The organism is Pseudomonas sp. GW823-FHT06B06 (assembly GCF_058795195.1).
This window is the reverse complement of the sequence record NZ_JBXAHO010000026.1, coordinates 1-86,812: the sequence shown is the minus strand read 5'-3', so window position 1 is coordinate 86,812 and position 86,812 is coordinate 1. Positions and strand designations below refer to the sequence as shown.

Genomic DNA, 86,812 nt, shown 5'->3' with positions numbered 1-86,812 from the left:
CCGAGTGGTGGGGCACAGCCTTTTGCTTCCTTTTTGGCGTTTGAAAAAGGGAGTCGCTGTAAAAGCGAAACCATAAGCGGCCGTTACCGCAGGAATGGATATGTACGCAGTCAACAAAAGATAAGCGGCCGTTACCGCAGGAACGGATATGTACGCAGTCAACAAAAGATAGGCTACCAGCCACCTTCACCGATAAGCCACCTGCTACAGGGATCTGCGCCAGGCAGGCGGCTGCGTTAATATGCCCACCTCCTCGAACCAGAACAGGGCTCGCCTCGCGTAATGTCGGAAAAAGACACTATTTCCATTCAGTTGGTGCGTGAAGCGCTGCTGCAAAGTTGCGAGCCGGGCGCAGCCACCGACGAGGTATTGCACAAGGTCGGCATTGATCCGGCATTGCTCGCCAGCAGCGACGCCCGTGTTGCGGCCAGCGCTTATGCGCGCTTGTGGCGCTTGCTGGCGCGGCGTGGGGATGACGAGTTTTTCGGCATGGACCCGCGCAAGCTCAAATCCGGCAGCCTGGAGTTCCTCTGTCGCTGCGCCATGGTCCAGCCCAGCCTGGCCGCCGGGCTCACCACGGGTTTGAGTTTCCTGTCGTTGATGCTTGAGCGCATGCCTGCCGAGCTGGTTCATCAGCAAAGCCTGGCGGAAATCGTGTTGCTCGAGGACGACCATGAACCGCGTCGGGCCTTCACTTACTTTACCTATTGGATGATCGTGCACGGCGTGGCCTGTTGGCTGGCCGGACGCCGAATTCCGATCCTGGCGATCGAGCTGCGCTGTGCGCAGCCGGATTTCTGCCATGACTATCAGGTGATGTTCTCCGAGAACCTGCGTTTCGACCGACCACGTACACGGATGATCTTTTCCGCTGACTGCCTGGGCCTGCCGATCAAGCGCAGCCTTGAGGAGCTGCGGCGCTTCCTGGCCCATGCGCCGGCCAACATCCTGGTCAAGTACCGCGACCCGCAAAGCCTGGCCAGCCGGATCAAGCAGGACCTGCGGCAACTACCCGCCGAGCAGTGGCCGGAGACCGAAACCCTGGCGCAACGCCTGTGCATGTCGGCCTCGACCCTGCGCCGTCGCCTTGCCGAGGAAGGTCAGACGTATCAGGGGCTCAAGGACAGCGTGCGCAAGGAACTGGCCATCGCCTGGCTGGCGGAACCAGCCATCAGCTTCGCCGACATCGCCGCCCGGCTGGGGTTTGCCGATACGAGTTCGTTCTACAAGGCATTTCGCAAATGGTCGGGGTCCAACCCCGGGCATTACCGCAGTTTGATTCTCAACGAATCTCCCTAACCCCCCTGTAGGAGCTGCCGCAGGCTGCGATCTTTTGATCCTGATCTTTTCGGGGCCGCTGAAAAACAGATCAAAAGATCGCAGCCTGCGGCAGCTCCTACAGGGATCGCGTTCCCAGGTTGGTTTTTGGCCAAACCAGTCAAGCAACTTGATAACTTTGACCATTGCCCCACACCCCGCCTGGAGCGAGTATTTCCCTGTTGGTTACGGTTCCCCCACCTAACAAAAAATACAGGGACTCTGGCAATGCGCGATTACTTGTCTGCTGTTTCACAGTTCAACTACCAGCACACCGTCGATGCCGCACTCGCAGGCAATCTGACCGCTCTCAACGCCTGTATCGAATGTTGCGACCGGCATGCGCTCCCTGGGCGTATCGCGTTGTTCTGGGAGGGACGTGACGGCACCAGCGCGACCTACACTTTCACCGACCTGCAGGACAAAGCCGCGCGTTTCGCCAACTTCCTGCTGGCCCAAGGCGTGAAGAAAGGCGACAAAGTCGCCGGGCTCCTGCCACGCAATATCGAATTGCTGATCACCGTGTTTGCCACCTGGCGCATCGGCGCGGTGTATCAACCGTTGTTCACCGCTTTCGGCCCCAAGGCCATCGAGCATCGCCTGGGTAGTTCCGGAGCCAAAGTAGTGGTGACCGACGCGGTCAATCGCTCGAAACTCGCGGAAGTCGCCGACTGCCCAACCATCGTCACCGTCGCAGGTGCCAAAGGGCAGGGCATTGTCCGTGGTGACTACAGCTTCTGGGCCGAACTGGCCAACTACGGCAATGATTGCGAACCGGTGCTGCTGACCGGCGAAGACCCGTTCCTGCTGATGTTTACCTCGGGCACCACTGGCCCTTCAAAAGCGCTGTCGGTGCCGCTCAAGGCCATCGCCGCCTTCAAGGGCTACACCCTTGACGCAGTGGATCTGCGCCCCGAAGACGCCTTCTGGAACCTGGCCGACCCGGGCTGGGCCTATGGCATCTATTTCGGCGTGACAGGTCCGCTGTCCATGGGGCATCCGATTACTTTCTACGATGGTCCGTTCACCCTGGAAAGCACCTGCCGGGTGATCAACAAGTACGGGATCACCAACCTCACCGGCTCACCGACGGCTTATCGCCTGTTGATCGCCGGTGGCGAGGAATTCGCCAGGTCGATCAAGGGCAAGCTGCGCATTGTCAGCAGCGCCGGCGAGCCGCTGAACCCGGAAGTGATCCGTTGGTTCGCCGATAACCTGGACGTGGTCATCCATGACCATTACGGCCAGACCGAACTAGGCATGGTGCTGTGTAACCACCATGGCCTGGAGCACCCGATCCATATGGGCGCCGCCGGTTTTGCCTCGCCCGGCCACCGCATCGTGGTGCTGGACGATGACTACCGGGAACTGGGCGTCGGCCAGCCGGGGATTCTCGCCATCGACCGTACCCAATCGCCGATGTGCTGGTTCGCTGGCTACGAAGGCGCGCCGACCAAGGCCTTCGTCGGCAATTACTACTTGAGCGGCGACACGGTCGAGTGGAACCCGGACGGCAGCATCAGCTTCGTCGGCCGTAGCGACGACGTGATCACCACCTCCGGCTACCGCGTCGGCCCGTTCGATGTGGAAAGCGCATTGATCGAGCACCCGGCGGTGGTGGAAGCCGCAGTGGTCGGCAAGCCCGATCCGGAGCGCACTGAGCTGGTCAAGGCCTTCGTCGTGATCTGCTCGCAATACCGCGCAACCCCGGAGCTGGCCGAAGAGTTGCGCCAATACGTGCGCAAGCGCCTGGCGGCGCACTCGTATCCCCGCGAAATCGAATTTGTCAGCGAGTTGCCGAAAACCCCAAGCGGCAAATTGCAGCGCTTTATCTTGCGCAACCAGGAAGTCGCCAAGGCTCAAGAGGCCGCGGCGAAGAACGTTCCAGCTTGAATCCAAGGAAACAATCATGCAGATCGAAAACAAGGTTTTTCTCGTCACCGGCGGTGCTTCCGGCCTCGGTGCGGCCACTGCTGAAATGCTGGTCGCGGCCGGCGCCAAGGTGATGCTGGTGGACATGAATGCCGAGGCTGTCGCGGCGCAGGCCCAGCGCCTGGGCGCGCAAAGCGTGGTGGCAGACATCAGCAGCGAAGCAGCGGCCGAGGCCGCGGTGCAGGCAACGGTCAAGGCCTTCGGTGGCCTCAATGGCCTGGTCAACTGTGCCGGCATCGTGCGTGGCGAAAAGATTCTGGGCAAGAACGGTCCGCATGCGCTGGCAAGCTTCAGCCAGGTGATCAACGTCAACCTGATCGGCAGCTTCAACATGTTGCGCCTGGCCTCGGCGGCGATTGCCGAAACCGAAGCGGACGCCGATGGCGAGCGCGGCGTGATCATCAACACCGCCTCTGCGGCGGCTTACGACGGCCAGATCGGCCAGGCGGCGTACTCGGCGTCCAAGGGGGCGATCGTCAGCCTGACCTTGCCGGCCGCCCGTGAACTGGCGCGCTTCGGTATCCGCGTGATGACCATCGCCCCGGGCATTTTCGAAACGCCGATGATGGCCGGCATGACCCAGGAAGTGCGCGACTCCCTGGCTGCCGGCGTGCCGTTTCCACCGCGCCTGGGCAAACCCGCCGAGTACGCTTCGCTGGTCCGGCATATCATTGAAAACAGCATGCTCAATGGCGAGGTGATCCGTCTCGACGGTGCCTTGCGCATGGCGGCCAAATAAGGAGGATTTGTCATGACTATTGCCAACGATCCAATTGTTATCGTCAGCGCCGTGCGCACCCCGATGGGCGGCTTCCAGGGCGAACTGAAAAGCCTCACGGCGCCGCAACTCGGTGCCGCCGCCATCAAGGCCGCGGTGGAACGTGCTGGCGTTGCCAGCGATGCCGTCGACGAAGTGCTGTTCGGCTGCGTATTGCCTGCCGGCCAGGGCCAGGCGCCTGCGCGTCAGGCGGCACTGGGCGCCGGCCTGGATAAATCGACCCGTTGCACCACCCTCAACAAGATGTGCGGCTCGGGCATGGAAGCGGCCATCCTGGCCCATGACATGCTGGTGGCCGGCAGCGCCGAGGTGGTAGTCGCCGGTGGCATGGAAAGCATGTCCAACGCGCCGTACCTGTTGGACCGTGCACGCAGTGGCTATCGCATGGGGCATGGGCGGGTGCTGGATTCAATGTTCCTCGACGGCCTGGAAGACGCCTACGACAAGGGACGCCTGATGGGAACCTTCGCCGAAGACTGCGCCGAAACCAATGGTTTCAGCCGCGAAGCCCAGGATGCGTTTGCGGTGGCCTCGACCACCCGCGCCCAGCAGGCCATCAAGGATGGCAGCTTCAAGGACGAGATCGTGCCGTTGACCGTCACCGTCGGCAAGGAACAGGTGACGATCAGCAACGACGAGCAGCCACCGAAAGCCCGACTGGACAAGATTGCCTCGCTGAAACCGGCGTTTCGCGATGGCGGTACCGTGACGGCGGCCAACTCCAGCTCCATCTCCGACGGCGCGGCGGCACTGGTGCTGATGCGCCGTTCCGAAGCCGGCAAGCGTGGCCTCAAGCCACTGGCGGTGATCCACGGTCATGCGGCATTCGCCGATACGCCGAGCCTGTTCCCGGTTGCACCGGTGGGCGCGATCGAGAAATTGATGAAGAAAACCGGTTGGTCGCTGGACGACGTCGATCTGGTGGAAGTCAACGAAGCCTTCGCCGTGGTCAGCCTGGTGACCATGACCAAGCTGGAAATCCCTCACGAAAAACTCAACGTGCACGGCGGCGCCTGCGCCCTCGGCCACCCCATTGGCGCCTCTGGCGCACGGATCCTGGTGACCTTGCTCTCGGCCCTGCGCCAGAAAGGCCTGAAGCGCGGCGTTGCAGCGATTTGCATCGGTGGCGGCGAAGCGACGGCCATGGCTGTGGAATGCCTCTACTAACACGACCCCTGTAGGAGCTGCCGCAGGCTTCGATCTTTTGATCTTGATCTTTAAAAGCAACATCAAAAGATCGCAGCCTCGTTTCACTCGTCAGCTCCTACACAGGGGGCGATTACCTTTTCAAGGAATGGTCATGATCCCCAATGACGAACAACAGCAAATACGCGACGCGGCCCGGGACTTTGCCCAGGAACGGCTGAAACCGTTCGCCGCCGAATGGGACCGTGAACACCGCTTTCCCAAGGAAGCCATCACCGAGATGGGCGAACTGGGCTTCTTCGGCATGCTGGTGCCGGAGCAGTGGGGCGGTTGCGATACCGGTTACCTGGCCTACGCCATGGCCCTGGAGGAAATCGCCGCGGGCGACGGTGCCTGCTCGACCATCATGAGCGTGCACAACTCGGTAGGTTGCGTGCCGATTCTCAACTACGGCAACGACGATCAGAAAGAGCGCTTCCTCAAGCCCCTGGCCAGTGGCGCGATGCTCGGTGCTTTCGCCCTGACCGAACCTCAGGCCGGCTCCGACGCCAGCGGCCTGAAAACCCGCGCGCGCCTGGACGGCGATCACTACGTGCTCAACGGCTGCAAACAGTTCATCACCTCCGGGCAGAACGCCGGGGTTGTAATCGTGTTCGCCGTGACCGACCCGTCGGCCGGCAAGCGCGGCATCACGGCATTCATCGTGCCCACCGATTCGCCGGGCTACAAAGTCGCCCGGGTCGAGGACAAGCTCGGCCAGCATGCCTCGGACACCTGCCAGATTCTCTTCGAAGAGGTGAAAGTGCCAGTGGCCAATCGCCTGGGTGAAGAGGGCGAAGGCTACCGGATCGCCCTGGCCAACCTTGAAGGCGGGCGTGTCGGCATCGCCTCGCAATCGGTGGGCATGGCTCGCGCCGCCTTCGAAGCGGCCCGCGACTATGCCCGTGAGCGCGAGAGCTTCGGCAAGCCGATCATCGAGCACCAGGCCGTGGCCTTCCGCCTGGCGGACATGGCGACCCAGATCGCCGTGGCGCGGCAGATGGTGCATTACGCGGCGGCGCTTCGAGACAGCGGCAAGCCAGCGTTGGTGGAAGCATCGATGGCCAAGCTGTTCGCATCCGAAATGGCCGAGAAGGTATGCTCGTCGGCGTTGCAAACATTGGGTGGCTACGGCTACTTGAACGACTTCCCGCTGGAGCGGATCTACCGCGACGTGCGGGTCTGCCAGATCTACGAAGGCACCAGCGATATTCAACGCATGGTCATTTCACGCAATCTTTGAAAAGGAACCCCTGTAGGAGCGAGCATGCTCGCGATGGTGGTCAACGATGACGCTGGGTGCCTGATACCCCACAGCGTTCTCTGGTTCATCGCGAGCATGCTCGCTCCTACAGGGACCGAGTGCTTAGCAGGAGTCAATTAATGAACTACGAAACGATTTTGCTGGAAACCCATGGCCGGGTCGGCCTGATTACCCTCAACCGCCCGCAGGCGCTGAACGCGTTGAACGCGCAGATCGTCAGCGAACTGAACCACGCCCTCGACGGCTTTGAGGCCGACTCGAACATCGGTTGCATCGTCCTGACCGGTTCGAAAAAGGCCTTTGCCGCCGGTGCTGACATCAAGGAAATGGCCGAGCTGACCTATCCGCAGATCTATATCGACGACCTGTTCAGCGACAGCGACCGCGTGGCCAACCGTCGCAAGCCGATCATCGCCGCCGTCAACGGCTTCGCCCTGGGCGGTGGCTGTGAGCTGGCACTGATGTGCGACTTCATCCTGGCCGGTGATAACGCCAAGTTCGGCCAGCCGGAAATCAACCTCGGCGTGTTGCCGGGCATGGGTGGCACCCAGCGCCTGACCCGCGCCGTGGGCAAGGCCAAGGCCATGGAGATGTGCTTGAGCGGGCGTTTGATCGATGCCGTGGAAGCGGAGCGTTGCGGCATCGTGGCGCGCATCGTGCCGAGCGATGAATTGCTGGATGAAGCGCTGAAAGTCGCGGCGTTGATTGCCAAGAAGTCGCTGCCGATTGCGATGATGGTCAAGGAAAGCGTGAACCGTGCCTTTGAAGTGAGCTTGTCCGAAGGCGTGCGCTTTGAACGTCGGGTGTTCCATGCGGCGTTTGCGACGCAGGATCAGAAGGAAGGGATGGCGGCGTTTATTGCCAAGCGTGAGGCCGAGTTCCAGGGCAAGTGATGTAGTGGCCTGCGGGCCTCTTCGCGAGCAGGCTCGCTCCCACAGGGATCTCATTCACGCTGAGGTCCCATGTGGGAGCGAGCCTGCTCGCGAAGCTCTCAAGCTTTAAAGTGGGTAATTCTTCAATTCGCGGGCAATCACCATCCGCTGAATCTCGCTCGACCCTTCATAGATCTGCGTGATCCGCGCATCCCGGTAATACTTCTCGACCGGGTAATCTTCCAGATACCCATACCCGCCGTGAATCTGAATCGCTGACGAGCAGACTTTCTCGGTCATTTCCGAAGCAAACAGCTTGGCCTGCGAGGCCTCTGACAGGCATGGCTTGCCGGCCGTGCGCAGGCGTGCCGCGTGCAGGATCATCAGCCGCGCTGCGTTCAGTTGCATGTGCATGTCGGCCAGCAGGTTGGCGATACTCTGGTGTTCATTAATCGTTTTGCCGAACTGCACGCGCTCGCGGGAATAGGTCAGCGCCGCTTCGAATGCCGCGCGGGCAATGCCCAGCGCCTGGGCGGCGATGCCGATGCGGCCGCCTTCGAGGTTGGACAGGGCAATGGCCAGGCCCTTGCCGCGTTCACCCAGCAGATTGGCCTCGGCAATGGTGCAGTTGTTCAGAGTGACCGCACAGGTATCGGAGGCACGGATGCCCATTTTGTGTTCGGTGCGATCGACGATAAAGCCAGGGGTATCGGTCGGTACCAGGAACGCCGAAATGCCGCGCTTGCCAAGCTCCGGGTCGGTCACGGCAAACACGATGGCCAACTTGGCCCGTTTGCCGTTGCTGACAAACTGCTTGGCGCCGTTGAGCACCCACTGGCCATCGCGCAATTCGGCGCGGGTGCGCAGGTTGTGCGCCTCGGAACCGGCTTGGGGTTCGGTCAGGCAGAAGCACCCAATGACCTGGCCGCTGGCAAGATCGGCCAGCCAGGTTTGTTTCTGCTCTTCGCTGCCATAGTTGAGCACCGGCCCGCAGCCCACCGAGTTGTGGATGCTCATGAACGCGCCGGTGGCGCCATCGCCAGCAGAGATTTCCTCCACCGCCAAGGCGTAGGCAACATAGTCGACATAGGTGCCGCCCCATTCCTCGGGCACCACCATGCCCAACAGGCCCAACTCACCCATCTTCGCCACCAGGGCATCGTCGATCCAGCCGGCTTTTTCCCAGGCCTGGGCGTGGGGCGCGATTTCGCCCCGGGCAAAGTCCCGGGCCATGTCGCGGATCATGACTTGTTCTTCAGTCAATTCGAGGTCGTGCATGATTCAGCTCCCGCTCTCATCGAAACCGTTGAAGAAACTCGCTACATGTTCGGCGTCCAGCGCCTGGAGGGTGGGTGGGTTCCAGCGCGGATTCTTGTCTTTGTCGATCAGCAGGGCGCGCACGCCTTCGATCAGGTCGCCGCGCTCGAACCACTGGCGGTCCAGGTGCAGTTCAAGGGCGAAGCACTGTTCAAGGCTCAGGTGCCGGCCGCGCCGGAGCATTTCCAGGGTCACGCCCATCGCCAGGGGCGAGCGGGTCTGCAGCAGGTCGGCGGTGGTCGTCGCCCACTCATGGCTGTCGGCGACCGTTACCTCACGCATTTGCTCCACAATACTCGGCACATCGGGCAAGGCGAAGAAATGGTCGATAGCCGGGCGCAAGGCGGCCAGCGGCGCATCGGGCAACTGTTGCACCCCGAGCTTCGCCAGCAGGCCCTGAAGGTCCTTCAATGGCGTGTCGTGCCATTGCAGTTGATCGAGTCTGTCATCCAGCGTGGCCAGCTTGCTGCTGTCCAGATACCAATCGGCCAGACCGCAGTACAGCGCATCGGCCGCGCGGATCTGCACGCCGCTGACGCCCAGGTATATCCCCAGTTCCCCGGGGATGCGCGGCAGGAAGTAACTGCCGCCGACGTCCGGGAAATAACCGATGCCGACTTCAGGCATCGCCAGTCGACTTTTCTCGGTGACCACCCGCAGGTCGGCGCCTTGCACCAGGCCCATGCCGCCGCCCAGCACGAAGCCGTCCATCAAGGCCAGCACCGGTTTGCGGTAATGATGAATCGCGAGGTCGAGGGCGTATTCCTCGACGAAGAAGTCTTGGTGCAGGGTGTCGCCGCTCTTGAAACTGTCGTAGAGCGAGCGAATGTCGCCACCGGCACAGAAGGCTTTTTCGCCGGCGCCACGCAGTACCACCGCATGCACCTGTTCATCCTGTGCCCAGGCGTCGAGCTGACGTTGCAGGTCGCGCACCATTTCCAGGGTAATGGCGTTGAGACCGGCGGGGCGGTTGAGGGTCAGGTGACCGATGTGGTTGCGGACCTCGGCCAGCACTTCATTTTGCGTGGCAACCATGGACGAAGTCCCTTTCGATAAAACCTCAGCAGTCATCACTAACTCCCTGCTTTTATTGTTCTTTATAGACAAGCTCGCGCGCGAGCGATGCAGGATCGTAACAGTGCAAATTTGCCTCGTACAACCGGAAAATGTGCAGGTGCTTTCTGCATTTTTGCAGAAGCAAACGAAAAACAGTCCGGTTCAGGCGCTACGGCTTAGCACCTCGCCAATACTGCGCCGCCTGGCCTGCAACTCAGTGGCATGGATCAGCTGTTCAAGGTCTTCAGGGGTAACGTCAATGAAGGCCTCCATCTGCGCCAGGGCCAGTTTCAGGTCCTGGGCGGTGATCGCCTGGCTGTCGACAGGAGGGTGGTCGGCGGGAACGACGGCCACCGGTTCGCTGGCGCGTTTCGGGTAACGGATGCGCGTCAAGTTGTTGTAGGCCAAGGCGCTGAACAGCATGGTCAATGCGGCGAGCATCACCGGGCCCAGGGCTTTCCAGTCCATGGCAATGGTCGCGGGGTCCGCCAGCACCATCAGCAATGCCAGTGCCCCGGCCGGCGGGTGCAGGCAACGCAGCCAGCACATCAGGATCAGCGCCATGCCCGCCGCGAGACACGCGCTGCCCAGGGTCCGACCCAGCACGTGGGCCACCAGCAACGCTACCACCGCAGCACTCAAGTAGCCGCCGAGAATCGACCAGGGTTGCGCGAGCGCGCCGGAAGACACGGCAAACAGCAAGACCGCCGAGGCACCCAGCGGACCGACCAGGTGCTGCGCCACTTGCATGCCGAATACCTGAGCGCACAGCCAGACGCTGAACATTGTTCCCAGCGCCATGCCGATGGCAGCGCGACTCCATTCCGAAGGGCGGGTGTTGATGGCGGCGGGCAACCAGCGAGCAAGCATGATGAACATCGTTCCATTAAAAACCGAGGAAAAAAAAGGGCTTGCCTGGGAAACCCGGAAAGCCCTTGAAGGTGTTCCAACTGTTGGGGGAGGAACGGCGACAGTGTGCCGCGCCTTTCCTATGCTGACAAATTCATATTAATGAAGCTTCAGTTCATAATTTCTGATGTATCGGGAATCGCATTTCCATTGGATGTCCAGCGCCATGGCCAGCACCGCCATGGGGCTCTGCTTGTGTCTGGCCCATGGCTGTTTCTTCGCACGTTTTCTGTAGGAGCGAGCATGCTCGCGATGGATTTCCGGGCACCGCGGGGTAACAGGCAGCCAGCGTCATCGTTGGCGACCATCGCGACGTGTTATGCGACCACTTGAGCCGCAGGCCATTGCTGATAGGGAATCGGCAACTTGCGCGACTCGCCGCGGCCCATCGGAAAGTACAGGAAGCCATTGCGCGCCAGGCGCTCGGCATCGTACAGGTTGCGGCCATCGAAGATCACCGGTGCATTGAGCCGCTGGCGGATCAGATCAAAATCCGGTGCCTTGAATTGTTGCCATTCGGTGCAGATGATCAGCGCGTCCGCACCGTTGAGTACCGATTCCGGCGTACCCATCAGCATCAGCCTGCTTTCATCGGGGTATAGTTGCTGGGTTTGCTGCATGGCTTCGGGGTCGAATGCGCGGACATTGGCGCCAGCGGCCCACAGCGACTCCAGCAATGGCCGGCTCGGTGCATCGCGCATGTCGTCGGTGTTGGGTTTGAATGCCAGGCCCCAGACGGCAAAGGTCTTACCGCGCAGATCGCCTTTGTAGAAGGCCTTGAGGCGCTCGAACAGCTTGTGTTTCTGGCGCTGGTTGATGGCTTCCACCGCTTGCAGCAGGTCGCTTGTGCAATTGGCCTCTTCGGCGCTGTGGATCAGGGCACGCATGTCCTTGGGGAAGCACGAGCCACCATAACCGCAGCCGGGGTAGATGAAGTGGTAGCCGATGCGCGAATCGGCGCCGATGCCCAGGCGCACCGATTCGATATCGGCACCCAGGTGTTCGGCCAGTTCGGCGATCTGGTTGATGAAGCTGATCTTGGTCGCCAGCATGCAGTTGGCGGCGTATTTGGTCAGTTCGGCACTGCGCAGGTCCATGAACATGACGCGTTCATGGTTGCGGTTGAAGGGGGCGTACAGGTCACGCATTACCTCGCGCACGTCTTCGCGTTCGCAGCCAATGACGATACGGTCCGGACGCCGGCAGTCGGACACGGCCGAGCCTTCCTTGAGAAATTCGGGATTGGACACGATATCGAACTGCAACAGGCGCCCGACCTTGATCAGGCACTTGTCGATATGCGTCCGCAACGCATCGCCAGTTCCCACCGGCACCGTGGACTTTTCCACCAGGATCAGCGGTTGCTCACGGTGCCGCGCCACCGCCTCGCCGACCGCCATCACCTGACTCAGGTCTGCCGAACCATCGTCACGCGACGGCGTACCGACAGCAATAAACAGCACCTGGCCATGTTGCACCGCGAGTTTTTCATCGCTGGTGAACTGCAAACGACGGGCGTCCAGGCCTTCGCGCACCAGGCTGGCCAGCCCCGGTTCGAAAATGCTCACGTGGCCCTGTTGCAACAACTCGACTTTTTTCTCGTCGACGTCCATGCAGACCACGTCGTGGCCGACTTCAGCCAGGACGGCCGCTTGCACCAGGCCGACGTAGCCGCTACCCAAAACACTGATTCTCATGGCTTGCTCCTGCCCCGATCGAGTCCGATCAAGGTTTAGCATTGCCATGTTTCAGTTCGTCTATCGGTTCGTCGGCCAATACGGTGTTTGCCGGCAGAGTATTTGACTTTCCAGGCCACGACCGGCAGCGTAGCGGCATCCCTGTCTTACAGCGTTTTCTGCTTCCTCTTTATTCAAGGCCGTTTCGTTTGACTGACTTACCTGCTGCTGATCCAAAAGCCGCCAAACCCAATCCCCTGACCCTGTATCTGGCCCGACTGGCCCCCTCCAGCCAATTGACCATGCGTTACGTCTTGCAGGACGCCGCCGACCGCCTGGGCTTCGAAGACATGAATGTCGAGGAGATTGCCTGGCACGACCTGCAACCTGAAGACGTCATCGCCCTGGTTGCGACATTGCGCACCGACGGTTACGCGCCCAACACGTCGTCGCTGTACGTCAATGCGGTGCGCGGAGTGATGAACGAAGCGTGGCGCATGAGCCTGATCAGCCAGGAACACTTGTTGAAAATGCGCTCGGTCAAGGGTATCGCCGGCACGCGTCTGTCCCAGGGGCGCAACCTGCGGCGCTCATTGATCCAGGAATTGATGGAGGTCTGCGCCGCCGATCCTCGGCCACAAGGCCTGCGCGACGCCGCCATCATTGCGATCCTGTACGGTTCTGGCATGCGCAAATCGGAGTCGGTGAACCTCGACCTCAATCAGGTCGACTTCAATGAGCGCAGCCTGCGCGTCACGGCCAAGGGCAACAAACAGTTGATCAAGTACGCCCCGGCCTGGGCTTTCGCCAAGCTCGATGCCTGGCTGGAACTGCGCCGCTCGATGCTCAAGGAAGGCGAAGAGGACGATCCGTTCCTGTTCAACCGAATCCGGCGCGGCAGTCACATCACCCGTGAGCGCATTACCAAGCACGCGATCTATTACATCGCCCGGCAGCGGGGCACACAGGTGGGGGTGAAAATCATGCCGCATGATTTTCGCCGTTCGTTCATCACCCGGGTGATTGAAGAACACGATCTGTCCATCGCGCAAAAACTGGCGCATCACAGCAATATCCAGACCACGGCCAACTACGATGTGCGCGATGACAACGAGCGGCGTCGGGCGGTAGATCGCTTCGACCTTTGAGGGCCTTGGCTCAAGGTTCGCTCAGCACGTGCGCGTGGCCAATCGTCGAGACCTGCACGGCGCTGCCCGCCGGCGGCGCATACATGCCGGAGCTGCGCACCAGCAAGGATCGGCCAATCGGCTGGTCGGGGGCGCGAGGCTGTAACTCCACGGTCAAGGTGCAGGTGTTTCCGCTGAAGTCGCGGTCGATGACCTTTGCCCGGCAGCCAGCGACACCGGTGTCGTCTGGCAAGACGCTGGCCAGTTGCAACTGTTCGGGCCGGAGCATGATCTGCGCCGAGTGGTTGTTGCGATGATTGTTGACCGGTATCCGGCCCAGGTCGCAATGCGCCCAGCCCGCCTCGATCCTGGCCGGCATGACCACGGCGTCGCCAAGAAACAGCGCTGTCTGTTCGTCTTCGGGGTAGCGGTAGAGGTCCAGCGGATGGCCTGACTGCACCAGCCGGCCATGGCGCATCACGGCCAGTTGATCGGCGAAGGACAAGGCTTCGCTCTGGTCGTGGGTGACCAGGATGGTGGTGACCCCTGCGTCTTCCAGCAGGCGGGCGACCATCTTGCGCATGACCGCGCGCAAACCGGTATCGAGTGCCGAAAACGGCTCGTCCAGCAACATCAGGCGCGGCCGCTGCGCCAGTGCCCGTGCCAGCGCTACACGCTGCTGCTGTCCGCCGGACAACTCGTGGGGCCAGCGCGCGGCCATGGTCGAATCGAGGGCAACGCTGTCCATCAACTGGGCGACACGCTCGTGCTTTTCGTGGCCTTTGATCGACAAGCCGAAGCCGATGTTGGCGGCCACGGTCATGTGCGGAAACAAAGCGCCGTCCTGCGGGACATAGCCAATCAGGCGTTGGTGTGCCGGTACTTCATGGGTGCTGTCGACCAGGGTTTGACCATTGAGCGACAAGCGGCCGGAGTCAGGGAACTCGAAGCCGGCAATCATGCGCAGCAAGGTGGTCTTGCCCGAGCCCGAGGGGCCGACGATGACCGTACGGCTGCCGCTGGGTACCGACAGGCTGACGTTATCCAGGGCTTTGTGGGCGCCGTAGGACTTGTTCAGTGAATGCAGTTCAAGAGTGTTCATCGGCCAGCCGTTTTTTTCGATTGGTGATAAAGGAGCCCGGTCAGCGGCAGCGACAACAGGATCATCAGCAGGGCATAGGGCGCTGCAGCGACATAGTCGATTTCGCTGGTCATGGCCCAGAACCCGGTAGCGAGGGTCCGCGTGCCGTTCGGCGCGAGCAACAGGGTGGCGGTCAGTTCATTGGTGATCGCCAGGAACACCAGCGCCGCGCCGGCAGCCGCCCCCGGAGCGGCCAGGCGCAGGGTGATCAGCCACAACGCGCGGGCAGGGGAGCGGCCCAGGCTGCGGGCAATGTTTTCCAGTTCAACGGGTGCCTGGGCGATGCCGGCGCGCAAGCTCACCAGGGCCCGAGGCAAGAACATCAGCAGATAAGCCAAGAGCACGGTGATGGTGGTCTGGTAGATCGGTCGGGCAAAGTGAATGGTCACGGTCACCAGGGCCAACGCCACGACGATGCCCGGCAATGAGCTGGTGATGTAGTTGCAGCTTTCCAGTATCCGTTGCATCCGTCCCGGATAGCGGATTGACAACCAGGCGATGGGAATGGCCGCGCAGGTGGTCAGGGCCGCGCCCGCGACACCCAGCAGCAGGGTCTGTTGCAGGGCCGGCAGGAGCTCATCCAGGTCCCAGGCTTGCACGCCGCCGGCGATCAACCATCCGCCAAGGGTGATCAGGGGCACACCCAGCGCCAGGGCACATGTGACGCCCTGCAAGGTCAATGCGAGCACCCTGGCCGGGGTTTTCAGGTGCACCACCCGTTGCTCACGGGCACTACCGGTGCCCACGCGGGCGTAGCGCGCATGGCCCCGAGCGGCGGATTCCACGGTCAGCATCACCAGGCAACACAAGGCAAGCACGCTGGCCAGCATGTGGGCGGCAGGCCCGTTGAAGGTGGACTTGAACTGATCGAAGATCGCGGTGGTGAAGGTGTCGAAGCGGATCATCGCGTACAGACCGTACTCGGCCAGCAGATGCAGGCCGACCAGCAACGCGCCACCGCAAATGGCCAGGCGCAACTGCGGGAGCACGACGCGAAAAAATACCGCCCACGGCTTGAGCCCAAGGGATTCGCCGACATCTTCAATGGCCGGGTCGAGGCGCCGCAGCGTTGCGGCAATCGGCAGGTAGAGAAACGGGAAGTAGGCAATGACCGACACCAGCACCCCGGCAAACAAGCCGTGGATCGGCGGCACCAGGCTGACCCAGGCATAGCTGTGGACAAAGGCTGGCACCGCCAGGGGGGCCGTGGCCAGTAACGACCACCAGCGCCGCCCCGGCAGATCCGTGCGTTCGGTCAGCCAGGCCAGTGCCACACCCAGCGCCACGCAAAGGGGAATGGTCAGTACCACCAGCAACACGGTGTTGGTCAGCAACTCGCCCACCCGTGGGCGGAACACCAAGGTCACCACCGTGGACCAGCCGGTTTGCAAGGACACGCCGATGACGTAGGCAATCGGCAGCAGTGCCAGCAACGACACCAGCACCGACAACCCGACCACCCACGCGCCACCGCGGCTCGCGAACATGCCGCGTGACCGTCTACGTAAATTGGCGGGTAGCGCTTGGGCGGTATCCACCGGCAGGATTTCAGGCATCAATTAGAGCAGTCCCGCCTGAGTCATCAGCTCCACGGCTTTTCTACTGTCGAGTTTCGAGGCGTCCACGGACGGCGCGTCGAGCTGCTGCAAAGGCACCAGTTTAGGGTTGGATTCGGCGTTCTTGCCCACGGCGTATTCAAACGACTTGCCGTCCTTGAGGATGGCCTGGCCGTCCTTGCCAGTGATCCACTTGAGGAACGCCTGGGCTTGTTCCTTGTGTTTGCTGGAGGCCAGGACGCCACCTCCGGAAATGCTGACAAACGCTCCCGGGTCCTTGTGTTTGAAGTAGTGCAAGGCAGTGTTCTTGCTGTTCTCGCCGGTCTTTGCCTGATCGACGAAGCTGTAATAGTGGTATATCACGCCGCTGTCGATCTGCCCGGCATTCACCGCCTTGAGCACCGAACTGTTGCCCCGGTACGCGCTGAAGTTGGTTTTCATCGCCTTGAGCCACTCCAGGGTGGCGGCTTCGCCTTTTTGTTCGATCATGGCGGCAACGATCGCCTGGAAGTCGGCGCCGCCCGGGGATGCGCCCCAGCGGCCTTTCCAGTTCGGCGCGGCAAGGTCCATGATCGACTTGGGCAACTGGGCTTCGGACAATTTGCTCGGGTTGTAGACGAACACCGTGGAGCGTGCAGCGATGCCCAGCCATTTGCCGTGGGCCGGGCGGTAGGCTGAATCGACCTGTTCCAGGGTGGTTTTGTCCACGGGCGCGAACAAACCGGCGTTGTCGACCAACACCATCGCCGGGGAGTTCTCGGTGAGGAATACATCGGCCGGCGAGTCGGCGCCTTCCTGCACGATCTGGTTGCCCATTTCGGTATCGTCGCCGTTGCGCAAGGTCACCGGAATACCGGTTTCCTGCGTAAAACCTTCGACCCAGGATTTGGTCAGGCTTTCATGCTGTGCGTTGTAGACCACGATACCAGCGGTATCGGCGGCGTACGCGTGACCAGCGCTCAGCAAAGCGGTGGCCAGCAGGGCCTTTTTGAGGAACGAAGGGATTGGGGACTTCATGCGGCGCCGGCTCCTGTTATTTTGGGTCATGCAAGCTGATTCAATCGAGAAAAAGAACGACGTCAATTATTCTAGATCAATACGAATCATTTGCAGATTCAACGCCGGCTAATGTAGAGCCTCGAATGAGAAAAAATCGTCAAATCCTGTGGGCGAACCTTTGTAGCGAGGGGATTTATCCCCGTTCGGCTGCGAAGCAGTCGCAACGCTAATGCACACGGAATCAGATACACCGATTTGCAGGTTTTGGGGCCGCTGCGCGACCCAGCGGGGATAAATCCCCTCGCCACAAAGCCTCGCTTGGACAGGGGGATTGCATCATTGGTTGGCATTGGCGGATGGACAACCTTTTTGCGTGCCAGCCGCTGCCTGGCTGATCAGCGCGGCCAGGCGCCTGACGTTGTTCTGCTGCGCAGCTACCAGCTCCTCGATCGAGGGTCCTGATGGGGTCTGCAGGGTGCTGCGGCAATTGCCGATGACGTCCTCATGGCCATTGCTGCTGCGCAGGCGCCATCTTACGTCGAGCAATCCATACTGGCCGGGAATCGAATCGAAGCGCTGTACCTCCAGGCGCACCAACAGCCTGCGTTGCGGATTATTGTTGATCATCTGGTCGAGCAAGGCGCTGCGCAACTCATCCACCAGGCTGGCACCCCACCAGTCGGTTTCCAGGATCGCCATGCCGGTATTGCCCTGGCGTACGACGATCTGCGGGCGATCGACCTGCGGCGGGACGCTGAGCAATTCAATCTCGATTTGCGCGCCATTGCGTGAAGTGCCCGTCAGTTGGGCTGGGGTCAGGGTGTGAAACTGAATCGGATCGCTGCGGCAGGCGGCGAGCAACGACAACGCGGCGAACAAGGTGATTTTCAGTGAAAAAGCCATGAATGTTGCTCCTGTGGTCATTTGCTCGGCGGCCCTTGCATATCGATCGGCGCGGCATTGTTTGGACGGCCGCGAATCAATGATTCCGGATGCCGGCCCAGATAATCGGCCAGATCACGCAAGGCGCGCGAGGTGCGTCCGAGCTCATCCATCGTCTGGCTGAGTTTTTCCCGTTGCGGCGAGTCATCGGCAAGCGTCGAATTGGCCGATTGCAAGGTGGTGCTGGCCGATTGCAGGGTTTTGCTCACGTCCCCCAGGGTGCTTTGTACGCTAGGCAAGGTCTTGGCATTGAATTGCGACAAACCCTTGCGCAATTCGACGAGGTTGCTGTCCAGATTGCCGGCGATCCGTTCGATGGGCAGTTGATTGATCTTGGTGACCATGGCCTCGAGCTTTTCCTGCAATTGTTCGAGGCTGCCCGGAATCGTTGGAATGGAAACGGGGCGGGCGGTGGGATCGAAAACGACTTTCTCGGCCTTGGGGTAAAAATCGAGTGCAATGTATAGCTGACCGGTCAACAGATTGCCGCTACGGGCCTGCGCACGCAGGCCGTTTTCGACGAAAGAGCCCATCAGGCGGACGCCCGCGGCTTCGTCATTGGGGTCATGATTCAAGGCCTTGAGCATTTTTGCGTGGGCCTGGCCGAGTCGTTGCGGATAAATCACGATGCCGACATTGACCGGGAACGTGCGTTTCTTCGCGTCGAAATCCAGATTGATCGAGACAACTCGCCCGAATTCCACACCCAGGAATTCCACCGGTGCATCGACCTTGAGCCCGCGCAGCGCCTGATCGAAACGTAAACTCAGGTATTGCGCCTTGCCGTAGGGCGGGGCGAGGGCGGTTTGCTGGTCCTCGAACAGTTCGTAGGCATATTCTTCCGGGGCCGGTTTGTCGTCGGGGCTGTATTCCGGCGCACGGAACGCAATCCCACCCACCAGCAAGGAAGACAGGGACTCGGTCTTGACCGCAAACCCGTTGGCACCGACGCTCACGTCCACACCGCTGGCGTTCCAGAATCGGGTGTTCTCAGTGACGTACTGATCATTGGGGGCGTGGATGAACAGTTCGATGTTCACCCCTTTGCCATCGGGGTCCAGGGCGTAGGCCACGACCTGGCCGACCGGAATCTTGCGGTAGTAGACCGGCGAGCCAATATCCAGTGACCCCAGGTCCTGGGTGTGCAGGGTGAAACGCTTGCCCGGCTCGCCATAGGTGATGGCTGGCGGGTTTTCCAGGCCTTTGAAGGTCTTCGCCCGTGCATTGTCCTGGCCGATATCGGCGCCGATGTAATCCCCGGACAACAGCGTATCGATACCCGACACCCCGCCAGCGCCGATCCGCGGCCTAACCACCCAAAACTGCGAGTCTTTGCGGGTGAAGCTTTCGGCCTGTTTGGCCAGTTTGATGGTGGCGTTCACGCTCTTCTGGTCGTTGGCCAGTTCTACGTCCGAGACATGACCGATTACCACGTTGCGGTATTTGACTTCGGTCTTGTTGGCGGTCAGGCCGTCACCAGTCTTGAAGGTGACGGTGATGGTGGGACCTTCCTGCAAGATGCTGTGGACCACCAGCGATATCCCCACCAGCACCGCAACGATCGGTACGATCCACACGAGCGAAAAGCTGAAGCGGCGGGTCTTGATCGGAGCTTGGCCCGGGACCAACGGCCCGTCAGTGGCTTGTGACTTCATCCGTGACCTCCTCATTTAATGGTTTTTGCCGCTCTTTATCCCAGATCAGTCGCGGATCGAAACTCATCGCGGAGAGCATGGTGAACACCACCACCAGGCCAAAGAACAAAATGCCCGGGCGCGGTTCGATATCGGCCAGGGCCTGGAACTTGACCAGGGAGGCCACCAGGGCCACTACGATGACGTCAAGCATCGACCAATAACCGATGAGCTCGACAAAACGGTACATTTGCGAACGCTCGCGCAGTGCCCACTGGCTATCGCGCTGAACGGTCACCAGCAGCAGCGTCAGTGCGACGAACTTGACGCCAGGCACCGCGATGCTGGCGATGAAGATGATCAGGGCTATATCCCAGGCTCCGTGCTGCCAGAACTCAATCACGCCGCTCATGATCGTGCTGTCGGCGCCATTGCCGACCATCTTGGTGTTCATCACAGGCAGCAAATTGGCCGGGATGTAAAACACCAGTGCGGTGAACATATACGCCCAGGTCCGGGTCAACGAGTTGGGTTTACGTCGATGCAGGGGAGCGCCACAGCGCTCGCATTCATGGGGTTCGAAGGTCATGTCACAGGCCAGGCCGCAGCTGTGGCACAGGCACAGGTTGAGATCACTGGCGACAGGAGGTGTTGTCATACGATGTCCCATAGTTCACGGATATCGCGGCCGGCAATGCGGATCATCATCAGGCTGAGGATGGCCAAGGCGAACAGACCGATGCCGGGCAGCACATCCAGTAACCCGGCGAGCTTGATCACGGCGACCATTGCTCCCAGCAGGCAGACTTCCAGCATGCTCCACGGCCTGAGGGTTTCCAGCCAGCGCATGCAGAATCTGAAACCAGGTGAACGCCTGTGGGTGAGGGCGAAACCCAGGACCCAGATCAAGAGCACCAACTGGAAAATCGGCGCGATGATCATGGCGATCGCCGCCACCATGGCGATGAAGGTGATGGGGCCCAGGCTCAACGCCAGCACCGAATCCCAAAGTGTTGCGCTATTTTTCAGGCCTTTGAGGCTGATGCTCATGACCGGATAGAAGTTGGCGAAAATCCACAGCATCAATGCGGTGAAGGTCAACGCCAGGCGTTGCTCCACCGTCAGGCCGTTATAGCGCTGAAGCACGCCGCCGCAGCGTGTACACAGGGTTTTCTGATGTTTGGCGAGTGTGACTTTTTGATACACGCAGTCGCAGTGCTCGCAGATGATCAGTTGATCAGTAGTTGCCATGGGCGAGGCTCAACAGGAGGCACGAAGTTCAGAGCACCCCCTCAATATAGAAGTGACTCGCGATTGAGCAAATCGAAATAAAGGTTATGGGGTTGGCGCATGGGCCTGGCAGTCGACCAGATGCACCCGATTTACTGTAGGAGCGAGCATGCTCGCGATGGTCGTTAACGATAACGAGGGGAGCCTGGCACCCCGCGGTGCTCTCAGGTTTTTCGCGAGCATGCTCGCTCCTACAGAGACCGCCGCGTGCCGCAAGAGGGGCACGGGGGTTAACCGAGCACTTCGCGCATCCGGTACCACAGCATGCCGAGCGCCAGCAGCGGCGAGCGCAGGGCGCGGCCGCCCGGGAAGGTCATGTGCGGAACGGCGCTGAACACATCGAAGCCTTTGCTATGTCCGGCCTGGATCGCTTCGCCCAGCAGTTTTGCGCACCAGTGGGTCACGTTGAGGCCATGGCCTGAGTAACCCTGGGCGTAGAACACGTTCGGGTGTTGGCGCAGGCGCCCGACCTGTGGGAATCGATTGGCTGTGATGCCGATCTTGCCGCCCCATTGATAGTCGATGCGCACATTCGCCAGCTGCGGAAAGACCTTGAGCATCTGCGGGCGCATGTAGGCCGTGATGTCCCGTGGATCGCGCCCGGAATAATGGCAGGCACCGCCGAACAACAGGCGCCGGTCTGCCGAGAGCCGGTAGTAGTCCAGGCCGACTTTCTGGTCGCACAGCGCCAGGTTATGCGGGATCAGCTGCGCGGCAACGTCTGCCGACAAGGGTTCGGTGGCAATGATGTAGCTGCCGGCCGGGAGCACCTTGCCGCTGAGTTTCGGTTCGAGTTCTTCCAGGTGGGCGTTACAGGCAAGCACCAGGCTACCCGCGCGAACCGTGCCGCCAGCACAACGAACCTGCACGGTGTCACCATGGATCAACTCCAGCACCGGACTCTGCTCGAAGATCTGCACGCCAAGGGACGACGCAAGCCGCGCTTCGCCCAGGACCAGGTTCAAGGGGTGCAGGTGACCGGACCCCATGTCGACCAGACCGCCGGCATATACGCCTGAATTGACCACGTGCGTGCGAATCTGTCCGGGCTCGACCAGGCGGGTTTCGTGGGGGTACCCCGATTCCTTGAGCGCTGCGTATTCAGACGCAAGTCCCGCAAACTGCGCCGGGGTGTTAGCCAATTCGCAAAAACCCCAGCGCAGGTCACAATCGATGCCGTGTTCGCGGATTCGCCGGCCCACCAGCTCGACCGATTCGATACCGGCGCGCTCCAGATAGCGCACACCTTCGGCACCGATATGTTTGGCGAAACCACTGACGTCATGACCAATGCCGCGTATCAGTTGTCCGCCGTTGCGCCCGCTGGCACCCCAGCCGATCCGCCGGCCTTCCAGCAGGATCACCGAGAGCCCGCGCTGGGCCAGTTCGATGGCCGTGTTGATGCCGGTGAAACCACCGCCAATCACGCAGACATCGGCCTCAAGGTCCGCTGTCAGCCCGGGAAATTGCGCCATGCCATGGGCCGACGCGGCGTAATACGAGCGAGCATGTTCCTGTGTGTACTGGTTCATTGGTTGGACTTCACTTTGCTCCACGAGCGGGTCATCAGGCGCATGATCGACTGCGGCGGGGTGGTGGAGATATAGAGCTTGTCGAGCACTTCCTGCGGCGGGTAAACCTCGGGGTTGTTCACCAATTCAGGGTCCATGTACTGCTTTGCCGCCGGATTGGGGTTGGCATAGCCGACCGAGGCGCTGACCTTGGCGATCACTTGCGGGTCGAGGAGGTAGTTGATGAACGCGTGTGCCTCTTTCGGGTTGCTGGCGTCGGCGGGAATGGCCAGCAGGTCGAACCACAGGTTGCTGCCTTCCTTGGGAATGGCGTAGGCGATGTTCACGCCGTTATTGGCTTCCTTGGCGCGGTTGGCGGCCTGGAACACATCGCCGGAGTAACCGAATGCCACGCAGATGTCGCCATTGGCCAGGTCCGAGACGTACTTGGACGAATGGAAATAGGTAATGTACGGACGGATGCCCAGCAGCTTGGCTTCGGCTTTCTTGAAGTCTTCGGGGTTCTCGCTGCGCGGGTCCATGCCCATGTAGTTGAGGACTGCGGGAAACACTTCATCGGCCGAGTCCATCACCGATACGCCGCACTGGCTGAGTTTCTTGATGTTTTCTGGCTCGAACAGTACGGCCCAGGAATCGATGCGGTCGATGCCCAGCACCTGCTTGACCTTGTCGACGTTGTAGCCGATGCCGTTGGTGCCCCACAGGTACGGCACCGAGTGCGCATTGCCCGGATCGTTTTTCTCCAGCAAGGCCAGCAGTTTCGGGTCCAGGTTCTTGAAGTTCGGCAGTTGCTCGCGGTCCAGCTTGAGGAACGCGCCGGCCTTCACCTGGCGGGCGAGGAAGTGGTTGGAGGGCACGACCACGTCGTACCCGGTACGCCCGGCGAGCAACTTGCCTTCCAGGGTTTCATTGGAGTCGAAAACGTCGTAGATCACTTTGATCGAGGTTTTTGCCTGGAAGTCGGCGAGGGTGGTCTCGCCGATGTAGTCGGTCCAGTTGTAGACACTGACCTGAGGCTGAGCCTGGGCGACGGCGCTGCACAGAACGGTGAGCGCAAGCGGGAGCACGTGTTTCAATAGACGCATCTCGACACCTCTTGGAATTATTGGTTTTTTCAGGTGATTTTTGGTGTTCTGGCGGCCGCTTTCGCGAGCAGGCTCGCTCCCACAGGGGAATGCATTTCAAATGTGGGAGCGAGCCTGCTCGCGAAGAGGTCTTCGAGTCAGACGCTGAGCAACAGGAACTCGCGCTCCCACGAGCTGATCACGCGCTTGAAGTTCTCATGCTCGGCGCGCTTGACCGCGACGTAGCCGCGCACGAACTTGTCGCCCAGGTAGCGGCTGACGGTGGCGCATTCCTCCATCTGCGTCAGCGCGTCTTCGATGGTGATCGGCAGGCGCAGGTTGCGCCGCTCATAGGCCCGGCCCTGCACCGCGGCGCTCGGTTCAATGCGCTCGACCATGCCCAGGAAACCGCACAGCAGGCTGGCGGCGATGGCCAGGTAAGGGTTGGCATCGGCCCCGGGCAAGCGGTTTTCCACACGCATGGCGTCGGGGCTCGAGGTCGGTACGCGCAGGCCGACGGTGCGGTTTTCTTCGCCCCATTCGACGTTCACCGGTGCCGAAGTGTCCGGCAGGAAGCGGCGGAACGAGTTGACGTTCGGCGCGAACATCGGCAGGACTTTGGGGATGTACTTCTGCAAGCCACCGATGTGGTGCAGGAACAACTCGCTCATGTTGCCGTCGGCGTCGGCGAAGATCGGCTGGCCGGTGGCAATGTCCACCACGCTCTGGTGGATATGCATGGCGCTGCCCGGCTCATCGCCGACCGGCTTGGCCATGAACGTCGCCGCGACATTGTGCTTGAGCGCCGCCTCGCGCATGGTGCGCTTGAACACGGTGATCTGGTCGGCCAGGTCCAGGGCGTCGCCGTGGCGGAAGTTGATTTCCATCTGCGCCGGGCCGTCTTCGTGGATCAGTGTGTCGAGGTCCAGGCCCTGGAGTTCGCACCAGTCGTAGACGTCTTCGAACAGTGGGTCGAATTCGTTGGCGGCGTCGATGGAGAACGACTGGCGACCGCTTTCGGCGCGCCCGGAGCGGCCCATCGGGGCCTTGAGTGGCAAATCCGGGTCTTCGCAACGCTGGGTCAGGTAGAACTCCATTTCCGGCGCGACAATCGGCCGCCAGCCTTTATCGGTGTACAGCTGCAGGACTTTCTTGAGCACGTTGCGCGGCGACAGTTCAATCGGGTTGCCGAACTTGTCGAAGGTGTCGTGAATCACGATGGCGGTCGGCTCGATCGCCCAAGGCACGACGTACACTGCATCGGATACCGGCTTGCAGACCATGTCGATATCCGCCGGGTCAAGCAGGTCGTAGTAGATGTCGTCGTCGACAAAGTCCCCGGTTACCGTTTGCAACAGCACACTTTCCGGCAGGCGCATGCCTCGCTCATGCAGGAACTTGTTGGTGGGTGCGATTTTGCCGCGTGCAATGCCGGTCAGGTCGCTGACGACGCACTCGACTTCGGTAATCTTGTGATCTTTCAGCCAAGTGAACAGCTGATCGAAAGGGACATTCATAAAGACCTCGTTATTGGTTTTATTAACGCCAGGAGAGGCCGGTTTCATCCGCCGGACACTTCCCCTGTAGCGCGTTGACGTCTATCTTGGGCGAGCCTTGCGGTTCCATCTATCCACTTTAAGCAGGACAAAGCGCACCAAAAGAGTGCGTAAGGTCACCCAATGACAGTCTGCAATTCACTACACGTTCAAGCGTTCAATACCTGTGATATCGCCGAGCAAATCCGTGCCACACCGGGCTGGGTCCAGCATTACCAACAGATGTCGCCGGGGCATTTTGCCGGCAGGGTGCGCTATCTGGATCTACAGGGCGTAGAGATTTACGAGGAGCACATGAACACCCGGGTCGAGCAGAATTTCAGCGCGCCACAAGGCGCGCTCGCGTTCTGTTTCGACCGTAGCGACAACGCGCTGTACGTGTTGAACGGCGAAAGCCGCAATATCTGGATCACCCCGGAGAACTACCAGGAAATCGCCGTGGTGTTCGGGCCCGAGTTTGTCCAGCGTCACGCCCTGGATGTCGCGCGGCTGGAGGGGTTGTTCATGGCGCCGCTCAATTCGCAGCAAAATGCATTGTTCAGCCGTTGGCTCAGCGCAACCCTGACCCAGCTGTCGCAGACCTACGACCCGCCAAGCCGCGAAGCCTTGACCCAGCAACTGCTGGAGGATTGCCTGTTCATCCTCGACAACGCCTGTACCTGCCTCGACCCGGGAGCATTGCAGCGCCGGGCAGGGGAGCGGGCGATCATGAAGCGGGTAGGGGAATGGGCGGCGGAGAGCCCGGAGGAACAGCTCAACCTGTTGGCGTTGTCCGAGGTCGCCGGGGTTTCATTGCGCCAGCTGCAGCATGCCTTCAAGACCTTCACCGGCATGGCGCCAACCCAATGGCTGCGCCTGCGCCGCCTGAACAGCGCCCGTCGCGAACTGCTCAGCCGCACGCCGGCACAAACCACCGTGGCCGAAGTGGCGATGCACTGGTCGTTCTGGCACCTGGGCCGGTTTTCCAGCAGCTATCGCGCGTTGTTCAAGGAACTCCCGAGCGACACCCTCAAGCGTGCAAGCGTGGTCCAGGCAGCCGGGCGTGGCCGGCGCTAGAAAGTCGGTGGGGTAATCACCCAGATCACCACGGCATCCACGTCGCCGGGATTGCCATAACGATGCGGTTCCTGGCTGGAGAAACTGAAGCTGTCACCTTCATTGAGTTGAAAGTAGCGCTCGCCGACCCACAACTCAAAGCTGCCTGACAGCAGATAGCCGGCTTCTTCGCCGTCGTGGCTATAGCTTTGCTGGCTGTAGGTGCCGGGCGGGAAACGCGAGTGGAGCATTTCCAGCTGACGGTTGGCTTGCGGGGTCAACAACTGGTCGACGATGCCGTCTTCGTAATGCACGTTCAGGCGGCTGTGCTTGCGCACGACAATGCCGTCGTCTTCAGGGTCGGTGACCGCCTCGCTGGCGAAAAACCATTGGATGGTCACGCCGAGACTGCGGGCAATGTTGAACAGCGCCGGGATCGACGGATAGGCGAGATTGCGTTCCAGTTGGCTGATGTAGCCAGCGGTCAGCTCGCTCTGTCGGGCCAGTTCCGCCAGGGTCATGCCCCGGCGTTTACGCAGGCCGCGAATCCGCGTGCCGAGAAAATGCGGTTCGGCCTGGGTCTTGCTGTCATTGCTCATACTGAGTTCCAAACCGGTAAGCTACGGCCCACTGTAGGAGCTGCCGCAGGCTGCGATCTTTTGATCTTGTATTTTGAAAGCAGGTCAAAAGATCGCAGCCTGCGGCAGCTCCTACAAAGGTTGGCGCTAAAGCCCCGGAGTATAAACAGGCTTAAAGCTCCCACGCGACTTTAAGTCCCTCATAAATCGCTTCTTCGGCGGTACGCGGCGCCAGGCAGTCGCCGATACGCCGAAATTCCACCAGGCCTTGCAGTTGCGCGCCCAGGGTATCCACTGGCTGATGGCCCTGGCAAAGCACCAGCGTATCGACGTTCTCCATCAGCATCGGCTCGCCGCTGGCGGTGTGTTGCAGGTAGACCGTGTTGTCGTCACAACCGTACAACCGGGCGTAAGGGATGACGGGAATGGCGAGCTTGTGCAACTCGCCAGCCAATTGATCGCGCACGTACAGCGGCAGGTTTTCCCCGCAATGGGTGCCGTTGACCGCCAGTTGCACTTGATGTCCGGCACGGGTCAGGCGCTCGGCGATACCGGGGCCGATCCAGTCGCAGCGCCAATCGACCACCACCACCGAGCGGCCGATTTTTACCTCCTCACGCAGCACTTGCCAGGCATCCACCACGTGCAGCTCGCCACCGCGCTCGAAGGGCGGCCAATAGGGTTCAGCACCGGTGGCGACGATCACCGTGTCCGGCTTTTCCTGCTCCACCAGAGCGCGGTCGACCCGGGTATTGCGCACCACACGCACCCCGGCCAATTGCATTTCCCGCTGCAGGTTGGTGCTGGCACCCCCGAATTCACTGCGCCGTGGCAGCAGTTGCGCGAGCAACACCTGGCCGCCCAGTTGCGCGCTGGCTTCGTACAGGGTCACCTCATGCCCGCGCTGGGCGGCCACCGCAGCGGCTTTCATCCCGGCCGGCCCACCGCCGACGACCATGATGCGCTTACGTTTTACAGTCGCTTGGCGCTGGCCAAATATCAATTCACGACCGGTTTCCGGGTGCTGGATGCAGGAAATCGGCAAGCCCTTGTGGAAGTGCCCGATGCACGCCTGATTGCAGGCAATGCACGCGCGCACATCTTCCACGCGGCCGTCGTCGGTCTTGTTGGGCATTTGCGGATCGCAGATTAACGCCCGCGTCATGCCGCACACATCGGCCTGGCCACGCGCCAGAATCAGCTCGGCTTCCTGGGGCTGGTTGATGCGCCCGGTGACGAACAACGGAATGCTCAAGCCAGCCTTGAAGGTGCCAGCCTCCTTGGCCAGGTAGGCCGCTTCGATCGCCATCGGCGGCACGATGTGCACGGCCCCCCCGAGCGATGCCGAGGTGCCGGCGACAATGTGAACGTAGTCCAGCAGGGGTTGCAGCGATTGCACGGCAGCCAGGGACTCGTCTTCGGTCAGCCCCTCGGGGTCGCGTTCATCGGCAGAGATGCGCAGGCCGATGATGAAGTGCTCGTCGGTCGCAGCGCGAATCGCAGCGATGACTTCACGCAGGAAACGCAGGCGCTGCTCCAGCTCGCCGTTGTAGCCGTCGGTGCGCCGGTTGACGCGCGGGTTGATGAACTGCGCCGGCAGGTAACCGTGACTGGCAACCACTTCCACGCCATCGATGCCGGCTTGATGCAGGCGTCGGGCCGCCGTCGCGTAACCGTCGACAATCTCGTCGATCATTGCCTGGTCCAGCGCCCGTGGCATAACCCGGAAGCGCTCGTTGGGCACCGCCGATGCCGAGTAAGCCACGGCCAGCAGGCCATCGCTGGATTCCATGATTTCCCGTCCCGGGTGGAACACCTGCGACAGCACCACCGTGCCGTGGGCGTGGCAGGTTTGCGCCAGCTTGCGGTAGCCCTCGATGCATTCATCGTCGGTAGCCATCAGAACGTGGGAGGTGTACCGCGCACTGTCATGCACCCCGGCCACCTGCAGCACGATCAGCCCGACGCCGCCTTCGGCACGTGCCCGGTGATAGGCAATCAGCTGCTCGTTCACCAGGTTGTCAGTGGGCATGGAGGTGTCGTGACCGCTGGACATGATGCGGTTTTTCAGGCGCTTGCCACGGATCTGCAAGGGTTCGAACAGGTGAGCAAAAGCTGGGGTCGGGCTCGACATGGTGCGCATACTCCGGGCGGGCTGACCTGTAGGAGCGAGCATGCTCGCGATGGACGTAAACCATAACGCGGGCATTCAGGCAGCCCGCGTTATCGTTGGCCCCCATCGCGAGCATGCTCGCTCCTACAGAGGCAGCAGGTATTCGTTGTTTTTGTTGGGTCTATAAAAATTTACCCGTAGTAAAAAATCAACTTGTTTTTTTACTTGGCCTTGATTAGTTTCGTGTCGAGCCCGCTCCTGGGGCGAACCTCACCAACAATAAAAAAGGGCCATGCCGACCTTGGGTCGCCTGGCACCTGCACGAGGAACCACTGATGAAATCGAATACGCTCAAGCACGGTTTTTATCCCTTGGCGCTGACCCTGGCCATGGGCCTTGGCAGCGCACAGGCAGCGTCGGACATGGTGGTCGGTTATGGCGGCGCCGGACAAAAAGCCCAGGACGTGGCGTTCTTCCAGCCTTTTGCCGCCGTGGATCAAAGCAAGGTGATCCAGAGCGAATACAACGGTGAAATGGCCAGGATCAAAGTGATGGTCGACACCGGCAACGTCGACTGGGACGTGGTGCAGATCGAAGGTCCGGACCTGATGCGTGGCTGCGAAGAGGGCATGTATGAGCGACTGGACTGGAATCGCCTGGGTGGCAGCGAAGAGTTGATCCCCGAGGCGGCGCAAGAGTGCGGGTCCGCCGCGTTGGTGTGGAGCGTGGCGATTGCCTACGATCGCGACAAACTGGCCCAGGCCCCGACGTCATGGGCAGATTTCTGGGACGTACAGAAAATCCCCGGCAAGCGCGGGCTGCGCAAGCGTGCGGTGTACAACCTGGAGTTCGCCCTGCTGGCGGACGGCGTGAAAACCGAAGACTTGTACAAGGTACTCGGTACCCCGCAAGGCGTGGACCGTGCATTTGCCAAGCTCACTGAGCTAAAGCCCTACATCCAGTGGTGGGAGGCCGGGGCGCAACCGCCGCAATGGCTGACCGCTGGCGACGTGGTGATGACCTCGACCTACAGTGGGCGCATCGCCGACGCCGCGCAGAAAGGCAGTCATCTGGGCCTGGTCTGGCCCGGCAGCCTGTACGGCATGGACTACTGGGCAATCATCAAGGGCTCCAGGCACGTCGACCAGGCCAAGCGCTTCATCGCCTTTGCCAACCAGCCGGATGCACAGGTGAAATACGTCGAGCAAATCCCCTACGGTCCGACCAATACCCAGGCCGCCGCGCGGCTCGATGACAAACGGGCGCAATGGGTGCCCACGGCGCCGCAGAACCTCAAGGGCGCGTTGTCGATGAACGTCGGCTTCTGGGTCGACCATGGCGAAGAACTGGAAGAACGTTTCAACGCCTGGGCCAGCAAATAAGTACAGGGGATGGCTGGACCTGTCGAAGCGTCCAGCCTTACTGTCTGCCCAACCGAACACCCTGGAGACCCCGAACGATGAATAACATCGCAACCGCCCTGACCGCCCCTGAGCGCAGCGCGACCGAACAGCGCCTGCGAGAAGAGCTGGCGGCCTGTTATCGCCTGATTGCACACTTTCGCATGACCGACCTGATCTTCACTCACATCTCGGTGCGTATTCCAGGGCCTGAGCATCACTTCCTGATCAATCCCTACGGGCTGATGTTCGATGAGATCACCGCGTCCAACCTGGTGAAGATCGACCTCGATGGCAACGCGGTGGAGCCGTCGCCGTACCCGGTCAATCCGGCCGGGTTCGTGATTCACAGCGCCATCCACGGTGCCCGCGAAGATGCGCAGTGCGTGCTGCACACCCACACTAAATCCGGTTGTGCAGTGGCGGCGTTGAAGTGCGGGTTGTTGCCGGTGAACCAGATTTCCATGGAGTTCTACGGCCGGGTGGCCTATCACGACTACGAAGGCGTGGCCCTGGACATGAGTGAGCAACAGCGACTGGTGGCCGACATGGGCGACAAGCCGGTGCTGATGCTGCGCAACCACGGCCTGCTGACCGTCGGCGAAACCGTGAGCCAGGCATTTTTGCGCATGTATTACCTGGAAAAGGCCTGCGAAATCCAGCTGGCGGCGCAGGCGGCCGGGGAGTTGGTCCTGCCACCGGCGCAGGTGTGCGCGCATACCGAGCGCCAGTTCAATGACCCGGGGCGGCCGCTGGAAGAGGGTGAGTTGAGCGACCCTGATGCCATGCAATTGGCTTGGGCGGCGTTACTGCGATTGTTGGAGCGGGTGGCGCCGGGGTATCGGGACTGATCGGGATCATGTGTGAATGGACTGACGCCTTCGCGAGCAGGCTCGCTCCCACAATTGGTCAAGGCGTTGGGAAATATCGTGCACGACAAGAAACCTGTGGGAGCGAGCCTGCTCGCGAAGGCGATCTTTCAGGCGGGCATACTCTTGCTGTACATTCGTTCAACTCGCAAGCCATAACGCGAGCCCCAACGATCGACAAACCAGGAGCAGTCGCCCATGAATCAGGAAGCCCGTTTTTCCCGCATGGAACCGGAGTTGCGCAAGGCCAATCTGATCGAGGCGACACTGGTGTGCCTCAAGCGCCATGGTTTCCAGGGGGCGTCGATCCGCAAGATTTCCGCTGAGGCGGGCGTATCGGTCGGGCTGATCAGCCATCACTATTCGGGCAAGGACGAACTGGTGGCCGAGGCCTACATGGCGATCACCGGGCGCGTCATGACGCTGTTGCGCGACGCCATGGAGCAAGCGGCACCCACTGGCCGGGAGCGTTTGTCGGCGTTCTTTCGCGCGTCCTTCTGCGCCGAACTGCTCGACCCGCAACTGATCGACGCCTGGCTCGCCTTCTGGGGCGCAGTGAAAACCGCCGAGGCGATCAATCAAGCCCACGAGCATTCCTATGGCGAGTACCGCGCGATCCTGGGCAAGGTGCTCAGGGAGTTGGCGCAGGAGGAGGGGTGGGAGGAAGGGGGAGAGCACTTCGACGCCGACCTGGCCGCGATCAGCCTTAGCGCGTTGCTCGATGGCCTGTGGCTGGAGTCCGGGCTCAATCCCGGGACCTTTACCCCCGAGCAGGGCATCCAGATTTGCGAAGCCTGGGTCGACGGTTTGCAGGCCGGCGGCCGGCAGCGGTTTTGCGTGCAGACGAGTAGCTGTTGATCGCCCGTTCAGCAGTGGCTACTCTCTGCCGCTGATGCAAGCCCTCTAATAAGAAACAAGCAGGACACCCAGCAATGACTCCTCGGGTACTGATCGTCGATGACGATCCGCTGATTCGCGAACTGTTGCATGCCTACCTGTCACAGGAAGGCTACGACGTGCACTGCGCCGCCACGGCGGAACTGGCCGAAACCTTCCTGGCCAGCCAGGCTGTCGACCTGGTCATGCTTGATATCCGCCTGCCAGGCAAGGACGGCCTGACCCTGACCCGCGAACTGCGCGTGCGATCGGAAGTCGGGATCATCCTGATCACCGGGCGCAATGACGAAATCGACCGAATCGTCGGCCTCGAATGCGGCGCCGATGACTACGTGATCAAACCTCTGAATCCACGGGAACTGGTGTCGCGGGCAAAAAACCTCATTCGCCGGGTACGCCATGCGCAGGTGCCACAGCCGGTTGCCGCTGTCGCCAAACCGGTCAAGCAATTCGCCGACTGGGCGCTGGACACCGACCGCCGGCGCTTGATCGATCCGGACGGCAGCGAGACCTTGCTGACCCACGGCGAGTACCAGTTGCTCAGTGTATTTTTGCGCAACAGCGGCCACACCCTTAGCCGCGATCAATTGATGGACCAGATCCGCAACCGCGAATGGGTGCCCAACGATCGCTCGATCGACGTGCTGGTGGGGCGCTTGCGCCGCAAACTGCATGACGATCCCGCCGAACCGCAACTGATCATCACCATCCATGGCGCCGGCTACCTGTTCACTGCCAGCCTGGCGGCGTGACGACGGTGGGACGGTTGCTCTGGGCGTTACTGATGTTATTGGCGAGCAACGTGCAGGCGGCGGACAAGATCCGCTATTGCGATTACCCGGTGTACCCGCCGATTTCCTGGAGCGACGGCAAACAGGTGCGTGGCCTGGCGCCCAGTGTGGTCAGGCAGTTATTCGGCCAACTCGGCTATGAGGTCGAGATTGTGGTGCTGGGTAACTGGAAACGCTGCCTGCTGGACGTCGCCGAAGGCCGGGTCGATGTGGTGCTCGCCTACAGCACCGCGCAACGGGAACAGAGCATGTTGTTTTCCAGCGTGCCGGTACTGCGCGAAGAGGTGGCGCTGTTCATCAATCGCCAGCATCCGGTGAAGTTCGAACAACTGCAGGATCTGGCCCACTACCGTGGCGGCTTGCTGTTCGGTGAAAGCTACGGCCTGGCATTCGATCGCATGGTCGCGCAACACAACAACATCGAATGGGTCGCCAGCAGCCGCCAGAATTTCGGCAAGCTGATTCGCGGGCGCATCGATTTCATCACCCAGGAGCGCCGCACCGGTGAGCTGTACGTGGAAACCCTGCCTGGCGCCCAGGACATCGTGGCCTTGCCCAAGGCCCTGAGCGTGGATTATTTGCGGGTCGCCGTTTCCCGCCGTTCGCCGTTGTCCGCCCACATGCCGCAGATTGATGCGCAGTTGCAGCGCATGGTGGATGCCGGTGATATCCAGCGCCTTCTCAATGAAAGCGAGGTCATCTACCGCGACATGATCAACCTGCCGGCGAACGCACAATGATCCGCGCACGTGCCGGTGGACTGCTGCGGCGCCTGCTGTGGTTCATCCTGCTGTTCAGCCTGTGTTTTACCGTGCTGGCCAGCAGCGTGCAGTTGTATATCGAGTATCGCCGGGAAATGCGCGAGATCGACTCGCGCATGGAGCTGATCCGCGCCGGTTACCTGGCCAGCCTGGAGCGCAGTCTCTGGGACCTGAACCAAGAGCAATTGAATGTGCAACTGCGCGGCCTGGTGGATTTCTCCGACGTCGCCAGGGTGCATTTGACCGGTCCCGATTTCGACCTGGTGCAAGGCAATCCCGCGCCGGCAGGGCCGTTGCGCATCGAGCGCTTTGCCCTGGATTACCAACCACCTGCCGGTCCCTTGCGCCATCTCGGCGAGCTGGAAGTCAGCACCGACCTGGGGGCGGTGTATCAACGCCTGTATGCCACCGGCTTGACCAACCTGTTGTGGATGGCGGTGTTTTTCTGCGGCCTGGCGGTGGCGTTGTCGGGGCTGTTTTATCGCCTGGTGACCCGGCATCTGAAAGTCATGGCCGAATTTGCCCGGCGCATTGCCGCAGGGCAATGGCACGAGCCGCTGCGCCTGGACAAGCGTCCTGGCGCGCAAAACGACGAAATCGACACCGTGGCCCATGCCCTCGATGACATGCGCAGGGCGATCCTCAGCGACATCGACCGCCGGGAAACCGACCGCCTGGCCCTGCAGGACAACCGCGACGAATTACTGCGCATGGTCGAGCGGCGCACGGCCAGCCTGATGCGCGCCAAGGACGACGCCGAAGCGGCCAACCTCGCCAAATCACGGTTTCTGGCCACCATGAGCCACGAACTGCGCACGCCACTCAATGGCATCCTTGGCATGGCCGAGCTGCTGAGCGGTGCCCGTCTCGACCCGCAGGACAGCAGACGCCTGGATGCGCTGCACAAGGCCGGCGAGGGGCTGCTGACGATCCTCAATGAAGTGCTGTATTTCGCCAAGCTGGAGGAGGGCACCAGCCTCCCGGAACCGGTGAATTTCTCGATGCGCCAATTGCTCGATGAAGTCCTCACGCTGCTGGAACCCAAGGCGCTGGACAATGACACGATCCTGCATTGCCGCGTCGATCAACGGGTGGCCGAGCATCACCACGGTGTCGAGCAATACCTGCGCCAGGTGCTGAGTAACCTGTTGGCCAACGCGATCAAGTTCACAGAAAACGGTGACGTCTGTGTCGAAGTGGCATTGCTCGCATTGCCGCCAGATCTGGGCGGACAGCGTCTGCGGGTGAGTGTCACCGACAACGGCATCGGTATAGCCCCGGCGATGCAGGCGAAGATTTTCGAGCGATTCACCCAGGCCAGCGAAGAAGTCGCACAGCGTTATGGCGGCACGGGACTGGGGCTGGCCATCTGTAAGCATCTGGTGGAGAAGATGGGGGGCTGCATCGGCGTCAGCAGCGAAGTCGAGCGCGGCAGTTGTTTCTGGTTCGAGTTGACGTTGCAGCCGGCCATCGAGGCCATTGCCTCGACGCCCACTTATGCGGCGGGCCCGGCGCTGGACATCCTGGTGGTCGAGGACGTGGCGCTCAACCGCGAAGTGGCCGAGGGCCTGTTGCAACGGGACGGGCATCAAGTGTGGCTGGCCAACGACGCTGAACAGGCATGGGCGCAATGCTCGGCGCGCAGCTTCGATCTGATCTTGCTGGACGTGCACCTGCCGGGCATGAGCGGCGTCCAGTTGTGCAAACAGATCCGTGACAACGACGGACCTAACCGTGAGACGCGCATCTTTGCCTTGACCGCCAGCGTGCAACCGGCGTTGGTCCGCGGTTATCTGGATGCGGGCATGGATGGCATCCTGGCCAAACCCCTGAAGCTGGACAACCTGCGACGGGTGCTGGCGGGGCGGGCAACCACCGCACCGTCTGAGGTTGACGACGCAGCGATGGACTGGCCGTTGCTGCAGACCCATCGCAGTTTGCTTGGCGAACAGAAAGTTCAGGGCCTGCTGACCGTATTGCACGATTCAATCGTGCAACATCGTGAGGCACTGGGCGAAGCCATTGAGGCCGATGATTGCACCGAAGTCGCACAACTGGCGCACCGTCTGGCCGGCAGTGGCGATTCCCTGGGGTTTCGTGCCTTGGCCGAGGCATTACGGAGTCTGGAAATCGCGGCGCTGGGCAATGACCAAACCGCGATTCGATCGTTGGTGCCCTTGGTCGAAGCGCAACTGCAAGGTTCGCTGCACACGCTCAAAGGCCTGTTGCAGAGCTGACGTACAAATTTGTTACGACTTTCTACAACTTCGATCTTTACGTACAACAGGGCCTTACATGGCTTTCCAATAATCGACGCAACCGCCGCAGCGCGGTCTTCGAAGCTTATTGGAGATAATAATAATGAATTGCCGTAAAGCTGCTTCCTCCTTGCCTGACTTCCTGTCATGCGCTGCCCGCCTCAGCGAGTCGGGGTGCCGGGCATGAGCGAAAACACCGATCGTAAAGGCATCCAGCTGACTCGGGCCCTGAAGAGTCGGCACATTTTCATGTTGTCCCTGGGCGGCGTGATCGGCACCGGGCTATTCATGGGCTCCGGCGTGACCATCAACCAGGGCGGGCCGGTGGGGGCGATCCTGGCTTATCTGGTCGCCGGTTTCCTGATGTACCTGGTGATGGTCTGCCTCGGCGAACTGTCGGTGCAGATGCCGGTGTCCGGTTCGTTCCAGACCCACGCGACCAAGTTCATCGGCCCGGCCACCGGCTTCATGATCGGCTGGGTGTACTGGATGAGCTGGGCCACTACCGTAGGCCTTGAGTTCACCGCAGCTGGCATGTTGATGACGCGCTGGTTCCCGGAGGTGCCGATCTGGTATTGGTCAGCGTTGTTCGTGGTAGTGCTGTTCGGCATCAACGCGATGGCAACCCGTGCCTTCGGTGAGGCGGAATACTGGTTCTCCGGGATCAAGGTGGCGGCGATTCTCGGGTTCATTGTGGTCGGTGTGCTGGTGATCTTCGGCGCAATCCCGCTGACCAGTGGCGCGCCTGCACCCATGATGACCAACCTGATCGGCGATTCGTTGTTCCCTAACGGAATGTCCGCGGTATTCGCGGTGATGATGACTGTGGTCTACGCCTTCCAGGGCTGCGAGATCATGGGTGTGGCGGCGGGCGAAACCGACCAGCCGGAAAAAAGCATTCCCCGCGCCGTGCGCAACGTGGTGTTTCGCGTGCTGATCTTCTACGTCCTGGCAATCGTCGTACTGTCGGCCATCGTGCCGTGGCAGCAGGCTGGGCTGATGGAAAGTCCGTTCGTGCAAGTGTTCGACATGGTCGGCATCCCCTACGCCGCCGACCTGATGAATTTCGTGATCCTCACGGCGATCCTGTCGGTGGGCAACTCCGGCCTGTATGCCTCTACGCGCATCCTGTGGGCCATGTCGAAAACCGGCATGGCGCCAAAAAGCCTGGCGCCGTTGAGCAAGCGTGGCGTGCCATTGCGTGCGTTGAGCATCACCTTGTGTTTCGCCCTGGTGTCGCTGATGACCAGTTTTATTGCCGCCGACACCTTGTTCATGGTGTTGATGGCGGTGAGCGGGATGTCCGGCACCGTGACCTGGATTGTCATCGCCCTGGCGCAGTACAAGTTCCGCAAGGCCTACCTGCGCGACGGCGGCAAGCTCAGCGACCTCAAGTACCGCGCGCCGTGGTTCCCGGTGTTGCCGCTGATGTGCATCACGCTGTGCTGCTCGCTCTTCGTGTTCCTGGCACTGGATGAAACCCAGCGACCATCACTGTATTGGGGCTTTGGATTTATTGCGCTGTGTTATGGCGCGTATTTCCTGTTCCATCGCAAGCGTGAAGAGGTGTTGGCGCCGAGCCTGCCGAGCGTATAGATCCCTGTCTCAACACCCCCCCTGTGGGAGCGAGCCTGCTCGCGAAAGCGGTGCACCAGTCAACAGAAATGTTGAATGTGGTGCCGCCTTCGCGAGCAGGCTCGCTCCCACAGTTGTTTCGGGCCTCTCTGTAGGAGCGAGCATGCTCGCGGTGAACCCGAGAACGCCGCGGGGTGTCAGGTTTCCCGCGTAATCGTTGGTGACCATCGTCGGAACGCCGCCCGGAGCATGCTCGCTCCTACAGCCGCCTGTCGGTAGTTGTTCGAAGTTGTAACAGCGCCAAACGCGCAGTGCTGAATCTAGATAAATAATCCAGATAAAACAGATGCTTACGCGGATTTTGGTTTGTTACAGCCAATCTCACGAGTAATTGCCGCCTTACTGAACACTCGTTTAGTATGGCCTCAAGTCGCATCACCTCAGACCAATCACAATAATTCGAGGATTCGCATGACTACCCACGATTCTCTGCTCAGTCAGGTCGAAGCCGGCGTTGCCTGGATCACCCTCAATCGCACCGCCCAGCGCAATGCGCTGGACATTCCGACGCTAAAAAACCTGCACGCTTTGCTCGACGCCTTCAACGCTGATCCTGCGGTGCGCGTGGTGGTATTGACGGGTAGCGGTCGCAGTTTCTGCGCCGGCGCCGACCTGGCTGAATGGGCCGAAGCCGAGGCGCGTGGCGCACTGGAAACCTACGGCTGGACCGAAACCGCCCACGCCCTGATGACCCGTTTGCACAGCCTGGATAAACCGACCATCGCCGCCATCAACGGCACCGCCGTCGGGGCCGGGATGGACTTGACCCTGTGCTGCGACCTGCGCATCGCCGGGCAGTCGGCCCGGTTCAAGGCGGGCTACACCAGCATGGCCTACTCGCCAGACGCCGGCGCCAGTTGGCACCTGCCACGGTTGATCGGCACCGAGCAAGCCAAACGGCTGCTGTTCCTCGACGAACTGTGGGGTGCCGACCGTGCCCTGGCCGCTGGCCTGGTCGGCGAAGTTTGCGCTGACGATCAACTATTGAGCGTCGCTGGCGAGCTCGCCGCACGCCTGGCCGCCGGGCCAACCTTTGCCTTCGCCCAGACCAAAAAGCTCATGCGCGAAGGCGCCGATCGCAGCCTGGCCGAGCAACTGCAAGCGGAACTGGCTGCCGGCCTGTTGTGCGGTCGCAGCGAAGACGGCAACGAAGCGTTGCGCGCCGCCACGGAAAAACGCCCGGCGCGTTTTATCGGTCGCTGACCCTCGGTAAACCTTTAACAGCACTCGAACAACAGGTAGCACCCATGAATTTCCAACTGACCCAAGAACAAGAAATGTTGGTGGACTCGGTACGCAGCTTCGTCGAGAAGGAACTGCTGCCCTATGAAACCGAGGTCGACCGCGCCGACGAAGTTTCCCCGCAATTGGCCGCGCAGATCCGTGGCAAGGCGATCGCCGCCGGTTTCTATGCCTTCAACATGCCCGAGGAGGTAGGCGGTGGTGGCCTCGATTACTTGTCCCAGGCACTGATCGAACGTGAGCTGTCCAAGGTCTCCTGGGCGCTGCACGTGTTTGTCGCGCGGCCGTCGAAGATCCTCATGGCCTGCACCGGCGAGCAGATCAACGACTACCTGTTGCCGTGCATCCAAGGCGAGAAAATCGACTGCTTCGCCCTGACCGAACCAGGTGCCGGCTCCGACGCCAACGCGATCAAGACCCGCGCCGTGCGTGAGGGCGACGACTTTGTCCTCAACGGCAGCAAACACTTCATCAGTCACGCCGGGCACGCCGATTTCGCCATCGTCTTTGCCGTCACCGACACCTACGAACACAACGGCAAGAAGCGCAACGCCGTGACCTCGTTCCTGGTCGACCGCAACACCCCGGGCATGACCATCCGCCGGGGGCCCAAGTGTGTGAGCAACCGTGGTTACCACACCTTCGAAATGTTCTTCGACGACTGCCGCGTACCGGCCAATAAGGTCCTGGGCGAAGTCGGCAAGGGGTGGGACGTGGCCAACGCCTGGCTCACAGCCGGCCGGGTGATGGTCGCCGCCAACTGCGTAGGCCAGGCGCAACGGGCGCTGGACGTGTCGCTGCAATGGGCGGCCGATCGCAAACAGTTCGGCCAGGCCATCGGCACCTACCAAGGCGTGTCGTTCAAGCTGGCCGACATGGCCACGCAAATCCGCGCCGCCGAACTGTTGACCCTGCACACCGCCTGGAAAATGGACCAGGGCACCATGACCGATGGTGAGGCCGGCATGGCCAAGCTGTTCGCCAGTGAAGTGCTCGGTCGCGCGGCAGACGAGGCGGTGCAGATATTCGGTGGCATGGGCCTGATGGACGAAGGTCCGGTGGAACGTATCTGGCGTAATGCGCGGATCGAACGGATCTGGGAAGGCACCTCGGAAATCCAGCGGCACATCATTTCCCGCGAACTGCTGCGGCCGCTGCTGCGCTGATCGCCCGGAGAATTGCCATGTCCCAGACTATTCGTGACAACCTCAAGCGCATGCTCGCGCCACGGCATGTGGCCTTTGTCGGCGGGCGCAGCATGGCCCGCGCCCTCAAGCGCTGCGCCGAGGGCGGCTACCCAGGGCAAATGTGGCTGGTCAACCCGCAGCACGACAGCCTCGAAGGCGTGCCTTGCGTGCGCAACATTACTGACCTGCCGTGCGGGCCGGACGCAGTGTTCATCGCCACCAACCGTGATCTGACCCTGACCTGCGTCTCACAACTGGCCGCCATCGGCACCGGCGGCGCTATCTGCTATGCCTCTGGTTTCGCCGAAACCGGCACCGAAGGCCAGGCCTTGCAACAGCAGCTGCTTGAAGCCGCGGGCGACATGGCCTTGCTCGGCCCCAACTGCTACGGCCTGCTCGACTACCTGCACAGCAGCGCGCTGTGGCCGGTGGCCCATGGCGGCAAAGCGGTGGAGAAGGGCGTGGCGGTGCTGACCCAAAGCGGCAATTTCGCCTACAACCTGTCCATGAGCGACCGCTCGCTGCCGGTGGCCTACATGGCCTCGGTCGGCAACCAGGCGCAACTGGGGGTGGCCGAACTGATGGACGTGCTGCTCGACGAGCCGCGCGTCACCGCCATCGGCCTGCATCTGGAAGGCCTGAAGAACGTCCCGGGTTTTGCCCGCGCCGCGCACAAGGCGCTGGAGAAGGGCATTCCAATCATCGCCTTGAAAACCGGCGTGTCGCAGATCGGTGCCGAACTGGCCCTCAGTCACACCAGTTCGCTATCTGGTTCCGATGCACTGTACGACGCGCTGTTCGATCGCCTCGGGGTAATCCGCGTCAGCGGCCCCGTGAGTTTCGTCGAAACCCTGAAAGCGGCGGCCTGCGGAAACCTGCCGGCGGGCAACAGTCTGATCGCGCTAGCCTGCTCGGGTGGCGATGCTGGCCTGATCGCCGACTACGCCGAACGCAACGACTTGGGCTTGCCCAAGCTCGATGCCGGGCAAGTCGGCGAACTGGCGCAGGTGCTGCCCAGCTACGCCAACCTGGTCAACCCACTGGATTTCACCACCGCCATCTGGGGCGACGGCGAAGCCCTGGACCGCATGCTCGACAGCGCCCTGCGCACGCCAGCCGATGCAGCGATGCTGGTGCTCGACTACCCGGCGCAATTTACCGGCGAGCGCAAGGAATGCGACCTGTTGCTCGACCTCTACTGCAAGGTGCTGGAACGTCACGGCAAGACCGGTTTCGTCACCTCGGCTTTCCCGGAACTGCTGCCGCCTCACGCCCGTGAGCATTTGCATGCCCAGGGTGTGGCGGCCTTGCAGGGCGTCGAAGACGGCTTGGCGGCGTGGGGGCGTATCGCCGGATACCCACGCAAGCGCCAGGCATTGTTGACGCTGGGCGAGTCGGCACTGGTGCCGCTGTGCCCTCAAACGCTGGCGGGCGAAGGGCAACTGCTCAATGAATGGGACTCCAAGCAGGCCTTGCGTGCATTCGGCCTGCCGACGCCCGACGGCGTGTTGAGCACACCGGACAATGCGCTGAAGGACGCCGCGGCGCTGGGCTATCCGTTGGTGGTCAAAGTCGTCAGCGCACAACTGCCGCACAAGACCGAAGCCGGTGCAGTGGCACTGAATCTCAAGGACGACACCGCTTTGAGCGCCGCGTTGGACAGGATGCGCGCCAGCATCAACGCGTACGCGCCGCAGGTGGCCTTCGATCAACTGCTGCTGGAACCCATGGCCAAGCCGCCATTGGCCGAGCTGATCGTTGGCATCAAGCGCGAAAACGATTTTGGCCTGGCGCTGGTGATTGGCGCCGGCGGGATTCTGGTGGAGTTGCTCAAGGACAGTCGCAGCCTGTTGCTGCCGACCACCGACGGCGCGATCCGCCAGGCCTTGCTGAGCCTGCGCAGCGCCCCGTTGCTGCAAGGTTTCCGCGGTCGCCAGGCGGCGGATCTCGACGCGCTGGTAGCGGCGATCCGCGCCGTGGCCGACTACGCCTGCGAAAACGCCGGGCAACTGCTGGAGCTCGATGTGAACCCATTGTTGGTCGGTGCCGATGGCACGACCGCGGTCGATGCGTTGATTCGCATCGCTCATGCGTGAGGACCTGAATATGCAAGACAAAACCTTGACCGGTGGCCAGGCGCTGGTGCGCCTGCTGGCCAACTACGGCGTCGATACCGTGTTCGGCATTCCCGGTGTACACACCCTTGAGCTGTATCGCGGACTGCCCGGCAGCGGCATTCGCCACGTGCTGACCCGCCACGAACAAGGCGCCAGTTTCATGGCCGACGGCTATGCCCGGGTCAGCGGTAAACCCGGCGTGTGCTTCGTGATCACCGGTCCCGGTGTGACCAATGCCGCCACCGGCATCGGCCAGGCCTACGCCGATTCGATTCCGATGTTGGTGATATCCAGCGTCAACCACACGGCCAGCCTCGGCAAGGGCTGGGGCATCCTGCACGAGTGCCAGGATCAGCGCGCAATGACGGCGCCGATCACTGCATTCTCAGCGGTGGCCCTGACTGCCGAAGACTTGCCGCAGTTGATCGCCCGTGCCTATGCGGTGTTCGACAGCGAGCGTCCGCGCCCGGTGCACATTTCGGTGCCGCTGGACGTGTTGTCGGCGCCGATCGCCCGTGACTGGAGCAATGACGTGGTACGCCGTCCGGGGCGCGGTCCGGCATCGGCCACTGCACTCGATCAAGCCGTGGCCAAGCTCAACGGTGCGAAACAACCCATGATCATCGCCGGTGGCGGTGCACTCGATGCCGCCTCGCAGTTGCAGGAAATCAGCACCCGACTGGCTGCGCCGCTGTTCACCAGTGTCGCGGGCAAGGGCTTGTTGCCACCGGATGCGCCGCTCAACGCCGGTTCCTCACTGTGTGTGGAACCGGGCTGGAACCTGATCGCCGAGGCCGACGTGGTGCTGGCGGTCGGCACCGAAATGGCCGACACCGACTTCTGGCGTGAGCGCCTGCCGCTCAACGCTGAGCTGCTGCGAGTGGACATCGACCCGCGCAAGTTCAACGACTTCTACCCTTGCGCCGTGGCCTTGCATGGCGATGCGCAACAAACCCTCTGTGGCCTGCTCGAGCGACTGCCATCCGAGGTACGTGATGCAAGCGCTGCGATTGCCTCGGTCAGCGCACTGCGTGAAGCGGTCAAGGCCAGCCATGGCCCGTTGCAATCGATTCATCAGTCGATTCTTGAGCGCATTGCCGCAGAGCTGCCGCAAAACGCCTTCATCAGTACTGACATGACTCAACTGGCCTACACCGGCAACTACGCGTTCGACAGTGCCGCGACCCGCAGCTGGTTACACCCGACCGGCTACGGCACCTTGGGTTACGGCCTGCCGGCCGGGATTGGCGCCAAGTTCGGTGCGCCGCAACGCCCGGGCCTGGTGCTGGTCGGCGATGGCGGTTTCCTCTACACCGCGCAGGAACTGGCAACCGCTGTCGAGGAACTGGACAGCCCGCTGGTGGTGTTGCTGTGGAACAACGATGCGCTGGGGCAGATTCGTGACGACATGCTTGGCCTGGATATCGAGCCCATCGGCGTGCTGCCGCGCAACCCCGACTTCGCGGCCCTCGGGCGCGCGTTCGGTTGCACGGTGAACCAACCGCAAAGCCTGGCCGAGTTGCAAACGGACCTGCGCCACGGCTTCAAGCGCAACGGCGTGACCCTGATCGAACTCAAGCATGCCTGCGCACACTGATTTGTATTTCAAGGGGATGAAGCCATGCGCTTTTCCGATCTGACTCAACGTATCGCCGGTGACGGCGCTGCCGCCTGGGATATTCATTACCGTGCACTGGCCATGCTGGAGCAGGGCAAGGACATCCTGCTGTTGTCCGTGGGCGACCCGGATTTCGACACGCCGCAACCCATCGTGCAGGGCGCCATCGACAGTTTGTTGGCCGGTAACACCCACTATGCCGAGGTTCGCGGCAAGCGCGCCTTGCGGGAGGCCATCGCCAAGCGCCACCATCTACGCAGCGGGCAGCGGGTGACAGCGGACGAAGTCACCGTGCTGGCCGGCGCCCAGTGCGCGCTGTTCAGCGTGGCCCAGTGCGTGCTCAATCCGGGCGATGAAGTGATCGTCGCCGAGCCGATGTACGTCACTTATGAAGCTGTGTTCGGCGCTTGCGGCGCCAAGGTCGTGCCGGTGCCGGTGCGTTCGGAGAACGGCTTTCGCGTGTTGCCCGAAGACGTCGCCGCGCGCATCACCCCGCGTACCCGTGCCCTGGCGCTGAACAGTCCGCACAACCCGTCCGGTGCAAGCCTGCCGCGCAGCACCTGGCAAGCGTTGGCCGAATTGTGCATCGCCCACGACCTGTGGCTGATTTCCGATGAGGTCTACAGCGAACTGCTGTTCGACGGCGAACACGTCAGCCCGGCGAGCCTGCCGGGCATGGCCGAGCGCACCGCGACCCTTAACAGCCTGTCGAAATCCCACGCCATGACCGGCTGGCGAGTGGGTTGGGTGGTGGCGCCGCCGTCCCTGGCTGCGCACCTGGAAAACCTCGCGCTGTGCATGCTCTACGGTTCGCCGGATTTCGTTCAGGATGCGGCGGTCGTGGCATTGGAAAGTGATCTGCCGGAACTGGACGCCATGCGCGAAGCCTATCGCCAGCGTCGCGACCTGGTGTGCGAGCACCTGGCCGATTGCCCGGGCGTGCGTGCCCTGAAGCCCGATGGCGGGATGTTCGTGATGCTCGATATCCGTGAAACCGGGCTCAGCGCCCAGGCGTTCGCTGATCGCCTGCTCGATCGCCACGGGGTTTCAGTACTCGCCGGTGAAGCGTTCGGCCCGAGCGCGGCCGGGCATATTCGCCTCGGCCTGGTGGTTGGCCCTGAACCCTTGCGCGATGCCTGCCAGCGCATCGCCCGTTGCGCCCAGGAACTGATGGAGGCTCAGCTACATGCTTAATCACAAGTCGCTGTTTATCGATGGACGCTGGCAAGTCCCGTCGGGCCAGGGCATCGCGCAAGTGATCAACCCGGCCACCGAAGAAGTGGCGGGCAGCGTGCCGTTGGGCGATGAACGCGATGTGGACAACGCCGTGGCTGCTGCACGCAGGGCCTTTGGTCCATGGTCGCGCACTCCGTCGAGCGTGCGTGCCGGTTACATCCGTGCGTTGGCGGAACAACTGAAGACCCGCGCCGATGAAATGGCCTCGGTGATCACCACTGAACTGGGGATGCCGGTGCAATGGTGCCGTTCGGTGCAAGTGGACGGGCCGATCATTGGCCTTGAACAATACGTAGAACTCGCAGGCCTGATGGACGAAGTGCGCGAGGTCGGCAACTCGCGGGTGTACCGCGAGGCGGTGGGCGTCTGTGCGTTCATCAACCCCTGGAACTACCCGCTGCACCAGTTGATCGGCAAACTCGCCCCGGCGCTCGCGGCGGGTTGCACGGTGGTGGTCAAGCCAAGCCAGGAAACCCCGTTGCACGCGTTCTTGCTGGCCCAGATGATCGAGGACATCGGCCTGCCGGCGGGGGTGTTCAACCTGGTCAGCGGACCGGGCTCCAAGGTCGGCGAAGCCTTGGCCAAACACCCGGACGTGGACATGGTGTCGTTCACCGGTTCCACCGGCGCAGGCGTTCGCGTCTCACAGGCCGCCGCGCCTTCGGTGAAGCGCGTGTGCCTGGAGCTGGGCGGCAAGTCGGCGTTGCTGATTGCCGAGGATGCCGATCTGGAGGCAGCGGTGCGCTATGGCGTCCAGGACGTGATGATCAACTCCGGCCAGACCTGCACCGCGTTGACCCGCATGCTGCTGCCGGCCAGTCGTTATGCCGAGGCGCTGGAAATTGCGCTGGAGGAAACCCTGAGCCTGAAGATGGGCGATCCGCTGGATCCGCAGAGCTTCCTTGGCCCGATGTGCTCCGCCGGGCAACGTCGCACCGTGCTCGACTACATCAGGATCGGCCAGGAAGAGGGTGCACGCCTGTTGTGCGGTGGCGACGCGGCGCAGGAATTCGAGCGTGGCTACTACGTCAGCCCGACGCTGTTCGCCGACGTTAACAACCGCATGCGCATCGCCCAGGAAGAAATCTTCGGCCCGGTGCTGTGCCTGATCCCTTATGAGGATGAGGCGCAGGCGATCCAGATCGCCAACGACTCGCCGTTTGGCCTGTCCAGCGGGGTCTGGGCCGGCAGTGCCGAGCGTGCCTTGCAACTGGGCAGACAGTTGCGCGCAGGGCAATGCTTCCTCAATGGCGCGGCATTCAACTATCAGGCGCCGTTCGGCGGCTACAAACAATCCGGTAACGGGCGTGAATGGGGGGAAGAGGGGCTGGGCGAATTCGTCGAAGTGAAGGCGATCCAGGTGTGACCATCAACGATTCAAAGACTGTATGCACCGGGCCCAGGCCCGGTGTCTTGCGTGGTTTTGCACGGGTATTTCATTAGCTTTTATCAGGGGCAATGCAATGAGCGATAACAAAAACAAGATTACTCAAGCGAACAATGAATTCAGTTTCCCGCGCAGGGACTTCCTGAAGTACAGCGCCGCCGCCGTGGCGGTGGCCGGGGCGTTCTCCATGGGCTTGCCGACAGGCGCCTTCGCTGCAGAAGCCACGCCGAAGCCGGGCGGCATATTGCGCCTGGGGCTTGCCGGCGGCAGTACCACCGACTCGAAAGACCCGGGGTCCTGGGCGGACACCTTTACCTTCGTCGGTTTCTCGGCGGTCTATAACACCCTGACTGAAATCGCCGTAGACGGCACCGCGATTCCGGAACTGGCCGAGAGCTGGACCTCAACCCCTGATGCCCGCGTCTGGACCTTCAAGCTGCGCCAGGGCGTGACCTTCCACAACGGCAAGAGCCTGACCGCCGATGACGTGGTCGCGTCGATCCAGCATCACCTCGGCGAGAAGTCCACCTCGGCGGCCAAGACCGTGCTGGGCGACGTGGCCAAGGTCAGCGCCAATGGCAGCGACAGCGTGGTGTTCGAACTGCATTCGGGCAACGCCGATTTCTCCTATGTGGTCGCCGATTATCACTTGGCGATCCTGCCGAGCAAGGACGGCGTGGCGGACTGGCAGGCTGGCGCCGGCACCGGTGGCTATCGCCTCAAGGACTTCGAACCGGGCGTGCGCATGACCCTGGAACGCAACCCCGATTACTGGAAAGCCGGGCGTGCGCACTTCGCCAGTGCCGAGTTGATCGCCATCGCCGACGGCGCAGCGCGGGTCAATGCGCTGGTCACGGGGCAAGTGGACGTGATCAACAAGGTCGACCTCAAGACGGTAGCGTTGCTCAAGCGCAACCCGAACCTGGTCATCGAAGAAACCAAGGGTGCCCAGCACTACACCTTCCCGATGCTCACCGACAGCCAGGTGTTCCAGAACAACGACGTGCGCCTGGCGATGAAGCACGCAATCAACCGCGAAACCCTGCTGGCTTCAGTGCTGTACGGCTATGGCCTGGTGGGCAACGATCATCCGATCCAGCCCGGTAGCCGCTTCATCAACACCGCGCTGGAACAGCGCACCTATGACCCGGACAAGTCGCGTTTCCACCTGAAAAAGGCCGGTCTGGATTCGCTGAAGGTGCGCCTGCAGGCCTCCGACGCGGCGTACACCGGCGCCGTCGATGCCTCGGTGCTGTTCAAGGAACAGGCCCGTGTGGCCGGGATCGACATCGACGTGGTGCGCGAGCCCGCCGACGGTTTCTTCTCCAATGTCTGGATGAAGCAACCCTTCACCACCTCGTTCTGGTACAGCAGCCTGACGGCCGACCGCATGTTCAGCATCGGCTACGCCAAGGGCGCGGCGTGGAACGAAACCCATTGGGACAACCCGCGTTTCAACCAGTTGCTTAACGCGGCCCGGGGCGAGATGAACGAGCCGTTGCGCCGTGAGATGTACAACGAAATGCAGGCGCTGTGCCGGGACGACGGCGGGGCGATCGTGCCGCTGTTCGCCAGCTCCGTGGCGGCGCGTTCCAACCGTGTGGCCCACGGCGGGCAGACCGCGCCATACGGAGAGCTCGACGGCTTGCGCGTGATCGAACGCTGGTGGCAGGCATAAGCGCTCGCCAAACCAATGAAAAACCCCTGTAGGAGCGAGCATGCTCGCTCCTACAGGGGAAATTGTGATCTTCGTAAGGAATCGCACGGTGAATCGGTGATCGTTCCCACGCACAGTGTGGGAACGATCATAAAAAGGTGCCCATTTCTAGGACTGCACGATGAGAAGTATTTTCAGGTTATTGGGGCAGCGCCTCGCTTTAGGCCTGCTTTCACTGTTCGCGGTATCAGTTATCATCTTCCTCGCCGTCGGCCTGCTCCCCGGCGACATCGCCCAGGCCATGCTCGGCCAGTCTGCCACCCCGGAAACCGTGGCGGCCTATCGCGCGCAACTGGGCCTGGACCTGCCGCCCCTAACCCGTTTCGGGCAGTGGATCTGGCAACTGCTGCACGGTGATCTCGGCGTATCGCTGGCCAACCAGCGGCCGATCGCCGAACTGGTCGGCAGTCGCCTGGGCAACACCTTCAGCCTGGCGCTGTTGGCCGCGTTGGTGTCGGTGCCTTTGGCATTGTTGCTGGGCATGCTCGCGGCGTTGTACCGCAACAGCTGGTTCGACCGCCTGCTGAACACCTCGGCCCTGAGCGCGGTGTCGTTCCCCGAGTTCTTCGTTGCCTACATCCTGATCCTGGTGTTCGCGGTGAAGCTCAATTGGTTCCCGAGCATTTCCAACCTCTCGCCAAACGCCAGTCTGGGTGAGGTACTGGAGCGCTCGGTGCTGCCAGTGGCGACCCTGAGCCTGGTGGTGATCGCGCAGATGATGCGCATGACCCGCGCCTCCTTGATCAACCTGCTGGCCAGCCCCTACATCGAAATGGCCCGGCTCAAGGGCATCAGCCAGTCGCGCATCATCTTCCATCATGCCTTGCCCAACGCGCTGGCGCCGATCGTCAACGTGGTGGCGCTGAACCTGGCGTACCTGGTGGTTGGCGTGGTGGTGGTCGAGGTGGTGTTCGTCTATCCGGGCCTCGGCCAGTTGCTGGTGGACTCGGTGGCCAAGCGCGATATCCCGGTGGTCCAGGCTTGCAGCCTGATCTTTGCCGCCACCTACATCCTGCTCAATACCAGTGCCGACGTGCTGTCGATTGCCAGCAACCCACGCCTGATGCATCCAAAGGGGTAGACCATGAGCCTGCTTAAACAATTGCTCCGGGCGCCGCTGAGTGCGAAGTTCGGATTACTGGTGATCGTCGTGTATATCCTGGTGGCGCTGTTCGCCCCGGTGCTGGCGCCGTTTGGCGAAACCCAGGTGGTGGGCGAGGGCTTCGCGCCGTGGGGCGGGCAGTTCCTGTTGGGCACCGATAACCTGGGGCGCGACATGTTCAGCCGCCTGGTCTTTGGTGCGCGCAACACACTGGGCATCGCCTTCCTGACCACGGTGCTGGCGTTCCTGCTCGGTGGTACCTGCGGCCTGACCGCGGCGATCAAGGGCGGTTGGGTCGATCAGGGCCTGTCGCGGGTCGTTGACATCCTGATGGCCATTCCGCAATTGATCTTTGCCTTGCTGATTCTCAGTGTGGTCGGCACCACGGCCACCTCACTGGTGCTGGTAATCGCGCTGCTGGATGCAACCCGGGTGTTTCGCCTGTCCCGCGCCGTAGCGATGAACGTGGTGGTGCAGGACTTCGTCGAGGCCGCGCGCCTGCGCGGTGAAGGCCTGTGCTGGCTGGTCACCCGCGAGGTACTGCCCAACGCCGCAGCGCCGCTGATTGCCGAATTCGGCCTGCGGTTCTGCTTCGTGTTCCTGTTCATCAGTGCGTTGTCATTCCTCGGCCTGGGCATCCAGCCGCCCACCGCGGACTGGGGCAGCATGGTGCGCGACAACGCCGTGCTGATCACCTTTGGCGACATCAGTCCTTTACTGCCCGCCCTGGCCGTGGCCTTGATCACGGTCAGCGTCAACTTCGTCGTCGACTGGATGCTGCACAAGTCCAGCGGCCTCAAGGAGTGCTGAACATGACGACATCCAAACCTTTGCTGGAAATCCGCAACCTGCACATCGAAGGTCACTACGAGGATGCCTGGCATCCGCTGATCAAGGGCATCGACCTGACCCTGCAACGCGGTGAGGTGCTGGGGCTGATCGGTGAATCCGGGGCGGGCAAATCGACCCTCGGCTTATCTGCCATGGGCTATACCCGTGACGGCTGCAAAATTACCGGCGGCACGGTGCATTTCGATGGCATCGACCTGCTCAAGGCCAAACCCGAAGCCTTGCGCAAATTGCGCGGCCTGCGCATCGCCTACGTCGCGCAAAGTGCGGCAGCCTCGTTCAACCCCGCCCATCGCTTGATCGATCAACACGTGGAAACGGCGGTGAAGAACGGTGGCATCAGCCGTGAACAGGCGATGCGCGAGGCGGTGGAATTGTATCGCGTGCTGCGCTTGCCCAACCCCGAACAGATCGGCCAGCGTTACCCGCACCAGGTCTCCGGCGGCCAGCTGCAACGGGTCATGACCGCCATGGCGATGGCCTGCCATCCGGACTTGATCATCTTTGACGAACCGACCACCGCCCTGGACGTCACCACCCAGATCGAGGTGCTGGCGGCGATTCGCGATGCGGTGAAGACCTACGGCAGCGCGGCGATCTACATCAGCCACGACCTCGCGGTGGTGGCGCAGATGGCCGACCGCATCATGGTGCTGCGCCACGGCAAGCTGGTGGAGGAGGCCGAGACCCGCAAGATGCTCGGTGACCCGCAGGAGGAATACACCAAGTCACTGTGGGCGGTGCGCAGTTTCCGCACCGAAGCCAAAGCCTGCCCGCAACAGGAAAAACCGCTGCTGGAACTGCGCAACAGCTGCGCCAGCTACGGGCGGCAACCGGTGCTGCATGACGTTTCCTTGAAGCTGTATCGCGGCCAGACCCTGGCGGTCATCGGCGAATCGGGCAGCGGCAAAAGCTCCACGGCGCGGTTGATCACCGGCTTGTTGCCACCGACCCATGGTCAAGTGCTGTATGACGGCGAACCGCTGCCAGCGGACTTCCGCCAGCGCAGCAAGGAGCAACTGCGCCGTGTGCAGATGATTTATCAAATCCCGGATACGGCGCTGAACCCGCGCCAGCGCATCGTCGACATCATCGGCCGGCCACTGACGTTCTATCTGGGGCTCAAGGGCAAGGCCATGCGCGCGCGAGTGGCCGAGCTGCTGGAGATGATCGAACTGGACCCGGCAACGTTCATGGAGCGTCAGCCCCGGGAATTATCTGGTGGACAGAAACAGCGGATCTGCATCGCCCGAGCCCTGGCCGCCGACCCGCAACTGATCATCTGCGACGAAGTCACCTCGGCCCTCGACCAACTGGTGGCCGAAGGCGTGCTCAAGTTGCTCAACCGCATTCAGCAACAGCTCGGCGTCGCCTACCTGTTCATTACCCATGACGTCGCCACCGTGCGCGCGATTGCCGACGAAGTGCTGGTGATGCAACGGGGCAGGGTGGTGGATCATGGCTCGCGCAGTGCTATTTTCACCCCGCCGCATCAAGACTATACCGGGCTGCTGTTTTCCTCCGAACCCCAAATGGACCCCGACTGGCTCGACCGCTTGCTGGCCAGTCGTGCTACCGCGAATTCAAACCCTACGCTGGAAAAAGTCTAAGGAATCCCCATGAAAGTACTGATCGTCCATGCTCACCCCGAGCCGCAATCCTTCACCGCCGCCCTGCGCGACCAGGCCGTCGCGACCCTTGAAGCCCAGGGCCATGAAGTGCAGGTCAGCGACCTGTACAAGATGAACTGGAACCCGGTGGCCAGCGCCGATGACTTCTCAAAGCGGGAAAATCCCGAGTACCTGGTGTATGCGCTGGAACAACGCCTCGGTGTGAAAAGCCAGTCACTGGCAGCGGACATCCAGGCTGAACTGGATAAATTGCTATGGGCCGACCTGCTGATCCTCAATTTCCCGATCTTCTGGTTCTCCACCCCGGCCATGCTCAAGGGTTGGATCGACCGGGTGCTGGTCTCGGGCATCTGCTACGGCGGCAAGCGCTTCTACGATCAGGGCGGGCTTGCCGGGAAAAAGGCGTTGGTTACCGTGACTTTGGGGGGGCGTGAACACATGTTCGGTGAGGAGGCGATCCACGGGCCGTTGCAGGACATGCTGCGGCCGATCCTGCGCGGCACGTTGGCGTATGTTGGGTTTGATGTGCTGGAGCCGTTCGTGGCCTGGCATGTGCCGTACATCAGCGATGAGGCGCGACAGGCGTTTTTGCTGGATTACGATCAGCGCCTGCAACACCTGAGTGATGATCAACCCTTGGTGTTCCCCAAGCTGTCGCAGTTCGACGAACAGCTCTATCCACTGCATCGATCCGACGCTGTGAATGCTTGACCCCTGTGGGAGCGAGCCTGCTCGCGAAGAGGCCATTAGCTTCAACATAGAGTTGACTGACCCGACGCTTTCGCGAGCAGGCTCGCTCCCACAGTTTTAATGATCTCCTACTCAGATCCTCCGCCCCATTGTTCTGAATACGCAAACACTGATGTCGCCGAGAATGGAATTGTTGGTGCAGTGGCCGGCTTGTAGCCTCCATCTCGCCGAACACCGGGATTGGTCAACGATCCGGTGGAGCTCCAGCCAGGGCTCATCAAGACGTCACACCTTGCTTTCGGCCTTACGCCCCTTCGGGGGTTTGGCGCCTAATAAAAATAAGGAAGGCAGGTATGAGTATTCGTGCATGGGGTTGCGCTGCGACCCTGTTCGCTCCCGTTCTGGGGGCTGGCCTATTGTTTCCCGCGATGGCGCAAGCATCCGGCATCCCCTATGCCAGCAACCGGCCCCAAAGCTTTCAGTTCAGTTCGGACTTCACCGAGCCCTACAACTCGGTGGGTCAGGAATTTGAATACAACGACGACCGCAAACGCTTTGACGATCACGGCAACAAGGTCGCCGGCAGCAACACCGAGACCTACGTTGGCCTGACGTCGTTGTTGCACTACTGGAAGATGGACGGCCTGCCCAATACCGGCTTCATCGCCAGTATCACCCTCCCGGAGATTGCCGTGCGCGGCAACGGCACGCGGGTCAGCGGGCTCGGCGATCCGTTGGTCGGCGGCCTGGTCTGGTACAACCCGACGCCGCTGCGCACTATCGGTGCGCAAGCCTATGTGCAACTGCCGACCGGCGCGGACTCGGTCAGCAGCGACACCTACGCGTTGTGGCCGTCGCTGTTCTACAACGAATGGCTGGGCAAAGTGAACATCGATTTGCTGGTCGGCGCGATCCTTCGCGGCGATGGTCCGCACCACACCGAACCTGGCGATACCGGCCACGCCAACCTGCGCCTGGGCTACAACATCGTGGACCGCCCGACCTACCAGGTCACGCCCTTCCTCAGTGCCGACTACCAGAAAACCTTCGGCTCCGATGATCGCAACAACAACACCATCGAATTCTCTGAATCCAACGAAACCGCGCTCGGCGCCGGCGTGCTGTTCCAGCTCAAGCCCGGCGTGCAAAAGGTCTTCGCCCAGAAAATGTGGGACCAGGTGTCCATCCACTATTCCAAAGGCGTGGAAGGGCGCAACACCACCGTCACCGACGGCCTGTTTGTGCAGCTCTGGCATTACTGGTGAATCACCGACGCCTGCCTGCGTCGCCGCTACTCATTCCGGAGAATAAAAAGTGAACGAAGAAAACCAGAAACTTGCCCTGTCACGCCGCAGCTTCATCAAGGCCGGCGCCGCTGGTACGGCTGTCGCCGCCTTGTCGGGGGTGGCCGCACGGGCGATGGCCAGCGACGAGCTGCCCTTTGATCGAGAGCACGACATTGTCGTGGTCGGCGGTGGTGGCAGCGGTTTGCCTACCGCGTTGTTTTCCCGCTGGCTGGGCAATGACGTGGTTATCCTGGAAAAAGCCGGCAGCCCTGGGGGCACCGCGGCGAAAGCGGCGTTTTGGTACTGGGTGCCGAACAACAAGCCGATGCGCGACGCCGGCATCGTCGATGAAAAAGCCGATTACATGCGCTATGTCGCCCGGTTGACACGTCCGCAATCCTACGACGCCTCGTTGCCCAAACTTGGCCTGTCGGATTGGGAATACGAGATGTGCGAGGCGATCTACGAGAGCGCCTCGCCCGCTGCCGAACTGCTGGCCGAACGCGACGCACTGCCTTATCGCCATTGCCCGGACATACCGGACTATTTCGCAGAGCTGTCCGAAGACAAGGCCAAGAAAGGCCGCGTACTGGTGCCCAAGGAAGCCCGGCCCAGCATGTCCGACGGCGGTCGCGTGGCGATTCGTACGCTGACCGCCGCCGCCAAGCGTGACGGCGTGCAGATTCGTACCGGCGAGCGCGTGGTGAAAGTGATCCTCAACGGCGCGGGCGAAGCGATCGGCGTCGAAGTCGAGACCGAAGAGGGTGCGCGGCAACGGGTCAAGGCGCGCAAAGCGGTGATCTTCGCTACGGGTGGTTTTACCCACGATCCGGAACTGCGCCGCAACTTCCTCAACGCCCCCGTCTACGGCGGCTGCGCCGCCCTGACCAACGAAGGCGATTTCATCCGGATTTCCAGCGAGCTGGGGGTGCAGTTGCGCAACATGAACTACGCCTGGTCGTGCCCGATCCTGTTGGAAAAAGCCCTGGCCAAGGACGGCTCGATGTCCGGCATTTTCACCATGAACGGCGATTCGATGCTGATGGTGAACAAGTACGGCAAGCGCGTCGTCAACGAAAAGACCGTCTACAACGAACTGGTCCCGACCTTCTTCCAGTGGGACGGCGATAAGGCCGAATACCCGAACCTGGTGATGTTCTCGATCTGGGACCAGCGCGCCCAGGACTACTGCAGCAGCGACGAATACGGCTCTCCGATCGTGCCCAAGGGCGGCAACGACCGCCATGTGGTCAAGGGCGAAACCCTGGAAGAGCTGGCGAAGAACATCGCCGAGCGCCTGGATAAACACGCCGCCGATATCGGCGGGATGAAGCTCAGCGCCGATTTCACTCTCAACCTGAAAGCCACCCTCAAGCGCTTCAACGAGTTGGCCAAGACGGGCAAGGATCTGGACTTCCATCGCGGCGAGCTGGTGATCCAGGGCGTGTTTACCGGCCCGGTCAAGCCCGACCGCACCGGCAACCTGACCATGTACCCGTTGGCCGCGAAAGGGCCGTACTACGCGGCGTTGATCACCGGCGGCAACCTCGACACCAAGGGTGGTCCGAAAACCAACTCCGTCGGCCAGGTATTGAACAACGCCAATGCACCGATCCCGGGCCTGTACGGCGTCGGCAACTGCGTTGCGTCGGCCTCCGGTCGTGCCTACTGGGCCGGTGGTTCGACGCTTGGCCCGATCATCGCCTTTGCCTATCGCGCGGCGAACCAGGCGCACAAAGAACCGAGCCGAAGCTGAATCAAGCCCCGTGACTGCATGAGATCAACGATATGACGCACTTGAAATTTTTCCTACGAGCCCCGGCGCTGTTGGCGATGGCGGCCAGTTTTGCTTTGACCGGCAGCGCTTTGGCCGATGACCTGGCGCTGGCGCAGAAACTGGCGACCAACCACTGCGCGGTCTGCCACACCTTCGACAAGGGCGGCCCGCCGGGGCAGGGCCCGAACCTGTTCGGGCTGCTGGGTCGCAAGGCGGCCAGCGAAACCAACTTCACCTACAGCGACGGCTTCACCAAAGCCATGGCCGGCAAGGTCTGGGACGAGCCGATGCTCGACGCCTGGCTCACCGATGCCCAGAGCGTGGCGCCGGGCAGCGCCATGGTCTATTCGCAGGACGACCCGGCCAAGCGGCAGAAGATCATCAGCTACATCAAGTCGCTGCACTGACGGCCAACAGCCTTATCACTCCAATATCGAAACGACGGAGACAGCCATGATCAGCACCCTTACAATGACCGACGAGCAACGCAAATCGGTCGCCCTGGAATACCTCAAGGCCTTCGACAACGGCGGTATCACCTCCACTGGCGGCAGCATTCTCGACCTGTTCGCCGAGGATGCACAGGTCCTGTTTCCCAAGTGGGGACTGGCCACCGGCCGTGAGCAGATCGGCCAGATGTTCAGCGACCTTGGCAGCCGCTTGAAATCGATTACCCACGACTATGCGCATTTCAACTGGATTCTTACGGGCACCGACACGCTGGTCTGCGAAGGCACCAGTTTTGGTGAACACGTCGACGGCCACTGGCGTGCGGGCGTCCCGTCAGCGGCCGGTGCCGGCTACTGGGCCGACGTGTTCGAGATCCGGGATTTCAAGATCCAGCGCTGCTTCATCTACCTGGACCCTGACTACGGCAGCCAGGACACGGCGCGCTATCCCTGGCTCAACCGCTAACCGCAGCCCCCCCTGTAGGAGCGAGCCTGCTCGCGATGGTCGTTAACGAAAACGCGGGGAACCTGACACCCATCGGCGTTCTTGAGTTCATCGCGAGCATGCTCGCTCCTACAGTGGCTTGCCATTCGAGTTCATCGTAATCTCGCAGGTTCTCGCTTCGTATTCCTATAAGAACAAAAACATCCAGAGAACCTGCCCCCATGGATCGTTTACTCAGTGTCGAAGCCTTCGTGCGGGTTGCCGAAACCGGCAACTTCGCCAGGGCGGCCCAGCAACTGGGCGTGACCCGCTCGGTCATTACCCACCGCATCCAGCAGCTGGAGCAGTTCATCAATGCGCCGCTGTTCCACCGCAGCACACGCCATGTACGCCTCTCCGAGGTCGGGGAAACCTACTACAAGGAATGCGCGGACATGGTTGCGAGTTTCAACTCGCTGACCGAACACATGCGCGAACTGCGCGCCAAACCCACCGGCAAACTGCGGGTGCAGATGCTGCCCGGATTTGCCATCGGGCACTTCGGCCGCCTGTTGGCCGAGTTCACCCGGCTGTACCCGGACATTGAAGTGGATGTCATCGTCAACGATCGGGTGGTGGACCCGATCGAAGAAGGCTTCGATGTGGCGTTCCAGATGTTCCCGCCAATGGCCGAAACCCTGATCGAACGCAAATTGTTCAGCGTTCGCCGGCTTTTTTGCATGTCTCCCGACTACGCCAGCGAGTTCGGCGTGCCGACCCATCCCCAGCAATTGCTGCAACACAAGATCGCCCTGTACGAGGGTTATCCGTCGCGCAACCGCTGGCTGTTCAACCGCGAAGACGAACAAGTCGAGCTGAGCCTGCCTGGCCAGGTGCGCTCGAACTCGGTGCACCTGTTGCGTGATTACGCACAGACCGGAGTCTGCATTGTCTGCCTGCCGACACTGGTGGCCAGTGACGACCTGCTCAGCGGGCGGTTGATTCCAGTGTTGCCTGAGTACGCGTTGTCCTCCTTCAATTTTTCAGCAGTGTACCCCGCGACCCAGCGTCGGGCCTTGAAGGTACGTACGTTGATCGACTTTCTGGTGGAGAACTTCGGCGATGAGCCCTGCTGGGATAAACCGTTGCTGGAGCGTGGCTGGGTGCGCTAATGAACCTCGCACCCTGTAGGAGCTGCCGCAGGCTGCGATCTTTTGATCTTGTTTTTTAAGATCAAAAGATCGCAGCCTCGTTGCACTCGACAGCTCCTACACAGCTCCTACACAACTCTTACAGTGTTTGCGTTTCGCGAACACTGTTGTCGCCGGTCCTCTAATTGTTCCGGGACCAGGCGCGACGTACTGTTGGCTCACTGTTACTACAACAACAAAACGGTGAAAACCCATGAGTAGCGCGGCAATCGAAACGGTCTTCGGCTCGCTGGAAAAATACACCAAGGGCTCGGTTGAAATCATCAGCGGCCAGGCCAGTCACTACGCCTTTTCCAACGTTTTCGAGGTGGCGGAAAAATCCCTTCCGTATGAAAAGGTCGTGGTCGGCCTCAACCTTGGCTACGTCATTGAAACCCTGCGCGCCGAAGGCCAGTCGCCCTGGTACACGGCCGCGCACGACGAATTCGCCATCGTCATGGACGGCGAAGTGCGGGTGGACTTCCTCAAGCTCGATACGCCATTGACAGCAGGCGAGGGCACGCAACTGGCCGGGGACGTGCCAGTGGGCAAACCCATGGGCTACGTCCTGCTCAAGCGTGGCCACCAGTGCCTGCTGCCGGTGGGCACCGCGTATCGCTTCGAGGCCAGTCGGCCGGGCGTGATCCTGCAGCAGACGATCAAAGGCCCGTTGTCGGTCGAGAAGTGGGCCGACATCTGCTTGAAGTGATCTGCCCAGCCGAACTCCACCCACAATAAAAAGAGGAAACCCGCCATGGCCATGCTTGAAACCGCTGCTCAAACGCCATTGTTCGCCGACGAAGACGTCCAGGCCAGCGCCGCCCATCCCGTCACCGGTTATCGCGCTTTCAAACTCGGCGCATTCGAACTGTCGCGAGACGAGTACTTCGCCCGCATCACCTGGCCCGCCAAAGGCCAGACCCGTTCGCACTTGATCCCGGCCGATGCCTTTCTGCGCGCCTTGATGCGCGACGTGGCCTGGGGCTTTTTCTACGGCTGGGTCAACTTCGACCACGTCATCGGCACCCGCAACTACTACGGCAAGGTCGACCTGTACGCCGGCACCTTCAACGGCACGCTGAAGGCGGCCGGGGTCAACTACACCGAAAACTTCGAAACGCCGCTGATCATGGCGACATTCAAGGCGATCCTGCGCGACTGGACCAACGCCACGTTCGACCCCTTCGCTGCACCGGAAGAAACCGGCAGCGCCTTCGGTCGCAAGAACGGCAACAACATCGAGGCCATCGAGCGCTTCCGTATCGCCACCCGACGCATGCCCGGCCTGCCGGATGATTCGCCGCTGCGCAACGATCTGCCGATCAACCGCCAGTTTATCGATGTGCCACAGGACGAACCGGAAATTCACGCCGCCGAAGGGTTCGAAGGCCAGTTGCATGCCTTCAGCCTGCACAAGTACCTGTCGCGCTCCGACGTGACCTGGAACCCCTCGGTGACCTCGGTGTGCAAGGCCAGCCTGTTCTGCCCGACCACCGAGGAATTCATCCTGCCGGTGTTCCATGGCAATGACCGGATCGAGTGGTTCCTGCAGCTATCGGACGAGATCATCTGGGATGTCGGCGACAAGGACGATGGCAACCCCCGTGCGCGCATCACCATGCGGGCCGGCGATATCTGCGCCATGCCCGCCGACATTCGCCACCAGGGCTATTCGACCAAGCGCTCGATGCTGCTGGTCTGGGAAAACGCCACGCCGAACCTGCCGCAACGCTACGAAAGCGGTGAGCTCAAGCCGTATCCGATCGAGTTCTAAGACCACATGTCTTGCCCGGCCTTGCGCCGGGCCATGCACTCAGCCATCCAGTCAGACACTGCGCCCAAGGCGCGGTGCGAGGAAACCATTATGCAAAATCAGCTCTATATCGATGGCCGCTTCGTCGATGCGGTCGCCGGCGGCACCATCGATGTCGTGTCGCCCCATGACGGCTCGTTGATCACCCGCATCGCCGCCGCCGAGGCCGCCGACATCGACCTCGCGGTGGCCGCCGCCAAACGTGCTTTCCCGGCCTGGTCGGCCCTGGGTGCCGCCGAGCGTGGGCGCCTGTTGCTCAAACTGGCGGACCGGATCGAGGCCTGCAGTGAAGAGCTGGCGCAGCTGGAGTCCTTGAACACCGGGCACCCGATCCGCGATTCCCGTGGCCTCGATGTGCCGCGCACCGCGGCGTGCTTCCGCTATTTTGGCGGCATGGCCGACAAGATCGAAGGCGCGGTGATTCCGGTGGAAGCCGGGTTCCTCAATTACGTGCAGCGCAAGCCAATCGGCGTGGTCGGGCAGATCGTGCCCTGGAACTTTCCGCTGATGTTCACCAGCTGGAAGATGGGCCCGGCACTGGCGGCGGGCAACACCATCGTCATCAAGCCCTCGGAAATCACGCCGCTGTCGACCTTGCGCATTGTCGAGCTGATGACCGAAGTCGGATTTCCCAAAGGCGTGGTCAACGTGGTGCCGGGTTACGGCCATACCGCGGGCCAGGCGCTGGCCGAGCACCTCGACGTCGGCAAGATTGCCTTTACCGGCTCAACCGCGACCGGTCGGCGGATTGTCGAAGCGTCGCAGGGCAACCTCAAGCGCATTCAACTGGAACTGGGTGGCAAGGGTGCGAACATTGTATTTGAAGACGCCAATCTGGAAGCTGCGGTCAACGGCGCTGCCTGGGCGATCTTCCATAACCAGGGCCAGGCCTGTATCGCCGGTTCGCGGTTGATTCTGCATGAAGACATCGCTGATGCATTCCTGGAGCGCTTCATCGCCCTGGCCAAGTCGATTCGCCTCGGTGACCCGATGAACCCCGACACCGAGATGGGCCCGCTGACCTCGGCCCTGCACCGCGACCGGGTTCTGGCCTACATCGATATCGCCATCGAGCAGGGCGGCAAGATCCTCGCCGGTGGCAAGGCGCCGGACGACCAGGCCTTGGCCAAGGGTTTCTATGTCGAACCCACAGTGGTCGAAGCCAAGCCGGGTGACCGTGTCTGCCAGGAAGAGGTCTTCGGTCCCTTCGTCACGGTGGTGCGTTTCAGCACCGACGAAGAAGCGCTGGCCATTGCCAACAGCACCGAGTACGGGCTGGGCAGTGGCCTGTGGACGCAAAACCTCAGCCGCGCGCATAAAATGGCCGACGCGATCCACGCGGGCATGTGCTGGATCAACTGCTACAAGCGCGTCAGCCCCGGCAGTCCGTTCGGCGGCGTAGGGCAGTCCGGTTATGGCCGGGAAATGGGCTTTGAAGCGATCCACGACTACACCGAAGCGCGCTCGGTGTGGGTCAACGTCGACGCGAAAATCCCCCCACACTTCAAACGCTGAGGTCGGCCATGAATCCTTTTGTCTACCAAAGCCTGCCGACCCGCGTGGTGTTCGGCTGGGGCAAGCTCTCGGCACTGGCTGAAGAAATCGAGCGCCTGGGCGCCCGACGGGCGCTGATCCTCACCACGCCGGAACAGCACGGGCTCGGCGAACGCGTTGCGGCGTTGCTCGGTGAACGTGCCGCGGGTGTGTACCCGCACGCGGTGATGCATGTGCCGCTGGAAGTGGCGCAAGCGGCGCGCATCGAGGCGGCGCGCCTGGATGCCGATTGCTGCGTGGCCATCGGCGGTGGCTCGACCATTGGCCTGGGCAAGGCGATCGCCATGGATTCGGGGCTGCCGATTGTGGCGGTGCCGACCACCTACGCCGGTTCGGAGATGACGCCGATCTACGGCCTGACCGAAAACCGCCTGAAGAAAACCGGACGCGACCCACGGGTGCTGCCGAAAACCGTGATCTATGATCCGCAATTGACCCTGACCCTGCCGGCGCAGATCTCCGCCTGTTCGGGCATGAACGCCATGGCCCACGCAGTGGAAGCGCTGTACGCCGAGGACGCCAACCCGATCATCGGTTTCATGGCCGAAGAGTCGATCCGCTCGCTGGCGCAGGCATTGCCGGGGGTGGTCAAGGACCCGAACGATCCCGATGCTCGCAGCCAGGCGTTGTATGGTGCCTGGATGGCGGGCATCTGCCTGGGCTCGGTCGGTATGGCCTTGCACCACAAGCTCTGCCACACCCTGGGCGGCACATTCAATCTGCCCCACGCCCAAGCCCACGCCATCGTCCTGCCCCATGCCGCGCATTACAACCGCGAGGCCGCCGCCGAACCCTTGCAACGTGCCGCCCGAGCCCTGGGTGGTCGCGACGCCAGTGAGGTAGGCGCCTTGTTGTATGCGCTCAACCAGAAACTGGGCATTCCATTGGCACTGGCTGATATTGGCCTGCCGCCCAGCGGTCCGGCCGAAGCGGCGCAAATCGCCTGTGCCAGCCCGTATTACAATCCACGGCCGTTCGAACAAGGCCCGATCGAAGCGCTGCTGACCCGCGCCATGCTGGGCCAGGCGCCAGCCTGATCAACCGTGCTATCAGCACATGTCGGAATAAAAACAATGACCGATCACGATAACTCCATGGAAAAACTGATCTGCGAGCAGGCCGTGAACAGCTTCGCTGATGCAACCGATGCGCGCTACAAACAGATCATGCAGATCCTGGTGCGGCACCTGCATGCGTTTGTCAGCGAGGTTGAACTGACCGAGCAAGAGTGGTTTGAAGGGATACGTTTCCTGACCGAGACCGGCCACAAGTGCGACGGCCAGGTGCGCCAGGAATTCATCCTGCTGTCGGACACCCTCGGCGTATCGATGTTGGTCGACGCGATCAATCATCGCCACAGCGCCACGGCCACAGAGACCACGGTGTTCGGGCCGTTCTACATCGAAGGCATGCCCGAGCGCGCGTTCGGCGAGAACATGGCCTTCACCCCGGGCGAGGCGGCGCTGGTGCGCGGGCGGGTGGTCGATACCCAGGGCAATGCCCTGGACGGCGCGGTGCTGGACGTCTGGCAGACTGCCGAAAACGGCAAGTATTCGGGCCAGGACACAGAACAGCCGTTCGGTAACCTGCGCGGGCGCTATCGCACCGACGCCGACGGCTGCTTTGCGATCCGCACGATTGTCCCGGTGTGTTATCCGATTCCGACCGATGGCCCGGTGGGGCGGATGCTCAAGGCCGCCAATCGGCACCCTTGGCGGCCGGCGCACCTGCATTTCATGATCGAGGCGCCGGGATATCGCAAACTGGTGACCCACCTGTTCAATCACGATGATCCGTACCTGGCGTCCGATGCAGTGTTCGGTGTGAAACAGTCGTTGCAGGTGATCTACGAAGATCGAACGAGCCACGATGACCTGTCCGCACGGTTGGGCATGCCATTGCCGTTCAAGCGTGCCTGTTACGAATTCGTCATGGAGGCGGCGTGAATCATGGGCCAGTTTTTTGCCGTATTCGCCACCGATCACCCGGATTCCCTGGCCCTGCGCCAACGCTTACGGCCCAGCCACCAGGCGCATTTGCGTGGGACCGATGCACACCGCGTGGTCGTGCGCCTGGGAGGCCCGACCCTTGATGACGCGGGCCTGGCGATGAATGGCACGCTGCTGGTGATCGAAGCCGGCAGCCTGTCCGAGGTGGAATCGTTCATCCAGGACGATCCCTACGTCCAGGCCGGGCTGTTTTCGAGCATCCAGATTCGTCCCTGGCACTGGAGTCTCGGCAATCCGGAACGGCGGGGCTGAGCATGACCCTCATCATCTTGTGCCAACGGGAAGACATCACCGACGGCGGCGCCCTGGGGCTGCCGCAGCATCAGCAACTGCATCCCGCCGGCCTCGTCGCGGTGCGCCAGGGCGAGCAGGTGTGGGTGTACATCAACCGCTGCCCGCATTTTTCCGTGCCACTGGACTATCGCCCGCAGGAATTCTGCACCTATCGCGGCCAGGTGCTGATGTGCGCGCATCACAGTGCGATGTTTCGGTTTGAAGACGGGCACTGTATCGATGGGCCGTGCCAAGGCGCGACGCTGGAATCCGTGCCGGTGCGCTGGGTGGATAATCGTCTGGTCATGGAGGTGGGCGAGGAGGGGTGAACTACACTGTTTCAGGGTGAATCACGCCCATCAGGAGATCATCATGAAAAGGTTGTCACCCATCGGCCTGTGCGTCGCACTGTCATTTTGCAGTGCCCAGGGATGGGCCCAGACGGTAGTACCGCTGAAGGGCCAGACTTCGCAACAGACTCAACTGGACATCAACGAATGCAACAGCATCGCAGCCAGTAGTACCTCAACCACGTCCACGCCCTCTGGCGGACGGATCAAGGGTGCGGCAGTAGGCGCGGCGGCCGGCGCGGCCGGGGCCCAGGTGCGCGGTCGTCAGCATGACGAGTTCTATGATCGTGTCGATGACGATACCAAGCAGGACTACCGGCAGAACCGTGCCAAGGAAACGGCGGCGGCGGGCGCCGTGGTCGGCGGCTCCCGCCAGCGCCAGGAGCGTCGGGCGCAGGAGAAAACCAATGCAGCGAACACCTCGACGGCGTATACCAGTTGCTTGCAGGGGAAGGGTTACCAGGTCAATCCGTGAACCCGTCCCGTGTAGGAGCGAGCATGCTCCGGGCGGCGTTCCGACGATGGTCGTGAACGAAAACGCTGGCCATCTGACACCCCGCGGTGCCTGAGCCTCCATCGCGAGCATGCTCGCTCCTACAGGGGATGTTTAAATCCGAAGACTGGTCTTTTGTCGCTGGTCCAGCAAATACACCATCAGGCAGGCATACAACGTCACCGCAATGAACAACCCCATGCGCACCGCAAAGGCGGTGTAGACGTCCTTGCCCGCCAGGCTGTCCTGGACCGATTGCCCCAGCAGGATAATCAGGGTGATCAAGGTGTTGAGCCAGAAGCCAGGACTGAACCGGCCCGCACTCAAGCCATAAAGCTTGCGGGCCAGGATCAGGGCGAACAGCAGCATCCACAGGAAGAACATCCACAGGTGAACGAAGACCGTCAGTGCGCTCCAGAACGCAATCGCCAGCAGGCCGCCCAGCAGGGTTGAGCCAATCAGCTCGCGGGCGGCATCGCGGGCGTTGGTGCTGGAACTCTGCTGTCCCAGGCTTACGGCCTTGAGGACGATGGGCAGGTAGCTGGCGGGGTCGATCAGTGCCAGCAGGAAGGTTGGGATCACGATCAGGGTTGCGCGCAATGCGACGCGGTCGACGTCTGTCTCAGACATTGCCGGGGCGGGCGGGGGCGTAGGGGCGTTGGCGGGTTCCGGGAATAGCCAGTGACTGACCCTGCCGACCAGGACCGCCAGGAGCAAGCCGCTGGTCAACGCCTTGATCACCGTTGCCGCCAGGCCGAAGTCGGCGACCCCGGCCGCCGGGATCATGGTCAGGCCGATCACCAGGAAGGTCACCACCAGGTTATTGCCACCCCGCTGGCCAAAGCGAAACACCATCAGCAGGCCGAGGCCGATCAACAGCACGCCGCTGAAGGCGTAGTAACGCAGGAGCGGGATCAACAGCAGGCCGATGCCGGTGGTCAGCATCGCGGTCAGCGCCAGCACCAGGGTGGCCTTGAACGGCAACGGGCGATTGAGGCTGACCAGCAACAATGCCCCCAGCACCGGCGCCAGGAAGGGGATCGGCATGCCCAGGCCAAAACTCGCGGCCAGGCACAGCGCTGTGCCACAGGCCAGGCGCAGCGCACGCTGCACCCTGGGCGAGCGCTCAGTAGGCATACGACAGCCAGCTCATCAGCCACAGGAACAAGCGGCCCAGCGGGTTGAGCACGTTGCCTTCGGCAGGGAAGGCCATGACTTCGGCCTGGCCGCCGGAACGGATGGCGCGGTTGTCCTTGAGCAGGGTCAGTGACTCGGGGGAAAACTCGATGACCACCGGAAAACGCTGGGCCGGGCGTAGCCAGTCACGGCTGTTCTGCACCGTGGGAAGGCTGCCGGGCGCCGTCGGCTGACCCACACTGACGCCGTAGCCGATACTGCGCACGCGACCCTGGAACACTTCGCCGGGCAGTGCGTCGAGGGCGATCGACACCGGGGTTTCGGGCCGGACCAGCGCCAGGTTGTTCTCGGTCATGTCCGCGCTGATCCACACATCGTGGATCGCGATCAGTGTCATCACCGGGTTGCCGGCTGCGGCGAATTGGCCGACATCGGTGCGCAGGTCGGTGATCAAGCCAGCCGAACGGGCGCGAATCTGTGTGTTGGAAAGGTCCAGCTCGGCTTTCGACAGGGCGGTCGCGGCACTGCGCAACAGTGCGTTGTCTTCCTCGCTGCCGCCTTCCTGCTCACGGGCGCGCTGCACTTCGGCGCGGGCCGCGGCGACCTGGCTGACAGCTGCCTCGCGGTTGGCGCGGGACACCTCCAGCAGGCGCACGGAAATGGTCCCGGGGTCTTCGCGGTACAAGCCCTCGAGACGCTGATTGTCCTGTCGCGCCTTGAGTTCGTTGGCCTGCGCCGCGCGCAGACTGGCTTGCGCCGATGCGATACCGGCGGTGCTGGCGCCGATCTGCCGGCGGGTGGATTCAAGGTCGGCGCGCGCACGATCGACGGCGATCTGGTAGGGCTGCGGGTCAATCTCGAAAATCACCTCGCCGGCTTTCACATCCTGGTTATTTCGCACGTTGACACGTGTCACCCGGCCGGCGACTTCCGCCGCCACCGGAATCACAAACGCACCCACCCGGGCCTGCTGGGTATAGGGGGTGAAGCGGTCAGCCAGCAGGTACCAGGCCAGGCTCAGGACGATCAGCAGCAAGACCCACTTGATGCCTTTTTTCGTCGGGTCGGCGGCGGGCGGCGCGGGCTGGGGGGAAGGCGCGGCTTCAGTCATGGCTCTTTCACCTGATTGGGCAAAGGGAAGGCGGGCTGCTGCGAGGGGGGCTCGGCGAGCAGGTCGCCCCAGTCGGTGCGTTGTTCCATCTGCTGGCGCGTGGCGCGATCGACCTTGGGCTGGGCGCTGTACCAACCGCCGCCCAGGGCCTTGTACAGGGCAATCACATTGCTCACCGCATCGCCTCGACTGAGCAGGTAGCTGTCCTGCAGTTCGAGCAGCGCCCTTTGGGCATCCAGCACCCGTTGGAAATCCGAGTAACCTTCGCGGTAGAGCGTGTTGGCCAAGGCCAGCGAGCGTTGCGCGGCTTTTTCCGCATCGCGCAGGATGCGCTCACGTTGCAGGGCGCGGGTCAGGCCGTTGGCGGCGTCATCCGCCTCGCGTGCGGCCTGGCGCACCTTGTCGCGATAGGCTTCGATCAACTGCTGCAAGCGCGCATCCTGCACGCGCACGTTGTTGCTGATGCGGCCGTAGTCGAACACGTTCCAGCGCAGGCTCGGGCCGCCGATCAGGTCGAGACTGCGCGAGGTTCCGCTCAAGGTATCGGTCGACCAGACGATGCTGCCGAGCAACGTCAGGGCCGGGTAGAAATCGGTTTCGGCGACGCCGATCAGCGCCGACTGTGCTGCAACGTTCAGCTCGGCCGCACGCACATCGGGCCGGCGCAGCAGCAGATTGGCCGGGACATCCTGCAACACGGCGCGATCGACCAGCGGGATCAATTCGCTGTTGTCGACCACCAGTGGCAGCGCACCGGGTGGCTGGCCGATCAACACGGCCAAGGCATTGCGGGTGCGAGACAGCTGATCTTCCAGTACGGGGATGGTGCTCAACGTGCCCAGGTATTGGGTCTTGGCTTGTTGCAGGTCAAGTTCGGCGGTCTGGCCGCTGTTGAACAGTCTTTCGGTGATCTCGTAATTACGCTGCTGTTGGCGGGCGTTTTCGTTGGCGACGCGCAAGCGTGCCTCGGTGGTGCGCAGGAAGAAATAAGAGTCGGCGACCTGCGCCCGCACCAGGACCAGTACGTCGTCATAGTTGGCCTCAGCCGCGAAGTAGCTGGCATCGGCGGCTTCGATGGCACGGCTGAAGCGTCCCCAGAAATCCAGTTCCCAGCCCACATCGAATCCGGCGCTGTGTTGCCAGAAATGGCTGTCTACCGGGTTGGTTCCGCCGGACTGATGGCGGTTGATGTAGACGCTGTCAGCGCTGATCTGCTGCAGTTGCGGGTATCGCCCGCTTTGCGCGATGCCCAATTGCGCGCGGGCCTCCATCACGCGCAAACCAGCGATCTTCAGGCTGGTATTGCGCGCATCCGACTCGGCGATCAACCGGTCGAGCACCGGGTCGGCGAAAATTTGCCACCACTGGCGGGTGTCCGGGTACACCCCGCGTTGGCTGGCATGCTCAAGGGCCGGGGTGTTCCAGTGATCGACCCAGTCTTCGCCGGGTGGCTGGAAGTCCGGCCCCAGTCGTACGCAACCGCCGAGGACCACTACGCCTAACAGCAGTAGCTGGCGGCGTCGCATCCACGTGGATGTAGCTGATTGCATTGGGCGTTTTCCAACCAAAGGACATCACAGCAGCATAGTCGTCAGCTTGCCTTCTGCATGACGTTACCAAGCAATAGGTAAAAACGTCGCGACTGTCGTAAAAACGACCTGTTTGCGCTGAACGCGAACCACCATCAGTTTTCTGTTGAACGAGTGTTCAGCTTGAACTATGTTCGTTTCACCTTCTTTCCCGGCTGGTTGCGGGCTTGCGTTTCTTCATCTTGAACGAGGCACTGGCATGCGGTTTTCACCCTTTGTTGAGCGGATCCCGGAACAAGGCGTAGCCGCTATTGATGACCCCCACGGCAGCGAACTTACCGATCGGCCGGTTTTACGTGAAGCGCTCGCCGGGCACTACGGCAAGCTGTTTGGGCGTGAACTCAACGCCACAAACGTGATCACGCTGACAGGGGCGCAGGACGCCTTGCTCATCACGTCGAAATGCCTGCTCGCCGCCGGGGACGAGGTGATTGTCGTCGATCCGATGCACCCGACCGGCGACGCGCCGCTCAAGGCCTGCGGCGCCACGCTGGTGCGGGTGGCGTCCATTGATGCAGCGCTGCTGGCCAAGGCGATTACCCCGCGTACCCGGGCAATTTTCCTGGCCAGTGCGATGCTCAAGCACGAACCAATGCAAGCCATCGCCAGACTCGCCATTGCCCATGACCTGTGGGTGGTCATCGATGAAGTCCATGAGGACCTGACACTGCAGCACCAGAACCTGAGCCTCACGGTAGCGCCGGGCATGGCCGAGCGTTGTGTGGTGATGGGTAGCCTGGCGAAATCCCACCCAATGGCCGATTGGCACATGGGTTGGATCATCGCTGATCCCGCCCTGGTGGCGCGTGCCGAATCCCTGGTGTTGGCCAGGACCTGCGAGCGTATCCATGATTTTGTCCTGGCGTTGAAAACCCAGGGACCACGGCCTGTGGTCAGCGGCGTGACGAGCAGGCCGGTCAGCGAACCGGTCACCGCGCGAACCATGATCGAAGTCGAAGGCCTGCACAAACGCTTCGGCAACATCGAGGTGCTCAAGGGCGTGTCCCTGACGGCGCGCGAGGGCGAGGTGATCTCGCTGATCGGCGCCAGTGGCTCCGGCAAAAGCACCTTGCTGCGCTGCATCAACATGCTCGAAGTCCCGGACCAGGGACGCATCCTGGTAGATGGCGAAAGCATTCACTTGAACCACACCCGCCCCGGCGCACCGTTGGTGTCTGATGCCAAGCAACTGGTGCGCATCCGTTCGAGCCTGGGCATGGTGTTCCAGAACTTCAACCTCTGGCCCCATCGCACGGTCCTGGAAAACCTCATCGAAGCGCCGACCCAGGTCCTGCGCGAAAGCCGGGCCGAGGCGACCGAGCGCGCCGAAGCCTTGCTTGAACGGGTGGGGCTGGCGGCCAAGCGCAACGAGTACCCGGCTTTTCTCTCCGGAGGGCAGCAACAACGGGTGGCCATCGCCCGGGCCCTGGCCATGCGGCCCAAGGTCATGCTGTTCGATGAACCCACCTCGGCACTCGACCCGGAACTGGTCGGGGAAGTGCTTCGGGTGATCCGCTCTCTCGCTGAGGAAGGCCGGACCATGATCCTGGTGACCCATGAAATGGCCTTCGCCCGCGATGTCTCCTCCAAAGTCGCCTTTTTGCATCAAGGGCTGATCGAGGAAACCGGTACGCCGGACGACGTGTTCGTACACCCACGCAGCGAGCGTTGCCGGCAATTCGTCAACGCTCATCAAACTCGCTAAAAACAACAAAAGACGGGGCAAAAACCATGGGAAATCGACGTTTGGCAAACTGGTTGACCGGCGCGGCCGCTGTAATGCTGGCTGGCATGAGCGCGGCGCAGGCACAACCGATCAGGTTCGCGGTCGCCGCCGAACCCTATCCGCCGTACACCGAGAAACAGGCCAACGGCGAATGGAAAGGTTTTGAAGTGGACCTGATCCACAAGCTGTGCAGCGAAATGAAAGCCGAGTGCGAGATCAAGGAAGTGGCATGGGACGGGATTATTCCGTCGTTGCTGGCAAAGAAAATCGACGTGATTTTTTCCTCGATGTCGGTGACCGAAGAACGGGAAAAACAGATCGCTTTCAGCAAGGCCTACTACGACTCCGTGGTGGCGGTTGTCGGACCGAAGGACGCTGTCGTCAAGAAATACCCGGACGACCTCAAGGGCAAGACCATCGGCGTGCAGAACTCCACGGTCAGCGCCAGCTACCTGAAGACCTACTACGAAAAAATCGCCGACGTGAAGTATTACGACACTCAGGATTCGGTCAACGCCGACCTGATCGCCGGTCGCCTCGACCTGATGATGGCCGACGGCACCGCCATGGCGGCCTTCGTCAAGACACCGGATGCCAGCAAGAGCAACCTGGATTACCTCGGCGCCGTGCCGTATGACCCGATCTTCGGCAAGGGCGTGGGCGCAGGCCTGCGCAAGGACGACACCGAGCTCAAGGCCAAACTCGACAAAGCCATCCAGGAACTGCTGGCGAGCAAGGATTATGACGACCTGTCCCAAAGCTACTTCGGCACGAGCGTGAAGCCGGCGTTCTGATAGCCAGATCTGTACACGGATCCCATGTGGGAGCGGGCTTGCTCGCGAAGGCGGTGTGGCGGTCGACATCATCGCTAAATGGCATACCGCTTTCGCGAGCAAGCCCGCTCCCACAGGGGCAAGTGGCGCCTTCAAGGTCACTGACTGGAGAACAACATGCCAGCTATGTTCGATTTGATCGGTTTCAGCGAGCAAGGATGGGGGGCGGCGCTGCTCAGGGGCTTATGGATGACCCTGCAGATATCCGCCGGGGCCTTCGTGCTCGGGCTGGCCATCGGCCTGTTGGTGGCCTGCCTCAAGTTGGGCGGGCCAAGGCCGATTGCCGCGTTAGCTCGCGGTTACACCACCTTGTTTCGCGCGGTGCCGGAGTTGCTGCTGATCCTGTTGCTGTACTACGTCGGCTCAATGCTGCTCAACGCACTGATGGCAACGCTGGGTTACGACGCGGTAAACGTCAGCGGCCCGCTGGCGGCGATCGTGGTGCTGGGGCTGGTGCAGGGCGCCTACGCCTCGGAGATTTTCCGGGCGGCGATCCAGGCCATTCCTTTCGGCCAGATCGAAGCGGCAAAGGCCTTCGGACTGCACGGCTTCGCTTTGTTCCGGCGCGTCACGCTGCCGATCATGGCGCCCTATGCGATGGCGGGGATGGCCAACCTGTGGATCAACCTGATCAAGGACAGCGCCCTGATCAGCGTGGTCGGCACCAACGAACTGTTGTACACCGCCCGGCAAGCGGCGGGTTCGACGCGTCATTACCTGTTGTTCTACCTCACGGCTGCGGCGCTGTACTACGCGGTGACGCTGGCTTCCAACTACCTGTCGGGACGGCTCGAGCGACGCATTCGTCGCTGGATGCCTCTTGTCGACTGAACCGGCAGAGAGAATGAAATGATCCCAACGTGGATAGTTGAATACGCATCGCTGTTGGCCCGCGGGCTGCAAACGACCCTTTTGATCCTGTTGATTGCCAGCGTGTTCGGTTTTTTCCTGGCGGTGCTGGTAGCGCTGGCCAGGATCTCCAGGAACAAAGTCATCGCCAAGCTCAGCCTGTTTTATACCAGCGTGACCCGCGGCACCCCCTTGCTGATCCAGATCTACATTTTCTACTACGGCCTGGGCAGTCTGTTTGCGCAGTTTCCATTGATTCGCGGCAGTTTCCTCTGGCCATACTTGCGTGATGGTTACTGGTACATCGTGTTCGCCCTGGTGGTGTCGGTGGGGGCCTATGTCGGCGAAGTGATCCGTGGTGGCTTGCTGGCGGTGCCCAAAGGCGAAATGGAAGCGGCTTCGGCGTTCGGCATGACCCCGCGCCAGGCCCTGCTGCGGGTGCGCTTGCCCCGGGCGCTGCGCTTGCTGTTGCCGACGTTGGCTGGGGAAACCGTGATGCTGCTCAAATCCACGGCCCTGGCCTCGACCATCGCCGTGATCGATCTGTTGGGCGCGGCCAACGTGGTGCGCGCGCAAACCCTGCAGGTGTATGAGCCGTTGCTGCTGGTGGCCGGCGTCTACGTGTGCCTGACGTTCCTGATCGAGGCGCTTTTCGCCTTCGCCGAGCGTCGTGGCACCCCGGTTCGCAGGTCTGCATGATGAAGAGTACGCCGTTGGTTGACCGCTCCTTGCAAGGCATCGGCCTGTGCACATTGGGCTACGCGTTCCTGTCCTTGCAGGATGCCGGTATCAAGTGGCTGGTGGCCGACTATTCGGTGTTCACCATCCTGTTCTGGCGCGCCCTGGTGGTGGTGCTCGCCTGTTTGCTGCTCGGCCGTTTGCAACTGGTTCGGCGTGCCTGGCGTTCGTCCAGCCGGCGGCTGCTGGTGGTGCGCGGCTTGCTGTCGATCGCTGCCTGGCTGCTGTATTACACGGCGGCCCGCGACCTGACCCTGGCGGAGATGACCACCCTGTATTTCTCGGCACCGATCATGGTCACGGTGCTGGCGACGGCGATTCTCAAGGAGCGCGTCAACGGTTGGCAATGGTTCACCCTGATCATCGGATTCATCGGCGTGGTGATTGCTTGTCGCCCCAGCGACATGGGCGATCCGCTGCCGATTGTCCTGACCCTGTTGGCGGCGATGTGCTGGGCGTTCACCTACATCCAGTTGCGCCAGGTGGATGAGCAGACCTCGGTGCTCGAGCAGATGTTGATTACCAACGTGGTGTTCGTCATCTGCATGGCACTGGCGTTGCCTTGGACCCACACCCCGGCACCGGTTCCCGCCTGGCTGGGCATGCTCGGTGCGGGACTGATGGGCGGCATCGGCCAGTTCCTGCTGTTCGCCAGTTTCCAGCGTGCCACCGCGACCGTGCTGGCGCCGTTCGAGTACACCGGGCTGATCTGGGCGTTCCTGCTGTCGAGCCTGATCTGGGGCACGCTGATGGATGTGTCGCTGATGATCGGCGCCGGGTTGATTGCGGTCAGCGGCACCCTGGCGATGATTTTCGGCCGGCACCCGTCGCAGGAGGTCGTCGGTGCCGAATGCTCGGTGTCGCAGCCTCTCTATCCCGAAGCGGCCGAGGGCAAGCCCGATGGCGGCCGAGCGAGTGTCGTGGATCAATGACAGGAGGACTGGCTTATGGCGCAGGATGTTTCGTTCGAGGTTCGCAACAACAATGGTGAGCCGGTACAGGTCGGTGCCTGGCGTTTCGAGGGCGGCCGCGGTGGGCCCAAGGTGCACTTGCAGGCCGGGGTACATGCCGATGAAATCGCCGGCATGCTGGTGCTGCACCTGTTGATGCAACGCCTTGAGGTGGCCGAGTCCCAAGGCCGCCTCAACGGCAGCGTGACCGTGGTACCACAGGCCAACCCGCTGGGTATCGGTCAGTTTCGCCAGGGGCGGATCCTGGGACGTTTTCACGATGCCAGCGGACAGAACTTCAACCGTGGCTTCGATCGGTCGGCCGCGATGCCGCGGCCTTCGACCAATGTCCAGGAGTGGCAACAGAAACTGGTGCAACTGGCGGCACCGGCGGATGTGATGCTGGACCTGCACACCGACGACGAAGCGCTGCCCTACCTGTATGTGCACCGCAGTTTCTGGCCCCGTGGCCGTGAACTGGCGGCGGCGCTGCGGATGGACCTGGCGATCATCTGGGATGACGGCGGCGACGGTTCGTTCGAGGAAACGATTATTGCGCCATGGCTGCGCGACGGCACGACTGGGCAGCGCCTGGCCGCGACCCTGGAGCTGCGAGGGCAGGGTGACGTCAGCGACCGTTTTGCCGAGCAGGATGCACAGGGGCTTTACGCCTGGCTTTGTGGCCAAGGCATCCTCGACGATGCGCTGGCGCCCGCCGACTGGGCCGTCGAGGCCGTGGAGATGGGCCACATGGAGACCATTGTCGCGCCGCAGCCCGGGGTGCTGATCTTCGAGAAGGAACTGGGCGATCATGTCGAGCAGGGGCAGCGCTTTGCACGAATCCTGCGCCGCCCAGGTGACCCGTCCTCCGAAGTGGTGCTGTATGCCGAGCAGACCGGGCGCCTGGTCACACGCTATCGCGATCGTTTGATCGCCCGGGGCATGGGGGTGGCGAAGTTCACTGGCAGTCGCCTTTCGCGGCACTGGAGCGGTGGGTTGCTGGATCCCAACTGAGGCGCAACGGCGGCAGTGGCCGATCACCGGTGTGCATGTTGAACGCCGGTTGACGATATCTGACAACCGTCCGTCGCTGGACTACGCTGCGATACGTACCCTGTCCAGAACCCAGTGACGTAAGGAACGGATGCATGCGCAGCTGGTTGCTCGCCCCATTGATCGTCATTGTCGCGATGTGCTGGTCGATATTGCTGCGAGCCGAGGACGCTCCCCCACCGCTGGAGGCGCAACCGGCGCCTGCGGAACTGAAAATCGCCAATCGCAGCATCATTGTGTTTCGCGGTGCATTACTCGGTGAAGCGCCGCAGATCCGGGTCAAACGGGCCAAGACAGCGATCAACGAAGCACTGGATGATGCGGACGACCTGAGTGTCACCCTTGATGGCATCCAGGGTAGTTACCTGGTGCTGCTGGGCGCCAAGCGCGCGTTTATCGTTTCCCCCAAGGATGTCGATACCACCGAGTTCGAATCAGTCAGGCAGGCGGCTGAAAGTGCTGCTGGCAAACTGCGCCAAGTGGTGGCCGAAACCCAGGAAGCCCGTAGCCTGCACTTGATTCTCAGATCGTTGGCGGGTGCAGCGCTGGCTACCGGTATCTATGTTGTGTTGCTCTGGGGCATGGCGTACCTGCGCCGTCGCTTGCTGAAAAAACTGCCGGACCTGATGCACCGGCACACCCAGGCGTTGAAAGTCGGACGGGTGCAGGTGATCGATGCCAACTACCTGTATCCGCTGGTCAGCCGCCTGCTGGGGATAGTGCGCTGGCTGGTCGTCTTGCTGCTGACCTACGAATGGCTGGGTTTTGTCCTGTCCCGCTTTCCCTACACCCGGCCTTGGGGCGAAAGCCTCAACAACTACCTGTTGGAAGTCGCCGGTTATCTATTCCAGGGCATCGTCGGCGCGATACCCGGACTGGGCGTGGCCTTGGCGATCTTTTTCATTGCCCGCGGCACCACGGTCTTCGCCCGTCGGATCCTGCGGCGCATGGCCACCCCCGGCACCTTCAGCTGGTTGAACCAGGAAACCTTGCAACCGACCCAGCGCCTGACGTCGCTGGCCATCTGGCTGTTCGCCCTGGCCATGGCCTATCCCTACCTGCCGGGCGCTGGCACTGAAGCCTTCAAGGGTTTATCGGTGCTGATCGGCCTGATGATTTCCCTGGGCGCCACCAGCGTGGTCGGGCAGGCCGCGTCCGGGTTGATCCTGACCTACACGCGCACCTTACGCCCCGGCGAGTTCGTGCGCATTGGCGAATACGAAGGCACGGTGACGGAGCTGGGCATGTTTACCACGCGCATTCGCACCGGCCTTGGGGAAGTACTGACCCTGCCCAATTCAATGATTACCGCCACCGTCACCAAGAACTATTCGCGCACCGTGCAGGGCCCGGGTTATGTGGTCGACACCGTGGTGACCATCGGCTACGACACGCCGTGGCGTCAGGTCGAAGCCATGCTGCTGGAAGCCGCCAGGCGCACCCCGGGCGTGCTCGATGAACCGCCAGCGCAGGTATTCCAGACAGCCCTGTCGGATTTTTATCCCGAGTATCGCCTCGTGGCCCAGGCCATCCCCAGCCAGCCACGCCCCCGCGCGGTGTTGTTGAGCATGCTGCACGCCAATATCCAGGATGTGTTCAACGAGTACGAAGTGCAGATCATGTCGCCGCACTATCTGGGCGATCCCGAGCATGAGAAGCGGGTGCCCAGGGATAAATGGTATGCGGCACCGGCGCAAAAAACCGGGCATCCCTGAGTGAAACTGACTAGACGCCACCGTTCTTTTGCCGGCTTCAACCTTGTGGCCGTGGGCCTGATTTCAGGTGAGCACGATCCCCTGTGGGAGCTGGCTTGTCGGGTCGCCGCATCGCAGCGATGGCGGCCTGACATCCGACCTGGGTTTTGTTGACCGGGTACATATCCATTTCTGCGGTAACGGCCACCTGGGGTTTCGCTTTTACAGCGAGTCACTTGGAACAGCCCCAAGTAACCAAGGGCTCTTGCCCCTGGCGTTCGGTGCCTCGCTAAGGCTCGGCATGCCCTCGCTCCGGTCCTGCTCCGTGGGTCGCCGCGATCGGCCATCCATGGCCGTGCGCGGCTAAACCGGCATCCATGCCGGTTTAGCCACTGGGCAGAACCTCCACTCGGCCTCTCGAGGGGGCAAGAAAGTCAACAGCCAAAGCAACCGCAACAGCCAAAGCGAGGCGGCCTGACAGCCGACCTGATTACTGGTCTGTGCGCGGTGTGATCGTTCCCACGCTCTGCGTGGGAATGCCGCCAGGGACGCTCCGCGTTCCGCTGACGGTGCATGACGTGAGCCGTGCGCAATGGTGACGCGGAGCGTCACAGGATGCATTCCCACGCAGAGCGTGGCAACGATCACAGCACCGCGGGCCGTCAGGTGCCCAGCGTCCATCGCGAGCATGCTGAACTGCTCCATGGCTATTGGCGACAGAGAGTTGTTGTAGCTGTGGAGCTTGCTCGCGATGAAGGTCAACGATCACGCGGGAAACCTGACTCACCTAGCGACCGCCAGATCAATGCCTGCACTCCGACAACACCACCTGGCACGTCCCGGGTGTACCCCCCGAACGACCCGCATAACGTATGCAGTTATTCAACGACTTCTGCCGCGCAATGCTCAAGGTGGAGCCAAAGGCCAGGCCGCCTTCGCCAGCGGAGGGCAGGGCTTTGGCATAGCAGCTTGCGCCTGTGCCTGAGGCCGAGTTGCGAGCCGAGGTGTTCTTGCCCGCACATCCCGCTGTCAGCACCAGGTTGATGGCGAGAAAAGAGGGCAGGACCCATGACGAGCATTGGCGCACTGTTATTGCGGTCATCCCGTTTCCCCTGGCTCAAGCGGCTGGCAACCGGTGGTGTGCCTGATCAGTCTAGTCGGCCTGGGGGGCTGGTGAAGGTGTTGCCGATCAACAGTCATGGCGCCCTTGTCGCATAAATTTGAAATGCACGGCGTTACTCGACAGAATCGCCCCCCGATCGGGCCAAAGGTGCTGCATGTTCGGGGTGAAAAGGGGTAGTAATTGAACGAACAGACATTGTCCATGCGCCTGGAACGCGTGGCGGCGCATGTGCCAGCCGGCGCGCGCCTGGCCGATATCGGCTCGGATCACGGCTACCTGCCAGTGGCGTTGATGCGCCGTGGCGCGATCAGCGCGGCAGTGGCCGGTGAGGTGGCGTTGACACCATTTCGCTCGGCCGAACGCACCGTGCGCGAGAGCGGCCAGCACGCACGGATCAGCGTACGCCTGGCCAATGGCCTGGCAGCAATCGAGCCGGAAGACGACATCACGGCGATCAGCCTCTGTGGCATGGGCGGCGAGACCATCCGCGACATCCTCAACAGCGGCAAGGCGCGCCTGAGCGGCAAGGAACGCCTGATCCTGCAGCCCAACGGCGGCGAACAGCCGCTTCGCCTATGGCTGATGGAAAATGGCTACGGCATCCTTTGTGAGGAAGTGCTGCGGGAAAATCGCTTTTATTACGAAGTCATCGTCGCCGAGCGCGCCGGACCAATGGTGTATAGCGCCCAGGAACTGTACTTCGGCCCATGGCAGATGCAGGCCCGCAGCCCCGTGTTCCTGGCCAAATGGCAGCGAATGCTGCGCGTCAAGCACAAGACCCTGGGCCATTTCGCGCGGGCGCGGCAGGCCGTGCCCGAGGAGAAGGTGCAGGACATCGCCCGGCAGGCCCGATGGATCACTGAGCTGCTGGCTTAACCCCATCCGGGACTAGCAACCACGCAACTGCGCGGGACTCACGCCAAGACGCTGTCTGAAGGTGGTCGTCATGTGCGCCTGGGAGTTGAAACCGCAGGCGTGGGCGATGTCCGCCAGCCGCGCGGTCGAATCACGCATCAGGGCACGCGCCTTGGCAAGGCGCCGGTCAATCAGGTAACTGTGCGGGCTTTGCCCCGTCGCCTGCTTGAACGCACGCATGAAATAACCTTCGGACAACCCGAGCAATTGCGCCATTGCCTGCACACCCAGCGGGCCGTCGAGGCTGGCATCGATGAGCTCGTCGAGCAGGCGCATGCGGCTGGCGGTTATCGCGCCATGCAGCGGTGCCGGCAAGCCTTCGTTACCCGTGGCTCGTTCAGCCAGTGCGAGTGCCCAGGCCTCCCAATCGTCCGCCACCCCAGCCTGCAACAGCGCACCGCGCATTCGCAGGGCGAGGGCGGTCGCCTGCGGATCCATGCGGTTGTTGAAGGCCCGATCCCCCGGCAATACCCTCCCGTCGGTGCGTATCACCCGCAGGTATTCACCGCCCGTTGGCGATTCAGACAATACGTCACACCCGGTGGGGACGAACGCCAGGCCGTTGGGCATGGCAATGAAGGGTTGTACCCGATCGCTGCCGATGGCGTGCAGGCCGCGCTGGCTGTCGAAGGCAAAGCCAATCGCCGACTGGTTCGCGACATATCGGGTCGCGTAGGCGCTGCCGGGTAGCAGTTCGATCGCCCATGGCCCCACCTCGATACGGCGCACCGGTTCAGGCGGGAATGGCGGTTGCAGGTGGTTGAGAGGGTTCATACACACCATAGTAATTAAGAAGGGGGCCGAAAGTCAGGTCGGTTTTCTGAAAGCCGGCCAAGGGCGTGCGTGACTAGACTGGGCCAAACCCCTGGGAGCCTCCTCATGCACACACTGACTCGCGACGATATCGAACAAGCTGCTCGCCTGGTTTACCAGGTGATGCCTGCGACCGCGCAGTACCCCTGGCCCTTGCTGGCTGAACGCCTGGGTTGCACCGTGTGGGTCAAGCACGAAAACCACACGCCGACCGGTGCATTCAAGGTGCGTGGCGGCATTACCTTCATGCACTGGCTCAAGCGCACGCACCCGGGCGTGCGAGGCATTGCCACTGCCACCCGCGGCAATCATGGTCAAAGCCTGGCGCTGGCGGCCAGCGCGCAGGGGTTGAATTCGCTGATTGTCGTGCCGCAAGGTAACTCTCTGGAAAAGAACAATGCCATGCGCGGATTTGGCGGCGAAGTGGTCGAACATGGCCGCGATTTCGATGAGGCCCGCGAGGAAGCCGCACGCCTGGCACAGGTCCATGGCCTTTACCTGGTACCGCCATTCCACACCGAGCTGGTCAAAGGCGTGGCCACCTATGCGCTGGAACTGTTCAAGGCCGCGCCGGACCTGGATACCGTCTACGTGCCGATTGGTTGTGGCTCGGGGATTTGCGCAGTGATTGCCGCCCGCGATGCGCTGGGCCTGAAAACCCAAGTGGTCGGCGTGGTGTCCACCGAGGCGGCAGCCGCGAAATTATCCTTTGAAACGGGTGCACTATGTGAAACCGCCTCTGCCGACACCTTTGCCGACGGCCTCGCCGTGCGCAAGCCGATTGCCGAAGCCTTTGCCGTCTACGCGGCAGGTGCAGCGCGGATCGTGTCGGTCAACGAGGCGCAGATTGCCGAGGCCATGTGCATGTATTACACCGATACCCACAATCTCGCAGAAGGCGCAGGCGCCGCCGCCCTGGCAGCGCTCATCCAGGAGCGCGACGCAATGAGGGGCAAAAGGGTGGGGGTGATCCTGTCCGGTGGCAACGTCGACAGATCGGTGTATGCGCGCGTGATCGGCTGACGGGTTTGCCCCTCCGTCAGATACGGCGCACTCGACTATCATGAAATCAACCCAATTGGCAGCGGGCGTGGCGGGACAAGGTAGCCGCCGTGCCTATCCCCGCGCCATTGTCGATGAACTCCAAGGCATTGGCCGCCCATGAACCTTTCAGAGTTGATCTGGCCCCGGTTGCAAACGCTCACTACGCAAGCGCTCAAGGAGCAAGAGACCGGGCATCAGCAGGACAACACGAGTATCAGGGCGGCCAACTGGGACGTTGACACCGATGCGGCGCTTGAAGAAGCGCGACGCCTCGATGATGCCGAATCGGATCGACGAAAAACCGCAGACGCCAAAGCCAGCCTCTACCTGGCAGCCGTCACCGCGCTCGCACCGGTGTTAGCCTCTTTGCTTGCGAGCATCTGGAGCGACAAATCAACCATCGGCTACAGCATCGTCTGGTTGGGCATCTTCCTGGTGGCCACCTTGTATCTGTTTCGCGCAGGTATATGGGCATTCGAAACGCTCAAGGTATCAACCTCAAGCCGGGTCGACGCCAGTGACCTGGCGAGCCTGTGGTGCAAGACCGATCCCAAGCCCGAGCTGGTGGAGAAACTGCTGCTTGCCGTGAGGCACAACCACACCGGGACCCATCGCAAGCTGTCCTGCATCAGGATGACCCATGCCTTTCTGCTCAGGGCCTTCCTGTCCTTTACCCTGTTGCTGATCGTCCAGGTCGCCTGGATACCTGTTTGTCAGCTGGTAGCGCTGGTGGTCACCACGATCCGTTGTACCTGCTAGGTGAGAGGGGCGCGAGCTCCCAGCCTTGGCACTGACGCAACAGGTGGGCTTCCCGCTTGAGAAGTATTGATCACTCATCATTCCATTGGAACTCCCCATCACACTGTCCCGTCATCAGAAGGGAGGGGGGCTGCGGCTATTTCGTGGCGAACCCTGATAACGCTTTTCTTCACTCAGAAGGCGAGGGACGACATGAATACTACAGACAGCACGACAGATAACCTGTCAGACAAGCCCAATACAGCAACACCAGCCCCTGACTTTGAACACCTCAAGGAGAACGTGACAGAAGCGCTTGGCGGTGCGAGACAGCAGGTGGATGAGCAGTTTGGCCAGTACCGTGACACGGCAGCCGATCAGATCGAGGCCCTGGCCCAAGGGGCAAAATCTTTCGTTTCGGAACTTGAGGACAAGGACAAGCTTGGAATGTCCGACTACCTCGCAGACATGGCGGAGTCCATGAGCGGGCTGGCGGGGAATTTGCGCGGGAAAAGCGCGGAGCAGCTGCTCCACGACGCGGCCGATCTGGCGCGCAATAATCCGGGATTGTTCATTGCCGGCAGCATTGCGCTGGGCTTTGGCCTTTCGCGTTTTCTCAAGGCCGGCACCGCGCCTGCGGCGACAGTCAGCGATAGCGATGGTGGCGATCCGGCGACAGGTCGTTCAATGCCTCCGTCAGGTGGTTTTGGCGCTCAACGACCTTACGAAACCTCCGTTCCGACACGTCCCGATCACAACCCGGGTCTGGCAACCGGCATCACGCCGGCCTCGCCGAACGGACAGGGTCATCCATCAGACTTCGCGACGAATCCGACTCCCGGTTCCACGTCCTTTAAAGGAGCGCTGTGATGAACAGAGATAACCCAGATCTGCCGGGCGCAAGACCGGTGCCCGTGCCTGAGACTGACGCTTCGGTTGTCGGGCTGTTGCGTCAGTTGACGCGCGAAGTGCCCTCGTTGTTCACCAAGGAACTGGCGTTGGCCAAGGCTGAGCTGCTAGCCAGCCTTACGACGCTCAAGGCTGGCATTGCCGGTGTCGCTGGCGGGGCGATTGTGCTGCTGGCGGGGTTCATCATTCTGCTGATGTCCGTGGTCTATGGCTTGAGCATGGTCATGGCACCGTGGCTGGCCGCACTGATCGTCGGTGTCGTGGTGATGATCGTCGGGTTCGCCATGTTGCAATCCGGGAAAAAACAGTTCGAACCGTCCCACTTCAAGCCTGATCGCACGCTGGACGCCTTGAACAAAGACCAGGAAGCGCTGCGTAGGAGAGTCTCATGAACAGTGAATTCGAAATCGAATCGCAAAAAAGCCCCGAGACCATCGAGCGTGAAATCGATGCGCAGCGTGCAAGCATTGGCAACATCGTCGATGCGCTGGAAAGCAAGTTCACCCCGGGTCAGGTCTTCGATCAGGCGTTGTCTTTCATGCAGAGCAACGGCACTACGTTCCTGAGTAACCTTGGCACGAGCGTGCGCAATAATCCGGTGCCTGCGGTGGTGACGTCGGTGGGACTGTTATGGTTGATGATGAGCCAGAACCGTCCGCCGACTCCTCGTCCCGTTTATCGAGCGCAACCACAGGAGAACAAGGTAGGGGAGTGGACCGATGGCCTGGCGGATGGCCTCGACGGTGCGCGCGAGCATTTGCACCAGACTGCCGACACCCTGAAGGAGGGTTACCAGACGGTTAAAGGCAAAGCGGCGCACTTGGGCGATAACCTGGGCGCTGCCAGCGAAAACATCAGCCATGCCGTGCACGATGCCAGCGATCGCCTGGTGCGCGGAACGCAACAGATGAGCAACCAGGTCAGCCAGTTGCTCAAGGAACAGCCGCTGATGATGGCCGCTGCAGGCATCGCCTTGGGGGCGATGTTGGGGGCAGCATTACCCTCGACAGCGACCGAGCAGCGCTACATGGGCAAGACCGCCGCAGGGTTGGCCGACAAGGTCAAGCAGCAGGCTCGGGAGGGATTCGAAGCGGTGCGCGATACGGTGACTAAAACCACCGAGCACACGGATGTGGAGAAGCCCGTAGGGGATCGCCCCGTGCCCGGCAGCCAATCAGCCGATCTGTCTCGTGGGTTAGGTACGTCGTAAGGCATCAAGCGAAAGGCGGGAGGTCGAATCTTGACCTCCCTTTTTTTGCTTGGGATTTGCTGCAACAGCAGTTGAGAACGCGCAGCCGGGAAAAGTTTTAAGCGATTGAACATAGACGGACGACTGGCCGGACGGTTTGTGCCCCATGAGATCTGCAACGTGGACGCAAGCGGCCTGAAGTCGAGCGCTTCAATCGAGTCTGGCTGTTTGTCCTGGTCATTACCGTGCATACGCATTGGGCTGAACCAGAACGCCTGCAACCTGGTCGGCGCCTCTTGTCGGTCCCCATGAACCTGCCTCGAACCGTGTTGATCCATTCAGAAATGACTCGGGAATTCCACTGCCATGAACGCCTTCACAAACCGACTGACGCCGGCACAGGAACGAAGATTGTGTGCATTGGACGCCTGGTACCAAGCACTCGATGACATTGCACTGCGCAAGGAATCTCCGGATGCCTATCACGAAGAACTGCTCAGACAATCAGATGAAATGGATCGCCTGCGCATTGTCAGTTGGCAAGAGTGGCGTGATCTGCGAATAAAGGCCGATCTGGCTTTTCTGCGCGCAGTAGCGGGAGAGGATTATCACCGAGTGGGCCAAGTGAGCGATGGTGACGTGGGGGTTGATGATCAGGGGTGATTGCAGGCGGCAGTGTGAAAGGCGAGGGCACATCCATGAACAGACGGTTGAAGTTCGGAATTGAAGAGGAATACTTCATCACTGACTTGCACACCCGGCGAATGTCCGATGAGCCTCCCGGCGCTTCGATCGAAGCGTGCCAGGAGGCGATGGGCAGTTGCTTTGCTTATGAAATGTTCCAGGGCCAGATCGAAGTAGCTTCCCCTATCTTCACCTGCATGCCGGAAGCCGAGAACTACCTTGTCTCTGCTCGCACACGTTTGCAGCGTACGCTCGAGACTTACGGCCTTGGACTGCTCTGTGCGGGTAGCCATCCTTTGGCTGACTGGCGCACGCAGCAGGCCACCGGGCAGGATCATTTTCTCCAGCTGTTTGACGACTACCAACGGGTCGCCCGGCGCAGTGTGCTGTCGGGGCTGCACGTACATGTCGAGGTGCCGGGTCACCTTGATCGTATCCAAGTGATGAACGAAGTCTTGCCGTGGACGCCGCTGTTGTTGGCACTGAGCAGTTCCTCGCCCTTTTGGGACGGTGCCGACAGCGGCTTCATGAGCTATCGGCAAACGGCCTGTGACGAGTGGCCGAGGATGGGCATCCCGGAGTACTTCGAAGATGAGGCTGCCCATGACGCCTACATCGCACTGCTGATGCGTACCGGCGCCATCAGACAGGCCAGCGAATGCTGGTGGGGAGTGCGTCCTGCTTCGCGGTATCCGACCCTGGAGTTACGTATGACGGATGCCTGCCCGCGCCTTGAAGACACCTTGTGTATCGCCTCGTTTTTTCGACTGCTGGTGGCCTATGCGATTGATCAACCTCGGCCTGGGTCGGGCTATTCGCAAGAGTCCCGTTGGATCCTCAAGGAAAATCGGTGGCGCGCGAAACGGTCAGGCACGCATGGGGCATTCATCGTCGAAGGGTACGACCGACCCTTCTCGGCCGAGCAGTGGCTTGTCCTGGCGCAGCAGATCCTGGGTGAAACAGCGCGGTCAATGCACGTGGAAAACGTCTTTTCCCAGGCCCGCCGGATCCTGCGCAATGGCACCAGTGCCGACCGACAGCGCAGCGTTTACCAACGAGCCCTGCGCAGCACAGGGGATACCCATGCCGCACTCGCTGACGTGGTGGATCAACTGCTGATGGAAACATCGCAAGAGCCCTGCGCAAGTGATGACCTGCAACCAGCGCTGTGCGAGTCGTGAGCCGACATTAACGACACCAGGCGTTACCGGGAGGCGCCATGCCTATTGCCGACGACACTGTTGAATATCTGCGCAAGTACGCATTGCTGCTGACCACGGCGGAGTCGTGCACCGCCGGCAAAATCATCACCCTGCTTTCCGAGGTCGAAGGCAGTGGAGAGCTGATCGAGAGCGGCTATGTGGTCTACTCACCCCAAGCGAAGCAGCGACTGTTGAGGGTCAATCCCGACACGATCGCAACGTTCAATCTGACCAGCTGTGAAGTGGCGCGGGAAATGGCTCTGGGAGCCCTGCACGACAGCACCGCCAACGTGGCTGTGGCGACGACAGGCATCCTTGGCCCTGATGACGTCGACGGGATTCCCGCTGGCACCATTTGTTTTGCCTGGGCTTATCAGACCGAACGGGGGCTGAGCATCTTCAGCCGGCAGCATCGGTTCATCGGTTCGCGTTGTGAGGTGCAGCGGTTGGCGGCAGACCACTCATTGAAGCTGCTGCCGCATTTTCATCAACGTGCGTTGGCCGGCGAGTGTGGGTAGAGACAGCCATGGGCGACAAAGCCGATTACCGGAGTTGCGATTGAGTGCTGTGTGCAACACAACTTCCTGATGGCGCTTGAAGCGCTTTGGCTGTGGCGCCGGCAAAAGATTTTCCTGGACGTCTACCGCTATTGGCTGAAAGTGTTTGCCCTCACCGTGGCGGTGGGCACGGCGTCGGGGCTGATTCCGGAGTACCAGTTCGGGCTCAACTGATCGCGGCTGTCGACCCAGGCGGGAGACACCCTCGGCCCGTTGATTTTCTGCGAAGTGCTGGCGGCCTTTTTTCTGGAGGCGTGTTTTCTTGGCATCATGTTGTTCGGCATGAAGAAGGTCGGCCCGCGCCTGCATTTTTTTGCCACTTGCGCCGTCGCCATCGGATCGCTCTTCAGTGCCTTCTGGATCCTGTCGGCCAACTCCTGGATGCATACACCCGCCGGTTACGCCATTGGCGCAGATGGACGCTTCATTGCACGGGATTGCTGGGCAATCATCTTCAATCCTTCCTTCCCTTATCGGCTTGCGCACATGACCTTGGCCGCGTTTCCTGGTCTCGCGACACTACTGGCCGGCGTCAGTGCCTGGCAGCTGTTGCGTGCGGATTCGCTGTACCTGCGGCATGACCTGAGTAGCACCATCGCCGCCCTCGACGAATTCCCGCCCCAGGACATCCCCCCTGTGCACGGTGTTCTTTGCTTTTCGCGTCATGGTCGGCCTGGGCCTGTTGATGTTGGGGCAGGGCGTGGCCAGCCTGGTCCTGCGTGGCGACATCGCCTGTATGCCACGCGCTGGATGTACAGGTGGAGTGTCGGGATGACCTCGGCTGGATTCCTCGCGATGTTGAGTGGGTGGACAGCGACAGAGGTTGGCCGCCAGCCGTTCACCGTTTATGGATTGCTGCGCACGGCGGACAGCCTGTCAGCGGTTTCCCGGGACAGGTGGTAGGCGCGACATGGACAATCCTGGCGTTCTACCTGGTGATCTTCGGCGTGGGCCTGTGGGTGCTGCTGGCAGTGTTGGCGTGCCTTGGAGAGCGACAAACAACGTATGGGAGATTAGCTTGGCGGTTGGCGCATGGGGGTGAGCAGGTCAACAATCGATTTGCCTGTCGCCTGCCCCCGATTTTCTGGCTGCCCAATGTGTCAGCGCAGTAAGAGTCCCGCGGCCCTGGCTCGCAAAGCCATTACCAGATTGGCTGGCATTTTTTTGATTTCTTCAGGCCAGAGCGCCAGATGCCCCCGAAATTCTCTCGACTCATCGTCGAATTTTGAAATATCAGCAAGCACGAAGCTGTATCGACTGAGGTAAGCCGCAGACAAATCATCGGCCAACGCCCGCGCAGGCTCGCCGGCTAACGCCAGGCACCATTGGGCAATTTCAACGATTCGTTCACTGGGCGTACGCGGCGCCACACCGTGCAGGAAGTTCAGGATGTATTGGTTGTAGAGCAGCGCGCCTTGCTCGGGCTCTTCCGTAGGGTTTCCGGGGCAATGTCGTCGTTCCCAGGGAAGCATGTAGACCATTTTGTCCAGCGCAGTCTGAAGAACATAATCCGACGGCTTAACCAATCGATGCATAATCTTCTCCGGATAAAAAAACGGTTTAGCTATGGTAGCTCATCCATGGAAGCCAATAGCCTGTATGAAGAAAATTGGGGGAAATATCCGTTGTTGCGGTAATGGCCACTTAGAGTTTGGGCCTTACGGCGGCTTACTTTTCCAAACGTGGGAACGCCGGGCCAGCGAAAAACTGGGCAACAGGCTCTTGGTTTGACGGGGTACCCAAATCCAGAGCTAAAGCGAGGCGGCCTTAAAGCCGACCTGACTTTTTCGGGTGCACCTGGATGATCGTTCCCACGCTCTGCGTGGGAATGCCGCCAGGGACGCTCCGCGTTCCATTGACGACGCGTTAATTGAGCCGTGCGCAACGGTGATGCGGGGCGTCACAGGAAGCCCTGTGTGAAATTGGTTGCCTGCGTACATATCCATTGCTGCGGTAACGGCGGCTTATGGTTTCGCTTTTACAGCGACTCCCTTTTTCAAACGCCAAAAAGGAAGCAAAAGGCTGTGCCCCACCACTCGGTGCCTCGCTGGGGCTCGGCATGCCCTCTCTCCGGCATTGC

At 61.6% G+C, this 86,812-nt stretch carries 79 protein-coding genes and 2 pseudogenes; 59 read left to right on the top strand and 22 right to left on the bottom strand.

Annotation, left to right across the window (positions count from 1 at the left end; translation table 11 throughout):
- The first annotated feature begins 282 nt into the window (after positions 1–282).
- The 6 genes from AC1Q8Q_RS22175 to AC1Q8Q_RS22150 all read left to right on the top strand — a co-directional run bounded on the left by AC1Q8Q_RS22175 (position 283) and on the right by AC1Q8Q_RS22150 (position 7,369).
- Positions 283–1,299 carry an AraC family transcriptional regulator gene (locus tag AC1Q8Q_RS22175; protein ID WP_083349146.1) on the top strand — a complete coding sequence of 339 codons (1,017 nt, stop codon included), beginning with the start codon at positions 283–285 and terminating at the stop codon, positions 1,297–1,299.
- A gap of 246 nt (positions 1,300–1,545) precedes the next feature.
- Positions 1,546–3,210 carry an AMP-binding protein gene (locus tag AC1Q8Q_RS22170; RefSeq protein ID WP_168758181.1) on the top strand — a complete coding sequence of 555 codons (1,665 nt, stop codon included), beginning with the start codon at positions 1,546–1,548 and terminating at the stop codon, positions 3,208–3,210.
- A gap of 16 nt (positions 3,211–3,226) precedes the next feature.
- On the top strand, positions 3,227–3,988 hold the full coding sequence (locus tag AC1Q8Q_RS22165; RefSeq protein WP_020800546.1) for an SDR family NAD(P)-dependent oxidoreductase: 762 nt from the start codon (positions 3,227–3,229) through the stop codon (positions 3,986–3,988).
- Positions 3,989–4,000: 12 nt separating this feature from the next.
- On the top strand, positions 4,001–5,194 hold the full coding sequence (locus AC1Q8Q_RS22160; RefSeq protein ID WP_083349144.1) for an acetyl-CoA C-acyltransferase: 1,194 nt from the start codon (positions 4,001–4,003) through the stop codon (positions 5,192–5,194).
- Positions 5,195–5,327: 133 nt separating this feature from the next.
- Positions 5,328–6,455, top strand: coding sequence for an acyl-CoA dehydrogenase (locus AC1Q8Q_RS22155; RefSeq protein WP_020800544.1), 1,128 nt, complete (start codon positions 5,328–5,330; stop codon positions 6,453–6,455).
- Positions 6,456–6,595: 140 nt separating this feature from the next.
- A complete protein-coding gene (locus AC1Q8Q_RS22150) occupies positions 6,596–7,369 on the top strand; it encodes an enoyl-CoA hydratase (protein WP_020800542.1) in 774 nt (257 codons plus the stop codon).
- Positions 7,370–7,474: 105 nt separating this feature from the next.
- Here AC1Q8Q_RS22150 and AC1Q8Q_RS22145 read toward each other — a convergent pair whose 3' ends face one another.
- The 3 genes from AC1Q8Q_RS22145 to AC1Q8Q_RS22135 all read right to left on the bottom strand — a co-directional run bounded on the left by AC1Q8Q_RS22145 (position 7,475) and on the right by AC1Q8Q_RS22135 (position 10,591).
- Entirely contained in the window at positions 7,475–8,626 is a 1,152-nt protein-coding gene (locus AC1Q8Q_RS22145) for an acyl-CoA dehydrogenase family protein (protein ID WP_492615501.1), read from the bottom strand.
- A 3-nt stretch (positions 8,627–8,629) separates the two neighbouring features.
- Complete coding sequence (locus tag AC1Q8Q_RS22140; RefSeq protein WP_033042293.1) at positions 8,630–9,736, bottom strand: enoyl-CoA hydratase/isomerase family protein; 1,107 nt, start codon at positions 9,734–9,736, stop codon at positions 8,630–8,632.
- A gap of 147 nt (positions 9,737–9,883) precedes the next feature.
- A complete protein-coding gene (locus AC1Q8Q_RS22135; RefSeq protein ID WP_432668157.1) occupies positions 9,884–10,591 on the bottom strand; it encodes an HPP family protein in 708 nt (235 codons plus the stop codon).
- Here AC1Q8Q_RS22135 and AC1Q8Q_RS22130 point away from each other — a divergent pair.
- Positions 10,590–10,733, top strand: a complete 144-nt coding sequence (locus AC1Q8Q_RS22130; RefSeq protein WP_158539227.1) for a hypothetical protein — start codon at positions 10,590–10,592, stop codon at positions 10,731–10,733. The two genes, AC1Q8Q_RS22135 and AC1Q8Q_RS22130, sit on opposite strands and share 2 nt — an antisense overlap.
- 214 nt (positions 10,734–10,947) lie before the next feature.
- Here AC1Q8Q_RS22130 and AC1Q8Q_RS22125 read toward each other — a convergent pair whose 3' ends face one another.
- Positions 10,948–12,327 (bottom strand): UDP-glucose dehydrogenase family protein, encoded by a 1,380-nt coding sequence (locus tag AC1Q8Q_RS22125; RefSeq protein ID WP_151142040.1) that lies wholly within the window; start codon positions 12,325–12,327, stop codon positions 10,948–10,950.
- Positions 12,328–12,515: 188 nt separating this feature from the next.
- Here AC1Q8Q_RS22125 and AC1Q8Q_RS22120 point away from each other — a divergent pair, with 188 nt between their 5' ends.
- Positions 12,516–13,454 carry a site-specific integrase gene (locus tag AC1Q8Q_RS22120; protein ID WP_020800523.1) on the top strand — a complete coding sequence of 313 codons (939 nt, stop codon included), beginning with the start codon at positions 12,516–12,518 and terminating at the stop codon, positions 13,452–13,454.
- A 10-nt stretch (positions 13,455–13,464) separates the two neighbouring features.
- Here the strand turns inward: AC1Q8Q_RS22120 and AC1Q8Q_RS22115 are convergent, their stop codons facing one another.
- The 10 genes from AC1Q8Q_RS22115 to AC1Q8Q_RS22070 all read right to left on the bottom strand — a co-directional run bounded on the left by AC1Q8Q_RS22115 (position 13,465) and on the right by AC1Q8Q_RS22070 (position 25,108).
- Positions 13,465–14,535 (bottom strand): ABC transporter ATP-binding protein, encoded by a 1,071-nt coding sequence (locus tag AC1Q8Q_RS22115; protein ID WP_432668156.1) that lies wholly within the window; start codon positions 14,533–14,535, stop codon positions 13,465–13,467.
- A complete protein-coding gene (locus AC1Q8Q_RS22110) occupies positions 14,532–16,130 on the bottom strand; it encodes an ABC transporter permease (RefSeq protein WP_492599143.1) in 1,599 nt (532 codons plus the stop codon). Before AC1Q8Q_RS22110 ends, AC1Q8Q_RS22115 begins: the two co-directional genes overlap by 4 nt.
- Positions 16,131–16,133: 3 nt before the next feature.
- On the bottom strand, positions 16,134–17,147 hold the full coding sequence (locus AC1Q8Q_RS22105) for an iron ABC transporter substrate-binding protein (protein ID WP_033042286.1): 1,014 nt from the start codon (positions 17,145–17,147) through the stop codon (positions 16,134–16,136).
- A 318-nt stretch (positions 17,148–17,465) separates the two neighbouring features.
- A complete protein-coding gene (locus tag AC1Q8Q_RS22100; RefSeq protein WP_020800519.1) occupies positions 17,466–18,032 on the bottom strand; it encodes a PqiC family protein in 567 nt (188 codons plus the stop codon).
- A gap of 17 nt (positions 18,033–18,049) precedes the next feature.
- On the bottom strand, positions 18,050–19,726 hold the full coding sequence (locus tag AC1Q8Q_RS22095; protein ID WP_020800518.1) for a PqiB family protein: 1,677 nt from the start codon (positions 19,724–19,726) through the stop codon (positions 18,050–18,052).
- Positions 19,707–20,363, bottom strand: a complete 657-nt coding sequence (locus AC1Q8Q_RS22090; protein WP_020800517.1) for a paraquat-inducible protein A — start codon at positions 20,361–20,363, stop codon at positions 19,707–19,709. The genes AC1Q8Q_RS22095 and AC1Q8Q_RS22090 overlap by 20 nt, the downstream gene beginning before the upstream one ends.
- Entirely contained in the window at positions 20,360–20,956 is a 597-nt protein-coding gene (locus AC1Q8Q_RS22085; protein ID WP_020800516.1) for a paraquat-inducible protein A, read from the bottom strand. The genes AC1Q8Q_RS22090 and AC1Q8Q_RS22085 overlap by 4 nt, the downstream gene beginning before the upstream one ends.
- A 269-nt stretch (positions 20,957–21,225) precedes the next feature.
- Positions 21,226–22,527: an NAD(P)/FAD-dependent oxidoreductase gene (locus AC1Q8Q_RS22080; RefSeq protein WP_492615500.1), complete on the bottom strand. Its 1,302-nt coding sequence runs from the start codon at positions 22,525–22,527 to the stop codon at positions 21,226–21,228.
- On the bottom strand, positions 22,524–23,612 hold the full coding sequence (locus AC1Q8Q_RS22075) for a polyamine ABC transporter substrate-binding protein (protein ID WP_492615499.1): 1,089 nt from the start codon (positions 23,610–23,612) through the stop codon (positions 22,524–22,526). Before AC1Q8Q_RS22075 ends, AC1Q8Q_RS22080 begins: the two co-directional genes overlap by 4 nt.
- A gap of 137 nt (positions 23,613–23,749) precedes the next feature.
- Positions 23,750–25,108 carry a glutamine synthetase family protein gene (locus AC1Q8Q_RS22070; RefSeq protein WP_033045488.1) on the bottom strand — a complete coding sequence of 453 codons (1,359 nt, stop codon included), beginning with the start codon at positions 25,106–25,108 and terminating at the stop codon, positions 23,750–23,752.
- A 162-nt stretch (positions 25,109–25,270) separates the two neighbouring features.
- Here AC1Q8Q_RS22070 and AC1Q8Q_RS22065 point away from each other — a divergent pair, with 162 nt between their 5' ends.
- Positions 25,271–26,203, top strand: coding sequence for a helix-turn-helix domain-containing protein (locus AC1Q8Q_RS22065; protein ID WP_020800512.1), 933 nt, complete (start codon positions 25,271–25,273; stop codon positions 26,201–26,203).
- On the opposite strand, the gene AC1Q8Q_RS22060 is transcribed toward AC1Q8Q_RS22065, so the two are convergent.
- Both AC1Q8Q_RS22060 and AC1Q8Q_RS22055 read right to left on the bottom strand, forming a co-directional pair.
- A complete protein-coding gene (locus AC1Q8Q_RS22060; RefSeq protein ID WP_020800511.1) occupies positions 26,200–26,781 on the bottom strand; it encodes a cupin domain-containing protein in 582 nt (193 codons plus the stop codon). The two genes, AC1Q8Q_RS22065 and AC1Q8Q_RS22060, sit on opposite strands and share 4 nt — an antisense overlap.
- Positions 26,782–26,932: 151 nt before the next feature.
- Positions 26,933–28,894: an oxidoreductase gene (locus AC1Q8Q_RS22055; protein WP_492615498.1), complete on the bottom strand. Its 1,962-nt coding sequence runs from the start codon at positions 28,892–28,894 to the stop codon at positions 26,933–26,935.
- A gap of 314 nt (positions 28,895–29,208) precedes the next feature.
- Here AC1Q8Q_RS22055 and AC1Q8Q_RS22050 point away from each other — a divergent pair, with 314 nt between their 5' ends.
- The 31 genes from AC1Q8Q_RS22050 (at position 29,209) to AC1Q8Q_RS21900 (ending at position 63,860) form a co-directional block, all read left to right on the top strand.
- On the top strand, positions 29,209–30,255 hold the full coding sequence (locus AC1Q8Q_RS22050) for an ABC transporter substrate-binding protein (RefSeq protein ID WP_492615497.1): 1,047 nt from the start codon (positions 29,209–29,211) through the stop codon (positions 30,253–30,255).
- Positions 30,256–30,332: 77 nt separating this feature from the next.
- Entirely contained in the window at positions 30,333–31,124 is a 792-nt protein-coding gene (locus AC1Q8Q_RS22045; RefSeq protein ID WP_168758174.1) for a class II aldolase/adducin family protein, read from the top strand.
- Positions 31,125–31,340: 216 nt separating this feature from the next.
- A complete protein-coding gene (locus AC1Q8Q_RS22040) occupies positions 31,341–32,000 on the top strand; it encodes a TetR family transcriptional regulator C-terminal domain-containing protein (RefSeq protein ID WP_020800505.1) in 660 nt (219 codons plus the stop codon).
- Between the two features lie 74 nt (positions 32,001–32,074).
- Positions 32,075–32,791 (top strand): response regulator, encoded by a 717-nt coding sequence (locus tag AC1Q8Q_RS22035; RefSeq protein WP_492615496.1) that lies wholly within the window; start codon positions 32,075–32,077, stop codon positions 32,789–32,791.
- A 32-nt stretch (positions 32,792–32,823) separates the two neighbouring features.
- Positions 32,824–33,570 (top strand): substrate-binding periplasmic protein, encoded by a 747-nt coding sequence (locus AC1Q8Q_RS22030; protein ID WP_116287634.1) that lies wholly within the window; start codon positions 32,824–32,826, stop codon positions 33,568–33,570.
- Entirely contained in the window at positions 33,567–35,828 is a 2,262-nt protein-coding gene (locus AC1Q8Q_RS22025; RefSeq protein WP_492615495.1) for an ATP-binding protein, read from the top strand. Before AC1Q8Q_RS22030 ends, AC1Q8Q_RS22025 begins: the two co-directional genes overlap by 4 nt.
- A 204-nt stretch (positions 35,829–36,032) precedes the next feature.
- Positions 36,033–37,445 carry an amino acid permease gene (locus tag AC1Q8Q_RS22020; protein ID WP_020800501.1) on the top strand — a complete coding sequence of 471 codons (1,413 nt, stop codon included), beginning with the start codon at positions 36,033–36,035 and terminating at the stop codon, positions 37,443–37,445.
- A 450-nt stretch (positions 37,446–37,895) separates the two neighbouring features.
- On the top strand, positions 37,896–38,687 hold the full coding sequence (locus AC1Q8Q_RS22015) for an enoyl-CoA hydratase/isomerase family protein (protein ID WP_033044763.1): 792 nt from the start codon (positions 37,896–37,898) through the stop codon (positions 38,685–38,687).
- 44 nt (positions 38,688–38,731) lie between these two features.
- A complete protein-coding gene (locus AC1Q8Q_RS22010) occupies positions 38,732–39,892 on the top strand; it encodes an acyl-CoA dehydrogenase family protein (RefSeq protein ID WP_020801318.1) in 1,161 nt (386 codons plus the stop codon).
- A gap of 17 nt (positions 39,893–39,909) precedes the next feature.
- On the top strand, positions 39,910–42,009 hold the full coding sequence (locus AC1Q8Q_RS22005; RefSeq protein WP_492615494.1) for an acetate--CoA ligase family protein: 2,100 nt from the start codon (positions 39,910–39,912) through the stop codon (positions 42,007–42,009).
- A gap of 10 nt (positions 42,010–42,019) precedes the next feature.
- Positions 42,020–43,627, top strand: coding sequence for a 5-guanidino-2-oxopentanoate decarboxylase (locus tag AC1Q8Q_RS22000; RefSeq protein WP_489328210.1), 1,608 nt, complete (start codon positions 42,020–42,022; stop codon positions 43,625–43,627).
- 24 nt (positions 43,628–43,651) lie between these two features.
- Positions 43,652–44,842 (top strand): pyridoxal phosphate-dependent aminotransferase, encoded by a 1,191-nt coding sequence (locus AC1Q8Q_RS21995; RefSeq protein ID WP_492615493.1) that lies wholly within the window; start codon positions 43,652–43,654, stop codon positions 44,840–44,842.
- Positions 44,835–46,250 carry an aldehyde dehydrogenase family protein gene (locus tag AC1Q8Q_RS21990; protein WP_151142056.1) on the top strand — a complete coding sequence of 472 codons (1,416 nt, stop codon included), beginning with the start codon at positions 44,835–44,837 and terminating at the stop codon, positions 46,248–46,250. Before AC1Q8Q_RS21995 ends, AC1Q8Q_RS21990 begins: the two co-directional genes overlap by 8 nt.
- A 97-nt stretch (positions 46,251–46,347) precedes the next feature.
- Positions 46,348–47,949 carry an ABC transporter substrate-binding protein gene (locus AC1Q8Q_RS21985; protein WP_432668151.1) on the top strand — a complete coding sequence of 534 codons (1,602 nt, stop codon included), beginning with the start codon at positions 46,348–46,350 and terminating at the stop codon, positions 47,947–47,949.
- Positions 47,950–48,109: 160 nt separating this feature from the next.
- Positions 48,110–49,069 carry an ABC transporter permease gene (locus AC1Q8Q_RS21980; protein ID WP_492615492.1) on the top strand — a complete coding sequence of 320 codons (960 nt, stop codon included), beginning with the start codon at positions 48,110–48,112 and terminating at the stop codon, positions 49,067–49,069.
- 3 nt (positions 49,070–49,072) lie between these two features.
- Complete coding sequence (locus tag AC1Q8Q_RS21975; RefSeq protein WP_489328212.1) at positions 49,073–49,900, top strand: ABC transporter permease; 828 nt, start codon at positions 49,073–49,075, stop codon at positions 49,898–49,900.
- Positions 49,901–49,902: 2 nt separating this feature from the next.
- Positions 49,903–51,549 (top strand): ABC transporter ATP-binding protein, encoded by a 1,647-nt coding sequence (locus AC1Q8Q_RS21970; RefSeq protein ID WP_492615491.1) that lies wholly within the window; start codon positions 49,903–49,905, stop codon positions 51,547–51,549.
- A 9-nt stretch (positions 51,550–51,558) separates the two neighbouring features.
- Positions 51,559–52,281, top strand: coding sequence for an NAD(P)H-dependent oxidoreductase (locus tag AC1Q8Q_RS21965; protein WP_083349130.1), 723 nt, complete (start codon positions 51,559–51,561; stop codon positions 52,279–52,281).
- 332 nt (positions 52,282–52,613) lie between these two features.
- Positions 52,614–53,525: a transporter gene (locus AC1Q8Q_RS21960; protein ID WP_033044411.1), complete on the top strand. Its 912-nt coding sequence runs from the start codon at positions 52,614–52,616 to the stop codon at positions 53,523–53,525.
- A gap of 49 nt (positions 53,526–53,574) precedes the next feature.
- On the top strand, positions 53,575–55,302 hold the full coding sequence (locus tag AC1Q8Q_RS21955) for an FAD-dependent oxidoreductase (RefSeq protein ID WP_492615490.1): 1,728 nt from the start codon (positions 53,575–53,577) through the stop codon (positions 55,300–55,302).
- Between the two features lie 32 nt (positions 55,303–55,334).
- Positions 55,335–55,730 (top strand): c-type cytochrome, encoded by a 396-nt coding sequence (locus AC1Q8Q_RS21950; protein WP_083349128.1) that lies wholly within the window; start codon positions 55,335–55,337, stop codon positions 55,728–55,730.
- 46 nt (positions 55,731–55,776) lie between these two features.
- Positions 55,777–56,238, top strand: coding sequence for a nuclear transport factor 2 family protein (locus tag AC1Q8Q_RS21945; protein WP_020799493.1), 462 nt, complete (start codon positions 55,777–55,779; stop codon positions 56,236–56,238).
- Between the two features lie 200 nt (positions 56,239–56,438).
- Positions 56,439–57,368, top strand: a complete 930-nt coding sequence (locus AC1Q8Q_RS21940; protein WP_020799494.1) for a LysR family transcriptional regulator — start codon at positions 56,439–56,441, stop codon at positions 57,366–57,368.
- Between the two features lie 232 nt (positions 57,369–57,600).
- A complete protein-coding gene (locus AC1Q8Q_RS21935; RefSeq protein ID WP_020799495.1) occupies positions 57,601–58,095 on the top strand; it encodes a cupin domain-containing protein in 495 nt (164 codons plus the stop codon).
- A gap of 45 nt (positions 58,096–58,140) precedes the next feature.
- Positions 58,141–59,160, top strand: coding sequence for a hydroxyquinol 1,2-dioxygenase (locus tag AC1Q8Q_RS21930; RefSeq protein WP_432668148.1), 1,020 nt, complete (start codon positions 58,141–58,143; stop codon positions 59,158–59,160).
- A 90-nt stretch (positions 59,161–59,250) separates the two neighbouring features.
- Positions 59,251–60,714 (top strand): aldehyde dehydrogenase family protein, encoded by a 1,464-nt coding sequence (locus tag AC1Q8Q_RS21925; RefSeq protein ID WP_168758160.1) that lies wholly within the window; start codon positions 59,251–59,253, stop codon positions 60,712–60,714.
- Between the two features lie 8 nt (positions 60,715–60,722).
- Entirely contained in the window at positions 60,723–61,790 is a 1,068-nt protein-coding gene (locus tag AC1Q8Q_RS21920; protein ID WP_492615489.1) for a maleylacetate reductase, read from the top strand.
- Positions 61,791–61,826: 36 nt separating this feature from the next.
- Positions 61,827–62,699 (top strand): dioxygenase family protein, encoded by an 873-nt coding sequence (locus AC1Q8Q_RS21915; RefSeq protein ID WP_492615488.1) that lies wholly within the window; start codon positions 61,827–61,829, stop codon positions 62,697–62,699.
- Between the two features lie 3 nt (positions 62,700–62,702).
- The gene (locus AC1Q8Q_RS21910; protein WP_020799500.1) at positions 62,703–63,014 is read left to right on the top strand and encodes a YciI family protein; all 312 of its coding nucleotides are present in this window, start codon (positions 62,703–62,705) and stop codon (positions 63,012–63,014) included.
- Positions 63,015–63,016: 2 nt separating this feature from the next.
- A complete protein-coding gene (locus AC1Q8Q_RS21905) occupies positions 63,017–63,364 on the top strand; it encodes a Rieske (2Fe-2S) protein (RefSeq protein ID WP_020799501.1) in 348 nt (115 codons plus the stop codon).
- A 43-nt stretch (positions 63,365–63,407) separates the two neighbouring features.
- Positions 63,408–63,860, top strand: coding sequence for a hypothetical protein (locus AC1Q8Q_RS21900; RefSeq protein ID WP_492615487.1), 453 nt, complete (start codon positions 63,408–63,410; stop codon positions 63,858–63,860).
- Between the two features lie 132 nt (positions 63,861–63,992).
- Here the strand turns inward: AC1Q8Q_RS21900 and AC1Q8Q_RS21895 are convergent, their stop codons facing one another.
- Genes AC1Q8Q_RS21895 through AC1Q8Q_RS21885 form a run of 3 tightly spaced genes read right to left on the bottom strand, consistent with a single transcriptional unit; the run spans position 63,993 to position 67,676 of the window.
- A complete protein-coding gene (locus AC1Q8Q_RS21895) occupies positions 63,993–65,015 on the bottom strand; it encodes a DUF2955 domain-containing protein (protein ID WP_492615486.1) in 1,023 nt (340 codons plus the stop codon).
- Positions 65,005–66,126, bottom strand: coding sequence for an HlyD family secretion protein (locus AC1Q8Q_RS21890; RefSeq protein WP_492615485.1), 1,122 nt, complete (start codon positions 66,124–66,126; stop codon positions 65,005–65,007). The genes AC1Q8Q_RS21895 and AC1Q8Q_RS21890 overlap by 11 nt, the downstream gene beginning before the upstream one ends.
- Complete coding sequence (locus AC1Q8Q_RS21885; protein ID WP_492615484.1) at positions 66,123–67,676, bottom strand: efflux transporter outer membrane subunit; 1,554 nt, start codon at positions 67,674–67,676, stop codon at positions 66,123–66,125. The genes AC1Q8Q_RS21890 and AC1Q8Q_RS21885 overlap by 4 nt, the downstream gene beginning before the upstream one ends.
- 169 nt (positions 67,677–67,845) lie before the next feature.
- Here AC1Q8Q_RS21885 and AC1Q8Q_RS21880 point away from each other — a divergent pair.
- From AC1Q8Q_RS21880 to AC1Q8Q_RS21845, 8 genes and pseudogenes are all read left to right on the top strand, one after another.
- Positions 67,846–68,598 (top strand): annotated as a pseudogene (locus AC1Q8Q_RS21880) (aminotransferase class I/II-fold pyridoxal phosphate-dependent enzyme); the annotation flags it as partial.
- A 60-nt stretch (positions 68,599–68,658) separates the two neighbouring features.
- A complete protein-coding gene (locus tag AC1Q8Q_RS21875; RefSeq protein ID WP_256874111.1) occupies positions 68,659–69,420 on the top strand; it encodes an ABC transporter ATP-binding protein in 762 nt (253 codons plus the stop codon).
- 26 nt (positions 69,421–69,446) lie between these two features.
- The gene (locus AC1Q8Q_RS21870) at positions 69,447–70,235 is read left to right on the top strand and encodes a transporter substrate-binding domain-containing protein (RefSeq protein WP_033042786.1); all 789 of its coding nucleotides are present in this window, start codon (positions 69,447–69,449) and stop codon (positions 70,233–70,235) included.
- A 156-nt stretch (positions 70,236–70,391) separates the two neighbouring features.
- Positions 70,392–71,105, top strand: a complete 714-nt coding sequence (locus AC1Q8Q_RS21865; protein WP_033042789.1) for an ABC transporter permease — start codon at positions 70,392–70,394, stop codon at positions 71,103–71,105.
- An 18-nt stretch (positions 71,106–71,123) separates the two neighbouring features.
- Positions 71,124–71,822, top strand: a complete 699-nt coding sequence (locus AC1Q8Q_RS21860; RefSeq protein ID WP_033042791.1) for an ABC transporter permease subunit — start codon at positions 71,124–71,126, stop codon at positions 71,820–71,822.
- Positions 71,819–72,793, top strand: coding sequence for a DMT family transporter (locus tag AC1Q8Q_RS21855; RefSeq protein ID WP_404821801.1), 975 nt, complete (start codon positions 71,819–71,821; stop codon positions 72,791–72,793). Before AC1Q8Q_RS21860 ends, AC1Q8Q_RS21855 begins: the two co-directional genes overlap by 4 nt.
- A 15-nt stretch (positions 72,794–72,808) precedes the next feature.
- Positions 72,809–73,825: a M14 family metallopeptidase gene (locus AC1Q8Q_RS21850; RefSeq protein WP_492615483.1), complete on the top strand. Its 1,017-nt coding sequence runs from the start codon at positions 72,809–72,811 to the stop codon at positions 73,823–73,825.
- Between the two features lie 134 nt (positions 73,826–73,959).
- A complete protein-coding gene (locus tag AC1Q8Q_RS21845) occupies positions 73,960–75,579 on the top strand; it encodes a mechanosensitive ion channel family protein (protein ID WP_168758153.1) in 1,620 nt (539 codons plus the stop codon).
- Positions 75,580–76,360: 781 nt separating this feature from the next.
- Here the strand turns inward: AC1Q8Q_RS21845 and AC1Q8Q_RS21840 are convergent.
- Positions 76,361–76,660, bottom strand: coding sequence for a hypothetical protein (locus AC1Q8Q_RS21840; protein WP_080725397.1), 300 nt, complete (start codon positions 76,658–76,660; stop codon positions 76,361–76,363).
- A gap of 201 nt (positions 76,661–76,861) precedes the next feature.
- Here AC1Q8Q_RS21840 and AC1Q8Q_RS21835 point away from each other — a divergent pair, with 201 nt between their 5' ends.
- Positions 76,862–77,557, top strand: a complete 696-nt coding sequence (locus tag AC1Q8Q_RS21835; protein WP_492615482.1) for a tRNA (adenine(22)-N(1))-methyltransferase — start codon at positions 76,862–76,864, stop codon at positions 77,555–77,557.
- A gap of 12 nt (positions 77,558–77,569) precedes the next feature.
- Here AC1Q8Q_RS21835 and AC1Q8Q_RS21830 read toward each other — a convergent pair whose 3' ends face one another.
- Positions 77,570–78,379 carry a helix-turn-helix transcriptional regulator gene (locus AC1Q8Q_RS21830; protein WP_168758152.1) on the bottom strand — a complete coding sequence of 270 codons (810 nt, stop codon included), beginning with the start codon at positions 78,377–78,379 and terminating at the stop codon, positions 77,570–77,572.
- A gap of 96 nt (positions 78,380–78,475) precedes the next feature.
- On the opposite strand from AC1Q8Q_RS21830, the gene AC1Q8Q_RS21825 reads away from it, so the two are divergent.
- The 10 genes and pseudogenes from AC1Q8Q_RS21825 (at position 78,476) to AC1Q8Q_RS21780 (ending at position 85,635) form a co-directional block, all read left to right on the top strand.
- On the top strand, positions 78,476–79,432 hold the full coding sequence (locus tag AC1Q8Q_RS21825; RefSeq protein ID WP_151142066.1) for a threonine dehydratase: 957 nt from the start codon (positions 78,476–78,478) through the stop codon (positions 79,430–79,432).
- 138 nt (positions 79,433–79,570) lie between these two features.
- Positions 79,571–80,212: a hypothetical protein gene (locus AC1Q8Q_RS21820; RefSeq protein ID WP_033045554.1), complete on the top strand. Its 642-nt coding sequence runs from the start codon at positions 79,571–79,573 to the stop codon at positions 80,210–80,212.
- Positions 80,213–80,404: 192 nt separating this feature from the next.
- Positions 80,405–81,061 (top strand): hypothetical protein, encoded by a 657-nt coding sequence (locus AC1Q8Q_RS21815; protein ID WP_033045555.1) that lies wholly within the window; start codon positions 80,405–80,407, stop codon positions 81,059–81,061.
- Positions 81,061–81,492, top strand: a complete 432-nt coding sequence (locus AC1Q8Q_RS21810; protein WP_020799231.1) for a phage holin family protein — start codon at positions 81,061–81,063, stop codon at positions 81,490–81,492. Before AC1Q8Q_RS21815 ends, AC1Q8Q_RS21810 begins: the two co-directional genes overlap by 1 nt.
- On the top strand, positions 81,489–82,310 hold the full coding sequence (locus AC1Q8Q_RS21805; protein WP_020799230.1) for a DUF3618 domain-containing protein: 822 nt from the start codon (positions 81,489–81,491) through the stop codon (positions 82,308–82,310). Before AC1Q8Q_RS21810 ends, AC1Q8Q_RS21805 begins: the two co-directional genes overlap by 4 nt.
- Positions 82,311–82,655: 345 nt before the next feature.
- Positions 82,656–82,952: a hypothetical protein gene (locus tag AC1Q8Q_RS21800; protein WP_492615481.1), complete on the top strand. Its 297-nt coding sequence runs from the start codon at positions 82,656–82,658 to the stop codon at positions 82,950–82,952.
- Positions 82,953–82,987: 35 nt separating this feature from the next.
- Entirely contained in the window at positions 82,988–84,154 is a 1,167-nt protein-coding gene (locus AC1Q8Q_RS21795; protein WP_492615480.1) for a carboxylate-amine ligase, read from the top strand.
- A gap of 38 nt (positions 84,155–84,192) precedes the next feature.
- Positions 84,193–84,693 carry a CinA family protein gene (locus AC1Q8Q_RS21790; RefSeq protein WP_033045559.1) on the top strand — a complete coding sequence of 167 codons (501 nt, stop codon included), beginning with the start codon at positions 84,193–84,195 and terminating at the stop codon, positions 84,691–84,693.
- Between the two features lie 69 nt (positions 84,694–84,762).
- Positions 84,763–85,233: pseudogene (locus AC1Q8Q_RS21785) on the top strand (cytochrome ubiquinol oxidase subunit I); the annotation flags it as partial.
- Positions 85,219–85,635, top strand: a complete 417-nt coding sequence (locus AC1Q8Q_RS21780) for a cytochrome ubiquinol oxidase subunit I (protein ID WP_240963561.1) — start codon at positions 85,219–85,221, stop codon at positions 85,633–85,635. The pseudogene AC1Q8Q_RS21785 and the gene AC1Q8Q_RS21780, both read left to right, overlap by 15 nt.
- Before the next feature lie 197 nt (positions 85,636–85,832).
- On the opposite strand, the gene AC1Q8Q_RS21775 is transcribed toward AC1Q8Q_RS21780, so the two are convergent.
- Entirely contained in the window at positions 85,833–86,267 is a 435-nt protein-coding gene (locus AC1Q8Q_RS21775; protein ID WP_020799224.1) for a hypothetical protein, read from the bottom strand.
- Between the last annotated feature and the right edge of the window lie 545 nt (positions 86,268–86,812).

Bases quoted from the DNA above. Each gene is read 5' to 3' on its own strand.
- AC1Q8Q_RS22175 (WP_083349146.1), top strand. From the start codon at position 283: ATGTCGGAAAAAGACACTATTTCCATTCAGTTGGTGCGTGAAGCGCTG.
- AC1Q8Q_RS22170 (WP_168758181.1), top strand. From the start codon at position 1,546: ATGCGCGATTACTTGTCTGCTGTTTCACAGTTCAACTACCAGCACACC.
- AC1Q8Q_RS22165 (WP_020800546.1), top strand. From the start codon at position 3,227: ATGCAGATCGAAAACAAGGTTTTTCTCGTCACCGGCGGTGCTTCCGGC.
- AC1Q8Q_RS22160 (WP_083349144.1), top strand. From the start codon at position 4,001: ATGACTATTGCCAACGATCCAATTGTTATCGTCAGCGCCGTGCGCACC.
- AC1Q8Q_RS22155 (WP_020800544.1), top strand. From the start codon at position 5,328: ATGATCCCCAATGACGAACAACAGCAAATACGCGACGCGGCCCGGGAC.
- AC1Q8Q_RS22150 (WP_020800542.1), top strand. From the start codon at position 6,596: ATGAACTACGAAACGATTTTGCTGGAAACCCATGGCCGGGTCGGCCTG.
- AC1Q8Q_RS22145 (WP_492615501.1), bottom strand. From the start codon at position 8,626: ATGCACGACCTCGAATTGACTGAAGAACAAGTCATGATCCGCGACATG.
- AC1Q8Q_RS22140 (WP_033042293.1), bottom strand. From the start codon at position 9,736: ATGACTGCTGAGGTTTTATCGAAAGGGACTTCGTCCATGGTTGCCACG.
- AC1Q8Q_RS22130 (WP_158539227.1), top strand. From the start codon at position 10,590: ATGATGAACATCGTTCCATTAAAAACCGAGGAAAAAAAAGGGCTTGCC.
- AC1Q8Q_RS22135 (WP_432668157.1), bottom strand. From the start codon at position 10,591: ATGCTTGCTCGCTGGTTGCCCGCCGCCATCAACACCCGCCCTTCGGAA.
- AC1Q8Q_RS22125 (WP_151142040.1), bottom strand. From the start codon at position 12,327: ATGAGAATCAGTGTTTTGGGTAGCGGCTACGTCGGCCTGGTGCAAGCG.
- AC1Q8Q_RS22115 (WP_432668156.1), bottom strand. From the start codon at position 14,535: ATGAACACTCTTGAACTGCATTCACTGAACAAGTCCTACGGCGCCCAC.
- AC1Q8Q_RS22110 (WP_492599143.1), bottom strand. From the start codon at position 16,130: ATGCCTGAAATCCTGCCGGTGGATACCGCCCAAGCGCTACCCGCCAAT.
- AC1Q8Q_RS22105 (WP_033042286.1), bottom strand. From the start codon at position 17,147: ATGAAGTCCCCAATCCCTTCGTTCCTCAAAAAGGCCCTGCTGGCCACC.
- AC1Q8Q_RS22100 (WP_020800519.1), bottom strand. From the start codon at position 18,032: ATGGCTTTTTCACTGAAAATCACCTTGTTCGCCGCGTTGTCGTTGCTC.
- AC1Q8Q_RS22095 (WP_020800518.1), bottom strand. From the start codon at position 19,726: ATGAAGTCACAAGCCACTGACGGGCCGTTGGTCCCGGGCCAAGCTCCG.
- AC1Q8Q_RS22090 (WP_020800517.1), bottom strand. From the start codon at position 20,363: ATGACAACACCTCCTGTCGCCAGTGATCTCAACCTGTGCCTGTGCCAC.
- AC1Q8Q_RS22085 (WP_020800516.1), bottom strand. From the start codon at position 20,956: ATGGCAACTACTGATCAACTGATCATCTGCGAGCACTGCGACTGCGTG.
- AC1Q8Q_RS22080 (WP_492615500.1), bottom strand. From the start codon at position 22,527: ATGAACCAGTACACACAGGAACATGCTCGCTCGTATTACGCCGCGTCG.
- AC1Q8Q_RS22075 (WP_492615499.1), bottom strand. From the start codon at position 23,612: ATGCGTCTATTGAAACACGTGCTCCCGCTTGCGCTCACCGTTCTGTGC.
- AC1Q8Q_RS22070 (WP_033045488.1), bottom strand. From the start codon at position 25,108: ATGAATGTCCCTTTCGATCAGCTGTTCACTTGGCTGAAAGATCACAAG.
- AC1Q8Q_RS22065 (WP_020800512.1), top strand. From the start codon at position 25,271: ATGACAGTCTGCAATTCACTACACGTTCAAGCGTTCAATACCTGTGAT.
- AC1Q8Q_RS22060 (WP_020800511.1), bottom strand. From the start codon at position 26,781: ATGAGCAATGACAGCAAGACCCAGGCCGAACCGCATTTTCTCGGCACG.
- AC1Q8Q_RS22055 (WP_492615498.1), bottom strand. From the start codon at position 28,894: ATGTCGAGCCCGACCCCAGCTTTTGCTCACCTGTTCGAACCCTTGCAG.
- AC1Q8Q_RS22050 (WP_492615497.1), top strand. From the start codon at position 29,209: ATGAAATCGAATACGCTCAAGCACGGTTTTTATCCCTTGGCGCTGACC.
- AC1Q8Q_RS22045 (WP_168758174.1), top strand. From the start codon at position 30,333: ATGAATAACATCGCAACCGCCCTGACCGCCCCTGAGCGCAGCGCGACC.
- AC1Q8Q_RS22040 (WP_020800505.1), top strand. From the start codon at position 31,341: ATGAATCAGGAAGCCCGTTTTTCCCGCATGGAACCGGAGTTGCGCAAG.
- AC1Q8Q_RS22035 (WP_492615496.1), top strand. From the start codon at position 32,075: ATGACTCCTCGGGTACTGATCGTCGATGACGATCCGCTGATTCGCGAA.
- AC1Q8Q_RS22030 (WP_116287634.1), top strand. From the start codon at position 32,824: ATGTTATTGGCGAGCAACGTGCAGGCGGCGGACAAGATCCGCTATTGC.
- AC1Q8Q_RS22025 (WP_492615495.1), top strand. From the start codon at position 33,567: ATGATCCGCGCACGTGCCGGTGGACTGCTGCGGCGCCTGCTGTGGTTC.
- AC1Q8Q_RS22020 (WP_020800501.1), top strand. From the start codon at position 36,033: ATGAGCGAAAACACCGATCGTAAAGGCATCCAGCTGACTCGGGCCCTG.
- AC1Q8Q_RS22015 (WP_033044763.1), top strand. From the start codon at position 37,896: ATGACTACCCACGATTCTCTGCTCAGTCAGGTCGAAGCCGGCGTTGCC.
- AC1Q8Q_RS22010 (WP_020801318.1), top strand. From the start codon at position 38,732: ATGAATTTCCAACTGACCCAAGAACAAGAAATGTTGGTGGACTCGGTA.
- AC1Q8Q_RS22005 (WP_492615494.1), top strand. From the start codon at position 39,910: ATGTCCCAGACTATTCGTGACAACCTCAAGCGCATGCTCGCGCCACGG.
- AC1Q8Q_RS22000 (WP_489328210.1), top strand. From the start codon at position 42,020: ATGCAAGACAAAACCTTGACCGGTGGCCAGGCGCTGGTGCGCCTGCTG.
- AC1Q8Q_RS21995 (WP_492615493.1), top strand. From the start codon at position 43,652: ATGCGCTTTTCCGATCTGACTCAACGTATCGCCGGTGACGGCGCTGCC.
- AC1Q8Q_RS21990 (WP_151142056.1), top strand. From the start codon at position 44,835: ATGCTTAATCACAAGTCGCTGTTTATCGATGGACGCTGGCAAGTCCCG.
- AC1Q8Q_RS21985 (WP_432668151.1), top strand. From the start codon at position 46,348: ATGAGCGATAACAAAAACAAGATTACTCAAGCGAACAATGAATTCAGT.
- AC1Q8Q_RS21980 (WP_492615492.1), top strand. From the start codon at position 48,110: ATGAGAAGTATTTTCAGGTTATTGGGGCAGCGCCTCGCTTTAGGCCTG.
- AC1Q8Q_RS21975 (WP_489328212.1), top strand. From the start codon at position 49,073: ATGAGCCTGCTTAAACAATTGCTCCGGGCGCCGCTGAGTGCGAAGTTC.
- AC1Q8Q_RS21970 (WP_492615491.1), top strand. From the start codon at position 49,903: ATGACGACATCCAAACCTTTGCTGGAAATCCGCAACCTGCACATCGAA.
- AC1Q8Q_RS21965 (WP_083349130.1), top strand. From the start codon at position 51,559: ATGAAAGTACTGATCGTCCATGCTCACCCCGAGCCGCAATCCTTCACC.
- AC1Q8Q_RS21960 (WP_033044411.1), top strand. From the start codon at position 52,614: ATGAGTATTCGTGCATGGGGTTGCGCTGCGACCCTGTTCGCTCCCGTT.
- AC1Q8Q_RS21950 (WP_083349128.1), top strand. From the start codon at position 55,335: ATGACGCACTTGAAATTTTTCCTACGAGCCCCGGCGCTGTTGGCGATG.
- AC1Q8Q_RS21945 (WP_020799493.1), top strand. From the start codon at position 55,777: ATGATCAGCACCCTTACAATGACCGACGAGCAACGCAAATCGGTCGCC.
- AC1Q8Q_RS21940 (WP_020799494.1), top strand. From the start codon at position 56,439: ATGGATCGTTTACTCAGTGTCGAAGCCTTCGTGCGGGTTGCCGAAACC.
- AC1Q8Q_RS21935 (WP_020799495.1), top strand. From the start codon at position 57,601: ATGAGTAGCGCGGCAATCGAAACGGTCTTCGGCTCGCTGGAAAAATAC.
- AC1Q8Q_RS21930 (WP_432668148.1), top strand. From the start codon at position 58,141: ATGGCCATGCTTGAAACCGCTGCTCAAACGCCATTGTTCGCCGACGAA.
- AC1Q8Q_RS21925 (WP_168758160.1), top strand. From the start codon at position 59,251: ATGCAAAATCAGCTCTATATCGATGGCCGCTTCGTCGATGCGGTCGCC.
- AC1Q8Q_RS21920 (WP_492615489.1), top strand. From the start codon at position 60,723: ATGAATCCTTTTGTCTACCAAAGCCTGCCGACCCGCGTGGTGTTCGGC.
- AC1Q8Q_RS21915 (WP_492615488.1), top strand. From the start codon at position 61,827: ATGACCGATCACGATAACTCCATGGAAAAACTGATCTGCGAGCAGGCC.
- AC1Q8Q_RS21910 (WP_020799500.1), top strand. From the start codon at position 62,703: ATGGGCCAGTTTTTTGCCGTATTCGCCACCGATCACCCGGATTCCCTG.
- AC1Q8Q_RS21905 (WP_020799501.1), top strand. From the start codon at position 63,017: ATGACCCTCATCATCTTGTGCCAACGGGAAGACATCACCGACGGCGGC.
- AC1Q8Q_RS21900 (WP_492615487.1), top strand. From the start codon at position 63,408: ATGAAAAGGTTGTCACCCATCGGCCTGTGCGTCGCACTGTCATTTTGC.
- AC1Q8Q_RS21895 (WP_492615486.1), bottom strand. From the start codon at position 65,015: ATGCCTACTGAGCGCTCGCCCAGGGTGCAGCGTGCGCTGCGCCTGGCC.
- AC1Q8Q_RS21890 (WP_492615485.1), bottom strand. From the start codon at position 66,126: ATGACTGAAGCCGCGCCTTCCCCCCAGCCCGCGCCGCCCGCCGCCGAC.
- AC1Q8Q_RS21885 (WP_492615484.1), bottom strand. From the start codon at position 67,676: ATGCAATCAGCTACATCCACGTGGATGCGACGCCGCCAGCTACTGCTG.
- AC1Q8Q_RS21875 (WP_256874111.1), top strand. From the start codon at position 68,659: ATGATCGAAGTCGAAGGCCTGCACAAACGCTTCGGCAACATCGAGGTG.
- AC1Q8Q_RS21870 (WP_033042786.1), top strand. From the start codon at position 69,447: ATGGGAAATCGACGTTTGGCAAACTGGTTGACCGGCGCGGCCGCTGTA.
- AC1Q8Q_RS21865 (WP_033042789.1), top strand. From the start codon at position 70,392: ATGCCAGCTATGTTCGATTTGATCGGTTTCAGCGAGCAAGGATGGGGG.
- AC1Q8Q_RS21860 (WP_033042791.1), top strand. From the start codon at position 71,124: ATGATCCCAACGTGGATAGTTGAATACGCATCGCTGTTGGCCCGCGGG.
- AC1Q8Q_RS21855 (WP_404821801.1), top strand. From the start codon at position 71,819: ATGATGAAGAGTACGCCGTTGGTTGACCGCTCCTTGCAAGGCATCGGC.
- AC1Q8Q_RS21850 (WP_492615483.1), top strand. From the start codon at position 72,809: ATGGCGCAGGATGTTTCGTTCGAGGTTCGCAACAACAATGGTGAGCCG.
- AC1Q8Q_RS21845 (WP_168758153.1), top strand. From the start codon at position 73,960: ATGCGCAGCTGGTTGCTCGCCCCATTGATCGTCATTGTCGCGATGTGC.
- AC1Q8Q_RS21840 (WP_080725397.1), bottom strand. From the start codon at position 76,660: ATGACCGCAATAACAGTGCGCCAATGCTCGTCATGGGTCCTGCCCTCT.
- AC1Q8Q_RS21830 (WP_168758152.1), bottom strand. From the start codon at position 78,379: ATGGTGTGTATGAACCCTCTCAACCACCTGCAACCGCCATTCCCGCCT.
- AC1Q8Q_RS21825 (WP_151142066.1), top strand. From the start codon at position 78,476: ATGCACACACTGACTCGCGACGATATCGAACAAGCTGCTCGCCTGGTT.
- AC1Q8Q_RS21820 (WP_033045554.1), top strand. From the start codon at position 79,571: ATGAACCTTTCAGAGTTGATCTGGCCCCGGTTGCAAACGCTCACTACG.
- AC1Q8Q_RS21815 (WP_033045555.1), top strand. From the start codon at position 80,405: ATGAATACTACAGACAGCACGACAGATAACCTGTCAGACAAGCCCAAT.
- AC1Q8Q_RS21810 (WP_020799231.1), top strand. From the start codon at position 81,061: ATGAACAGAGATAACCCAGATCTGCCGGGCGCAAGACCGGTGCCCGTG.
- AC1Q8Q_RS21805 (WP_020799230.1), top strand. From the start codon at position 81,489: ATGAACAGTGAATTCGAAATCGAATCGCAAAAAAGCCCCGAGACCATC.
- AC1Q8Q_RS21800 (WP_492615481.1), top strand. From the start codon at position 82,656: ATGAACGCCTTCACAAACCGACTGACGCCGGCACAGGAACGAAGATTG.
- AC1Q8Q_RS21795 (WP_492615480.1), top strand. From the start codon at position 82,988: ATGAACAGACGGTTGAAGTTCGGAATTGAAGAGGAATACTTCATCACT.
- AC1Q8Q_RS21790 (WP_033045559.1), top strand. From the start codon at position 84,193: ATGCCTATTGCCGACGACACTGTTGAATATCTGCGCAAGTACGCATTG.
- AC1Q8Q_RS21780 (WP_240963561.1), top strand. From the start codon at position 85,219: ATGACCTTGGCCGCGTTTCCTGGTCTCGCGACACTACTGGCCGGCGTC.
- AC1Q8Q_RS21775 (WP_020799224.1), bottom strand. From the start codon at position 86,267: ATGCATCGATTGGTTAAGCCGTCGGATTATGTTCTTCAGACTGCGCTG.